We start from the raw sequence: 115,343 nt of genomic DNA, 5'->3' as shown, positions 1-115,343 counted from the left end.
TTACAATTATTAAATCGTTTATCCGATTGGTTATTTGTTGCTTCACGCACGTTGCAACGCGCTGAAGGTGGTAGTGAAGTGCTGTGGCAAAAAAATATTAATGAGACGATTTAAATTTTTAAATTAAAATTCAGAATATAAATAACCTAACAAAATCACTATCGCGATGGCAGCATGGATGCTGTCCGTTAGACTGACGGTACATTCTTGTGCCGTAGTCTAACAAAGGATTTTTGTTAATTTTTATCCCTAAAAAATAAGGTGTTCTCTCACCCATCAAGTCTAATTAAAATATTCGAAATAAGAAAATACAAAGATATTCAACTGTTCTAGGTTCAATATTTAGCGTTAATATAGTCACAAAATACCACCAGAATTTATTATGAAAATTATCGGTCATCGTGGTGCACGTGGTGAAGCCCCTGAAAATACGTTAGGAGGCTTTCAATACATTCATGACTTAGGCATTCGAGCCGTTGAATTTGACGTTCGCCAGCTTAAAGATGGTGAATTGGTGATCATGCACGATGACAATTTTATCCGCACCACAGGTATCGATAAAAATCTTTATGAATGTACTCAGGCAGATTTAAACACTTATAATCAAGCCAATATCTGGATGGATTGGGAAAAACAAATCACCCCAACCTTAGTTCAAAGCTTAAATATTATGCAAGACTTTGAACACCTTGAAGTCGAAGTTAAAGCTGTTGAAACATTGCAACAAGCTGAAAGATTAATTATCGAATTACAAAAACAACTGAAAGGTTTTGAGCAAACTGCGGTGATCACCAGTTTTGACCTTAAAATCCATCAAGCCTTACAACAGCAACAATCCATCTTTAAACGAGGCTTACTGGTTGAAGATGATATTAAAGAACAAGCCATTGAACAGGCATTAAACTTAGGTTGCTGTCAAATTGGTTGGATGAATCAACTGGCAACAGATGACATCATTCAAGCCACACAAAAAGCTCAACTCAACATTAGCGTGTGGACAGTCAATGCTATTGAGCGTGCAAAACATCTTCAAAATTTAGGCATTGATGGTTTAATTACTGACTTTCCCAAAATGATGCTAGAAAACTTATCCATATGACATCAATCAAATCAAATGATGTCAATTTTTTGCAATGAATGTGCTTTATTTCATAACAATAAATGCGCACAAAACAATCTATTTCAACATAATCAATACTAAGCGTAAATAAGATAACTCCAAACAGAACAAGCTCTTACTTTATGCTTCCAAAATCATTTCTTAAACCCTATCGTCGATCTTTAAATAAGCGGTCTTAGTCTTCGATAAAATCAATCAAATCTACTTATTATTCTGTTACTGTTTAGTACAATACAACTGTAGAATAATGCTAGTGCATATTTATTCGCTCATGCTAATATGACGAAGTTTTAATCCCTATAAACTGTATTGAATTAACAAATTCATTTATACCTTACCTTTACAAGGTTCTAGGAGTGCTGTTGGAGATGAATGCTCCCCTACCCAAAGCCCCAATTAACTGGATTGCAGTGTTTGCATTGGTACTTTTACCAATTGTGGCTGTAATCGCTATCCCTTTATATGCTTATCATCATGATTTTAGCTTAGGCGCATGGATCAGCTTATTTGTACTACTTGGTTTAAGTAGTTTAGGGATTACTGCGGGTTATCACCGTTTATGGGCCCATCGTGCCTATGAAGCGACCTTACCATTAAAAATCATTTTAATGCTTATGGGGACTTTTGCCGTTCAAAATAGTATTTTGTTCTGGGCTTCAGGTCATCGTACGCATCACCGTCATGTTGATGATATTGAACAAGATCCATATTCAATTAATAATGGCTTTTGGTATGCGCACATTGGATGGATGCTTCGTAACTATCCAGCAGCAGAATCAAATTATAAAAATGCACCAGATTTGTTAAATGACAAAGTGGTGATGTTCCAAGACAAATATTACATTCCGCTTGTTGTTGCTGTACATGTCGTGATTCTTACCACGGTTGGTTGGGCAGTTGGCGATATGTGGGGCGTATTATTATTGGGTGGTTTACTTCGCCTAATCCTAAGCCATCACGTGACCTTCTTCATTAATTCACTTTGCCACATGTGGGGAAAACGTCCTTATACTGACGAAAATACTGCACGTGACAACTTCTGGTTAGCTATTGCAACTTGGGGTGAGGGTTATCATAACTATCACCATATTTTCCAATATGACTACCGTAATGGTGTGAAATGGTGGCAGTACGATCCAACGAAATGGTTGATTTGGTCGTGTTCAAAATTAGGTTTAGCCAAAAACTTACGCCGTATTCCAAGCTTTAATATTAAAAAAGCAGAATTGGCAATGCGCTTTAAATATGCTGAACAAGATTTGGCTGTTTATGGACACAATGTCAATGAAGATATGGCCACTGCAAAACTCCGTATTGCACAGGAATATGAAGCTTTTACCCAAACATTAAATGACTGGGCAAAGCTAAAAGAGCAAGAAATTCAAGCCAAGAAAGCCTCTGTCGCTGAAAAAATTCAGCAAATGGATCACAAACTTAAAGTGGATTTCCAATTGGTTGAACAGCGTCTTGCACACCACCGCAATACGTTAAAAATCCTGATGCGCAGTGTTAAAAAGAATCCTATTTCTGAATAAGATACTGTTCCGATAAAGCCCCTTCTTGGGGCTTTTCTTTTATCTCAGCCACTTAAAATCATATAAAGAAGGAAAAAATGAACTTAAATAACATTCCATTTGGAATCACCAATTGGACAGAAATTAAAACTGAACGACATGCAGGTGAACATGGTCATGCCCTATGGCGTACGCAACAGTTTGACAATATTCGGGTGCGTATTGTGGAATATTCAGCAGGTTATTTAGCCTTGCACTACAAATAAAGCAGCGCTTTATTTTTGTTCATGGTGCTTAAAGGGGCATATCTTATTCTGCCTTGAAGGTGAATTACACACTGAACTTGAGGATAGTCGTAGCTTTACATTAACCACTGGTATGAGTTATCAAGTTGCAGATCATGCCGAAGCTCACCGCTCATCCACAGCTACTGGTGCAAAACTCTTTATTGTGGATTAATCCTGTTTTAATCATGCATCTATATCAAGTATAGTGAATCAAACCCCATTCAGTATTTTCCACTATGCAATTCAATCCCCGCTATCCTTTGCTCAATCCCAAGCTTTTTCATCAGCAAATGCCAGTTCCGCTAAAAGGGGCAAAAGCAGGACATTTTAACCAAGCACTTGCCGATCAATTACAATGGTCGGATGCAGACCAAGCGGCTTGGGTTGAAATCTGTAGTGGGCAGAAAACCTTTGCTGAATTTAAACCCCTTGCGATGGTCTATGCAGGACATCAATTTGGACAATGGGCAGGACAATTGGGTGATGGACGCGGCTTACTGATTGCTCAAATTTTAGATAAAAACAATCAAACCATTGACCTGCATTTAAAGGGTGCAGGCTCGACCCCCTACTCACGTATGGGCGATGGTCGTGCAGTATTACGTTCCGTCATCCGTGAATATTTAGCGGGTCATGCACTCAATAGCTTAGGCGTAGCTTCGAGTAATGCCGTGGGCTTTACCTCGTCGGCGCAAGGTGTACAACGCGAAAAATTAGAACTTGGCGCGATGATGCTGCGTACTTCAGACTGCCATATTCGTCTGGGTCATTTTGAATGGATTAATCAATATCAGCCTGAGCTACTCGCAGACTTTGTGCAGAAATGTATTGAATGGCATTATCCTAAATGCCTTAATGCTGAGCAGCCCATTTTAGCCTTTGCCACCAAAGTCATTCAGCGTACCGCGGTGATGATTGCAAAATGGCAATTGGTCGGTTTCGCCCACGGCGTGATGAATACCGATAATCTCAATATCACCGGTTCTACGCTAGACTTTGGCCCTTATGGTTTTATGGAACGCTTCCGTCCAAATTGGATTAACAACCATTCAGACTACAATGCACGTTATACCTACCAGCAACAACCGAGTATTGGGCACTGGAATTTATGGACATGGCTCAATAATCTTATTCCGCTTGCCCCTGCTGAAAACAAACAACAATTTAAAGAAGATTTAGCCCAATGTTTAGAGCATTTTGAAGCTACATTTTTAGAACATTACACACTTGGGCTATGCCAGAAAATGGGGCTACCCAGCTTCCATAAAGACAGTTTTGATTGCAGCATGGCTTTTCTTCGTATTCTGCAAGCAGAACAACTCGATTACACAGACAGCTTTATCCGTCTACAAAACAAGAGCTACACGGCCCTGCGTGATGATTGCTTAGATACCCGTCAATTCGATACATTTTTGAACCAATATCAAAGCATTCGAGCAGACCAAGCAACCGATGAGTTAGATGCGCAAATGTTTAAAGTGAATCCACAATACACTTTACGCAACCACATGCTACAAAAGGCCATTGAACTGGCGGAAAGCAACGATTTCTCTGAAGTCGATCGCTTATTTAAACTATTCAATACACCATACATAAAACAACAACTTTTAGAACAAACTTCAGATTTAGCACCACTACCAAGTGATATACCTGAAGTGATGGTGAGTTGTTCATCTTAAATAAAATATAAAATTGTGGATAAATGAAAATTTATCCACAAACCCTTTTAATTATTGAACTTTATGTTCAAATAATATGTTTGAACCAACAATGAATAAAAAATACATTCTGGCACTGACGTTTATTATTCTAATTATCATGACTGGTACTGGTCTTTATTTAAAATATCAAAAATTTATTCCAACCCTATCCAACCAAGTTCAATTTCCCAATACATTGTCTGATATAGAAATCACTCATATCCGTAAGCAAACGCCGATTAGCAGTATCCATGTTTACAAGGCAGCACGATTGGTCAAATTATTACATCAAGATCAAGTTATTCGAAGCTATCCAATGCGACTTGGCTTCGCTCCTACAGGACATAAAATTCAAGAAGGTGACGGCAAAACGCCTGAAGGCCAGTATGTAATTGACTGGCGAAATCCTAAGAGTGCTTTTTATAAATCGCTTCACGTTTCATACCCAAATGCTAAAGATCAACAAAATGCGCAACAGCTTGGTGTTTCCACAGGTGGAGATATTATGATTCATGGTTCTGCAACGACCAAACAAGTAAAAGCGTTGCCAAACTTGATGAGTTATTTACCTCAAAAAGATTGGACTTGGGGATGTATTGCTGTACGTAATATTGATATGGATGAAATTTGGCAATTAGTGAACAATGGTACAGTGATTGAAATTCATCAATAATATATTTAACTTATAATGTATTTATCTCATGGTATTTTCATTTTTTGAAGAAGAATAATTATGACGGCATTGCATCAATATATAGCCAAAATTGCCCTTACTTTCCCTGAAACCAATTGCAGTCAGCCTTTTGGAGAAGGCTGTGACGTTTATAAAGTCATGAATAAAATTTTTATGCTGAGTTTTCATTTGGAAGGCAAAGCCGCGGTTAACTTAAAAGTCACTCCCGACCACGGTACGATGTTACGTGATATTTATCCTTATATCCGTACAGGCTGGCATATGAATAAGCAACATTGGATTTCAATTTATGAGAATGAAGACTTAGATCCTGATTTAGTGATTGATCTGGTACAGAGTTCTTATGATCTAGTAGTATCAAAGCTGAATAAAGTACAAAGACAGCGAATTGCCGCGCTTAGAGTCATCACATAAATATTGAATGAAGAAGAGTTTAATTCTTCCCTTTTAATTTTCTAAAGCTCAACGCTATCGCTTCATCAAGCAGATCATGAGTTTGAACACATATTGTATTTACTGAACAGCTTTTCGACATTTTGTATCTATCTCATGTTTGAAACAGAAAATCTGAAAGTAAAAGCTTAGTAAAAAATTGATGAATCATAAAAAAGCTTTTAAAATAGCGTCCTAAATTTAATATTCTCTAGAATTCACATAATACAATTTATAAGATTCTTTATTAAATACGAAATTCAATAGTTAAATTATCCTATTGAACAAAACTCCCATACATTAAAACAACCAAATAAAAAAGGACTCATGCTTGAGTCCTTTTTAAATCATTACCTACTCTTTAGGTCTTCTTCGCCTTCAGCATCTTAAATACACCAAACAATACTACAATCCACACAGGCAGCATCAATACTGAAAGCATAAAGCCCTGATTCCACATGATATACAAAATCATCAGCATGAAAGCTAAAACAAAATAATTGCTAAACGGTGCAAACAACGCTGGAAACTTAGTTTGAATGCCCTGCTTCTTCATACTCTGTCTAAATTTAAGATGGATCAAACTGATCATCATCCAATTCAGAACCGCAGCACTGACCACAATATAAATCAGATAACTGAGTGCTTTTTCAGGCAAAAAGTAATTTAACAACACGCAGCCAAAAATCAATAATGCTGAAAATAAAACAGCAGCTATTGGCGTACCGTGCTGGTTCACTTGCTGAAAGACTTGCGGAGCATTGCCCTGTTCTGCTAAACCTAAAAGCATGCGGCTATTGGCATACATACCACTATTACAAACAGAAACCGATGCAGTCAGAATAATAAAATTCAGTAAATGCGCCGCCCAATCAATACCCATTTGCTTAAAAATAAGCACGAATGGACTTTTATCTAGCCCACCCAAATCCAATTGATTCCAAGGCACCAAAGACAAAAGGATCGCTAAAGAGCAAATATAGAATAGGAAAACCCGAATCACAGTTTGATTGACAGCTTTCGGAATGTTTTTTTCTGGATCTTCGGTTTCTGCCGCAGCCATACTGATCAGCTCAATACCGCCAAAAGCAAACATCATAAAGGCCAGCATATAAAATAGACCTTCAAAGCCATGTGGGAAAAACCCGCCATGTACCCATAAATTAGTGATGGATGCGGTTGAACCTACATCAGCCGTCAGCAAAAGGTAAACCCCGAAGATGATCATCGCGATAATCGCAACAACTTTAATCATCGACAGCCAAAACTCAGACTCGGCATATAGTTTGACATTGGCCAAATTGGCCAGTGTAATCACCACAAAAAACACCAGCACCGAGACCCACGCAGGAATATGCGGCCACCAGTAATTGACATATTTACCAATCGCGGTCAGCTCAGTCATCACTACTAAGATATACAGCACCCAGTAGTTCCAGCCCGTTAAAAAGCCTGAAAACCGTCCCCAATATTTAAAGGCAAAGTAGCTGAATGAACCCGTCACTGGCTCATGCACAATCATTTCACCGAGTTGACGCATAATTAAAAATGCAATCAAACCGCCAATCATATAACCCAAAATAATAGATGGGCCAGCAGATTCAATAATATGTGCTGAACCTAAGAACAGCCCTGTACCAATTGCACCGCCCATGGCGATCAATTGGATATGGCGGTTCTTTAAACGGCGCTGAAGTTTAGGCGTCTCGCTGCTCAAAACACATGCTCATCTGATAAAAAAATGAATTGTACCGCTTGCACAGGCGATCAACCACAGTCTTGTGCTTTAAAATCGTCCATTGCTCAGCCGCATTTCACTGGTTGAATGTTTAACCTTGCGGCTTATATTTTAACTGTACTGAAAAAATATTTTTCCACAAAATAAATCTATAAAAAAAGCAGATAAACTTTTGCTTATCCGCTTTTTTTAAATCAGAAAACTAAATTAGTCTTCAGGATATTCAAAACGATAGCCCACACCATAGACTGCTTGAATCCATTCATGACGGTTACCTGTTTCAGCTGCATCCGAAATTTTACGGCGTAGATTTTTAATATGACTATCAATAACACGATCCGCCACATCAAAACTGTCTGGATTAATATGATCGAGTAACTGTGCACGTGAATAGACTTGCCCGACATGCTCTAAGAACAACTCAAGCAAACGAAATTCAGTGGGCGTTAAATTCAAGGTTTTTTGTTGATACCAAATACGTTGTTGCGCTTTATCCATACGGAACAAGTTATTTTGCTCAGGCTCAGCTTGACGATCCAAACGACGTAAGACCGCTTGTACACGAGCCACCAATTCTTTCGGACTAAATGGTTTGCAAATGTAATCATCCGCACCCATGTTTAAACCCAATACGCGGTCAATTTCTTCAGTGCGTGCAGTAACCATAATAATCGGTAAATCAGACTGTTCACGCACCTTACGACAAATGGTTAAACCATCCATGCGTGGCACCATCAAATCCAAAATCATTAAGCTAGGTTTACGCTGCGTAAAGCTATCATAGGCTTCCTGACCATCATGAAACATACTGACTTCAAAGCCTGCTGCTTCTAAATAGTCTCGCACCAATTGTGCAAGTTCAACTTCATCTTCAACCAGCATGACATGTTTCATGAATCTTATTCCTTATGAGTTTAACTGTTTTGGAAAAGTCAGTTTGCAACGCAAACCACCCAGTGGCGAATGTTCAAAACTCAATTTCCCACCCAATGCCTGCGCAATTTTACCAGATAATGCCAACCCTAAACCTGTACCGCCTGTACTGCGGGTACGTGAATCATCGACGCGATAGAAACGCTCGCCTAAACGTGCCAACTGTTCATCCGTTAAGCCAAATGGACTATCATCGACAATCACGCTCCAATGTGTTGCCGATTGCTCGGTATGCACATGTACCTCACCGCCTGCTTCGGTATAACGAATACTGTTGCCCAGTAAGTTGACCATAATTTGTTTAAAACGATCTATATCTAATTGTAAATTCGCACCTTCACCTTGTACTGCAACAGATAAATTGGCTTGGGAAAATTTAGGCTTAAAGTTTTCAACTTCTTGTAGCACCACATTCCAAGGATTAACTTCCGCCAAATAACAAGTCAATTGCTGGGCTTCGGCTTGAGCTAAGTCGGCTAGGTCTTGCGTCAATTTTTTCAAACTGGTGACTTGACGCAACATCGCTTCAAAATGTTCTGGGGTTGGCTTTCGAATACCATCCTGCATTGCTTCAATCTGAGCTTGCAGCACTGCCAATGGTGTTTTTAACTCATGTGAAGTATCTGCCACCCACTGACGACGTGAACGTTCATGCTGATCTAAAATGACCGCCAATTGGTTAATTTCAGTAGATAAATCACCCAATTCATCATTGCGATTAATTTTTACCTGATGCTGATAATGCCCTTTGGTCAATTCACGTGTTGCATTTAACAGCCGTTGAATCGGCTTTTTAAAATAGGTCGCCAGCAATAATGCGGCAATTAAACTACTTAAAAAAGTTAAGCCATAAATCAGCAACAAATAGCGTTTCTGATTGCTAAAGAAATTAATACTTAAGGCATCATCTTTATCCAGTACGGGTTTTAAGCCTAAATAACCGACAATTTTATCATTCACCATAATAGGCCGATAAGACACTGGAATATCTGATGGCTCACCCACCACAAACTGCTGATTGGCATCATATAAGGATAATCGAGAACTTAGACCCAAACGATCAGGCATCGAAATAAACTGCTTTTTTTTGCTTTGATTGTGGGTCGAATCTGCTTGCGTTGCTGCATTTTTTTGAGCAGGTCGAAATGTGTTTTCATTGGCACTTAATGGAAATTGAAGCCCTTCAAAAGGTTGGTATTCTGAAGGCAAATTCAACTCAATCATCTTGAGCTCTTCTTCATTTAATATTGGTTTATGCTGTCCAGCCTTATCTAAATTAGGCGAAACATTCATTAGGGAGTTGTCCTGAAAATAACGCTGCTGCAAAGCAATATCATACTGACGGCGTAACCACCAACGCGATAGACGATCATAATCATCAGGTGCTGCCTTGCCTTCAATTTGAAGAATTTGTGCTTGAATGGCATTGCCCCAGTCATGATAAACCGTATAAACCCCTGCCAAATTACTGATGACATGGTCGAGTTTTTGCATTTCAACATCTGCCACATAGCGGGCAAAGTTTTTTTGCATGGTCCAATGCAAGACACCAAGACTCACCGTCGTAATTACTAAGGTTGTAAGTAATACGGTCAAAAATAGGCGTAAAGCAATAGGAACACGACGAATTTTCAAATGCAAAATCTCAAAATTTCTTCTCAATTTATTATTGTAACCAACACCATCCTAAAAAACTCTCCATTGTTTCTTCATCATTATTATCTATTCTTTAACTGATCAAAATTACATTATTTTTCATTGGAGCTAAAAACAATGAATTCCATGATAAAAATTGCTTTAGTGGGTACAAGTATTCTTAGTCTAGGGGCTTTAACAGCCTGCCAATCAAGCAATAGTATTAAAGATAACGACCATGCTCGCATGATGAAAGATCATCATCCTCAGCATGAACGGAAAATGACAACTGAACAACGTGAACAGTTCCAACTAGCACGTCATGAACGTAAACAAGTATTTGAAAAAATTCAAAAAGCCTGTGAGAGCAAAGCAGCAGGTACAGCAGTACAAATTCAAGCCGGTGAAAAGACCCTTGAGGGTACTTGCACCATGACATTTAAACCAGAGCATAAAACTGGTAAAAAAATGCGTGGTGAGCAGCGCTCCATGAAAGATGAGCATCGTCCAATGCGCGGTGAAATGCGTGAGGGTATGCATATGCAGCATGACCAGCCTTTAACAGATGCTCGACGTGCTGAATTAACGCAGCAATTTGATCAACGCTTAGCTGAACGCCAAGCAATACAACAAGCAATTGCTAAAGCGTGTCAAGGTCAAACACACGGCAAAGCGATTCAGATCAAAGTCGGTGTGCAAACCATCAATGGTCAATGTGAAATTCACTTCCAACCTAAAGCCCCTGTTGTCGCTCCAGTGAAATCAGCTCTATAAATATCTCTACCAAATTTTAAAAGGCGCATTTATGCGCCTTTTTTATTGGACATAAAAATTTACGTATTTGACTATTTATAACATCGAATAAAGGATAAAAGCATTTACACTCAACATACTTAGCAATTTCAAGCGAAAAATCTTTGACTTTACAGTCACCAAGAAAAGGCATGGAAAAGCTTGTACCAAGCGGGAAGATGTTGCACGATTGAGCCATAGAAATACGTGTCATAGAAGGCACGTTCCAAATGTTTATTAGGATTATAAGCTGGTTAAACCAGTATTGAGGAAACCGATATGCCACAATACAAAGCGCCCTTACGTGATATGCAATTCGTACTGCATGAGCTATTGAATGCAGAAGAACACTATTCTAAATTGCCTGCATTTCAGGAAACCGTAAGCCGTGAATTGGTTGACCAATATTTAGAAGCTGCTGCTGATTTCTGTGAAAACGAATTGTCTCCAATCAACCAAAGCGGCGACCGCGAAGGTTGTACTTGGAATGATGGCGTTGTAACAACACCAACAGGCTTTAAAGAAGCGTATCAAAAATACATCGAACTTGGCTTCCCTTCTCTTTCTGCTGAAGAGCAATACGGCGGTCAAGCTTTACCTGTTTCTTTAGGTAACGTGATTTCAGAAATGGTCGGTACTGCGAACTGGGCATGGGGTATGTACCCAGGTCTTTCTCACGGTGCAGTTCGTACTTTAGAACACCACGGTTCAGCTGAACAAAAAGATGCTTACTTACCAAACCTTGTTTCAGGTGTTTGGACAGGCACGATGTGCTTAACAGAATCACACGCTGGTTCTGACTTGGGTATTATCCGTTCTAAAGCTGAGCCACAAGCTGACGGTAGCTATGCAATCACTGGTGAGAAAATCTTTATCTCAGCGGGTGAACATGACATGGCTGAGAACATTGTACACATTGTTCTTGCACGTCTTCCTGGCGCGCCAAAAGGCACTAAAGGTATTTCTTTATTCATCGTACCGAAGTTCAACTTAAACGCAGATGGTTCTGTGGGCGAGCGTAACGCAGTTCGTTGTGGTTCAATCGAACACAAAATGGGTATCCATGGTAACTCAACCTGCGTGATCAACTTTGACAACGCAAAAGGTTTCTTGATTGGACCTGAAAACCGCGGCTTAAACTGCATGTTCACCTTCATGAACACAGCACGTATTGGTACTGCAATTCAAGGTTTATCTGCATCTGAAGGTTCATTCCAAGGTGCACTTACTTATGCGAAAGACCGTTTGGCAATGCGTTCACTTTCAGGTGTAAAAGCGCCAGAAAAAGAAGCAGATCCAATTATTGTTCACCCTGCTGTACGTAACATGCTTTTAACGCAAAAATCTTTTGCTGAAGGTGGTCGTGCACTGGTTTACTTATTGTCTCTACATGCGGACGTGGTTGAGCAAGGTGCAACAGAAGAAGAGCGTAAATCTTCTGACAACATTTTGTCACTACTTACACCAATTGCAAAAGCATTCTTAACTGAAACAGGTTCAGAATCTGCGAAGCACGGTGTTCAAGTGTTCGGTGGTCACGGCTTTATTTCAGAGCATGGCATGGAACAAATCGTACGTGATACACGTATTGCTTGCTTGTACGAAGGTACAACTGAAATTCAAGCACTTGATTTGTTAGGTCGTAAAGTGTTGGGTACTCAAGGTGCAATGTTGAAAGACTTCACTAAGATTATTCACAAATTCTGCGACGCAAACAAAGACAATGCAGGAATGAAAGAGTTTGTTGAACCCCTTGCTGCTCTAAATAAAGAGTGGGGTGATTTGACTATGCAGATTGGTATGCGTGCAATGCAAAACCCAGATGAAGTGGGTGCTGCTGCAGTAGACTTCCTGTACTTCTCTGGTTATGTAACTCTTGCTTACCTGTGGGCGCGTATGGCACTGGTTGCCCAAGAAACACTAGCTGCGGGTACGACTGACGTTGACTTCTATAACGCGAAAGTGACTACTGCACGTTTCTACTTCAAGAAAATCCTACCACGCGTTCGCTCACACGTTGACGTGATTGCTGGTGGTTTAGAACCATTGATGTCTTTAGATGCTGAACATTTCGCTTTCTAATAAAACATTGTAAAAAACTGTACTCATGAGTACAAAAAAGAGAAAGGACGGTCATAGCTTTGGCGGTCCTTTTTCTTTATAAATACACATAAATGTTACCCCTTAGTCGTCTAACATGCTCGAAATACCTTGCTTAGACTGACTAATACCAAAATTTAAACAAAAACAGGTGTCCGAATCATGCCAATCTATAATGCGCCACTTGCAGATATGAAATTCATCCTTAATGATGTATTCAATGCAGAGCAATTCTGGCAAGCCAATGAAAATCTTGCATATATTGATGCTGCGACGGCAGAAGCTATTCTTGAAGAAATGGCTAAATTTGCGCAAAACGTGACTTTACCCATCAACCGTACCGGTGATGAAGAAGGTGCAACATTTAGCAATGGCAATGTGACGACTCCTGCTGGCTTTAAAGAAGCATTCAAACAATATGCTGAAGGTGGCTGGATTGGTTTGGGCGCTGACGAAGAATGGGGCGGTCAGGCAATGCCAAAAATGCTGACTGTTCTTTCTGATGAAATGTTATTTGCAACCAATCCATCATTTATGCTCTACCCGCTTCTTTCTGTGGGTGCAGGTATGGCGTTAAACAGCTATGCATCACAAGAGCAAAAAGAAACTTATTTACCTAAAATGTATACAGGTGAATGGTCAGGTACCATGTGCTTAACAGAGCCACATGCAGGGACGGATTTGGGTATTATTAAAACCAAAGCTGAACCGAATGCAGATGGTACGTACAACATTACAGGGACTAAAATCTTTATTACCGGTGGTGACCACGACCTTTCTGAAAACATCATTCATCTTGTTTTAGCAAAAACACCGAATGCACCTGCTGGTTCACGCGGTATTTCATTGTTTATCGTGCCGAAATTCATGGTCAATGCTGACGGTTCATTAGGTGAGCGCAATACAGCAGGCCCAGGTTCAATTGAACACAAAATGGGGATTAAAGCATCTGCAACTTGCGTGATGAACTTTGATGCTGCTAAAGGCTACCTTGTTGGTAAAGAAAATGAAGGCTTAGCAGCAATGTTCGTGATGATGAACTACGAACGTTTATCGATGGGTATTCAAGGTCTTGGTGCTTCTGAATATGCTTACCAAAATGCAGCACAATACGCGACTGACCGTTTACAAGGTCGTAGCGCTTCTGGCGTTCAATCGCCTGCTAAACCTGCGGACAGCATTTTAGTTCACGGTGATGTTCGTCGTATGTTACTCAATGCACGTGCCAATAATGAAGCATCTCGCGCATTTGCAGTTTACGTGGGTCAGCAACTGGATATCACTAAATTCTCAACCGATCCAGAAGCAATTAAAGCGGCAAATAACCGCGTAGCTTTACTAACTCCAATTGCAAAAGCCTATTTAACCGATACTGCTTTTAATGCAGTCATTGATTCGCAAATGGTGTTTGGCGGTCATGGTTATATCCGTGAATGGGGTATGGAACAATGCGTACGTGATTTACGTATTGCACAAATTTACGAAGGCACTAATGGTGTTCAATCGCAAGATTTTATTGGTCGTAAAACCATTAAATGCAACGGTTTATTCATTGCAGAATATATTTCTGAAATTCGTGACTTTGCCAATGGTTTAGACGCTGAGTTAAACTTCATTAAAGATGCAACATTAGATGCTGCAACTGAAATTGAAGCCGTGACGCAATATGTAATTGAAGCTGCAAGTGAAAATATCGAATTCCCGAACTCTGCGGCGGTTGATTACCTGCATGCAGTGGGTCTTTTAAGCTTCTCGTATATGTTCGCAAAAATTGCCAATGCAGCAAAAGCGAAAGATGGCGAGTTTTATCAAAATAAATTGGCACTGGCGCAATACTTCGTACAACGCATTTTGCCAGAGCTTGAACTTCGTATTACCAAAGTAAAAGCAGGTTCAGAAGTGATTATGAACTTTAGCGAAGACTACTTTACGACTCAGGCTTAATTTTCTGAACTAAGCTTTAAAAACGCCTGCTTTGTCAGGCGTTTTTATTTTGGATGATCTTTTTTATTTTGGATGATATTTTCGAATTGTCTCAGACATTTCAGGATGATGTTTTTCTAAAGCATGTGCGACATTTTCAGCATCTACTTTTGAACGATTCTGACTAACCTTAAATTTTCCAATAATTGAAGAAATTTCAATTTCGATTGCCACAATTTTCTCAAGTTGCTCTTCAATAAAATCATGTGGTGCATCCCCCATTTTCCAAGGAATATCCTGTGATGATTCATGAGTACGCGTTAAACGCGCCAATATTCCACGTAAATATTTCTGGTCTTCTATTTTTTGGATGCTTCCTGTGACATGCACCACACGATAATTCCAAGTCGGAACAACGCGATGATGCTCATGTTTACCCGCATACCCATTCGGAGAAATATAAGCCTGCTCTGCCTGAAAAATCACATATACAGATAAGGGCTGATCTAACATTTCAAACAAGGGATTTTCTTTTGCAATATGTCCTTTGAGTACACCCAACTCGCCTTGTGTTGAATCTAATTCGAGTGGAATATGATTCGCCTCGATTTTTCCATCATGGGTGACAATCACACTCGCCAATGAATGTTGTTCAATTAAGTCGAAAAGTTCAGGAAGATTTTCCTGTTTAAAATGCGTAGGTAAATACATTTATTATACTCAAAAAATCAATATCGCTAAATTCTAAAATCAATACTGCACATGAGTCATTGTAAAATACTATTCTCTATTGGTCTTTATCTGCGACTAGACTAAGCCAACAGCGATAAAGCATGAGCTACAGCCCTCTTATTCACATAGAAAATAGAATCAATAATTTTTGATTTATCTTTCATGTGCATGAAATTTGCATGCTATTTAATACATCTTAGTTTTTATAAAAGTAAGGAGGAAAAAATGTCTGAACGAAATCCCAAAGTTGAAAAAATTGAAGCCCTCCTCGATAAATTAGGCAATTTAGCTGTTGAAACCTTTCACTATGTCGCGCTGTTTATTATTGGCTGCATGGTGGCATGGTCTGCGGTACATACCGTGATTGATATTTTAACCGTCAAACAATATGCAACCATTGATGATATTTTATTGTTATTTATCTATTTAGAATTGGGGGCAATGGTCGGAATTTATTTTAAAACCAACCATATGCCAGTGCGCTTTCTAATTTATGTTGCAATTACAGCATTAACTCGCCTGCTCATTTCCGACATTCAGCATGACCATAAAGCAGATTTGGATCTGATCATTATCACAGGTTCTATTCTGATTTTGGCTTTTTCAATTTGGATTGTACGGTTTGCATCTTGGAATTATCCCTCTGTAATTCGTGACAAGCACAGTGAAAAGCCGCTACCTGAAGGTAAAACACCTCGTCCACAAGATGATGAATTGGCTTAAAGACATCATGTTTATTCAATCCTCCTTTAGCTATAAGGGGGATTGAATAAAGTTTAAAATATTGTTTTAAACTAAGTACAAAAGAGGATTAAGAAAAAAAAATTATTCAAACACCGTGCTAAAAAATATTTTTTGATTATCGATTCGGCACCAACACATAGCGACCATGTTCATAAATCCAATACATTCCTGTAGGCGGTGCGGGTAAACCTAAACGGCGCCAATCGGTAATTAAAACCGAGTTTGAACTTTCAATTCGGGCTGTATTCGGATCACCATTCACCCAGCTATAACTTTGTGAGTTCTGCGTAATGGTCGTTGGGGCATGGTATTGAATACTCACCCCATTTTGTATTGCTGGATAGCCACCATGTGGCGGATATGCTGGATAAGACGGTGTTGGGCGACTCGGATAATGAGGTCGATGTTGTGGGTAACTATTTGGTGGATAGTTATTTTGTGGATAATTCGGTTGATGCAAGGAAAAATTAGGTCGACTTGAAGTATAGTCATTTGATGGATAATTATTTTGCGGATAGCTCGGTCGATGTTGATGTTTGCTGGTATCGACACCTTGATAATTTGACCAACGGTTTTCCGCTTGAGTCATTGCTGAAGCCCCAAGAAGCACCATGCCACCCAGAGCATAAAGAATTGCTACTTTCATCAGAGACTCCCAATATCGTTGATACAACCATTCTAATCTCTAGTTTAGGATAAAGAATGGATAAAAAACCATCTAATGCAACGTTTTGTAAACCAAATATTTGAATCATTTCATGCGTTCATGCAACTAAGCATGCCCGATGTTTATGCTAAGATATTCTTTTTTGTTACTGGATCAAGCAGAGTGTCTGATTTAAGTTTTGACCGCCTACATCAATTCTTTTGTAAAGTGCCGAGTATACAAGAAGCATTGATTGATGCTTATGGTTCAGATGGTCAACATGCATGGTGGTTTAAATTTCAAATTAATGTAGAGCACCCTCTGGCATGGCAAACCGTGCAAGAATTGGGACATGTGCTGAATTACATTTCAAAGAATGAACGCCTGCCAACGCAGTTCCTACCTGTTTCACCGCCCCCTTATATGAATGGTGAAGCAAAAGACTTTTTAGCTTGGGTGATTCAATGTAATCATCCTGACTTTCCACCCGATGTGGTGTGCGATTGGCTAGAAGCACGTTTACCACAACCCGTTGAAGATGAAAGCCAGTGGAAAATTAAAACGGATTTAGCTGAACTGGATAAAATAAAAGATGCCGATTTGGATAAGTTAGTTCCACCCAATCCACAATAATATTTTGAGTAAAAAAAGCGCTTAATGCGCTTTTTTATCTTTAAAAAATTCAATTTCCCTCTTGTGCCATATACAGCTCATCTTTAAAAAAAGAGGGACGTTCATCCTTCCTTATTAAGACTTAAATAAGATAGCTCCTCCCTTTCTCAAAGGGAGGTTGGGAGGGATTTAAAAAATTTGGAACGATTTCCTAAAAAGTCGATACCCCACTCCATTCCATAAAGCGATAAATTGCATATTTCAATTTCGACTCATCCGCATAAATACGGTAATCAACACTCATATTTTTACCTTCTAAGTTCGACCAAGCGGTATTAAAATATTGATTGGCATCGTTAAAGACCTGCGCTTGAGATGCACCCACGACACGTAAATCAGTTTCCAAATTATAATTTTTAATGTTCCGTGCCGTGAAATTTGCTGAACCTAAAATCAGCTCGGCATGTTGTGCATTGTGTTTCACAATCATTTTGCTATGACACTGTTCACCTTGGGTCTTACACCAACGCACAGGTATGCCAGCATCATTGAGTTCAGATGCCACTTGACGGTTTGGAATACCATTTTTTTGACGACCGAAAGCATCTTTATTCGGATCAAGTAACACGCGAAGTTTTACCCCACGCTGATGTGCCGCAATTAAAGCTTTGACAATATCCCGTTCCGACAAATAGAACATGGCTAAATCAATTTGCTCTTGTGACTTCGCCGTTTCAATCAATCTGAGTGTTGCATCATAAATGGCTTTTTCAGTCAGCACCTGAACTTGAGGCAAAGACTGCTCAGCCTCAAACTCGCCAACAATCACCATCGGAATATCACCTTTGGACATTCTGCCTACAGCCTGTTCAGTCTTTAATACATCAATTGCAGTATTACCTGAAACCAGCAAGGCCACGTTGGAATGACGTGAGCTGCCATCATGCGGGTTAGCAGAAGTCACTAAAGTTTTCCAACCCTGAGCGGTATCCACCACCAAAGTTTTACGATGATTGGCTTTAAAATTAAATAAGTTGAAATAACTCCGCAAGGTAATCTTTTGTTGACCAAATGGATTAGGCAACCAACCCTTTTCAGGATTATTGCCTGCATCTTGACAACAGATATACCAAATACCTGACCAGAGTGGATTGGATGCACGTAGCGGTGTTAAATCCGTTTCAATCACATCAATCCCCGCTGCGCGTAACTGACGATAATGCGCTGGTGCAACACCGCCATAGACTGAATTAATCGGGTCGGTAATGACCTTAATTTCAATATTCGGTTGTACGCGGCGTTTTAAAATTAAAGTATCGGTGAGTTGCTGAGTAAGTGTACGGTGCACCACACCAGATTCGCCAACCTCTTTATTGAATAAGAACATATCCAGCACAATGGTGCTTTGTGCCTCATCAATCATTTTTAACATTTGATTAAAAATATGGTGCTCTTGTTGTTGTTTGCCCTGCATATCAATATAGGTTTGATCGGCGATAAATTCCACCTCAGCATGGCGCAACTGCCCCGTAAAATCCAAGCCCTCAGGCAAGGGCTTATAGGTATGATAAATCGCTGATGAGAGATAGCCCAAAGCCAATAAGCTGACCATTACGCTGACATAACGACGGCGTGACCAATTCAATTTTTGATGAATTCGTTGAAAAATACGCATAACAAAAAACCTAGTCCAATCGCATCAGACTAGGTTTTATGGTTTTATTTTTCAAGAGGTTTTCTGTGAATTAAGCTTCAGCTCTAGACTGTTTTATGGCTTGAACTTAGAAACCAAACTCTAAACCTACTGTAAAGTTACGTCCAACTTGTGGAATATTCGACAAGAATGAAGCATGTGAATAGACCTGATCATCTAACAGGTTATTGGCTTTAAAATACACGCGATAATCATTGTTTTTCGCGTATTGCCCTGCATAAGACACCCCTACATTGACCATATTATAGCCACCTGTTTCATGTTCATAACTGGCAATTTTGTCCTGATTAAACACATGATAATACTCAGCCAAACCTGACCAATGGTCATCAAAATTGGCATCTACTTTCGTCCCCACTCGACCTGCTGGAACGCGTGGTGCATTGTCGCTTTCAATTTTGCCACGGACATAATCACCGAATACACTCACTTTATACTCATCGGTTACAGCATAAGATGCTTGCGCTTCTGCACCATAAAATTTAGCTTTGTCTTGGGTATAATCGACTAAACGAAAATCTTTGTAGGATGCTGTGGTATTGGCATAAATATAATTATCAAACCAGTTATGATAAACATGCACATGGTAATCCAACTTATCTTGCTCATAATGTAAACCAAGCTCGATATTATTAGATTTTTCTGCGCTTAAATTTTCATTACCACGTTCATAGGTATTGGTCGCAAAATGCTTGCCATTGGCATACAGTTCTTGCGCCAAAGGTAAACGCTCTTGATGAGAACCGACCACAGACAATTTATAACTTGGTGCAAACTGCCAATTCACAGCACCTGAATAAGAAAAACCATAATCATCAAAATCTTTTTGATTGGAATCAATTTCAATTTTTTGCTGATCTAAACGCGCACCCAATTCCACATGCACATCATTAAATTGCTTATGTTCTAAAGCAAAAAGACTCCATTTTTGTGTTTTACTTGGATTCAATAAAGATTCTTCACCAGTAATATCCAGTTTTTGCTGATTATATTGTGTCCCAATTACCCCTTCCCAATTGGCAATAGGATTGTGTACCAATTCTAAACGCGCATCATAGCCCTGACTTTTAAAGCTGGTTGCCACCGTATTTTCTTCTAGTTCGTCATGTTTATAGTCAGTATAACTGGCATGGGCACGTAATTTTTCAAAGCCTGCAAAGGGGTTATTCAGTTCAGTGCGGAAATCATAGCGTTCCGATTTAAGGTCAACCCACGGTCCAGCAGCATGCTCATCTTCATCATGAGTATGCCCTGTATGACTGCCACAATGCAAATTATTGTCATGCGGATGACAGTCTTCATATTCATGACTGTGCCCTGGCAAACCATACTGATCTTGACGGTTACTATATGAAATCCCGCTAAAACCACGCTCATGAATCCAAGATAAACCGACATTGACGGTATCGCTTTGAGTAAAGGTATTGCCGACACGACGTTCTTTTTCTAATTCGCCATCATGGTCATGAAAATAATTCGGTGCAATATAACTATTCGCATCTCGAGTCGAACCTTCTACCCGTAGTGCAACTTGACTCCCCAAAGCTACGGTTGCACCCGCACTGGCTAATTTTTCATCACTGCCAGAGTTATAACGAATCCCCGCCTGCCCCTCGATGCCTTTTTCTGGCATTTGGGTGGGAATTTTATTGTCCGTGACATTGACTAAACCACCCACTGTGCCTGCGCTATATAGCAAGGTCGATGGCCCACGAATAATTTCCACTTGCTTGGCTAAAATTGGATCTACAGTCACCGCATGGTCAGGAGATAGTGTAGAAACATCGGCTGTTTCTGAGGCATGTTGTAGGACTTTGACGCGTGGCCCATCTTGCCCACGAATCACGGGACGACTAGAACCTGAGCCATATTGGTTAGAATACACGCCCAATTCATCTGCAAGTGCATCACCAATAGTTGCTCCACGTTCAGCCAAAGCCTGATGCTCTACCACATGATCTGCCACAGCAAAATCGGCAGCCGATTGTACCAAGGGATGTGCTTTTAATTGAATGGTTTCTAATTGTTGGTTTTGAAGATGATCATCAGCAAAAACGACAGGCGTAATGACGGCAAAGATAGACAGTGTAATTAAATTCTTATGAAAGGACATGTGCAGGCTCAAAGCGACAAAATCTGAATAGTGTTATAATATAACATTTCATCTTTTTTGCAATAAAAAACATTTCTTTTAACCAGCTTCGGCTAGACTGTATTTTACCCATTAAATCATCATTGAATTTTAAAGATTTTTAGATGCCTTTTACCATATCGCATGCTGTACTCGCACCGCCTATTTCCAAGTTAACAGGTCATGCACTGCCTGTTGCTGCACTGGCTATTGGTTGTATGGTGCCTGATTTATACCGCTTATTTACCCAAGAAAATTCCAATACCACCCATTTATGGACATCAATTATTCATCCCGACTTATGGATTGGCTTGGGTTTTTGTCTACTTTGGTATCTGCTCTATCGCCCTGTGATTTACCGTTTGAGTGGGCTTCAGCATCCATTACATATTGAGAGTTTCAAATCAGCCATTCAATTTTTAATGGGGGTGATTGCAGCGGTGCTTGTCGGCACAGCAACGCATATTATTTGGGATGGCTTAACCCATGTCGATTTTAGAACCTTTGCCTTTAAAGACTTTCTAAGTCAAAACCTGACCTTGTTTCATCATCAATATCCTGTGCATCGCATCTTACAGATTGGCAGCTCTATTGTAGTTTTACCCATTTTACTTTCCATGTGCCTGCAATATTACCGACAACATCAGCAACACCACTCAATTAGCCGAAAGATTAAACGCTTTGCTGTCGCGCTTTTACTGACATCTTTCGTCGTTGGTTGTTTTTCTAGTTGGGATTATGCACGCTATTTTTCTACAGAAATCTGGCAGGCAGATCTGTACTTTTTTGTCGGTAAATCCATCAATGAATTTACCCAAGGGGCTTTATCCGTATTTACCTTAGGCAGTCTGTTGTTCTTATTTTTTGATCGCGATCATCGACTAGGTTAATACGCTAAAGTGAAATGATTCAGCAATTTTCAGTGATTTGGCGTTGTTTTTAGATCTACTTCTTGTGACACCCTGCCCAAAGAGGCATAATTCAACATTCAAAGGCGGTACGCTGTTTACGTATACGCTTGCCTTAACCCATATAGTTGGATTTTTTACGCTATGATGCGAACTCATTACTGCGGTACTTTAACCGAATCTCAAATTGACCAAACCGTTACATTATGCGGTTGGGTACATCGTCGTCGTGACCACGGTGGTGTTATCTTCCTTGACATGCGTGACCGTGATGGTCTTGTGCAAGTGGTAATTGACCCAGATACACCTGAAGCGTTCTCAACAGCTGACAAAGCGCGTTCTGAATTCGTACTTAAAATTACAGGTCGTGTACGTCGTCGTTATGAAGGCACAGAAAATGCCAACATGGTGAGTGGTCAAATCGAAGTTCTAGCCAAAGACATCGAAGTTCTGGCTGCTTCTGAAACGCCGCCATTCCCATTAAATGATGAAAATACCAATATTTCTGAAGAAGTTCGTTTGAAATATCGCTTCCTTGATATTCGTCGTCCTGAAATGCTTGATCGTTTACGTTTCCGTTCTAAATTGACCAACCTTATTCGTAACTATTTCGAAGAAAATGGTTTCTTAGACGTTGAAACACCTATTTTGACCCGTGCAACACCTGAAGGCGCACGTGACTATTTAGTGCCAAGTCGTGTATCGAACGGTAGCTTTTATGCCCTGCCACAGTCACCACAGTTGTTTAAACAATTGTTGATGGTGGGCGGTATTGATCGTTATTACCAAATTGCTAAATGTTTCCGTGACGAAGACTTACGTGCGGATCGTCAACCAGAATTCACCCAGATCGACGTTGAAACATCGTTCATGAGTGACGATGACATCATGGATTTAATGGAAGTTTTAACCATTAAGATGTTCAAAGAACTGCTTAATGTTGACTTCGGAAAATTCCAACGTATGACTTATGCAGATGCGATGCGTGATTATGCATCTGACAAACCAGATATGCGTATTCCTTTGAAATTGGTTGACGTTGCAGACATGATGCAAGACGTTGAGTTCAAAGTATTCGCAGGCCCTGCTAAAGATCCTAAAGGTCGTATCGTTGCACTTCGCGTGCCGGGTGCAGGTTCATTGCCACGTAGCCAAATTGATGAATACACGAAATTCGTCGGTATCTACGGTGCGAAAGGCTTGGCTTATATTAAAGTCAATGAACTTGAAAAAGGCATCGAAGGTCTTCAATCACCAATCGTTAAATTCATCGAGCCAATCGTACTGGATTTGTTGAAACGTGTTGGTGCTGAAAATGGCGACATCGTATTCTTCGGTGCAGATAAAGCTAAAGTTGTGAACGATGCGATGGGTGCGTTACGTATCAAAGTCGGTCATGACATGAAATTAGCGACTTGCGAGTGGGCACCACTTTGGGTTGTTGACTTCCCAATGTTTGAAGAAACAGATGATGGCAAATGGACGTCTGTACATCACCCATTCACGCTACCAAAATCGAGCGTTGAAGAAGTGAAGAACAACCCAGGTGCTGCGTTGTCTGTCGCTTACGACATGGTCTTGAATGGTACTGAAGTGGGCGGTGGTTCACTACGTATTTATACTTTAGAAATGCAACAAGCCATTTTTGAAGCACTGGGCATTGATGCTGAAGAAGCTGAAGAAAAATTTAGCTTCTTACTTAATGCTTTACGTTATGGTGCGCCTCCACATGGTGGTTTAGCATTCGGTCTTGACCGTCTGGTAATGTTAATGACAGGTGCTTCGTCTATTCGTGAAGTGATTGCCTTCCCGAAAACCAAGACTGCGGAATGTCCTTTAACTCAAGCGCCTGCGCCAGTTGAAGCAAATCAGTTACGTGACCTCGGCATTCGTCTACGCGAAAAACCAAAAGCTGAAGTTAAAGCAGAAGCTTAATCCTTTAAATTCAGTAATAAAAAACCCTGCTCATGCAGGGTTTTTTATTACATTGAGATCAGGTCTTGAGAATGGCATAATAGCGACCTATTTTCTCCTTTGGTGTGAGCTAAACCTTATGGCTATGCGTCCTGCTGTCCGTCGTCGTGCACTTGTATTAATGGTATTCGCTATCGCTCAGTGGTTATTTATGCGTTACATTTTAGCCAATGGTTTATTTAATATTGATACTAATCAACGTATTTTATATTTTTGTGTCAGTAGCTTAGGTGGCGCCTTACTCATTTTTGTGAGTTTAATTTATATGGTCTTAAAAGGTAATGCCGATAAACCTGAGTAATCTTTCTCTAGCGCCACTAGGTTGACCTGATTTTATTGCCTAGTGGTTGTATTTCATTTCTTATTTTGTTCTCAAGACTTTTGATCTCATTTTCTATACTTTAGAAATGGCGCAGCCGCATTCATGCGATAAAACTCTTTCCAGAATTATTCTTTTTATAATGATATTAACTATAAATGAGTTGCGCTGTTATGTATCTTTTATTCAAAATAGTTGCTTTGCTCCCTCTTTCTCTGTTGCAGTTAATCGCCTCTTGGATTGCTATTTTACTCAATAGTTACAACTCATCCATGAAACGAATTACCCACATTAATCTACAATTGGCCTACCCAGATTTAAGCACGCAGCAGCAAAACATATTGATTAAAAATAGCTTAAAAAGCCAATGTATGACCTATGTTGAGTCGATTAAATGTTGGGGAATGCCACCCAAATATAATTTAGCTTTATTCAAAAATATTTATGGTGAACAGTATTTTACTGAAGCCTTAGCCAATAAAAAAGGTGTGATTGTGGTGATTGCGCATTTTGGCTGTTGGGAGCTTTTAAATGCATGGCTGAATCAGTATGCCTCACCAATGATTATGTACAAACCAAATAAAAATAAAGGCATTGATCGCTTTATGTTAGAAGCACGCCAACGACTGAATGCCACCCTCGTTCCCACCGATGAAAATGGCGTACGTTCAATCTTCAAGCACCTCAAACAAGGCGGTTTGACCGTCATATTACCCGACCATCTGCCCAAAGAATCTGGCGGAATTTATTCAAACTTTTTTGGTCAAAAAACATTATCAACAACATTGGTATCAAAATTAGCCAGCAAAACCCAATGTAATGTGATTGGACTCAGTTGTATTCGTGATGAAGTTTCTGGTTTTAATGTTCATTGTTCACGACTTTCCGATGATATTTTGTCCAAAGATTTACAAACTTCCGTGGATCGCCTCAACCAAGACTTAGAAGAGATGATTAATATCGCTCCTGAACAGTACTTATGGTCTTACAAGCGTTTTCGCAAAGTTGAAGGGCAAGAGAATATTTATAATCACTATCGGTAAAATATATTTTAAATTTCACCCTATATTGTGATCAATTATTAAGGGTGGCATACTTATGTGCATCCTTTAACAGTATAAATCAATCTATAGCTATATATTTATTTTGTATAATTATGCTTAAATTTCAGATAATTAATTTGTGTTAGTTTAATTGATAAAATGTTACAAGGATATCTTCATGGAATCTAATAGAAAATTTAAGATCCTTATTATTGGAAAACGTGGCGGAATTTTACAATGGTACGAAAATTTAATTGCAGCCCAACAACAAAAAATCGAGTATGAAATTGAAGGTTTTGCACTCAATCACAATAATATTAAAGAGCGTTTTCTTAAAAAACTTCTTCCAAATAAAGAAATATATACGGCAGCTTTATTGAAAAAAAAATTAGAAATTTTTAAGCCTGATCTAATTTTAATTGCTGATTTATTTTATTTTGATTCACACTTATTGCAGGTATTAGCTTCATCTCCAGCAAAAAAAGCACATTGGATTGGTGACTTTTTTGATAACAGACTCCTAAAATCAAAAAATGTAATTGATCTGTATTGTTTTACGGACTCCAGCTTTATACAAGATGCAACCGAGCTGGGATTAAGCAACACAATTTACCTTCCACTCGCCTATAACCCAGCTGTTTTCTTTGACAAGAAGGAATCTAAATCGAATCGTCTTATTTTCATAGGTGCTTGGAGTCAAGATCGTCAAGAATTAATTGAACAAATTCCAGTTCCAATGTCTGTGTATGGTAAAGGTTGGGATAAACTTAAAAAATCTGAATGTGATATTCACCCTTATAATATAAAATTAGATCAAGTTGCAGACCTATATGGACAACATAAATATGTCCTAAATATCATTAATAAAAAAAATATTCGTCAAGGTATGAATATGCGTTGTTTTGAAGCACCTGCCTGTGGTTGTATTTTAGTCAGTGAATATGTCAAAGATCTTGAATATGCTTTTAATATAGAAACTGACATTATTTCTTTTTCAAATCCTGTAGAATTGTCCCAGAAACTCCAAAATATCAATATTCATCCTGAATTGGCAATGTATAAAGTCCAAACATGTCATAACTATAACAATCGGTTAAAGACATTAGTTAAAATGCTTTTATGCTCATAACCATTTCATATCAGTAGGTTGCAACCCAAGTGTTTGTTAGTATTATCGTCCCTAGCTACAACCATGCTCAATTTCTAGAAGAACGAATTGAAAGCATTCTTAATCAAGATTTTCATAATTTTGAAGTCATACTTTTAGATGATCTTTCTCCTGACAATAGTTCCGAAATATTAAAAAAATATCAAGACCATCCAAAAGTTAGCCATTGTATTATTAATGAAAAAAATTCTGGATCAACATTTTATCAATGGAATAAAGGAATTGATTTAGCCAAAGGTGAATTGATTTGGATTGCTGAATCTGATGATGTTGCAGATCCACATTTTTTAGCAAAGCTTGTTCCAAAATTTGATCAAAATCCAAATTTAGTCTTAGCTTATAGCCAATCATATCGTATGAATGCGCAGGGTGAAGTAACAGGCACATGGAAAACACATACCGATTCAAGTGATTCTGAGTTATTCAGCCATGACTTTGAACTCTCAGGCCTAGAATATTTCGAAAAATTTTTAACCTTTCAAAATACCATCCCAAATGCCAGTGGCGTTGTTTTCAAGAAAAAGTGCTATTTAGATGTTGGTGGTGCAACCCCAAGTCTTAAATTTATTGGCGATTGGGAAATATGGGCTAAAATCATTTCTCAAGGAGATATTTTCTTTACTTCAGAATGCTTAAATTATTTTAGATACCACGACACCAGTGTGATCGCTCAAGCGAAAAAAAAGAAAGATCACTTTGAAGTAAGAAGACAAGTCATTCTTTTCAGAGAAAACATGTCAATTTTTTTGAATGCTTATCGTAAAATTCAAAGCAAAGCCAGTAAAGCTTATACAATAAATCAAAAAAAATTATCAATCGAATTAAGAAAAAATGCATCTTTAGCGATTCGACGGAATTATTACAAAAAAATTATTCCAACCAGTATAACGGCTCTCAAAACGATGCCTGTTTATATTGCACCCTTCTATATTATTAAACTACTTTTACAGTTAATCATTTCTCTATTATTGATTACTCCGTACAAATTATTAATGAAGAAACCACGATAAAGTTAACTTCTATTAATTAAATATCACTTAATTTCATAAATAATTTTTAAGGACTGCACGATGAAACTCTTTGCATTTTACTTACCTCAATATCATACAATTCCTGAAAATAATGCATGGTGGGGTAATGGCTTTACTGAATGGACAAATGTTAAAAAAGCTATGCCCTTATATCATAAACACAATCAACCTCGTGTTCCTTTAAACAACAACTATTATGATTTGTCTAATGATGCCACGCTAGCATGGCAATCAAAACTCCTTAAAGAATATAAAATCGATGGTTTATGCTTTTACCATTATTGGTTCAAAGATAAAAAATTATTAGAAAAACCAGCTGAAAATTTATTGAATAACAAAACAATAGATATGCCTTTTTTCTTTTCTTGGGCCAATGAACCGTGGACAAGAAGTTGGGATGGCTTAAACAACAATATCTTAATAGATCAAGATTATGGTGACAAACAGGATTGGATAGATCACTTTAATTATTTAGAACCTTTTTTCAAAGATTCCCGTTATGTTAAACATAATGGCTATCCAATATTTGTATTATATAGATCAGCTAATTTCAAACTATGTAAAGATTGGATTGAATGTTGGAGAGAACTCGCTCAACAATGTGGTTTAGGTGATATTCATTTTATATCCTCATTAACATCTTTTGAGAAAGACCCAAGAGAACTAGGATTTAATGCATCCTTATACTTCGAACCAATGAATACAACATCTCATCACCTTTTAGCCTATAAACAATCTAAATCAGAAAAATTTACTAAAAAGATTTCCACTATAATGAATAGATTTCATGGTTTTAACGATAAATTAGACTATTTCGACTATGACCATACATGGCAATCGATTTTAAATAAGAAAACTAGCGAAACAGTTTATGCAGGGGCATTTATTGCTTGGGATAATACTCCTAGAAAACAAGCAAAGGGTTCTATTTCTATCGGTGCAACTCCAGCCAAATTTGAACAATATTTTTCATTACTTTATAAACAAGCAAAAGAGAGCAATACCCCTTATATCTTTATTAATGCTTGGAATGAATGGGCTGAAGGTGCTTATCTAGAACCAGACACGAAATATCAATATCAACATTTAAATGCCATTCGAAATACTGTTGTGAAATCAAATTTTTAATAAATTAAAAGCCTCTTTAATAATCCTAAATTATCAAAGAGGCTTTAGTCAAAAAATTTAATTATTTAGAGTGGCAGCAGAATTATCCTTATCACTTACCAAAACCTCATCTACTTCAGACAAAGGCCAATCAATAGCGAGTGTTGGGTCATTCCAAATAATTGCCCCTTCACTTTCTTTATTGTAGTAATTAGTGGTTTTATATAGGAATTGCGTATTATCCTCTAATGCAATAAAACCATGCGCAAACCCTTCTGGTATCCAAAACATAGTCTTATTTTCTGCACTCAGCTCAACACCAACCCATTGACCATAAGTTTTTGATTCTGGGCGAATATCTACAGCAACATCCCAAACCTTTCCCTGTACCACTCGTACCAGTTTACCTTGGGCATGTGGTGCATTTTGATAATGTAATCCACGTAATACCCCCTTTTGTGACAAGGAGTGATTATCTTGGACAAAGTGTGGGATAGGCAAACTCAGCTCATTTAATGCTTGTTCAAATCGCTGTTGATTAAAACTTTCCATAAACCAACCACGGTCATCTCCAAACACATTGGGATGAAGAATCAAAAGCCCTTCTATTTTGGTTGTTTCAACTTTCATTTAGCTTCACCCAACAACTTGTATAAATATTGACCATACTCAGTTTTCTTCAATGCATCTGCGCTTTCTGCTAATTGTGCTTTGCTAATCCAACCTTGATGAAAACTAATTTCTTCCAGACAGGCCACTTTTAAAGATTGACGCTTTTCAATGGTATAAACAAATTGTCCAGCTTCAAGTAAAGACTCGTGTGTACCTGTATCTAACCATGCAAAGCCACGACCTAACAGCTCAACATTCAATGAACCATCTTTAAGATAAGCATTATTAATATCTGTAATTTCAAGTTCGCCTCGAGCCGACGGTTTTACTTGTTTGGCAAATTCAATAACACGGTTGTCATAGAAATATAATCCCGTCACAGCATAGGCTGATTTAGGTTGACTTGGCTTTTCCTCAATACTCAGAACTTTACCCGATTGATCAAACTCTACTACACCAAATCGTTCTGGATCGGTCACATGGTAACCAAAGACCGTTGCACCCAATGCACGTTCAGATGCTTGTTGTAATTGATCGCTAAAATGTTGGCCATAATAAATATTATCGCCCAAAATTAAGCACACATGATCTTGACCAATAAACTCCTCACCAATTAAGAATGCCTGAGCCAAACCATCTGGCGAAGGTTGTACTTTATAACTCAGCTCAATACCAAATTGTGAACCATCACCTAGTAACTTTTCAAAATTAGGTAAGTCTTCAGGTGTTGAAATTATTAGCACTTCACGAATACCCGCTAACATGAGTACCGAAAGTGGATAATAGATCATCGGTTTATCATAAATAGGCAGTAATTGTTTAGAAACACCTTTTGTAATAGGGTGCAAACGCGTACCTGAACCACCCGCTAAAATAATACCCTTACGTTTTAAGCTCATTTATTTAATATCTCCGTGAGTGCTCTTTTAGCACCCTGTTCCCAAGCGGGTAAATTCAATTGAAAAATCTGTTGTAACTTTTGATTATTTAATCGTGAATTATGCGGTCTTTGCGCAGGTGTAGGATAAGCCGATGTTGGAATTGCATTCAACTTATTTACAGCTAACTCACAGCCTAAAAGACGAGCTTGCTCAAAAATAAAATTAGCATAATTAAACCATGATGTTTCACCACTTGCCACTAAGTGATAAATACCAATTTTACGCTGATCTGCTAAAGTTTGAGAAATTGCATGAGCCGAGATATCAGCAATCAATTCAGCTGATGTTGGTGCACCAATTTGATCATCAATGATAGAAAGTTCTTCCCGTTGTTGAGCTAAATTCAACATGGTTTTTAAGAAATTTTTACCTTTTACAGCATAAACCCAAGATGTTCTAAAAATAAGATAATCACAACCGCTATTTTTAATTGCCTGCTCACCTAATGCTTTCGTTTTCCCATAAACATTTAATGGTGCAATATCATCTGTTTCACTAAATGGCTGATCACCAGCACCATTAAATACATAATCTGTTGAATAATGCACAAATAAGGCATCAATTAATTGGCAAGTTCGAGCAAGTTCTTGAATACTTAGATGATTAATTTGATCTGCACGTTCTTGTTCAGATTCAGCCAAATCTACTGCTGTATAAGCAGAAGCATTTACCACCACATCAGGCTTTACACTCAAAATAGAATCACAAACAGCTTGTGTTTGGCTTAAATCACCACACAAACCCATCACCCCGTAACGGTCTAAGGCAATAACTTCACCTAATGGTGCAAGTGCACGCTGCAACTCCCACCCGACTTGCCCATTCTTACCTAATAATAGTATCTTCATTTATTAATACTGCTTAACTAACCAAGATTGGTATTCACCGCTTTGCACGTGTTCAACCCACTCCGTATTCTTTAAATACCATTCTACCGTCTTACGTAAACCAGTCTCAAAGGATTCTTCAGGTATCCAATTTAATGCATTCTTAATTTTTGTCGCATCAATTGCATAACGTACATCATGACCAGGACGGTCCTTAACATAGGTAATTAAGTCTTTGTATTGAACAATTCCTTCAGGCTTCATTGGGGCAAGTTCTTCAAGCAAATCACAAATTGCATGTACAACTTCTAAATTAGCTTTTTCATTATGCCCACCAATATTATAGGTTTCACCCACAACACCCTCTGTAACGACTTTGTATAGCGCACGTGCATGATCTTCAACAAATAGCCAATCACGAATTTGCTGACCATTACCATACACAGGCAAAGGCTTACCTTGTAAAGCATTGAGAATCATCAATGGAATTAGCTTCTCTGGAAAATGATATGGACCATAATTATTTGAACAGTTTGTAATTAATACAGGTAAACCATAAGTACGATTCCATGCACGAACCAAGTGATCTGAGCTTGCTTTACTTGCAGAATAAGGTGAACTTGGAGAGTAAGGTGTAGTTTCGGTAAATAGGTCTGTTGTACCTTCTAAATCACCATAAACCTCATCAGTTGAAATATGATGAAAGCGAAATTCCGCTTTCTTTGTATCATTTAGCCCCAACCAATATGCTCGACTTGCCTCTAACAATTGGTATGTGCCAATAATATTAGTCTCAATAAAATCAAATGGTCCAGAAATTGAACGATCCACATGTGACTCTGCCGCTAAATGCATTACAACATCTGGCTGAAATTCTTTGAATAATTGATCCAATGCAATACGATCACAAATATCTGTTTTAGTAAATTGATAACGTTCATTTTTTGACACTGAACTCAAGGATTCTAAATTCCCTGCATAAGTTAATTTATCAACATTTAAAACTTGATGTTCGGTATTCTGAATAATGTGACGAACAACAGCTGAGCCAATAAATCCAGCACCACCTGTAACTAAAATTTTCATATGGGTATCCAATATCAACATATTCTGAATTACAACTTCCACATTTGGACTGTAAATAATTAATTTTTATAAAATCAACTACGATTAAATCTATTTATCTAATTTGAACGCAATAAAGCTTTTTCTTTACCATCCCAAATATATAAGCTCGCTCAAACGAACAACTTACAATTCTTAATAATTTAGCCATACTCGTAGCATAATTTAAATAAGTGAATTATAACATTCAATAAAAGCTTGGTATTATAGATTTAATCCCTTCCAAGCAATTTCAATAATATTATTTATGAAGAATTTGTCGATTTTACTCATCCATGATGATCGAGCAGGTCATTTGAACCCAAGCTTAGGTATTTGCGATCAAATTGAAGATGGTTTTCACACAAAAATTTCTAAAATTAAAACACCTTATTTGAAAAAATGGGGCATTAGTCTATTAAAAAAACTGTCTTGGTATCCCTCATTTTTCGATATTTTAGCTCAAATAGCCTATAAAAATACCTCAATTCAACAAAATTATGACTTGATTATTTGTTCAGGCATGCCTAATTTACTTTATGCTATTTATTTAAGCCGTAAATACAATTTACCTATTTATTATGCTGGAGATACCCGAAAAATTAATGATGCTTTAATTCAAACCACCATAACGGCATTACCGCAAAACATTAAGACTCAGCAAGTCATCTTAACGACACCACCTGTAAAAAAAATCTTTACTCAGCTACAAAATGATGTATTAGATTTAAAATCAGCCTTACTGGTATTAGGTGGACCGACCACTGAACACCCTTTTCAAAAAGCTGACTATGAAAATATGATTGATAAATTCATACAGCTATGCAAAAAACAAAAGCTTACGGCATATATTACCAATTCAAGAAGAACACCTGAACTTGAACAGACATGGGAAAGACTGCAAGATCATCCAAATCTTGAATTACACCTGATCAATAATCCTTGCGCTAAAAAATTCCATGAGCTTATTCACTTATCTAGCTATATTTTTGTAACGGAAGACAGCACATCTATGCTGGCAGAAGCAATTCAATCGGGTCGCTTTGTATCCTCTATTTATATGAAAACTTCTGTTTTTGAGCCTTTAAATCAAAAGTATCTCAAGGAGGGCTTAATGAGTCGACAGAATCGAGAGGATACTTTTATCCTACCCAGCACTAGAGATTTAACCAAGTTAAATTTAAGCGAAGCACTCATAATAACTATTCAACATAATCTGGAAGATTGAACATGATTTCCATTATTCTCACTCATTTTAATAAAGGCTTATTATTAAATCGTACAATCGAATCCTTACAACCTTGGGATGATATTGTGCATGAAATTATTGTGGTGGATGATCACTCTACTGATCCATCATGGAGCCAAAATTCAACATACATTGTACAAACCTATCCTAAAATAAAAATCATTCAAAATACTGAGAACAAAGGACCTGCTGTTCGCCTAAATCAAGGTGGTTTTGCAGCGACGGGTGATTATTTATTTTTTATGGATTCTGATGATGTATTAGCACCTAATCGCTTACAGTTGTTTTTGACAGCGATGAAAAATCAATCTGCCGACCTATGCTATGGTAAAAAAGTAAAAACTCATGATCTGAATGAAATTCAGAAACATACCACTGCGACTTGGGAAAGCAGCACAAATGCTCTTCATTACATCTTAAAAAATAATATTATGCAAATGTGTGTAATGTGCAGTAAGGAGCTTTTTCTAAAAGCCGGTGGTTGTAATGAAAAGATTTTTATTCAAGATGAATCGCTAGCATTAAATTTAGGTAAATATTCTCAAAAAATTATTTCCACTGATTTAGATTGTGTATTTGTAATTTTAGATGAAGAGGAAACCACACGGGTTCGAGGCGAAAATCGTCTTTCTCGCCATCTCGAGCAACAGCACTATGATATGTTCTTCACCATTGATGATTTCTTACAAAACTATCCAAATATTGATCAAGAAAATAAAACCCTTCTCATTAAAAAAGCATTTTCAACCTATTGGAAAAGTATAAAAAACACTCCTCAGCAACGGTTTTCTGATTTGCTTATTTATCTTGCAAGCAAAGTTTCACCTTTAAAGATATGGGATAAAAATCATCAACATCTCATCGAATACTTTGAAAAGCTAGATCATGTTCGCAAAATTCGTACATAAAAAGGAGGCCTAAAAACCTCTTTTCCCCAATTTTAAACGTAATTTCACGGCAAACATCGAATCTTTACCGCTAATTTTAATGCGCTGTAACTGCATAAAATCAGGATTTAAGCCATCAATTCCTTCTTCTGTGGTTACGGCATTGCTATAGCCAGCTTGTTTTACCAAAGCAACATCACGCTGTGAATAAATCCCAAATGGATAAGCAAAACTTGTCACCGACTTAGCCGTTAAATTTTCTAATTGTTGTTTCGATTGAGTTAATTCTGCCAAGCACTCAACATCATCTAATTTATTTAAATTGGCATGAGTCATAGTATGTGAACCAATTTCAACCAAGCTACTATTTGCTAGAAATTGAACTTGCTCATCGTTCAGTTTAGCTTCACGCGCCAATTCACCACTATTATGATGTGCTTTTTTATAGGTAGACCAATCACGATCATGACGATCCACAACAATATAAATAGTGGCTTTAGCTTGGTATTTTTCCAAAATTGGATAAGCATTTTCTAAATTATCCAAATAACCATCATCAAAAGTAATAGCCACTGTTTTTTCAGGGTGTTTACCCCAATTCTTCTGCAACTCTTGCATTGTCACAAAATGAAAACCTTCAGCTTTCATCCATGCAACCTGCTTTTCAAATTCCTTTGGCGCTACGCGTAATTTATTAAACTTTGCACCATCAATATGCTCTCGTACCATGTGGTACATTAATACACGTGGTCGTTTCCAGTCTAATGCTGGCTTCCACCATGTATATTTATAACTAAAAGCCATGACTAAAACCAATAGAAAGATAAGAATATAAATCACAAAAACAACCTGATTATTGGGCTAAAAGATATGTTGCCACACGCTCCGCTTCTTTAAAAGCATGAGGTTCAACTAACATTTCAATAGATGTCTGGTTAGAAACTAAATTGGATTGAATAATTTGATCAATAGACAAAGTAATACGATCTTCTTTAACACGGTCAATTTCAATCACCCCAACCTTACACCCTGCGGTGAATGCCTCAAAAATCATCGAAACACTGTCTTCAGTGACCCAAACGGCTTCTGCTTTTTGCATTTCTTCAAAAATCCAACCTTGCGGGGTCTGTTCAACTGGAAATATGTGTAGATGAGATGCCAATGGACTCTCATTCAAATGCTCTAAAAACACTTTCGGTGTACGCCGTGAAGTGGTCAAAATAATCTCAGCTTGAGAATGGTTCTTCACGATTTGATCAATTGAAGCTAAAACCTTTTCTTCATTCCATTGATGGCGTTTCGATGATCCACCTAGGGCAATTAAAATTCTATTTTTTTGATGGCGCTGTTCATTCACAATCGGATTGAGCGCACCTTTTGTGGTGATAACATGAGCAGATGCTTCAATGCCATCATGTTCAGGAATAATCGCATAATTAAACCAAGTAAATGGAAAATTCGGCTTCATCATAATCACGGTTTTGGCTTGCGGATACACTTTTCCCAGCAATAAAACACGTAGCTGAGTGTGGCTGCCTACGCCAAAAATATAATCCGGTGACTGAGCAACAGCCGACGTGCTTTGTTTGAATGTCGCCAATAACAAACTAAAAATGGGCAATTGATCAATGAGAATCTCTTCAAAAGTCACCGCTTCTATACTTTGTCTTTGCATTGCCTGATACAAACCAATTGCTTGTGAGCGATGCCCCGCCTTTCCATCACTAACATAGACAATATGCATAAAAATGTCCTTCGAAAAGAATTAACCTAAACCTAGAAAATACATAAGCCATAAAAAAAGGCGAAAACCAAGTTTTCGCCTTTTTATCTTAACTGATCAGCTTATTTTACGTAAGTTAACCAGTGTGCATATTTAGGGTCTTTACCCTGAACTGCATCAAAGAATGCTTTCTGGATTTTCTCTGTAATTGGACCACGCGAACCACAACCAATTTCACGGTCATCATATTCACGAATTGGTGTAACTTCCGCAGCAGTACCGGTAAAGAATGCTTCATCACCAATATAGAACTCATCACGGGTAATACGACGTTCAATCACGTCATAACCCAAGTCTTTGGCAATGGTGATAATGGTTTGACGGGTAATACCGTCTAATGCACCACCCGAAATATCTGGTGTATGCAGCACGCCATCTTTCACTAAGAATACGTTTTCGCCTGAACCTTGGCATACATAGCCTTGTGGGTCCATCAACATTGCTTCGTCATAACCCGAGTGTGCCACTTCCTGATGTGCAAGAATAGACAAGGTATAGTTACCTGACGCTTTTGCTTTACACATAGTCACGTTTGGATGGTGATGGGTAAATGATGATGTTTTAACACGAATACCTTTCGCCATTGCTTCATCACCAAGGTAAGCACCCCAGCTCCATGCAGCAACAGTGGCATGAATGGTATTGTCTGTTGCAGCGATCCCCAGTTTTTCAGAACCGATAAAAATAATTGGACGCAAATAGCAAGAAGCCAATTTATTTTCACGTACCACATCAATCTGAGCTTGCTCTAATGTTGCTTGATTATATGGAACTTTCATTTGATAAATTTTTGCAGAATTCAGCAAACGTTTAGTGTGATCTTGCAAACGGAAAATCGCGGTTCCATTCGGAGTTTCATAGGCACGGACACCTTCAAAAACACCCATACTGTAATGTAATGTATGAGTTAAAACGTGAATTTTCGCTTCACGCCAATCAACCATCTGTCCATCTTGCCAAATAAAACCATCACGATCAGCCAAATTCATGACACAAACTCCAATTTTTATACAATTATTCACGTTCCAAAGCGAAGGTCGCTGTTGGATCAATTAATCTCTGCCATAGCTTGCAAACCACCTCTCGGGTATCGAACCAATCCGCAGCATTCACTTGCATCGATTGATTGGCAAGGGCTAAACGGTGGCTCTCAGCGCGTTCACTTAAATAGGCTTGAATCAATGCTGTCGCGTCGTCACTGGATAAGCAACCGGCGTTTGCGGCATCCTCAAGGATTCTTACATTGTCGGAATAATGGGCGAGATCAGAATTCGCCCCACTCCATGCGAGTACCGCATACTGTGCCATAAATTCAATATCAACGATACCACCTGCATCCTGTTTTAAATGAAAAATTCCATCTTTTTGCTGTTCTTTTGACGAGCCTAAATGGTCTTTCATTTTCTGACGCATTTTGAGCACTTCTTCACGAACTTTGGCTTCATCACGCGGCTGAATCAAGATACGACAACGCAATGCTTCAAATTTATCGCGCAAACTTTGCTCACCCGCAATCGAACGTGCGCGAACCAAAGCCTGATGTTCCCATAACCATGCATTCTTTAATTGATATTGCTCAAAGGCTTTTAAACTGGTGACCAAAAGCCCTGCTTCACCTGATGGACGTAGACGAGTGTCAATTTCATAAACACGCCCATCCAAAGTCTGCGTGGTCATAAGTGACATAAATTTCTGTGCTACGCGTATCGCAAATTCAAAACCACTGATTTTTTTCTGGCCATCTGTATCGCTCTGTTCATCCATATAGTGAATAAACACCAAATCTAAATCTGAGCCATACCCCATCTCGATGCCTCCAAGCTTGCCATAACCTGCTACCGTAAATGCGGTATGATCGGTTGAACAACGCTGCCCTTCTGCATCAAGTGGAAAGCCATGTTTTTTCGCGGTAATTTGATAAGCTAAATTTAGAGTTGCATTGACCGAAACTTCTGCAATATCGGTTAATGCATCAGAGACTTTCATTAAAGGACTTTCAGCCAATACATCACTGGCGGCAACAGCCAAGACATTGGATTTTTTAAACAGTCGTAATACACGAAGTTGATCTTCGACTTGATCAATCTCAATACGCAATAATTGTTGGCGTAATGAGTCTTCTAGATCTTGGCGTTTTGGCAACTCAAAATCCATCGATAAAAACTCATCCAACAACACCGGATAATGGGTCAATTCTTCACAAATCCACGGACTGACCGTTGCCATTTTTACCAGTCGTTGCAATGCACCTTTACTTTCAATCAGCATCACCAAATACACAGTACGGCGCAGCACCGACTCAACCAAAGGCATCAGACGTAAAAGTGCCGTTTGTGGTTTATTCGACTGTAAAATTGCTTCAATCAAATGCGGCCAAAAGGTTTTTAAACGTTGCACTGCTTTCGCGGGTAATTTCTTTAAGGCATGACCATACCAGAACTCATGCACCAAATTTTTTGCACCATCATCCAGTACCGCTTCAAGTTGTTTTTCTAATTGGCTAAAGCTTTCAATTAAAGGATCAGGTTCTTTTTCTTTAATCAGATGTTCAAACTGATGAATGACTTTGGCTCGTTTAGCATTCAGCGTTTCAAGGAATGCGTCCCAATCGCTAAAAGCTAAAGTATCCACAATACGTTGACGTAATTCAGGCTCAGTCGGTAAGGATTGGGTTTGTTGATCATTCAATGCTTGAATGGCATGCTCTACACGGCGTAGAAAAAGGTAAGCATCTTCCAGTTCAATGACCGCTTGTGTATCCAAAAGCCCAACTTCACCCAAATGATGCAGACTGACCAAACACTGACGATCTTGTAACTCCAATTTAGAGCCACCGTAAATCAGCTGAAAAACCTGCACAATAAATTCAACTTCACGAATCCCACCTGCGCCAAGCTTGATGTCATCTTCAATATTACGACGCAGCACTTCACGCTCAATCATGGCTTTCATTTCGCGCATGGCTTCAAAAGCGCTGTAATCAACATACTTTCTAAACACGAAGGGTCGGGTCATATCCAGCAGTTCTTCACCCATTTTACCGCCCGTTACAATACGTGCCTTAATCCATGCATAACGCTCCCACTCACGTCCATGCTGGCTTAAATATTTTTCTAATGCGACATGGCTAATCGCAAGCGCCGAGCCATCTCCCCACGGGCGTAAACGCATATCGACACGAAAAACAAAACCATCTGCGCTAATATGATCCAGCAGATAAATGAGTTTCTGTCCCCAAAGAATACAAAATTGCTGTACATCAATACATTTTCGACCATTGGTTTCACCCTGTTCATCAAAGGCAAAAATAAGATCAATATCACTGGAAAGATTTAGTTCTTGTGCGCCAAGTTTCCCCATCGCCACAACAATCAAATCCTGTACTTTGCCATTATAACCAACAGGCTCACCATGCTTCGCCACCAGCGGAATTCGGGCAAAGTCTTTTGCTGCACAAATTGCTGCATCAGCAAAATCTGACAGCTCACGTGTTAAGGTCACCACATCAGTCAGTTGATTGGCATCCTGCCAAATCCAACGAAACATGAGACGTGCGCGAAGAATACGAAGTTCTCGCATCCATGTCGCTTCATCAGTAAGGTGGTCTAAAGATGTTTGCACAACATGCTGAATTTGTTGTGTCGTTAAAGGGTTTATAAATTGGTCAATTGCATAATCTTGTTCTAAAAATGTACTGTGATTGCCCAATACCAGTTCTGCATATTGGCTCGCACGTAATGTCTTCTGCAATTGTTCCGCATTCATTTCTAAACCTTCAGCCTCGTTTTTTTCTAGTTATATCAGCTGAAAAGAAATAGGGGAAAAGAAATTTAAGCTTCTGTTGTTTTTTATTCAGTGATCGCCTGTTTAATACTATCTAACGGTAAAGCTTGATGCGTATTCACAGCGATGGGTAAAGAAACTTTAAAGATCGTTCCCTCGCCTTCTTTTGACTGTACCGAGATTTCACCTTGATTCAAATCCACAAAACGTTGACATAACACCAAACCTAAACCCATGCCTTTCTCACCCGCTGTTCCCTTAAAACTGACCGTTAAGCGCGGTTGAAACAATTCATCAATCTGGCTTTGCGTCATGCCGAGTCCAGTATCTTCAATATAAATATCAATACTGTATTTTGATTTTTCGGCAGACATGATGACTTTACCCGTGCCATCCACATAGGTAAATTTCAGTGCATTAGAAACCAGATTTTGTAAAACTGAGGTCACCATATTAATATCGGCATAGACTTTTAAATCATCGGGTATTTGATCAATCAATTGGATATTTTTTTTAATCGCCAAGGTATTTAAGACATCAAAAACAATTTTTGAAGATTGTTTTAAATTGAAATTGATGGGATGGTAAATAAAACGTCCACCCTCAGCCATGGCCCAATTTAATAAACTTTCTAACAGATTATAGGTCGATTGCGAGGTATCTAATAAATAATCGGCAATACTTTGAATGTTTGCATCATCCAGCGTAGCTCGCTCTTGCGCCAAAACTTCAGAGAAGCCAATTAAGCCATGAAATGGTGCACGCAAATCATGCGCAATAATTTGAAAAAACTTGGTTTTACTCGAGTTTAAAGCGCACTGTTGTTCATATAATTCTTTTAGCTCTGCATAATCTGAATGCAATTCAATAATATTAATCAAACTCATGGCCAGTTCATGCACAAGTTCTAAATTTTTCTCATTAAATTCTTCACACTGTTCATCAAATAAAATAACGTGCCCAATAGACTCTGTTTTATTTATTTTTAAATCAAAAGCCACAATTCGCTTATGTGCAACACCTAAATCATGCACATATTGAGAAAAAGCAGCATAATTTTTATGCTTGACGCTCAGAATCGTCTCGCCTTCAAAAAATGCAGCTAAATTGGCTTCTTTTTTTGAGTGAAAGGCTTTAAACCATTTGGGTGAAGCATACCAAATATAGGGTTCATTATGAAAACCAAGAATGCCACAATCGGTTTGTAAAATGCCACGGGCAAATTTCAAAAAACCTTCGACACGATTATCTGGAGTAAAAACACCAAGCAATAATGATATTTTACAAGCACTGAGCTGCTCTGTTGCTGAGCCTATTTCAAGTAACTGCATTTTCATCTCTGCCTCGTAAATTTTTTTACCCTCTATAGTTAAAAAACAACTACGCCCTATCCATTCTATTAACAAACTTTTACATAGAACACAATAAAAAAAAGGCACAAACAGACCAAAAGTGACAATTTCCGACAGACTATTTTTTATGGTCGCTAATTTGACCTTAAACGCTAGAATTTAATCAATTTTTTAAGCATAAAAAAACCCCAAGCTTTTCGTACCGGCTTGGGGTTTTTTTGAATCTGGTCCCGAGGGTCGGACTCGAACCGACACATCATCTCTGATAGTGGATTTTGAATCCACCGCGTCTACCAATTTCACCACCTCGGGAAAGGGGCTTACAAGCATATGAGCTTGTGGTCGCTATATTACTATTAAACTTAGAATTGTCAATTATCTAATCCAGTCAATTGCTCAATTTTAAAGCAAAAGCAAAAACTTTGGCTTAAAAAACATCAGATATCATCTCGTTCACCCTTTTCGGGACTATAATGCAGACGTTTTTCTTATTGTTATACATTAAAGATGCAACTTTCCGACTTTAACTTTGATCTCCCTGACGAGCTAATTGCTCGCTACCCTTTAGATACCCGCAGTGCTTCACGCCTTTTGCATTTAGATCAGCAAGGGCAATATCACGACTGCCATTTTACTGACATTTTTGATTTACTCGATGCTGGTGACTTACTCATTTTAAATGACACCAAAGTGATGAAAGCACGGCTAAAAGGAAAACGTGCAACCGGTGGTGCTGTTGAAGTTTTAGTAGAACGCATGCAGGATAAATTTATTGCACATTGCCACATTAAAGCCAGTAATTCACCTAAGGCGGGTGCTGAACTTTTTATTGGTGATGATGAAGTAAAAGTCACGGTGCAAGGTCGCCATGAAAATCTATTTATTGTTGAATTTTCACAACCAATTTTAGATGTGCTCGATCAATATGGTGCTTTACCCATTCCACCATATTTTAACCGCGAAGCTGAAGCCATTGATACCGAGCGTTATCAAACGGTCTTTAATGATCCGACTAAACTGGCAAGCGTTGCAGCACCAACAGCGAGTTTACACTTTGACCAAGACTTATTGGAAAAGTTAACCGCCAAAGGCATTCAAAAAAGCTTTGTGACGCTGCATGTGGGCGCAGGGACATTCTTACCAGTACGCACGACAGACATCCAGAACCATATTATGCATAGCGAATGGTGTGATGTTCCTGAACAGACTGTTGAACTGATTCGTCAAACCAAAGCACGTGGCAATAAAGTGATTACTGTGGGCACCACGGCAACACGTGCCATTGAAAGTGCCGCACAAGCCCATGGTGGCACATTGGCTGCATGGACGGGTGATACACAAATTTTCATCTATCCGGGTTATGATTTTAAAGTGGTTGATCGGTTAATTACCAACTTCCATCTACCTGAATCTACGCTATTAATGCTCGTTTCGGCCTTATCGAATCGTGATAATATTTTAAATGCCTATCATCATGCTGTCGAAGCAAAATACCGCTTTTTTAGTTATGGTGATGCCATGCTCGTTGATAAAATTAAACCTTAATCTTTGCTGAAAAAAGAAGAACTTCATGCCGCTCGATAGCGTTCAACATTCGATTCATATTCGACGTAAAAAAAATGAACGTGTTTTTCAAAATATCGCGCGGCTACAGGATCTTGGACGTAAGGCACAAAGCCATCAGGACATTTTAGATGGTCTACATCCGTGGAATGCACCGATTGTACTTAAGTTTGAAAATGTCTTGCCGCTACTGTTAGCCGCAGTAGGGCTATTTTTTGTCCTTCTCATTTTTACCAATCCCACCAATATCTGGATGCAACTGGGCCTAATCAGTGGCCTACTGATGATTTTTTGGGCCTATATCAGTTATGAAGACAAACAACCCATTGATGACGTGATTGAATTCCTAGAACAACAAAGCATTAATAAAAAATACCAGTTGGCTTTACATCAGCAACCACAACATATCTCGGTTCCATTACAGCCTGTTTTATTGATTGCGCATTTAAAACGCCTATTTCCCGTGTTTAATCAAGGTACGATTTCCAATGATCTGCCCTACTATGCCAGTACCATCTGGGAAGATGAAGATGGTCAACAACATCAAGTGATGGTTTTTCAATATCACTATGTCAATGAAATGCTTATGCGTGATAAAAATGGTGATGAGGTCAGAGTCAAAGAAATTCATAAAGACTTATGGGGCGTGTTTGTTTTTGATGTAGAAACGCAAGGGCTTGCCATCACCACAGCAAATAAAGATTTTTATTATCCTTATAGCTTCCCTTGGCATACCAGCGACATACAAACCAATCAAAAGCTCAATATTTTTGGTAGCGATGAAATGCAAACAGCAAAGCTACTGTCACCTGCATTTGTATTGAGATTGGCAGATTTTTTTGCCCAGCGTCAGGGCGATTTAATGTTCCATCCAAGCAGTCATACGTTATGCTTTTTAGGGCCAGCGAATTTATTTAAAATATCGACACAAGCAAAAAATATTCAAGATATTTCTGCATTACGTGGACACTTACGTACTTTTAAATTACCTTATCTAGAAAGCTTACAGCGTGATTTAACACATTTTTTAAAATAGAAATTATTCATATTTTGGGGACTTATCAATGGGGTTGTTGATTTTTTTACTCTTAATCATCGCTGCAATTGTCGCATGTGTCATGATTCGAAATAATATTGTTCGCCATCACAACGCCTCCATTCGAGCTTGGTCAGATGTTGCCAGTTATGAACGGCAGAAAATTAAAATTTTAGATGCTCTACAACCACTTGTTGAGCAATATTCAAATTTTGAACAAGGCACTTTAGAAAAAGTCACCGAACTGCGTCAAAATATTTTAAATTTAAATGTGAACAATACTGATGTTTCACAATTACAACGCATTGAAAGTTTAAATAAAGAGCTGATGCATAGTTTAAATGTGGTGGTTGAAAACTATCCTGAACTGAAAGCCAATGAAATTTATCTTAAAATGATGAATGAAATTGAAGAACAAAATGAAAATGTCGGTGCTGCCATTACCATCTTTAACCGTAATGTCGAATTATTTAACAACCACATTCAAATTTTCCCGAATAACATTGTCAACACCATGACCCTCGGTAAAAAAGCCATTCGCCCCTTTCGTGATCAAGCGGCAACGCAAAATTTTGACTACCGACCGAATTTTTAACCTCTCCAGACGTTTTGCATCCTTTGCCATGAAAGATGCAAGACGCTCTATTTAAAAATATATTATTACGCTTCAACCTTCACCCGCATTAAAAAATCAAAGCCAGCAACACATTAAAAAAATAATATACCCCCAGTTAAATACCTCATTCACACCAAGCACTTACCAACTTTGCTGGTTTTGGCTTTATTATTCCAGCGACCTTTAATCAAGAAAGTATTGAGTTAAAACTCGACAACACTGGTGTTTATCTGCGTAATCTAGGAAAATAGTCGACTTTTAGCGGCGAACTGTTTATTCGCTCTTGCACTGCACGCAGTGCTTTGCTCTTGTTCAGGATATTTTATGAAGTTTGAAAAATTAGGTCAGTCGGGTCGTGCCCGTCGTGGTCGTTTAACGCTTGAACATGGAGTGATTGAAACGCCCGTGTTTATGCCTGTTGGTACTTACGGCACGGTTAAAGGCATGTTGCCACGTGATATTGAAGACATTAAAGCTCAAATTATTTTAGGCAATACCTTCCATCTTTACCTTCGTCCAGGTTTAGATGTGATTCGTGAACATGGCGGTTTACACGAATTCATGAAATGGAATAAACCGATTTTGACCGATTCAGGCGGTTTCCAAGTATTCAGCTTGGGTGCAATGCGTAAAATTAAAGAAGATGGTGTAACTTTCCGCTCACCCATTGATGGTTCAAAAGTCTTTTTATCACCTGAAATTTCAATGGATATTCAACATACCTTGAATTCAGATATCGTGATGATCTTTGATGAATGCACACCTTATCCAGCGACACATGAAGAAGCACAAAAATCATTACAGCTTTCACTGCGTTGGGCAAAACGCTGTAAAACCCAACACCATGATGTACTGAAAAATCGAAATGCGCTGTTTGGTATTATTCAAGGTGGCATGTACGAAGACCTACGCAACGAATCACTGAATGGCTTAAAAGAAATTGACTTTGATGGCTTTGCCATTGGTGGTCTTTCAGTGGGTGAACCGAAAGAAGAAATGATCAAAGTTTTGGATTATCTTCCTGCACAAATGCCTGAAGACAAACCACGCTACTTGATGGGTGTCGGCAAGCCAGAAGACATCGTTGAAGCCATTCGTCGTGGTGTCGATATGTTTGACTGCGTGATGCCAACCCGTAATGCACGTAACGGTCATTATTTTGTGACCGACGGTTTGGTTCGTATTCGTAATGCCAAATATCGTCATGACCAAAGTCCACTCGATTCAGAGTGCGATTGTTATACCTGTCAAAATTTCACCCGTGCTTACTTATTCCACTTGGAAAAATGCGGTGAAATGCTTGGTTCGATGCTCGGCACCATTCATAACCTACGTTATTACCAAAGATTTACACAAGACATTCGTGATGCGTTAGATAATGGTACTTTTGATGCCTATGTCCACGATTTTTATGCACGTCGTGGTCTAGAAGTTCCACCTTGTCCTGAAGATTAATCTATCAGTGTTTGCGCTGAAGAAAAAGACAGGGTAAATTGCTGAACAAGTTAATTTATTATCATATTGTTGATATACAGTTTTTTATTTTAGGAAAATGAAATGAGCCTTTTTATTTCTACTGCTCACGCAGCGGGTGAAGCTGCAAGCCAACCAAGTTTGGTGACTAACCTTTTGATGATTGCGGTATTTGTCGCAATTTTCTATTTCCTTATTTGGCGTCCTCAAGCAAAACGCGCTAAAGAACACCGCACTTTAGTTGAAAGCCTTGGTGTGGGTAGTGAAATTGTTTTTGCTGGCGGCCTTATGGGTAAAATCCTGAAAATTGAAGGTGATTTTGTCGTGGTTGAATTAAGCCGTGGCGTAGAAATAAAAGTTCAACGTGCCAGTGTGATTTCAGTTCTTCCTGAAGGCACATTAAATAATCTCTAATCAAAAAGAGTCGTGCCCTAGCACGACTTTTTCATTTTAAGAAGAAAATAAATGCGTTACCCAGCATGGAAATATCTGCTGATCATCATTGTTCTGGTGATTAGTACATTATATGCCCTGCCTAGTTTGTATCCAGATGAACCTGCTGTTCAAATTTCGGGTGCCAAAGCTGGTACTCAGATTGACCAAAGCATCGTACAAAAAGCAGAGCAGTTATTAGAAAGTGAAAAAATTCCAAGCCATGACAACAGCTTTAGTAATAATGCTGCCCTTTTACGTCTTGATTCTTCTGAAGCGCAATTAAAAGCCAAAGAAGTATTACGTCGTGGTCTTGGTGAAAATTATGTTGTTGCTTTAAACCTTGCACCAACCACGCCTGAATGGCTCCAAAAAATTGGTGCAAAACCAATGAAATTGGGTCTAGATTTACGTGGTGGTGTTCACTTCTTACTTGAAGTGGATATGGATAAAGCCATCAGTCAGCGTCTGGAAACCTCCGCAACTGATTTACGTCGTCAACTGCGTGATAACAAACTGAAATTCAATAGTCTTGCTTTGAATAACAACACGATTACCATACAGTTTGCAAATAACAGTGACCGTGATGCGGTGATGGATTTCTTACGTCGTAATGGCAATGAGTTCAATCAACAAGCCGTTGCATCAGAGTCAGGTTCAACTCTACGTTTGAGCTATACCGATGTACGTAAGCAAGAAATTCAGTCTTATGCGGTAAATCAAAACTTAACCACGTTACGTAATCGTATTAATGAGTTAGGTGTAGCAGAAGCATTGGTGCAAACCCAAGGTAGCAACCGTATTGTGGTTGAATTACCGGGTGTTCAAGATACTGCTGAAGCAAAGCGTGTTTTAGGTCGTACTGCAAATCTTGAATTCCGTTTAGTGTCTGATTTGAATGACCAATACATTGACCCTTATACAGGCAAGTCAAATGGTCAAGCAGTCCCACCAGGCACGGAACTGTTTGCTTATGAATCGCTAGATAGCGGTCGCCAATTACTGTTAAACCGTAACCGTATTTTAACCGGTGAACGTGTACAAAACGCATCAAGTGGCTTTAGCCAAGATACTGGTGGCGCTGAAGTAAATATTACTTTAGACAGTGCTGGTGGTAAGTTGATGGCTGATGCGACACGTAGTGCGGTTGGTAAACGCATGGCGGTATTGTTCATTGAGAACAAACAAAGAATCAGCTATGTACCCGATCCAGTCACAGGTGCACAAACTGAAGTCCGTACCCCTTATACAGAATCTGTGGTCATTAATGCTGCAACCATTCAAGCGGTATTGGGCTCACAATTCCGTATTACTGGTCTAGATTCACCACAAGAAGCGGCTGAACTTGCGCTCATGCTTCGTGCTGGCGCACTGGCTGCACCAATGTACTTCGTTGAAGAACGTGTGGTTGGCCCAAGTCTTGGTCAGGAAAATATTGATAAAGGCGTATTGTCTACTCAGATCGGTTTCTTACTGGTTGCGCTTTGGATGGTCGCATTCTTCCGTGTATTCGGTTTAATTGCTAACTTTGCCCTTGTGGTTAACCTTGCAATGCTGTTGACGGTTATGTCGTGGATTGGGGCTTCACTTACCCTTCCTGGTATTGCAGGTATCGTGATCACCATTGGTATGGCAGTCGATGCTAACGTCCTGATCTGTGAACGAATACGAGAAGAAATAAAATGGGGGGCTTCGCCCAAACAGGCGATTGTTGCCGGTTATGATCGAGCCTATAACACTATTTTCGACTCGAACTTAACCACGTTCCTCGTTGCGTTCATTCTCTTTGCCATTGGTACGGGACCGATCAAAGGTTTTGCCGTAACACTGATGATTGGTATTATTTGCTCAATGTTTACTGCAATTACAGTAACCCGTGCAATTGTACAACTCATTTATGGCAAAAAACGTAACTTGAAGAAGTTGAGCATATAAGGAGATCGATGATGACTGACATGACTCAACCTGATTCAAAAAAATACGGTCGCCCAGATGACGAACGTGTCATTCCGTTTATGAAAATTGCGTTTCCAGCAGCAATTATTTCCATCATTCTAACCATTGGCAGTCTTTTCTTTATTGTGACCAAAGGTTTGAACTTGGGGCTGGATTTTACTGGTGGTGTTTCTGCCGAGTTAAATTATGCGCAACCTGCCAATCAGACTGAAGTGGTTAAAGCTTTAGACCAAGCAGGCTTTCATGATGCTGTGGTACAAACGCTCGGTAGTAATAAAGACCTGATTGTACGTATGCCTGTTCAAGACGTTGAAGTTGAAGATTTGACCAACGCCATTACCAAAGCAGCCCAATTACCAAACAATCCTGCTGAAGTACATAAAGTAGATTCTGTTGGTGGTCAGGTCGGTAATGAGTTATATATTCGCTCAGCGGGTGCTGTTGCACTTGCGCTTCTTCTCATGCTGGTTTATGTCACCATCCGTTTTGAGTTCAAACTCGCGATGGGTGCTGTGATTTCCCTGTTCCACGATATCATTGTCACCGTTGGTATTTTTGCCATGATGCAATGGCCGTTTGACTTAACCGTACTTGCCGCTGTTCTGGCATTAATCGGCTTTTCGTTAAATGACAATATTGTGGTTTCGGATCGTATTCGTGAAAATTTCCGTAAAATTCGCGGTGCGACGCCTTTGGAAATCGTCAATATTGCATTGACTGAAACCTTACGCCGTACCATCCACACTTCTATGACACTGTTGCTTGTGGTACTTGCCATGTTGTTTATGGGGGGTGATGGTCTGAAATGGTTCTCTGTGACCATGTGTATTGGTATTTTTGTCGGAACATATTCTTCAATTTATATCGGTACTGCATTCGCTTTATGGCGTGGTCTGAACCGTCAAGACTTCATTGTTCAGGTTAAACCTGAATTTGAAGAAGAAGAAATTCCGCAATAATAGCGTTGCATTAAGCTAAAAAAAGCCCATCACTTGATGGGCTTTTTTTATTGTGCTCATCAATGCTTATTCAGCTGCAACGGCTCAATTTTATTGCTTAGATTTAGAACTTAACCAGATCACCTTTTAAAGCCACACTTGCCACAGCCGTGCCCTTAAAGCACTGATAGGTAGTGCTGCTTTTACTTTCATTCGATTTAAAGTAACTGACAATATTGGTGACCGCATTTGCACCTTTCGCTTTTGCCGTGTTTTGCAACTGAATCAGTGCTGAACGTAAAACGTGATCACACGCAGTTTCTGCCGACTTAGCAAAACCGTTGGTTTTTTTATTGGTCACCGCGCCTTTTTGCAAAACTTTACCGCCAGACTTGGTGCCTGCTAAATAAAATTTGACCGAACCATCCAAAGTCCCATCGGCAACAGCACGTTCAACGGCACTTTTAAAATCCAAATTATGTGCAGTATCAGCAGCCTGTGCAGCAACCACCGCACCCAAAGACAATACAGCTGTTAGTACTATTTTTTTCATGAACATGAGTTTACCCTCTCGTTGTTGTTAAACCCGTTTAAAAATCAGGGAGGTATTAATTCCTCCAAAAGCAAAATTGTTGCTCATAATCATATTGGCATTCATGTTTCTAGATTGCTTGACGATGTAATCTAACTCGCCACATAAAGCATCTATTTCTTCTAGGTTTAAGGTGGCAATAAACTGGCTACGCAGCATCATTTCAATGCTCAGCCAAGCTTCAATCGCACCACAAGCGCCTAAAGTATGGCCAAAATAACTTTTCAGTGAACTAATCGGTTTGTTACCCAAAACGCTTGCCGTTGCCTGACTTTCGGCAATATCCCCTTGATCGGTGGATGTGCCATGTGCATTGACATAGTCAATTTGATTTGCCGAAATTTGCGCATCAGACAATGCCAATTCCATACAGCGTCCCATCATTTCCGAATCTGGGCGGGTGACATGCTGACCATCACTATTGCTGCCATAACCAATAATTTCAGCATAAATTTTGGCACCCCGTGCTTTGGCATGTTCATATTCTTCTAGAATTAAACAGCCTGCCCCTTCACCAATGACCAAACCATCACGCTTCGCATCGAATGGTCGTGGTGTTTTTTCGGGTTGTTCATTTTGACTGCTGGTTGCCAACAAAACATCAAACACAGCCGAACCTGCTGCACTCAGTTCTTCTGCACCACCAGCCAACATCACAGTTTGCTTGCCATATTTAATTGCTTCATAGGCTTGACCAATCGCCATTGAACCTGATGTACAGGCACTAGACGTTGGTAAAGTTAAACCTTTTAAGCCAAAATATACCGTCATATTCACGGCGCTGGTATGTGACATCATGCGAATATAAGTAGTGGCATTGAGTTTATTCATATTGTTATCGTGCAACATGCTGCCAAACTCACGAATGGCGTCGACACTTCCGGCGGATGAGCCGAATGCCACGCCTGTTTGCCCACTGCTTAATATCGGATCATTCAACAATGCTGCATCTTCTAAAGCTTTTTCAGCACAGACCGTCGACATTAAAGCCACACGTCCCATACCACGTGTCACTTTACGATTAAAATGTTTGGGAACAGTATAAGACGCTACAGGCCCTGCCAACTTACTGCGTAAATCGGTGAACTGCTCCCATTCCGGCATGTAGCGAATACCGCTGTTGCCCTGCTCAAACTGAGCAAAAATTTGATCCGCAGTTTCACCCAAAGAGGTGATCCCTGCCATGCCTGTGACAACAACACGTTTCATCACATCAAACCTCCATTGACCGAAATCACCTGACGGGTGATATAACTGGCGTCATCACTGCATAAAAACTTCACTACTTTGGCGACTTCATCGACTTGCCCCATTCGTTGCAAGGGAATCATTTTCAAGGCATGTTGTTTGACTTCTTCGGTCACCATTTCGGTTTCGATTAAACCGGGTGCAACACAGTTGACGGTAATTTTTCGCTTCGCCAACTCGAGTGCTAAAGCTTTGGTCGCCCCAATTAAGCCTGCCTTTGCAGCACTGTAATTGACCTGCCCCCGATTGCCCATCAAACCCGAAACAGAAGATAAGGTGACAATACGCCCGCCTTGTTTCAAACGAATCATCGGCATCACCAATGGTTTTAACACATTGTAAAAGCCATCCAGTGAAGTCGAAATCACTTCATCCCAATCATCATCTGTTAGAGCTGGAAATGCGGCATCACGGGTCAGTCCTGCATTGAGCACCACCCCATAAAATGCACCATGTTCGGCAACATCTTGCTCAAGCAATTGCATAACGTTTTCACGATCATTGACATCAAACATTAAGACATGACTTTCCTGTCCTAAAGCCTGAATGGCGTGTACCACTTGCTCTGCTTCTTGTTGTCTTGAACGAGCATGTACGGTGACATCAAAACCTGACTGTGCCAATTGCAAGGCAATCGCTTGACCAATGCCACGGCTTGAGCCTGTGACTAAAATTCTTCTACTCACGCTAAATTCCTAATATTTTCTTTAATTTCTGCGGGTTCAAATACACTCAACATGGCACAAATACGATGTTCTCGGTACTCAATTTCACAGTTAAACTGCCCTAATCCCTCATGCAAATAGCTTTGTTCTGCTTTAATACGCACGCTTTCACCCAAGGCAAAATAAGGCACGGGCAACTGCATTTTACGCGTGCCCAATAAAAAACCAATTTTTGGCGGCAGACCTAACATCTGCCCTTTATGCCCTGCATAAGCACTGATGGTTTGCGCCATCAATTCAATGCTGCTCCACGTTGGCAAACCGTGTACATCACAAAACATTAAGTCAGGTTGAATCAATAATTCTGCAATCGCAAAATTTTCATTTGCTTCAATTAAATGATCAACAAAAACCATCGGTTTTTTATGTGGAATAAACTGTACGGCATCCATCATTTCAGCTGCGTTCCAAAAATCAAACTGATATTACTTCCGCCAAAAGCGAAAGAATTACTCATCACATAGCTTATTGGCTGTAGCAACTCTGCATTCAGCACATAGTTCTGCTCATCCAATTCTGCATCAATACAACCCGATTGGTGCAGGGGTAACCATGACTGATCGAGCAAAACTTGCTGACAAATCACTGCTTCAATGGCACCCGCAGCGCCTAAACAATGCCCTGTTTTGTGTTTGGTACTGCTCAGCGGCACAGCATGCTGCTGAAATACCGTCTGAACGGCTTTAATTTCCATGGCATCATTTTGCGGTGTCGCTGTACCATGCATATTTAAGTAGCCGATATCTTGTGCAGTCAGCCCCGCCATATCTAAGGCTTTTTGCATGGCCTCGGCAGCACCTTTTCCTTCTGGATGTGGTGCTGAAATATGCCATGCATCCATCGACTCGCCCGCTGCCATTAACATTACGGGTGCTGCTTCTTTGGATAATAAAAATAAACCCGCAGCCTCACCAATATTAATGCCATCGCGCTGTGTTCCACAGGGCTGACAAAGACCCTGAGACAAACTTTCTAAGCTACTAAAGCCATTTAGTGTCAACTGACATAAGGTATCCACTCCACCGACCAAAACGGCATCGGCTAAATCGGCATTAATCAAACGCTGTCCTGCTGCCATTGCTTTGGCACCAGAAGAACAGGCGGTAGAAATGGTATATGCAGGCCCTTCCCAGCCCAAATACTGCTGTAAGGCTTGGGCTAAGCTACCCATTTCCTGTTTGCCGTGCGCGACTTCAACATCACTCTGATTGAGAAAGTAGGACTTAAGAACTTTTTCATTATCGGCAATTCCTGAGGTCGATGTACCCAGAATAATCGCTAAACGTTGAGGCTCAAATTGTGCGGTATAGTCGCGTATTTCAGCTTCAATTGAAGTTAAAGCGGTTAAAGCAAAACGTAAATTGCGTGAATCGACAGCTTGTAAAAAGTCAGGAACGTTTTCAATTAAAGGCTGTTGATAGGCACCGACCCAGACCTGTTTTTCGGGAATAAAGCCTGAACTTAAACTTAACGTATTTTGCTGTGTCGCCAATGCCAGTTTTATCTGTTCAGGCGTATGACCTAAGGCAGATAAACCCACACTAAACTGAATGCCTACCGCAGGATGTTGTGTACTAATTTGCTCACTCATCATCATCCTCCTTTATTCTGTTGTTTCTAAACGATCATGCAGAGTGCTGATGACCATTTGATAAGGCACTTGCAGATTATCTAACTCAATCACAGCATCTTGATGCAGGATATTTAAAACATGCTGTTGATTGATAAAAATAGACTGCGTCTGAGCCGCATTTTCAACCTGAACAGTTTTAACCTGAACGTTGTGCTGCTGTAATTGGGCAAAATTCGGATAAGTAGCATATAAAATATCGCGTACCACAAATTCAAAAGGTAATAATTTCATTTGCTCAATGCGTTGCTCAACCTGTACTTTTCGACCATCGAAACTGAGCTTAAATAACTGCTGTCCCGTCAGAGTCAAAGCCAACATGTCCAGTTTTTGCCCTTGTTGTTGCTGATACAATAAAAAGCTAAAACTATGCTTATTCCATTGCACTTCGAGCTGATCCTGACGCTGATACTGTTGTGCATGCCATGTTGTGGTGGCCAAACCCTGTGCTTGGGGCAGCAGAGATTGACACCCCCCACAGCACAGTAGTACAGCAAGTAACAACCCCGTCCATTGCAGTTTGGGTTGCATATTAAGCACCATGAGTGATGGCTTCACTAGACTGTGGCTCACGGCAATATTCAGCCAAGGTACTTAAGCGTTTTTTGGCATTTTTATGGATAGGATTCGTGGTATCCCATGCATAACCTGCCAACAAGGATGACACCATGCGGCGAATTTTTTCATCTTGCTGAGTCGAAAACACCACATCCTGAAACTCACCTGAATACCATGATTCCACATAAGCGCGGAACACTTGAATCCCTGCACGCAGCGGTTTCTCATATTGTTCCATCCAATCCACCGTTTGCCCTTGTAGCACTTGATCAACCAGAGGAATGGCTAAGCTTGAAGATTTTAAAGCAATGGTGACCCCTGAGGAAAATACAGGATCTAAGAATTCACCCGCATTGCCCAATAAGGCATAATTACGATCCGCCAAATGTTTAACATTGGCAGAATAGCCCACCAAAGTTCGTACAGGGGTATCAAATTTAGCGTTGCGCAGTACATGCGACAAACTTTCATCATCGGCTAAAATACGTTTCAGCAATGCAGCTAAATCCATATCCTGCTGTGCATCAAAACCATAGTGTTCAAAGAAATCGTGTTCTGCCACCACACCAAAAGAGCAACGACCGTCAGCAAAAGGAATCAGCCAATACCAAGCACGCTGATCTTTGGCGTGTACTGTAATCAGGATTTTTTCCCGATCAAATTCAGCATCATCCAAAATTCCATCTTCAATATGAGTAAATACGGCACGACGAACGGGAAAATCGGATGGGCTTTCCAAATCTAAAAACTTCGGCAAAATCCGGCCAAAACCGCTGGCATCGAGTAAAAACTTGGCTTGAATCTGGTAAACCTGTGCTTGCTCATCTTTCACGGTCAAAATCGGCTGATTCGAGTCCACATCGACATCAATCACTTCATGACCAAAGCGAATTTCTGTACCATATTGTTCAGCTTGCTGCGCCAGTAAATGGTCAAAATGGGCACGGCGAACTTGCCAAGTCGTGCCTGGGCCATCACTAAACTTTTCGGTGAAGTCATAAAAACTGCGCTGCTTGCCCCTTAAAAAAGCGGCGCCATTTTTAAATTGAAAGGCAAACTCACCCACATGTTGACGTACGGCATCAAGTAAACCTGCCTCTTCTAAAAAAACCATGGCTTGCGGTAATAAAGACTCGCCAATCGAAAAGCGTGGAAAATATTGTTTTTCAATTATCGTGACCTGATGGCCTTTTTGACGCAGCAATGCTGCCGCAGAACTCCCCGATGGTCCTGCACCGATAATCAATACATCTGTATGTTGCATGGTGCTCATTGCACTGTACCTTAATCTCTCAGCTTCTTTGGCTGATATTGTTGAAGTACAACATGTTTGGCATCTGAAGATGTAAACAATGTTGCATAAATAAATGAAAAAATAACCCCAAGGAGTACAGTCAAACCAAAGCAATGAATGGCATAAGTTTGGCTAAACGATAATAACCCGAAACCCAATAAGGTCGACATCATACATAGGAATAATGCCATGCCCACCACTTGCGGATGGTCATGTCCATGTCGATAAAAAATCGCGTAGTCCACGCCAATTCCAATAATCAGGAAGGTTCCCATAATGCTGAATAAATTAATTTCAACCCCAAACCATGCCTGAACAGCAAAGGTCGATATTAAAGCTAAAGTAACGGGTAAGACCAAGGGTAAAATGGACTTTATGCCATAAATAATGCCTAAACCAAGCGTTAACGTGAGTACAGCAAAAACCAATAACCATTGGGCTTGAATGCGATGTTGTTGAAAGAGTTCAGACAGCTGATTCACTGGACGTAACAACTGTACCTGTGCGCTATTCAACTGTTCTAAAGCAGCCACATGATGCACATTTTGTAATAAGACCAAATGTTCCGTCGGACTGATTTGTAAAAATGCCAATGGATGCTCTGCCATTTCACTTGGATGCAATAACGGCTGCTGTGGCAATTGCTTTTGCCATGCTAAAACATCTGCTGGATTGAGCTGCAATGCCACCGCATAATCCTGCAAAACCTGCGCAGGAATGCCTTGTAATAACTGAAGATTATGCTGTTGCTGTTGAATCGATGGTAACCATTGTCCTAAAGCCTGAAAAGCATCTAAAGCACCTTTGCTTTGCAATACTTGTAATTTTTGAATCAATTGCTGCTCATTGTGTTCAAGCTCTGCGGCAGTCTTGCCATGCACCACAAAATATTCACTGCTTTGTTGCTGCATAAAGCGTTCACGGACGTATTGGTCTTCTTGCTTTAAGCTCTGATCCATACTTTGCAAATTACGAATATCATCATTGCTCTGTAACAACATCAAACTGCTGCCAGCCACCACGACAATGGCAGCAATTAAGCCATAACGGAGTCCTTTTTTTGCCTGTACAAAAGTGCGTGCTTGACCAATAAAACTTAAGCTGCGAATTGCAGGTTCGGCATTTAAAGCAGGTAACCGTGGGAGCAATAAAACACTGGTGATCCATGCCGCAGCCAGCCCCACCATAGAAAAGACCGCAATCTGTTTAAAGCCCGGAAATGGCGTGAAACTTAAGAAAATATAGGCAACTAAAGTGGTCATTAAGCCCATAAACAGGCTAGGCAATAACGGTTTTAACACCGCAAAACCATGGATATGCCGATGCTGCGATTGCATTGCCATAAAGTAAAAAGAGAAATCGACACACACTCCGACCAGACTTGCACCAAACACCAAAGTCATGAGGTGAATTTCCCCAAAAACCCAATGCGTGATAGCAAAAGCCACCAAACAGCCCGTACCGACAGCCACCATTTCAGTCAACATTGGACGAATTGAGCGGAAACCAAACCAGACCAAAAGCAAAATGCCAAAACTTGAACCCAAACCAATGGTTGAAATTTCTTTTTCAGCCGAAGTGGTGCCAAATTGAGCAAACAATAAAGTACCCGTCCAATGCGGTTTCACCTGCATCTGGCGTAATTGCGTATCGAGCTGCTGAATCCATGCTGAAGTTTGTTGTTGATATTCAATATTATAAGGACTATTTTTCAGCTCTAAAACCAGTAACCGCGAAATCCCCTGCTCATCTCGAATCGTGGCAAAACCATCTTCTAAAGCAAGATCAGGATGACTTTGTAAACCAGCTAAACCCATGGCATAACGTGGAAATAACAACAATGGGTCTTGTTGTAATAACGTGGCTGTGACGGGCATGCCCGGACTCATAATTTGCAATAAACTTTGTTCGGTCAGTGCAGCATAATCTTGTTGTTGCAGTAATTTTTGATCATCTCGTGTCAATAAACCCGCACGATGTTGATAGAGCACCTGTGCAAATTTGTCACTGTCTAACTGAGCATGTAAGGGTTGCCACAAATCACTTTCGGCTACCCGCTGTTGCAATGCCGTAGTTGCTTTGGCTAAGGCAGCATCATCTTGAGCATCCAACACCACAAACACTTTGTCATTCAGTTGTTGACTGACGTATTGCTGTGCCCTTTCAAGCCGTGGGTCTTGGCTAGATTCAGGCAATAATGCAAAGATATTGGTCTGAATATGAATCTCTTTTTTCAGCCATGCCGTACCCAGTGCAATGGCAATGACGCTCAGCACAATCAGCCAAAGTAAGGTAAATTTATTTTGCCAATTGGAAAAGTGCATTTTCCTCAGCCGTTAAAGTTTGTGGTTGGGTGGTTTGCTGACTAAAACGAATAGTCGTCGTGTTATTGGCTTGTTCACTTAATACAATACGATCAACATAACGCTGCCCTTGTGCATCCACGCGAACAAAGAGTTTTTTAAATAAACTGCTTTTCGGAGTTAACGCCACATTCCACTGTGCAGGACTATAACTGGCTGAAACAATATTGAAGTTTTTAGCCAATGCAGTTTCATTGCCTGACATGAGCTGTAAAAACATCGTTGCCACAGAACCATACGGTGATTTATCAATTTCAATTTGACTGTAAGTACGTTGAGTTTTTTGTACCAATTTATATGGCGTCACAATCAAATTGGCCTGCACTGGACTTTGAATATTCCAAATCACGCCCTGCGATTTGGAAAATAACACCGTGCCTTTCGAGACAAATGTTTTGTTCAGTGACGCTAATTTTTTTTGCTGTTCAAATTGAGCACGTACCATTGGTGTCGCAGCAAGCTGAGTAAAAATTTGTTTGAGCTGTGGATTTTGTGCAGATACAGGTCGTGATAACACCAACATCAAACACAATACAGTCGCCAAAAACAGCCAGACGGGACGTGATAAATTGATCGCTTTCATTGACTTTACTCCGCTTTAAACGCTGACCAAGCGTGCAATTGTTCTAACAGCACTTGCGGCGATTGAAAACACATTTCACGGCTTTCAATATGCACCGCCACTTGGCTGGTGTAGCCTTTGGTGAGCTTTTTACCACTTTGTGCATCAAAAATTTGATATTCAATTTTCAAGCGGTTTTCCCATTCTTTTAAAATGGCACGCACACGAATTTTTTGCTCAAACTCAATTCCATAGGCATAGCGAACATGACTTTCAATCACTGGCCATGCATAACCAGATTCGAGCATTTGCTTATAGTTATAGTGAAATTGATCGAGCAATTTACAACGCGCAATTTCAAAATATTTTAAATAATGACCATGCCACACGACATTCATGGTATCGACATCATGAAATGGCACTTCAATGATTACATCGGCATGCATAGTTGTTTCCTACCCGATTGAGTGAATAAGTTCAGAACTCAACAATTCTAAATTTTCAAAACGATCAACCAGTTGTTGCAATTCGTGTTGCAATGGTCGATCTTCCACCACGTAATCAAAGGTCTGTAAGACCCACGCCTGAAATGCAGCCAAGACTTCAGCCAACGAACCGTCTAAAGCTTTTAACTGAATGGCTTGTACACTGGCACAGCAGAGTGCTGCAATCACTTGTTCAGTCAGCACGATCACGCGACTGGCATCCCGCGCAGCAATGGTGCCCATACTGACTTTATCTTGGTTATGGCATTCGGTTGAGCGTGAAAAAATAGAGGCTGAAAGTGTTTGTTTTAAAGCTTCTGCCGTCCATGCCGACACCGCAATTTGTACAGCTTTAAAACCATGATTTAACGGCAAGCGTTCTGCGGTTGCACCGGTTAAATTGCGTGGCAAACCGTTATTCATTTTATAGTCCACCAATTGCGCCAACTGACGATCCATAAGATCAGCAATATTGGCGATCATGATTTTCAAGCTATCCATGGCTTGGGCAATGTGTCCGCCATAAAAATGACCACCATGTAATACGCGTAAATTCACAGGATCAATCAGTGGGTTGTCATTACTTGAGTTGAGTTCATTTTCAATAAACTGACGTAACCACGTTTTAGAGTCTTCAAATACACCAATAATATGCGGTGCACAGCGTAAAGAGTAACGATCTTGCAAACGTGAATTCTGGTGTTCGGTTTGCACCTCACTGTTCAACCACGTTCTAAGTTGTGCCGCAATATTTTGCTGCCCTGAATGGGGTTTTTGAGCAAATAGCACTTCATCAAAATGGCTCGGATTGCCTTCCAAAGCCAAAACATTCAGTGCCGTAACACAAGTACTGGCCAAAGCAATTTGTTCCGCTTTTTTATAATTTAAGCAGGCAATAGCGGTCATTACCGCTGTACCATTCATCAGTGCCAAGCCTTCTTTCGGACGCAACACTAAAGCCTGCATGCCCTTTTCAGCATACACCGCACTAACAGGCACAATTTGACCTTGATCGTACACATCACGTTCACCGACCAAAGCCCCTGCAATATAGGACAATGGCGTTAAATCGCCACTGGCACCCACTGAACCTTCCGATGGAATGACAGGAATGATATTTTCATTCAGCATCCATGTCAGGCGTTGTAACAATGCATGTGATACACCTGAATACCCTCGTGCCAGAGAACACAAACGCGTCACCAACACTGCACGTGCAGTGATTAAATCCAAATTTTGACCTAAGCCACAGCCATGAAAGCGTAATAAATGCAACGGCAGTTCATTGACTTGATGCGCGGGAATTTCCACCAAACAAGAGTCGCCATAGCCTGTGGTCACGCCATAAATGACGCCTTCATCTTGTAACAGTTGATCTAGAAAATCTGCACCACGTTGAATCAGATCGCGCCATTCCGTGGATGCAGGTAAAGCCACAGATTTTTCCTGACGCGCCACAGCCACCACATCTTCAATTGAGAGCGGTGTTTCCCCAACAACTAACACTTGCATTATTTTTTGTTCCAAAAATTATAAAAATTAAACCATTGATATGGCGCACGAATACAGTGCTGTTCAAGTAAGCTGACATATTGACGCATGGTGCTTTGCAGTGCCTGCATACGGATTTTTCGAGGGAAATGAAGCTGTTCAGCAATCGTGTGAATATGAACTTCAAAGCAACTGCCGACGCGATAACAAAAGACCGCCAGTACAGGAACTTTGAGTAAACTGGCTAAAATCCATGCACCTTGCGGCCAATTCGCCTCTGCGCCTAAAAAGGTAATCGGCTGCACCCGATCAGACTCAACAGGTACACGATCTGCTGCCACAATCACCCATTCGCCTTGGTCAAGTTTTTCTTGCAAAATCAAAGCAGTTTCAATCCCCAGCTCATCCACCGAAACCAAATTGACATCGGCATGTGCATTGAGTTTCTTTAAAAATTGATTAAATTGAGTGGCATGCTTTTGATAAACCAGAACATTAATTTTTTGTACATGTTCGGATTTAATCGCTCTTAACAATTCAATATTGCCAAAATGCGACACTACAATCACCGCACCTTTTTGATAATGTGCGCGGAAATGTTCATGTCCATGTAAGGCCAATTGCTGCTCAGGGATTTTGCCCAGCCAACCTTCAATTTTATCTAAAATACATTCGCCAAATTGCATGAAATGCTGATAGCTATGACTCAGACTCGGCTCTGTGATAAAGGGTGATTGTTGCTTTGCAAAATGATGTAACTTGCTTAAATACAACAGTGATGCCTGACGTGCGGTGACTGAAAAGATCCAGTACCACAAAATAATAAAATACAGCACCACACGGCAGAGCCAACGCCCCCCTAAACGATAAAATGCCAACATTAACGTCAGTGACCACATACCACCGCGTTCTTTGATGTCATTCCATTGGGTGTGCTTGAGCTGCTCAGTCACGCCATTAACCTTTGATTTTCTGTGACACTAATTGAGGCAAACGTCGTAGCATGCCACCCAATAAACGCACATGTGCCTGACTCATACCAAGGTTGTCGCGCCAGACATTAAAATGAGAAATACCATCTTCAGGATAAACCACTTGAGTTGGCACATTGATAAAGGGGATATTCGCCCACTTTAAGCGCACTAAAATTTCACTATCAAAACCCATGCGCGGCTGAAATTTTGCCGAATTTAGAATTTGAATGGTCTGGGCCAGTGGATAGACCCGAAATCCACACATACTGTCTTTAATATCAAAAGAGAGACTGTTAATCCAGACCCAAATATGCGTGGCATAACGACCATATAAGCGTTTTTTCGGCACGCTCTCATCAAAAATCGGCTGACCAATCACCATCGCTTTGGGATGCTGCTGAGAAATGTCTAGAAATTTGGCGACATCCTGCCAGTCATGCTGACCATCAGCATCGAGTTGCAAGGCATGACTAAACCCTAAAGCATGCGCATAGCGTAAACCACTCATCACCGCCTGCCCTTTGCCTTGATTATGTGAATGCTCAACCAACTCAACATATTCATGCTGGGCTTTCAGGTCATGTAAAAGTGCGCTACATAGCGCATCACTACCATCATTGACTAAAATAATCGGCAACTGAAACGGCTTTAAATGTGCAACCAAAGCCTCAATATAATGCGGATGGTTATAAACAGGAATCACAAAACAATGCTGCATATACATCCTCTTTTAAACCTGCTCAGTTTGCGTTTTAAACAATAAACGCCCCGATGCCAAGGTCTGATCGGCATGGGTTAACTCGAAACTGACCTTATGCAATTTTCGCGACAGTTTCAGTTTCAGTACCATATACGGTCGAATCAGATCTTGAAATTTCAATTGCTCAAAACCATTACACCATTCCAAATCGGCCCACGTTTGACGGGCAAAATGCTGAACAAAACCAATCTGCCCGACACCGGGGAAAATCGGATAATCGGGAAAATGCCCTTTAAAACATTCCAATTCAGCAGAAAACTCAAGCTGATAAATGGCCTGATCGGGAGCGTTGTGTTGTGCCAATACAATAGGCAACAACATTGAGTGAAATAAGGATTTCATGTACTGTTTATTCAGTTTAGATTGTGCATTTTGTGGTAATTGAGTCAAAAACCGCCACTGCCGTGGAATGGCAATGCCTTCCAGTTTTAATTGTAATTGTGCTTTAATTGCAGCCACACATTGCACTTTATTGCTGCTTTGCAGCTGTTGTCTGGCAGCTTCAGACAATACTGCAACACAGGCTAAAATCTGTCGATGTTCACGTTCTAAAATTAAAACATGACACTGGGCAATCTCATCCAGTTCTATTATTTTGTGTTCAATCGCATCTAAACTTAAGCGTTTTTCTTCCAGTTTCACAATCCGATCTAAACGTCCTAGTAAACGAAATGGACTTTTAGGGTTTGTCGCGTCAAGCACTTCAATTTTATCACCGGTTAAAATCCAGCTTTCGCTAAAAGCATGATTGGCGTGTACGGCCAACTCTTGTTGATCACGCATTTGAATATCGACATTGGCAAACGGTATCCATAACGCATCATCTTGTTGTCGATGTGCGATGCCGCCTGTTTCTGAGCTACCAAATACTTCGTTAATCGGCCGGTTTAAATAAGGACGCACACCCGATTCCAATTTTCCGCCCGATGAATAGATGCTTAAACAGTGCTGTAGTCGCACATCTGGGGTCCAGCGTTTTAATAATGCAGGACTGGAAATAACATAATTTTCAATGTTTAAAGGTGCTAATTTTGTTTGAATATCGGCAACATCTTCAGGGAAAGCCAATTGGGTTTGATAAAAACAGCGTCCACTGGCTAAAGGCCACAACAGCTTGAACAATAAGCCATAAATATGTTGATGGCTCACCGTCGCGATGGCAATGGCCTGTTCAGGTAACTGAAAACTGGCCTCTAAGCCTTGCACCTCATTTAAGAGCTGACGCAGCGTACGCGGAATTTTTTTCGGTTGTCCTGTTGAACCTGAAGTATAGAAATAAAGCTGCGCCTGATTTAAAAAAGCATCATTCAGATTCAGTTCAACCTGCGGATCTGCTGTAGCGGATATAGGCTGACGCTGTAAAAACAGAATATTCTGCTCAGCCAGTTCTTTTTCTAAATCACTAACCCGATTGGGCGGCAATAACACCTGTTTTTGTGCTAACAGTGCGGCAAACAACAGCACTAAAAATTCGTAGCTATCGGGTTCCCATAACGCCCAACTGTCCTGCGCTAACAACTGAATTGCATGACTTTGTTGTATCACCTCTTGCCAAAAATCCTGAAAATGGATTGGGCTTAAATCAGCCTGAAGACACAGTGGTTTCAGTGAATGAATATGATTCTGAAAATGACACAACATAACAATCCGTTTTATTCCTGAAGTTGATTTAAGCGTTGCTGACGCTTACGCAATATAAATTCGCCCAGCAATAACAGCCCCATCAACATATAGGAAATAAAACCGTTATAGAGCACCCACACCTGCATTGAAGTAAACAACACTGTGGCTAAAGAAATCAGGGCATTGAACACAAAGAAAATACACCAGACTATAGTGACCTTACGCGTCCAAATCACCCCTGCTTCGGGTAAATTGGGTTCAGCCAAACGGGCAAAACGCTCAATCATAGAGGGTGGTTTGATTAAAGTCGCTGTAAAAATAGCCAGCGAACCCAGACTCATCAATACCGGATAGAGTTTCAGCCATGCTTGATCTTTTAAAATCAGACTCAAGCTGCCACATAAAATAGCAAAGCCAGTTAAGGGCCAGAGTAAAGCATTACCCCCCTTACTCAATAGCCGCAATACGCCTAGGACAATCAGCAAACCACTGACCCAGATATATTGACCCTGCGCTAGGCTATAGCCCACTAAAAAGGGATAGAGAATCAAACCGATGACCACTATCCCTTGGACGATCCATTTCATGCAACAGACATATTCTGAATCACAGTCACAACATCTTGCACTGTACGTACATTTTTAAAATCTTCAGGATTCACTTGCTTACCCGTCAATTCTTTAATTTTGACCACAAGATCAATGGCATCAATGCTATCGACATCCAAATCTGTGGCTAAATTTGCATCGAGCTGCACATCTTCTGGATTAATCTCAAACAGATCTTCCATCCATGCTCTTAATTTTTCGAGTACTTGTTCCTGAGTTAACATCACAACCTCTTATGCCGTTTTCTGTGCTTCAACCAAAGTTACAAGACTTTGAATTGATTTAAAATATTGTTTGGTTTCTGCCGATTCAGCATTCAAATGAATGTTGTAACGCTTTTTCAAAGCCAAACCAAGTTCCAAAGCATCAATTGAATCTAAACCTAAGCCATCACCAAATAATGCTGCTTCAGTTTTAATATCATCTATGCTGATGTCTTCTAGGGCCAAAACATCAATAATCATTTGCTTTAATTCATCAGCAAGATTGCTCATTTTTAGATAACTCTTGGTTAAAAAATTGGTGTAATTGATGATTTAAATGACGCACATTTTTCGGACTGACCGCTGCATCATCTAAAAGATCATCGACTTGAATGGCATCTAGTACCTTCACATGAATATGAAAGGGCTGTGAAGGAATGTGATACCACTTTTCATTCTTGGTTAAAGTTGAAGGCGTACAGGTCAACAACACTGGACGAATCGGCACATGGGCACGAATGGCAATATTGGCTGCACCACGTTGAAATTCATTCAACAATTCACCTTTTGCAGTCCGTGTACCTTCAGGAAAAATCAGCAAAGATGCCGCTTGATCTAACTTTAGTTTGTCCACACAGTCCTGAATAAATTGTTCAGAACCTGCATTTAAAATGTAACCTGCATTTTGCACGGGCCCTTTGGTAAATGGATTGGCCCATAATGCTTGCTTGACCACACAATTGGCTTGTTCCATTAAACCAATCAAGATCACCACATCCACCAATGTTGGATGATTGGCAATAATCAGTTCCTGCCTACTTTGCTGTAATTTTTCTAGACCTTCAATGTCATAGGTCATAATTCCTAGCTTTACCATCATTTCAGTAAAACCTTTGAAACTATAGCGAATCACATTTTGTGTACGCCGCTGACGTAAGTTTTGATTTTGTGTCGATAAATTAACCAAAGGTGCAACTAAACCACCGATGGCAACGCCACCGATGCCAAAACTGGCAAAACTAAATCCTGTCGCACCGACACGCCATAAATAATTGGCTTTTTGTTTAATTTGATTCAGCTTTAACATTTTTGCCACGCTTGCATATGAGAGTCATCTGGGTTCTGCTGAGATTGCTGCCAGAAATCATAAAAATTTTGTGCATCCAGATATTTATACTGATGATGCGCCAATGCATTCAGATCGAATTGTAAATTGGGGCCATCAAGGCCGATCAGCGCAGACATGGCAAAACCACGAAAAGGCTGGAATTCCTGATAAATCGCAGGTAGTGCTTCGTCGTAATACACCACCAAAACCCGTGAATTGGGTTGTTTTGTTGTTTTTAACCAAGCATAGGCTTCAATCAGTGCTTCACTCCACGAGGCAGCCAAACTGGTCGAGGGTGTGGAATCCTGACATAAAATTGAATACAACCCAGCAACGGCATTGTGTACAGAAGTCGAAAATTGGGTAGGTGATGGCGTTTGATCTTGCAATACATCGGCTAAAATTTTCAGCGTTTTATGTTCATCACCATATTGCGAAGCCCAGACAATATAATCCACTGATTCAGCATTCAGCGAGCCAATAGCACTATTGATCGCCAATTTTGCAATCGGTGATAATCGTCTACGCTGCATTGCAGGGATTTTTTCTAAGGCAGGAACGGTTTCATCGGCACGACTGATATACAGTTGAGATATATTTATTTGAATCATTACCGAAATTTTCCGTACCCTAAGAATATTTTTAGCTCAAGGCTATTTTATTCGCGGGATTATAGCACCTGTCATAAAATTTACACAAAAAGTATCTTGTACTCATTGAATTACATATATTTATCATTTTGATTTAATTCTATATTTAGGGTCTGTTGACATTTCACAGATGCTTGCGACAGAGGACGTTTTTTAGACGATACAAGGCATGTTTTGCGAAATTTAGTCATTCTAAATAAGAAAAACATAACGCAGTAGCGGAAAAAATGTCCCTGTCCCGTAGGGTTATCACTAAAACCGCCCCAAACTTCGTTATGAAACTTGACAAGGGGATCAACCATTGTCTGCATTTCATGCCTTGTTTGAGTTGTTTTAGTGAATAACGCAATGCATGGCTGAAATATCAACAGACCCTATTATTTTTAGCCGATAAAATAATCCTTCATAAAAAAACCAGCAACATTTGTTGCTGGTTTTTCAACTCTCATTGCTTAAAAATTTGGCTGATTAATTGCCTTGTACCAAACGGCGGGCACTAATAATCCCCGGTTGTTGCTCCAAACGTGCCAACAAACGTGATAATTGAGCTAAACCTTTGACTTCAATTAATAATTTCATATTGGCAATACCATCTGATTCTGAAATGGTATTGACCTGACGAATATTAATTTGATCAGAAAAAATGACTTGGGTTAAATCTTTTAACAAACCACGGCGGTCATACGCTTCCACCACAATTTGCACACTTTGACCACGCGTCGGTTGCATTTCCCAATCGGCTTCTACCGCACGTTCAGGTTCTTGCGTAATCATACGGCTATAGTCTGAACACGCAATTTTATGAATGCTCACCCCACGATTAAGTGTGATATATCCACCAATCGATTCACCATGCACAGGTTGACAGCATTGAGCAATATGCAGTTCCACATTATCCAAACCATCAATCAGAATACCATGCGCAGAAAGTGTATGACTGGCACGTGGATTCAAGGTCGGTTTTAGCACCAGTTCAGGTTCATCTTGACCGATATGCATATGACGATTGACCTGATTGATCAAGGAATGCAGGCTGATATCGCCATTGACCAAACCAATCAGAATATCTTCACCCAATTTGACATTGAAGTGATTGCAATAATCACTTAAATCAATACTTTTGGGATGAATCGCCAAACGTAAAAGTTCTTTATTCAGAATTTCACGGCCAACTTCCAAGTTTTTACTACGATCTTGCTGTCTAAACCAATGACGCAATTTATCCCGCGCACGCGAAGTCTTAATATAACCCAGTGAATTTACTAACCAATCACGATTCGGATCACGATCTTTTTTGGTTAAAATTTCAACTTGTTCACCAGTTTTTAGCGTGTAGGTTAATGGTACATAGCGCTGATTAACACGCGCGGCATAACATTTATTACCCACTTCGGTATGCACATGATAGGCAAAGTCTAAAACCGTTGAACCGCGTGGCAATTCTTTAATATCACCATCACGGCTAAATACATAAATCTTCTCAAAGCCTTCAAAATCTTGAAGTTGTTCAAAGTTTTCGGCATCTTCACCCGATTTATGCGCACTGGCATCATTACGTTCTTGATAATGCTCTAAGACTGCGCGTAAAGAATGTAATCGGTGATTAAAGGAGTGATCGGTGTTCTTACCACCTTCCTTATAATTGAAATGCGAACATACCCCAAGTTCAGCTTCTTCATGCATGGCCTTGGTACGAATTTGCACTTCCAGCGATTTGTTTTCTGCAATGACAGCGGTATGCAAAGAACGATAACCATTGGCTTTCGGATTGGTAATGTAATCATCAAACTGATGCGGAATATGTCGCCAAATTTGATGCACAATACCCAGTGAGTGATAACACTCAGGCACACTTTTGACCAAGACACGTACAGCACGAATGTCATACAACTGGTCAAAACTCAGGTCTTTACTTTTCATTTTTCGATAAATCGAATAAATGTGTTTGACCCGTCCAGTGATCTCCGCTTCTATATCATAGACAGCCAGTTCTTTTTTCAGTTTATCAATGACAAATTGAATATATTGCTCGCGCTCTAAACGTTTTTCATTCAGTAACGATGCAATTTCTTTATAGCGTTCTGGTGCTAAATAACGAAATGCTAAATCTTCAAGTTCCCACTTAAGCTGAGCAATGCCTAGGCGATGTGCCAGAGGTGAATAAATAGTCAGAATTTCACGAGCTACACGCTCTTGACGCTCTTTAGAAGAGTTGGCCAGTTCCCGTAAAGCATAGGTACGCTCTGCCAGCTTAATGAGTACGACACGAACATCTTCAGTCACAGAAATCAGCATTTTATAAATGCCGCTTAAATGTTCGCGCTGATTGTTATTAAAATGATCTTCTAAACGTTTGTTCTTTTCAATGAGTTCTGAAAGTTTCCCCATAGCCAATGTCCCTTGGACTAGACTATGGACTTGCTCTCCAAAATGTTCACGAATTTCTTCAAGCGTCATCACGCCTTCACGAACACTCCGATACAACATCGCCGCAGACAAGGTGTCTTCATCAACATGTAAATGTGCCAAAATATCGGCCATTTCAATACCGGTATAAAAGGTATTTGAACGATGATTAACCGTGGCTTGCAGCTCTTTATGTAAAGTTAAATGAGCAACTTCTTCGAGTTGTTCAAGCGTTGCGCCATCTAAGATGCCACGAACACGATTCAGCCATTCGGCTAAATCATGTCGAGCTTGTTCGGCATGTTCTACAGTCGCTTCCTCTGACAGCTCATTAAGTCGCCCAGGAAGTTGTTCACGTACTGTGACCATACCCTTCTCCTACCTCTTTACTTATCATATTCTAAATCGTTTATTTCATTGTATTTTTCGAATAAGGCAATAGACTCAACATGTCCCGTATGGGTAAACATATCCATTACCCCAGCCTTTTTTAATCGATAGCCATGTTGTACCAACACACCAGCATCACGTGCCAATGTTGCAGGATTACATGACACATAAACAATTTTCTTTGCACCAAATTTAGGTACATAATGCATGATTTCCTCGGCACCCGCACGCGGAGGATCAATCAATAATGCATCAAATCCTTGATTTGCCCAAGAATGATGCGAAAAATCTTTTGTTAAATCTTGTGAATAAAAATGAGCGTGAACGATACCGTTGCTTTCAGCATTTTCCGCAGCACGGCGTACCATTTCTTCACTCCCTTCCACACCCACCACTTGTCCAGTTTCCCCCACACAACGCGTAAGCGGTAAAGTGAAGTTACCTAGACCACAAAATAAGTCTAGAACGCGCTCTCCTTGCTTCAATTGAAGCAAATCACATGCCAGCTTCACCATCTGTGGATTAATCGTCGAATTGACTTGGGTAAAATCAATCGGACTAAAGCCAAATTTGAGGTCAAAATCATCTAAAGCATAATGCAAACGCATTGCAGCCGTTGGATCATCTACACGGTGCAAACTCTCTGCACCTTCTGGTTGTAAATACAATTGCCACTGTTTGTTTAACGCAAATTGTTTTAATTGGTTGACATCCTGTTGTGATAATTTTTCAGTATGACGAACCAGCAATGCAATCTCATCATCGCCCATAGCCAATTCTATATGACCAATGGCTGCTTTGGCTTTTAGACTTTGGAGTAACTGTTTCAATGCAGTGATGGAGCCAAATTCACGATCCAGCACCAGACAACGGTCAATCGAAATCAATTTATTGCTTTGGTTCTCACGGAATCCCACCACCAATTTATCTTTCTGTGGAAGATAACGTACCCCAATACGGGCTTTACGGCGGTAATCTTCACGGGTTGAACGTAAAGCAGGGAGCCATTGCTCAGGCTGGATTCCAGCAAAATGTTCTAAATGCGATTTTAAAACCTCTTGCTTGAGACGAATTTGTTCATCTAACTGAATGTGCTGCATATTACAGCCACCACACACGGTAAAATGCGGACATTTCGGCTCAATACGTGTTGCAGCAGGTTCACTTAATAACGCAGTGCTATCTGCTTCTTCTAAACGTTTAGCCACATGGGTAATTTGCGCGCTCACGGTCTCACCCGGCAAAGCATAACGAATAAATACTTTTTTGCCTTGCTTCTCACTCGGATGATCAGGGTGTGATCCATAGTGTGCTATCCCCCGTCCTTCATGTGAAAGTGACTCAACCTGAAAAGTATAAATCGGCTGTTGAGCTGGACGGGGCTTGGTTCTATGTTTCATGAATACCTAGAGTGTGGGAGAAAGAAAGTCAATCGATGTAAATTCAGTACGTTGTGAAGTTTCACGCCATACTGCTAAAAAATCGCGATGTTGAGGTTGGGTGGATAAAAATTGAATGGTGCGCTGAATAACATCACGATAATCATTGATTAACAGCTGACCTTTTAATAACGACCAACGCAAATAAACCAACCATGTATTGAGTACATCCCCTTCGCAATATGCCGTCAGTTTTTGCCATTCTTGCTGACGTACATACTCGGGTACATGATAAGCACCATCACCTCGTTTACCGGGATAACCCAGTAAATGTGCGATATCATCCAGTTTTTGAAAATTCCGACCATTAAACATCGCCATCACATCCATTAAATCGACATGACGATGGTGATAACGGTTCTGATAGTTATTATAGCGCTTTTGCTGATCAATTTCGCCTTGATCGAATAAACTTGGTGCAGACAAACCATGATACATGGCGCGAAAAAGAATCACAGGCAAATCAAATTGTGAACCATTCCAACTGACTAGGGTTGGATTGCGCTTATCAAAAATGGAGAGAAATTTGGTTAAAATTTCAGCTTCACTGTGCTGTTCTCGACTAAACGAGAACATTTTCATGCCACCTTGTTCATCTAACCATAAGCCAGAAATACACACAATTTCATGCAAAGCAAGACGTTGAAAATCCATGCCCGATTCTTGACGACGTAATTTAATTAAGGCCTGTTCTAAATCTGCATCTGGCAAATCTAAACCATACAAATGCGCCCCCGACTTTAAATCGGTCAAGGTTTCTATATCGAAAATTAAAACAGGTAAGCGCATGTAAAACTCACAAAATTGCAGATTTATTCAGGGTCTTGAACTGAAAATAAACCTGTAGAAAGGTAACGATCGCCACGATCGCAAATGATACAAACAATAACGGCTTCAGGATTTTCTTGCGCCAATTGAATAGACGCCCAAACTGCACCACCAGATGACGTACCCGCACTAATGCCTTCTTTTTGTGCCAGTTTACGCATGGTTTTTTCCGCTTCAATTTGTGGAATATCCATAATGCGGTCAACACGACGACGATCAAAAATGGTAGGCAAATATTCTTCCGGCCAACGACGAATACCCGCAATACTTGAACCATCCGAGGGTTGCAAACCGATAATTTGAATCTCTGGGTTCATTTCTTTTAAGTATTTAGAAACGCCCATAATGGTGCCCGTCGTGCCCATTGAACTGACAAAATGCGTGATTTTCCCACCCGTTTGCTGCCAAATTTCAGGGCCAGTGGTGAGATAGTGCGCTTCAACATTATCAGGATTACCAAATTGGTTCAGCACCAAACCTGTGCCTTCTTTTTCCATCTGCAAGGCAAGATCACGTGCGCCTTCCATGCCTTGTTCTTTGGTGACTTCAATCAGTTCAGCGCCGTAAGCCCGCATTGCATCTTTACGTTCTTGGCTCATATTATTAGGCATGATTAAAGTCATTTTGTAGCCACGCATTGCGGCAACCATGGCTAAGGCAATCCCTGTATTTCCGCTTGTCGCCTCAATTAACGTATCACCTGGCTTGATTTGACCACGCTTTTCAGCTTGCATAATCATGTTATATGCAGGACGGTCTTTGACCGAACCTGCCGGATTATTGCCTTCAAGTTTTGCCAGTACTGTTGCTTGAGTGTGACTTGCTAGACGCTGTAAACGCACTAAAGGAGTTTTTCCTACATAGTGATCTAACAAAAATTCGTCTGCTTGAAAATCAGGGGAGATATTACTCATTATTTGCACCTAGATCGAGGTGCGCCTATTGTATGAAAAAATGCTAGGCGCTGCACCCATTTAACTGGCTTTTTATTGAAAGTGATTAAAGCACAATCAGTTTCAAATAAAGCATGCTAAACTGCCGTGCATAGGAAATAAACTGCTTTAACCATGTCAAATATCAATAAAAAGTTATTTAAGCGTCTACACTTAAATCATGCTTATGGACAATTAATTGCACTGATTTTTGTGCCAATTACGATTTTGGCATGTGTTGGTGCATTGTTGGTTTTATCCGAAACGTCAAACGCATCACGTGCACAGCAAAAACAAATGGCAATTGCCATTATGACGCGCTACCAACCCACGTCTGAAGCTGCACTCGACCTACTCAATCGTTATCCTTGGCAATATGATCAAGCGCGTAACGCCATGCAAAGCATGTTAAATGAAAAACATGTTATTCGTGCTGCGATTATTGATCCCAAAGGTCGAAACCGTTTAAGCATTGGTTTTCAAGACCAAGACCCTTGGCCTGCAATTCACTCCAAAGCCTCTTTTGTTGGCCCAATTTCTTATAATAAAAATAATATTTACGCACTCAATATTAATGAAAATACGCAATCACCGGCACAACTGGTGATTGAACTCGACAACCAGCCACTCGAAATTGCACGTTATCGTGTCATGATTGTACTGGTGGCGACCGGTCTACTGACTTTATTGCTGCTGTTATTGTGTTTGAATTTTTATTCACGTCGCTGGATTGCACCGATGTACGAAATTCGTATGCAATTACAACGCTTAAATGCTGACACACTAGACCAGCACATGGTCATTAACAGTACTGGTGAATTACGCTTACTCCAGCGTGATATTGCCAATGTGGTTAAGCGTCTACATTTCAGTTTTTTAGAACTAAAAGAACATACCGAACAAACTGAAGATGATTTACGCCGTACTCTAGACACCTTAGAAGTGCAAAATATTACCTATCGTCAAGCACGTGACCAAGCCATTTCCGCGAATCAGTCTAAATCGGTGTTCTTGGCCAATATCAGTCATGAATTACGCACCCCGTTAAATAGTATTGATGGCTTTATTCATTTATTGCTGCGCCAAGGCAATTTAAGCAATGAACAAAACTTATATTTACAGACCATTCGTAAATCATCTGCCCATCTTTTGGCCCTAATTAATGATGTGCTCGATTTCTCGAAAATTGATGCCGGTAAATTAGAATTAGAAACCGCACCCTTTGACCTAGAAGAAGCCATTTTTGATGTGATGGATATGCTCTCGCCCTTGGCTGCACAAAAGCATATTGATATGGCTTTTTACTATGCTGACAATATACCGACCCAAATGGTGGGTGATGCACTACGTTTCAAACAAATTCTGACCAACCTCATTTCCAATGCCATTAAGTTCACTCCAGATGGTGAAATTATTGTCCGTGCACGGATGGAACATGATGATATTGGTCACTGTTTATTACACTTTAGCGTACAAGATAGCGGGATTGGCCTAAGTGGTACAGACCGGAAAAAACTGTTTGAATCCTTCTCGCAAGGCGATGCGTCAGTCACCCGCCAATTTGGTGGTACAGGTCTAGGTTTAGCCATTTCCAAACAGTTAGTGCATTTAATGCAAGGTCAAATTGGTTTTGAAGATAACCAAGAACGCGCACCAACTGAAAAAGGCTCAACCTTCTGGTTTACCGCTCGGTTTGCTGTGGATGACGAGATTGAAATTGAACATCCAAACTTTAATAAAATGCAGGTGGTATCGTACTTAGCACATCCTGCAACGGCAAATATTTTACGACATTATCTGGAAAATTATGGTGTCCATCATGTTGAAACCAGCTCGATTCTAGATTTATTTAGTCAACTGAAGCGCTTCTCGGAAAGTGATGAAAACACTTGGCTGATTGTCGATCATAGTGGTGATGGCGAAGCATTATTAAAAGAAATTCGAAATCGCTATTCTGGCAACATTGCCGTCTACGGTTATCAAATGGCGCTCGATCCCAACATGTTAAGCGAATATCGGGCGCGACCAATGTATCAACCGCTCAGTCGCAGCGCATTAATTCAACTGCTCAGCAATCAGCCTATTTTTGAACATGATGTCCATGAAGAATTTAATGGGCAAGGTTTACATGTACTTGCGGTAGATGATCATTTACCGAATTTAATAGTTTTAGAAGCACTATTGGGTGAACTGAATGTCAAAACCACCAAAGCCTTAAGTGGTCAAGAAGCGCTTGAAATTATTCAAAAGAGAATTGAAAAAGGGTTGGCTGCTTTTGATGTGGTGTTCATGGATATTCAAATGCCTGTGATGTCTGGTATTGATACCACACGTGCGATTCGCTCGCTAGAATCGACCTTAGAAAACCATAAACGCCTGCCAATTATTGCATTGACGGCACATGCACTGGCAGATGAGAAACAAAAACTGTTACAGGTCGGTATGGATGATTACGTCACCAAACCGATTCAAATGGAACAAATTATTCAAATTTTGACCCATTGGACATCAGAAAGCTTTAAAAAAGCCAAAGTTGCCGATAAAGCCATCCTGATTGAAGCACTCGATCCGCATATTTTAGATTGGCAACAAAGTTTGCAACTGGCTGCCAATAAAGAAGATTTGGCGATTGATTTACTGAAAATGTTGGTCGATAGTTTCCCAGCAGAAATCAATGAAATACAACAGTTAATTGAATTGGAAGATTTTCCGCAACTCGAACACGTCCTGCATCGTTTATATGGTGCAACACGCTATGTTGGTGTGCAGAACCTACAAGAGGTTACAGGTGGATTTGAACAGTTTATTTCTTCTTTACGCAAAGAACGCCGTAAAGCAGATGACAGCTTTATTCAAGAGACGCTAAAACGCTTGGATGAATTACAATCCGTCATTCAACTGGTCGAACAGGCAGCACAGCAAATTTTAAACAAAACAAATCTCTAGAGTCTGATGCAAATCGTGGCAGTAGCGTCTAGATTTAGATGTGACTCGACTGTCATGTATCAGAGAAATGACCGTGTTATGCTCAAAACAATCTAAAAAAATATAGGTCTATCTCATGGCGTTACTTCGCATAGAAAAAAACAATGGCATCGCAACAGTATCTTTAAACCGTCCAGAAAAACGCAATGCCATGAGCTTTGCTTTATTACGCGAATTGGTCAATGCAGCCAATCAAATTAAAAAAGACCGTTCGATTCGCTGCGTGATTTTAACGGGTGAAGCACATGTCTTTAGTGCTGGAATTGACCTTGCCGATTTAAATGCTCCAAAAAATACCGCTTATGCAGCATGGGAACTGATTAAACCGGGACAAAGCCTATTTCAAAAAGCATTTCTTATTTGGCAAGAACTGCCTGTTCCTGTGATTGCTGCACTTGAAGGATATTGTCTGGGTGCAGGCATGCAATTGGCACTGGCTGCGGATATTCGTATTGCTCATCCTGATACCCAAATGTCGATTATGGAAAGTCGTTGGGGATTGGTTCCAGACATGGGATTGACACGTTCCATTAAAGGTATTATCAGTGTCGATCTTGCGAAAGAACTGACTTTAACAGGTCGAATTTTCAATGCTACGTATGCCAAAGAAATTGGTTTAGTGACTCATTTAGATGAATCGCCAATCAGCAAAGCCCAAGCCATTGCAGAAGAAATGTTACAACGCTCTCCTGATGCCTTAACCGCAGCTAAACGCGTCCTTGATGCCATGGAACATGAACCGAAAAAATCTTTACGCCTCGAAAAAATCTGGCAACTGAAATTACTTTTAGGTAAAAATAGTAAATTAGCGCGTAAAAAAGACAAGAACCCTGAAGTTCAATTTTTACCGCGCCAATATAAGTAAACTATTGAAATAACAACATTGTGCAGAGAAAAACACATGAGTTTTGATCGTAATACAAAAATTGCATTTTTAGGTATGGGGCTGATGGGTAGCCGAATGGCAACTCGACTCATTCAAGCAGGTTTTACCGTGGCGGTGTGGAATCGAACGGCATCCGCATGTGACGTTCTGATTGATATGGGCGCCACGGCCTTAGAGCTGCAAGAGATTGGGCAATATCCGGTTATTTTGACCTGTTTGGCTGATGATGCAGCGGTGCAATCTGTTTATGATCAAATTCAAGCGCAATTATGTGCTGAGCAAGTGATTGTGGATTTCTCTAGTTTATCGGTCGATCAAACCAAAGCCTTGGCAGGGCAAGCGCAACTGCATCAAGTGCAGTGGATTGACTCCCCTGTTTCGGGTGGGACAGCAGGGGCTGAACAAGGCACACTGGTGATTTTTGCTGGGGGTGATCTACAAACCATTCAGGATTTATCGCTGATTTATAACGTGCTTTCACAACGCGTCACCCGAATGGGTGAAACAGGCACTGGGCAAGCCACCAAAATATGCAATCAACTGATTGTGGCTGCAAACAGTACCTTAATTGCTGAAGCAGTTGCTCTAGCTGCTCAAGCAGGTGTGGATACCACTTTACTGGCACCAGCATTGGCAGGTGGATTTGCCGACTCAAAACCTTTCCAAATTTTAACCCCGCGTATGGCGACCCATACTTTTGAACCTGTGCAATGGAAAGTGCAAACTTTGTCCAAAGACTTAAATAATGCGGTTCAGCTGGCAGAACAATTCCATTTAAATATTCCAGTTGCAAAACAAGCACTATCACAATTGCAAAGCCATCAAAATAAAGGCTATGCTGAAGCTGATCTTGCAACAGTGATTCAACTGATTGAATCTTAAGCAGCTCACTTTTAACCGACAAGGAGTAAAGGCATGATTAAGTTGGCTGTAAATCTATCGATGATTTTTACCGAAGTGCCCTTAATTGAGCGCTTTGCTCTGGCTCAGGCACAGGGTTTTAAACATGTTGAGATTCAATTTCCTTATGAACTCAGCATCGAGCAAATTCAAAGTCAACTCACCATACATGACCTGACCCTTTGCCTGATTAATGTACCTGCTGGTGACTTAATGCAAGGTGGCAATGGTTTAGCTGGTGTTCCGGGGATGGAACTGGAGTTTCACCGTGGTTTAGAACAAGCCATTCAATACGCCACTGCGCTGAATGTGCCTAGTGTCAATATTTTAGCGGGTAAACAACCACTCGACTCAGACTTACTGCCTTGTTTAAATACTTTATCGAGCAATCTTAAACTTGCCTGTCATATGCTATCCGATCATCATCTTCAACCTGTTTTTGAAATGATTAATAGCACCGATATGCCACGCTTTTTAGTGCAAAATATTGCTCAAGCACAAGAAATGCTAGAAGCTGTGCAACACCCTGCCCTTAAAATGCAATATGACTGTTACCATATGGCAATGATGGGTGAAGATGTACTGGAAGCCTTAAAAGAAAATATTCACGATATTGGGCATATTCAATTTGCCGACTGCCCCGGACGACATGAACCCGATAGCGCACAAATACATTTTGCAGAAATTTTTCAATGGCTCAATCAAAGTGCATACAGTGGCTATATTGCAGCCGAATATAGACCACAAGCCCATTCCAGCCATTCCTTTGCATGGAAAGATAAATATTTTGCAAAACATCCGCAAAGTTAAATTATGAACAGAATTGAAATACAGCACTAAAACCGCTATATTACACGATGAGTTATTGTCTGGAAATAAAACCCTTTATGAATTTAGAACCATCGCCCAGCGCTTCTAATTCTCTCGATATCGCAATGAATTCTCAAGCTCAAGATGTACAAGCTTGCTTAAAAGTTGTACATGAAGCCCTATTAGATGTAAAAGCAAAAGATATTCTTGAAATTGATGTAAGCGCGATTAGTAATGTGGCAGATGCCATGGTGATTGCTAGCGGCACATCAACGCGTCACATTAAAGCCCTTGCAAATAATGTTGCTGAAGAAGCACGTAAAGCAGGTTTTCGCCCTCTCGGTGTTGAAGGTGAACGTGATGCAGAATGGATCTTAATCGACCTTGGTTTTGTGGTTGTCCACGTTATGCTTCCAGCGGCACGTAAATTTTACGACCTTGAAAGCTTATGGCGTGCCACTCCAGAATCGATAGCGTAAAGAAAAAAAGCGACCTTAAGGTCGCTTTTTTCATCTTAGGACTTCTGTTTTAGCATGGAGTGCTGACCAACAAACTTAATCACAGCAGCAAGATGATTCATTGCAACTATAATAATTGATGTAAATCAACATCAGGATATTTGGTTTTAATCTGCATTTTCGCCCTTGCATAGACTTGATCTGCCTTGGCTGGCCCATAAAACTCACAATAACATTCATATATGATGGTAATCACTTGGGCATAAAGGGTCAGTGGTAAAACCTCAATAAAAGCAGCATCATTAATTTTTACCGATGTCTCAATCGCTAAACCCATGTCTTGTAGCTGTTGTTTAACTTCATCATTAAAGTCATTCAAATCAGTTGCTGTAACAGTTAACGTCACTGCATCAACCAAGCCAAAGAACGCATCGGCAATATCTATTGAAATAAGTTCTTCTGGCTCTAGTTTCGGTTTGATTTCCAATAAAACCTGCTTCTCCACAGCCGACATTTCAGATAGTACTTTTCTTAGCATCTCTTTGCGATAAAAACGTAATTCATCGGTATTACAAATTTCACTTAAAAAGCGATTGAGCACAAAAGAAGGCTGGTCTCCATATTCTTGCTCCCAGTAATTCAGTACGCGCTCCAATACCGTAGCATTCATATAGTCACTGAGACCACGTTCAATCGCTTGTTTCTTTTGTATCACACTGAGTAATTCATTCGGCATTGCTCAACTCCTTAGTGGCGTTTGGTCATATCGTCCGTTTCAAAAGTCACATCACGCTGAAATTCTGGATAAGAGAGTTCGGCATGTTCGGTATAATCCAACCCACGTTGTTCATGCTGTTTACTCACACGCAAGCCACCTAAAAGTTTGTCCAGCACTTTAAAGACCACAAATGCAATGCCGAAGCCCCAAACAAATGCAGCGACCACACCTAAAACCTGAATCGAAATAATATGTGAATTAAACAAATCTGCTTCAAAAAATAAGCCTGCCGCTACCGTTCCCCATGCCCCACAAAAACCATGTACAGTAACCGCATCCACCACATCATCCAATTTTAATTTTTCCATTAAGCTTGGCATTACACTAACAATCAAACCCGCGGTTAAGCCGGTAATAACAGCAAATAATGGTGACATGGTTGCACAGCCTGCGGTAATTCCAACCAAACCACCCAATGAAGCATTAATGGTGGTCTTCATTAGAATTGCCTTGCCACGAATCAGCGCATACAGCATATAAGCAACTGCGCCAGAACATGCAGCCAAATGGGTATTTAGGGCAATTCGACCAATACTGACACTGGCATTCACTGTTGACGCGGCATTAAAACCAAACCATGCAAACCAAAGGATAAAGCCGCCTAATGCAACTAACGGTAGGTTATGCCCTGCCAAATGGTGACTTTGTCCATTTCGACCAAAACGTCCTAAACGAGGACCCAAGACAATAATCCCTGCCAATGCCACCCAACCACCGATTGAATGCACCACAGTTGAACCAGCAAAGTCGATAAAACCTAAAGCTTTTAACCAACCTTCGCCATCAAAAATACTGCCCCATGCCCAACTTCCAAAGATCGGATAAATCAAACCACTCACCACTGCTGCACTGACCACATAAGCAACAAAATGAATGCGTTCAGCCATAGCACCGCTGGCAATAGTAGTTGCTGTTGCTGCAAACATCATTTGGAAGAACAATAAATTCCAATGCCAATCATCCATCACATTGGGTGCAAAATGACTTGTCCCGATCCAACCTGAAGCGTTAACCCCAAACATTAACCCAAAACCGAGTAACCAAAAGACCAGTCCTCCCAAACATGCATCCATATAATTTTTCATCAGCACGTTAACAGTATTCTTACTGCGCACAGAACCGCTTTCGACCAATGCAAAACCAGCCTGCATAAAAAAGACCAGAATTCCCCCCATGACCACCCAGACACTATCGAGAGATAAGCGGATTTCTTGAATATTTTGAGCTGGAGTTGCTAATGATTCTGCGGCAAAACTTGGCAAGGCGATGCAGCATAACAACAAGAATAAATATTTTATTTTTTTCATGAATAATCTCCCCAAAGATTATTCATCTAAATAGCAAAATCAATGCCATAAACCAAAGCGATGATTGATGTTGGATCGTATCCTTCGAAGTAGCTTTCTTATAGGCAACTTTATTTAAAATAGGCGAAGTAAAAATATTATTTTTTTAACAATAATTAAAAAAAAATAAGATAATGCTACTTTATGTCGCACTTTATTGAGTGCATAACAATATTGCGCCAAATGGCGTAGAAAGATCAGCAAGCATGGTTAATTTTAGATGCCCTCTCAGATGAACGAGGATCTTAAAATTGCGTTATTTTTATCATCAAGCGCGACCCAAAGCATTAAAGCTAAAATTACTTCACATCTATAGCATTAAGCCAAAAGATTTCGACAATAAAAAACCACCCGAAGGTGGTTTTTAATCTCCCTAAATCCCTCTTTATCAAAGAAGGACTTGAGACTTTGATTTAATGGCCAGAACCATTAATTGCTTTGGTCATATCTTCCACAACTTTCTTGGCATCACCAAAAATCATCATGGTTTTATCATTATAGAACAAGTCATTGTCTAGACCTGCATAACCTGTCGCCATTGAGCGTTTGATCACCATAATGGTTCGAGCGCGGTGGGCTTCAAGAATTGGCATACCATAAATTGGTGATGTTGGATCATCTTTTGCCGCAGGATTTACCACGTCATTCGCACCAATCACTAACACCACATCTGTTGCAGGGAAGTCAGAGTTGATTTCATCCATCTCTAAGATGTCTTCATAAGCAACATCCGCTTCAGCCAGCAATACGTTCATGTGACCTGGCATACGACCCGCAACAGGGTGAATGGCAAAACGCACCGTTACCCCTTGTTCTTTCAAGATATGCGCAAGTTCTTTCACTGCATTTTGTGCACGACCTTGTGCCATACCATAACCCGGTACAATTACAACGCTATCGGCATTCGACATTAAGAAGCCCGCATCATCCGCAGAACCTGAACGATGGTTACGCTGTACTTTATCGCCTGCTGCTGCTGTCGGTGCTGCTGTGCCACCCATTGCACCACCAAACAATACATTGATGATTGAACGGTTCATGGCTTTACACATAATGTAAGACAGAATTGCACCCGATGAACCCACCAGTGAACCTGCAACAATCAACATGTTATTTTCAAGCGTGAAACCAATACCCGCTGCCGCCCATCCAGAGAATGAGTTTAATAGCGAGACCACAACGGGCATATCACCACCACCAACGGGTGCAATCCAAACCCAACCCAATGCCAATGCCAGAGCAGTCATTGCCCAGAACGCTTGCATGTTGCCTGTTGAGAAGAACATGAAACCACAGACGAGCATTGCAAGGAAAATGCTGGCTTGTAGAGGTTTAACCCATGCACCTGAAATGGTTTTCGCCCATTTTTTTGCCGCCAATTTACCATAAGCAAATACAGAGGCTGTAAAGGTAATCGCACCGACAAAACAACCAACAAACAATTCAAATAAATGAATTTTGCTCATGTGTACATGTTCAACGCCTGCTGCTGTTAAAGCGGCTTCATTTTCCACAAACAAGGCTGTGAGTTGGTTGTTATGTAGAATTGCAGCAATCGCAATCAATACCGCAGCCAAACCCACCAATGAGTGCATTAATGCTACTGTTTCAGGCATTTGTGTCATTGGAACTGTACGCGCACGTGCAATACCAACAATACCACCTAAGACCATTGCACCGACAATCATCCAAACGACAGGATGATTCGCCACAAAGAACGTGGTGATTACAGCAATCGCCATCGCGATCATACCGTAACGGTTACCTGCAATTGCGGTTTTAGGACCTGACAAACCACGTAGCGTTAAGATAAAAAGAACGGCGCCTACTAAGTAGAACCAATCCGCATAGTCTCGAATAAATTCCATTTATGAACCCTCTTTTTTCTTTTGCTTAGGCTTAAACATTTCCAGCATACGTGCAGTTACTGCGAAGCCACCGAAAATATTGATACTTGCCAAGAACACAGCAACCGCACCCAAAATGCTCACCACGTTAATGCTTTGGAAAGCCACGTTTGCATCAAGCCCAATACTTGGCATACCCACAGTCTGAATCATTGCACCAACGACAATAATTGAAGACAAGGCATTGGTTACAGCCATTAATGGTGTATGTAAAGCAGGTGTTACCCCCCAAACCACGTAGTAACCTACGAAGATGGCAAGGACGAAAATTGTAATCGTTTCAACCATGATCTATCTCCTTAACCACGCTTTAACAGCACTTGGCCGCCATGAGTGACGAGTAGGGCTTTCTGAATTTCTTCTTCCTGATTTAAAACAAAGTTCTTATCAGCATCAAAAAGTGTTTCTAAGAAATTAAAGACATTACGTGCATACAGTGCCGAAGCTTCTGTAGCCACAGTTGCTGGAATATTTGGAATACCTAAAATAGTCACGCCATTATCGGTCACCACATTTTCACCGCATTTTGAACCTTCAACATTACCGCCTGATTCAACCGCCATATCAAGGATGATTGAACCCGGTTTCATTTTGGCAACCGTTTCAGCACGAATTAAACGGGGTGCATCACGGCCTGGCAAAAGTGCCGTGGTAATCACGATATCTGCATTGGAAACAGCTTTGTCGACAATTGCGGCTTGGTCTTTGATGTATTGCTCGCCGGGCATCCAGCCATAACCATTTTTTGCAGCATCGGCAGCTTTTTGCTTTTCTTCTTCAGACATGGGTACGTCTAACCACTTGCCACCTAAAGATTCCACTTGATCGCGAGCTGTTGGACGTAAATCCGTTGCTTCAACCACTGCACCTAAACGCTTTGCCGTTGCAATGGCTTGCAAGCCTGCAACACCCACACCCATAATCACCACACGAGCCGGTTTTACCGTTCCAGCAGCGGTCATGAGCATCGGGAACATACGTTGATATTCTGCCGCAGCCAAAAGCACAGATTTATAACCGGCTAAGTTGGCTTGAGAAGACAGGACATCCATGTTTTGTGCGCGAGAAAGCGTACGGGGTAAAAGCTCTAAAGCAAATGCAGACACCTGTGCAGATGCAAATTGGTCAAGTTCAGTATTACGATACGGATCAAACATTGCGATTACAGCAGTATTCGCTGCAAGCTTTTGAATTTCATCGCCTTTAGGGGCGCGAACTTTCAAAACAATTTGGCTACCGGTATAGGCATCATCTGTAATTTTAGCACCGACCTGTTCATATGCACTGTCAATATAAGCGGCTTTCACGCCTGCTCTACGTTCAATGACGACTGTATGACCAGCACTGATCAACTTCTTTACTGTTTCTGGCGTTGCTGCCACACGATTTTCACCGAGAACAGTTTCGGTTGGGATTCCGATCTGCATGAGCCTTCCTCAAGCTAGTTTTTCTTAAGTAAACATCGCTATTCGCAATGTTTCCCCCTAGATGCATTTTTGTTGAATTTTTGGATTCTAATTGAACTGTTTTAAATTACCACCCAATATTTATTTAATAAATACCCATATATTGAACTGGTGATTCACAAAAATTATCATGCGATAGCGCATTTATTTTTTTCGCTTTCATTAAAATTACTTTTATCAGCTTAATTGCCATTGCGGTACTTTCTCAATTTTTATATTTAAACACTGGTCATTATTTTTTAGATTGATTTAAAAATAACCATTGATCATTCTGACAATCAGCACTTTTATTACCAAGCAAGTTCTTAGTTAAAGATGTTCTTGTTGAGCACTAAAATGGCACATTTAGCTTCTACTTTTCATGAGATTGACTAAAGTGACACAATAAAGAAAATTCTCTTGTTAGAAATCCAACTGTTTTTTTCCAGTTCATTAAAAAAATGGGCGACCCAGTAAGTATTCAGCTCTTGTTATTTTTCCCCATTTCTATGGTTATTTTTAATAACAGCATCTATTCACCATAAGTCTAATTGGGTCAAAAAATAATTACATTTTTTTTGATTGCCATTTCGGTAGGTGATGATTTAACCCTTATTTTATCTATTTGAGTGTTTTTCGCACCACTTTAGAGCAAATTTTAACTATTTTCATCAATATTCTGATTACGCCTAAGTAAAATCGTCATTTTTAGGGATTTTTCCTGTTGTTATGGTCTAAATTTTTTTAATATTTTAAATAAAATCGTGACTCAACTCATTTCAACTAAGCTTTATCACGACTGAATTAAAATAAAATCCAGAATTTCGAGGATTCATTCCAAACTGGAATCGCAGTTATCATCTTTTTGCATTTCAACTCTACGGGGAAAAACTTTATCATTCACATTTCTACACTGCATTACAGAGCGCAGTCACACTTCGCCAAGTAGGTAAAATGAACCGTTTTTTGACAGCTACACAATTAGGGTCTTTATGCGCGATTGGTGCCGCTTTTTTATTTAGTACCAAGGCCATTATTATTAAACAGGCCTATGCACTATCGCCACTGGTCGATGGCACAGTCCTTATGGCACTCAGAATGCTTAGTGCACTGCCCTTTTTTTTACTGCTTTGTTGGTTCAATCGGCAGCACAACAAAAATATCGCGCCTAAAGACTGGATGCTACTGATTTTTGCAGGATTAATTGGTTATTACTTGTCTAGCTGGTTAGACTTTGCAGGCTTAATGTATATCAGCGCATCACTAGAGCGTATTATTTTATTTTTATATCCAACACTTACAGTACTTGTCTCTAGCGTCATTTATAAACAGAAACTCAGCCTAAAAAGCGCGATTGCGATTGCACTGAGTTATGGTGGTACGGTTATTGTGATGTTGCAGGAACAAAGTAGCGTAGCGCATGAAGGCAATTTTTGGTTGGGTGTCAGTTTAGTCTTTGCCAGTGCCATCAGCTTTGCAAGCTATTTATTATTAACCCCGCGTCTAATTCATAAATTTGGCTCATGGAATTACACCGGCTTAGCCTTAAGCATCGCTTGTTTCGGCACACTCACCCATTACTTTATTGCCATTCCCAATCCAATAGCATTACTCACGCAATTACCCATCGGTGTGATTGGTTATGGTATTGCATTAGGTTTACTGGTCACGGTACTTCCCACCATTTTGATTGCCCAAAGTATTTCACGCTTAGGCGCAGCGCAATCGGCAATGATTGGTTCAATTGGCCCCGTGTTAACCATTATTCTGGCAGTGGCTTTGTTAGGTGAACACATGAATGCCATACAATGGTTTGGTTGCTTGCTCAATATTGTTGGGGTCATGATGATTACCCTATCGAAAAAGAAACTGGCACATTAATCATCTTCTACACACTGCTGCTGAATGGTGAAATACTGTGGCTTTTCTTCTAGTTGCAATAATATCTGCTGAAAATGAGCACCCGCAGATTGATCTGCCAGTTGATCGTTTGGATTACGCAACGGACATTGTTGTAAAGACAAACAGCCGCAGCCTATACACCAATCGAGTTGTTGCCTTAGCTGCAACAAACTGACAATTTGCCCATCTAAACTGGCTTGCCATTTTTGCGACATTTTTTGCCAATCCGCCTTGCTGGCCACCTTATTTTTTGGCAATACCGAAAAGGCCTCTTTAACTTGCTGCAAGCTCATACCGACTTGCTGTGCAACTTTAATAATGGCTACACGGCGCAGCATAGCCCGTTGATAACGACGTTGCTTACCATCGGTACGAATGCTCCAAAGCAATTCTTTTTCTTCATAAAAACGAATCGCGGGGACACTTACACCACTGCGCTGGGCCAACTCACCTATTGTCATCCACTGATGTGCATCTTTTTCAGTCATAAGGCTTGACCTCAAGTTAACTTCAGCTTTGATACTAGCAAAATTGACCGCTCATTTCTGGACAATCGTGCATGAATTCAAGTATTGAACAATCATCCAAAGCTTTTAGACTCCTTAACCCAAAGACACTTTATAACCCGCAACCTTTTGCGTATAGTCACATTGCCGAAGTGACACAGTTTCAACGTGTCCTTCACATTTCAGGACAAGGTGGTGAAAACCAACGAGGACTTTTATCTACAGATTTTGCTGTACAAGTCAGACAAGCCTTTCAAAATATTGAACTGGCTTTAACCCATGTACAAGCAACACTGCAAGATACTGCTGTTTTAAGAATTTTAGTGGTTGATCACAATCCCCAGAAACATCAGTTTTTAATTCAGGAAATGCAAAAACTTTGGAAAGATCAGCCTTTCCCTGCGTGTACGCTAATTCCTGTCCCGTGTCTTGCACTAGCCGGTATGCTCATTGAAATTGAAGCAACCGCTTATTGTCAGTAATACAAAAGCAAGGGACTTTTATGAACACCTCTCTCGACATCAGCCAAGATAAATCTTTGCTATGGTTGATGGCTGTTGCCTGCGGTTTATGTGCAGGGGCAAATTATTATTGCCAGCCTTTAATCCATTCGATACAACAATATTTTAATGTCCCTGAATCTCAAGTGGCGTTAACCGTCACCTTTGCACAAGTATCCTATGCCTTAGGTCTACTCTTTATTGTGCCTGTCGGTGACATTGTCAATAAAACCAAATTTATTCCTCTGTTAATGTTTTTGGCTGCAATTGGACTATTTATGTGTGCTTTTGCTGTCAACTTACCCATGCTTTGGCTAGGAACAGTAATTGTAGGATTATTTTCAGTCGCAGCACAGGTCTTGATTCCTTTAGCAGCCATGGCGGTAAAACCCGAAAAAACAGGGGAAGTACTGGGTTTCTTAATGAGTGGGCTTTTAGTCGGCTTACTGCTGTCCACCAGTCTTGCAGGTTTACTGTCCAATCTGTTCAACTGGAAACTCATTTATGTGGTCAGCGCCATATTGATGCTGATTTTGGCTTTTTTACTCAAAGCTAAACTTCCGCATATTGCAGTATTCAAAATGAGTTATGCCAACATTTTTAGATCAATGGCGCTGCTTTTAAAAGAAGAGCCACGTTTAGGCTTGCGTGCTTTAGTCGGTGGTTTTGCTTTTGCAGCAATGAGTATTCTATTTTCAACCATCGCAGTTTTACTCACCTCCTCCCCCTTTAACCTATCGGATGTCTTGGTCGGTGTTGTGACGCTGATTGGTGTTTTTGGTGCATTGGCCACAGCGAAAATTGGCAAAATTGCCGATCAAGGTCATACCCAATCACTAACGTGGATTGGTCTTTTGGTTCTGGCGATCAGTTGGTTATTTTTCTACTGGGGTGGGCAATATTTATTCAGCTATATCATTGGCTATGGGGTGATTAGCTTAGGCTTAACCATTGTGCATACCAGTAATCAAAATATTATTTTTCGTTTACGTCCAGACGCAAAATCACGAATTAATTCTATCTATATGACCGCCTACTTTATTGGCGGAGCTTGCGGCTCTGCACTTGGCGTTTATTCATGGCATCATGGTGGATGGAGCATGACCTGTCTTGCAGGACTGTGTTTGGTGACTTGTTCAGCGCTATTTGCTTTACTTGATCAGCTTTATCATAATAAAACACGCCTAATTTAAGCATATGAAGCCTCTTTTTATAGAGGCTTTTTTTTAATTTTAGTTATGATTTTAGTTTTCGTTATGAGACTTGTACCATCGGATAAAAAGGTTGCACCAAATCAAGACTCTGTGGGTTTTCCAAAAATACATAGATAAAAATCGGCAACAATGCAGCCAAAATAGTACAGGCATCTTGCAGTTGTTTACGATTGACAGCGCTATTGTATGTTGTTCCCCCCAGAATCATTTGATTATGCAAGGTATAAAGTCGATTAAAAACCATCCACAAAACATGAGCTGAGTCTTTCGCCTGTAAAGCACGATGGGCCTGTTTTTTTTCCTGATCAAAACTTGCTTTCCAAGAAATTTGACTTATTTTTTGATTTTGATAGTCCCAAAACCCTTGGTAGACATATGGATTTTCTAATAATAAAACAATTAGATGATTACATTTTTGCCAAAGAATTTTATAAACTTTTTGCTCCTGATCCTTTTGGCAGATTAAAGATAAAAACTGTCTTAAGGATTGTTTATCCTGCATGATTGCGACATCTTGTGCATACAGTGCATTAAAAGACACCCAAAGGCTGATAAATTTAAGATCAAGATCCTGATCCAATTCGGCTGATTTTTTTAACCAACTTAAGCCACGATGAATTCTTAAATTAAACGCATCTGAATGTTCTGCTTTTTTACTTTTAAAGATCTCTTCCAAAAGCATCATTTTGCTTCCTCCTACTTTTTTATTGCTTATTACCACACTGAATGTCTGATGATTTGACAAATACCCATAAATAAATTATGGGTATAATTTATTATCTCATCTTATTCTTCAAACTTGCTGTTTTTTAGTCCGATGTTATTGTTTTTAAATACAGCATGTAATAAGTCGCGCTTCAGTTTTTCATTGTTTTAGGTTTCTACTTATGTCCGCTCCTGATAGCCTCACATTTCTGTCGCGCTATGCTGGATAAGACCAGTCGCTTTTTTATTGGAATATTTTATGCAATTTAAAAAACTAGACCTAAAAGAGACACGCATAACGTCCAGAATATATGCAATATTAAGCACAACCCTCTAGTTTATTTATATTTTTAAACGTGTATATCTCTCTAAGGTTGGATGGTATTACTGAAAATAGTCGACTCCTCTGCCTATAACCAAGATCCATCCTTTAATTTAATCGGTTTTTTAGCCACGATTTGTAAAGTTTATATGTATTTACTCAATAGCCACCGATTTTATCGCCCCTTTTTAGTTCAAATAAAAGGGCGTGATTAAATCAAATCGTTACTCAGCTTAATTATCATACTTCCTAAAACCCTTCGAAAGCTGACTCAAAGTTTTCATTTGCTGCCCAAAACGACGACATGGACGACAGATCAAGATATGCAGTTGTAAGCTACTCTGCTCTTTCAAGACCAGTTGCCGATCTTGTTTCTCAGAAAGTAATTGCGTTGCTTGTCGACAAGTCAACATGAGCAATCCTCCTTAAGTAACCATTTATTTTCCAAACATTCTCTGAGCTTTACCCGACTGCGATACATCAGCACATTTAAATGAGAAACACTGAGTTCTAGTTTTTGACAAATTTCATCTGAACTTAATTCAATCATTTCTCGTAACATAAAAACCTGTGCATATTTGGCGGGTAAATGATTTAAACAAGCATCAAAAATAATCCAGAAATCTTGCTGCTCCATCATGTCTTCAGGATTTTGCCATGCTTGTGGTGCTTCATATTTATGCCAATGTCCTGAAGAGTCAAATAATGCGTCTATGCTTAATTCACTTTCGTCATCATGAAATAATTCGCTCATGCTCACCATGCGAGACTTTTTTCTAATCAAATCAACTATTTTATTTTTTAAAATCGCAAAGACCCATGTTTTAAAAGCAGAACGACCAGAAAAGGAATCGGTATGCTGCAAAGCACTGACTAACGCTTCTTGTACGACATCTTCAGCTTGTTGAAATGAAGAAAGTTGTAAGATCGCAAATTTCAACATTTGTTGTCTTAAATCCGTTAAAAATACTGGATTTTGTAACTGCCCTAACACGGCATCATGATCGACTGAAGCTTGAGCCATCCCGTTTCCTTAGGTTTTTTTATTTTGAAATATATAATAACTGTAATTTTATTAGAAATTTAGATAAGTTTTTTATTTGTGTTTGAATTTCTGCTGCTGATAAATTAGCTACAGCTGACTGGATCAAATTACTCAGCTCTAATTCAAGCATTGCTTTTTGATTCAGTTGTTCAATTAACAGTGCCAATAAAGGTGATAGCTGTTCAACACAAACCTGATCATCTTCATTTCGCCAAACCATAATCGCACTTGGAACGTGTTCAACTTGAGCAAGTGTCGTATTGATTGTCCAATGATAAACTGGATATTGATAGACCAATACCCATACTTGAGTTCGCAATTGCCAAAAATCGGTTTGCGTATAGATTTTATCTTCAATCTCTAAAGTATCTAAATACAATTCCAGCCATTCAAACTGTAATAACTCTGCCAACCAAGGATACTGATGCAAAATTGGATGCTGATGATCCGTTAAATATTCCCTAAATTGCAGTGAAATATCATTATAAAATGGTGACTGACACTTGGATTTTTGAAAAAATTCTTCTAACAATGTTTGCCATTGCTGTTCGGGCAACATTGAGCGAGCAACGGGATAAACCAAATCAATAAAAGAACAAACATTATTCAATAACAAATCTCGATACACCTGCATACGCTCAAGTGAAAGTGTTTGTGGCACTTTACTGTGTGGCTCACGAATCCAAGTGCAAAATTGTTGTTGAGCCTGCTGGAAAGATATCCTGTCTGTATTCATATTCAATCCTTATTTACCTACTCAAGTAAAAATAGGCTGTGTTACTTTTTCATCAAGATGTTGTTTTTGTAAGTGCTTAATGGTGCCAAGTTCATCTTGTAATTCTGACCATGTCGGAATATTAAAATCGCGTTCTAATAAAGTGGGTTTTACCCCACAAACTTGATAGGTGTAGTGCAATAATTTCCAAACTGAATCACCAACAGCAGCGCCATGGGTATCAATCAATAAGTCTTCACTCAATTGTTCATGTCCTGCAATATGTAAATAACGAATCCGTTCTTTCGGCATTGCATCAATAAAAGCATAGCCGTTACTGCCATGATTCATACTATTCACATAGACATTATTTACATCTAATAACAGTTCACAATCTGCCTGTGCAATCACGGCACACATAAAATCGGCTTCGCTCATTTCCGCATGAGGCATAAGATAGGTGGAAACATTTTCAATGACTAAGCGCTGCCCAAGAATATCTTGCACCCGTAAAATACGTTCAGCCACATATTTCACTGCTGCCTCGGTCATTGGAATGGGCAATAAATCGTATAAGTAACCCCCATCATGGGTATAGCTTAAGTGTTCTGAATAAGTCAAAACCTGATATTTACTGAGGAAGTCTTTAATTTGCTGCACAAATTCAATATTAAGTGGATGAGGCCCCCCAATAGATAGAGAAAGCCCATGACAAAGCAAAGGTGATTTCTCTACACACTGCGCCAACAACTTTGCATGTCTCCCCCCCAAGTTCATCCAGTTTTCAGGGGCAACTTCGATAAAATTAGGATGTGTTTCAGCATTTAAAAACGTGTCAATAAAATCACGCCTTAAGCCTAAACCAACGCCAGAAAAAGGAACCATGCTGTTTTCCTTACTCAAAAAATGATGTCGGATTTTTTAAAAAACCGACATCATCTATATTTCAATGGTTTAATGAGTAGCAGATTTACCATCTGCTGCATTTTTGCTTGCGCCACATTTAGCATCAGCCGCTTTCTTGTTTGCTCCGCATTTAGCATCAGCCGCTTTCTTGTTTGCTCCGCATTTAGCATCGGCTGCTTTCTTATTTGCTCCGCATTTAGCATCGGCTGCTTTCTTATTTGCTCCGCATTTAGCGTCGGCTGCTTTTTTAGCATCAGCCGCTCTCTTGTTAGCACCACATTTAGCTTCACCACATTTACCATCAGCCGCTTTGCTGGCATGTGTTTCAGTCGTTGTAACTGCTGCCGAAACATGTGTTGTTACGCCAACAACTGAAAGTGCCAATAATGCTGCTATAGATGTCATTGAGTTTAACTTATTCATTTTTCATTTCCTTTTGATCAATTTTTAGATTTGTACTTGGGTACGTATTATTAGACGAACAACCATTCAATTTATTACAGTTAAATAAACTTTTTTTTCTTGTAATAAATCAAATTTTCATTCGACTAATACCTATTAAATACTATTCGGTGTGAAATTATCATGAAGAACTTCATTGCTACTTTGTTACAACGTTATAAAAATTTAGGCATTATCTTAAAACACTTTGATGGACTTGCAGCACTCGGTTTAAGGCTTTATTTGGTGCCTGTTTTTTGGATGGCCGGAACAAATAAGTTGATGCATTTTCAAGACACGATTGACTGGTTTGGAAACAGTGACTGGGGTTTAGGATTACCTTTTCCAAGCATAATGGCTGCATTGGCAACATCGGCAGAGCTGAGTGGCGCAGTTTTATTAGCATTGGGTTTATTCACTCGCTTAATCAGTATTCCACTGATTATCACCATGTTCGTTGCCATTTTTACCGTTCATTTGCCTCATGGCTGGCAAGCCATTGCCGATCCTAATGCCCCATTTGCAAATGCACAAGTACTGGCTTCTGCTGAAAAATTAGAAAAAGCACGTGAAATTTTAGAAACATATGGAAATTATGATTGGCTTACATCGAGCGGCTCATTGGTCATTTTAAATAATGGCGTCGAATTTGCCGTGACTTATTCCGTGATGCTGTTGGCACTCATTGTATTAGGTGGTGGACGCTATGTAAGCCTAGATTACTGGTTCACTCGAAAATGAAATGCTAAAGATGCCCTAACTCCAATGAGTAACCCTTTAAAGGAAATCCAACTCGTTCTTTATCTTTCTGGTTACTCAACTGGGCGTGTTGGGTCATATCTGCTGATGTGTTTTTTGTGATAAAATCTTGCGCTATTGAAAATTCTTGAATTAAGCAAAGCCAGCTTATTTTGCTATATCCAAAATGATCGCCCAATGCATTGATATATTCATCAATGGCCTTTGCTAAAGTGATATTGATCACATCTGCGCTGCCTAATAGAATATCTGAATTTTCTTCGATTTCATCCTCATGATTTGTAAGCCGTTTTTGAACATGTCACATTGAACTCAACATTTTACTTTCTTTGACGTTGATAATCCCGTTCCGATTTATTCTAATTTCGGCTTAAAAACGTATTGTTCCATCTGCTAATTTGCATTGTGAAGTTGCCCCATAATTTAGGCCTTATTCTTTATCAGAATCGATAATAGTGTAAATTTTAAAGACTATGGTGCGAAATGAAGCGTAAAAAATCGAAATCAGTCAAAATATGTAACACTGTAAAGGTATGATTTTTAATATGAATATTAACAACCCCGTTGAAAACATGAAAGAACCTCGCATCAGTGTTGCACCGATGATGGATTGGACACATAAATAAAATTAAAACATTATTATCAACAACTTAATTCAATATAAAAATATTGTGGCGTAAAATTGGTGTAGAAAAATCGAAAGTAAATTTTTTAAACATTTATTCGTGCAAATTATAACACCTCTTCCTATCTATTAATTACTCATAATTTAGTTTCAACTCATGGATTCTCTATATCAATCTTTATTGCCCACTATATATCTTGAAACAATTTACTTTCTATTTTTTTAACCAAAAACTATGTTTATTTCTATTTTTAAAACCAAAAACTATGTATGCTATTAGGTAAATGACAATTTAGTAGATCTAACTTTATGCAACCATTATATTTAACAATAGATGATCCACTTCACGCTCAGAATAGAATAAAAGAAATTTTTGGGTTTGATTCGAAAATCTTGCTTGGAGTTATAGAAGATAGTTTTTCAGCACGTAATGAAACAACAAACAATCATCCTAAAATTTATGGTGGTTATAGAAATTTTGCTGAAGGAACAGCTTTTTTAAGAGAACGTTTGTTATCAATGGGTTATTTAAAATATACCCAAGGAAACTCTGAATGGGTTCGTAATGAAAAGCTCGGAATTCTAATTAGTTTTATGACGGGAAATGCATGTGTTGGATTGAAAGGACAAGTTCCGTCTAATACAGAGAGTTTGAGAACTGAAAAAGTTGCTCGAAACCGAAACCCTAAGGGAAGCATGTTTTCAAGAATCGCCAATGCTCAATTACATGGCGATATGCTAACAACGCACTCTACTACGGATACTTGGTGTTGGGTACTAATGTATTATATTGATTATAAAAATAAAATAATTAGAAGTGAGCTGTCATGTCCATCAAAACTCACTGAAAACGGTAAATTTTTTACAGAATACCATGAAAGAATTATTTTAAAAGAAATCAGTTTCGATCCCGAGTCTGAATTTGATACTATTCTTTCCCCTGCACCAACTCCCGCGCCAATTGATTTTGAAATCAAGCGCAAGAATGCTTAAGAGGCAATACTATGTTCAATATGGGTCGTTTCGATCTCGCTCGTCAACGCCGTGGTTTGACTAAGAGAGAATTGGCTCATCGATTAGAAGTAACCGATAGAACTGTTTCAAATTGGTACAACAACCAAGAAGTTGATGAAAAAATTTTAGAAAAAGCTGCTGAAATTCTTGATTTTCCAATCAACTTCTTTTACGGACGTGAAGTAGAAAAGATTCAAGTTGAATCTGTAAGCTTCAGGGCCCTCACTAAGATGACAGCTAGAAAAAGGGATATGGCAATTAGCCAAACTATTTTAGCTGAAATGATTAGTGATTGGATTGATCAAAACTTTGAATTGCCACTTCCTAACGTACCTGATTTACATGAATTAAGAAGTGATTTTTCAACTGCGACTATTGGTTCATTGGATGAGGCCGACGAAAATGATGTTAGATATTATCTTGAATATTCTTATCCTGAGGCATGTGCTGATACAGTAAGAAAAGCTTGGGGATTAGGCGAACAACCTATTCCCAATCTGATTGCACTTTTGGAATCTAAAGGTATTCGTGTTTTCTCTCTCACTGATGAAGCACAAGATGTAGATGCTTGTTGTAGATGGACAAGTGGCCGTCCTTTTATTTTTTTAAATACTTCCAGAACTGCTGAAAGGTGTAGATTTGACTTAGCTCACGAGCTAGGCCATTTAGTTATGCACAAACATGGGATAATTGAAGGAATTCACGTAGAACAAGAAGCAAATGCTTTTGCTTCTGCATTTCTAATGCCACGCAGAAGCTTACTAGCACATCCTTTACGGATTCCATCCTTAAAAAGTATTTTGTCCAAAAAAGAAATATGGCAAGTTTCTGCTGCTGCTTTAACCTATCGTTATAATAAGTTGGGGATTATTACTGACTGGAATGCCACAAGTATCTATAAACAATTAGCCCAAAGAGGACGAAATAATGAGCCTAATCCCATCCCTCATGAATCATCTCTTTTGTTAGATAAAGTGTTCCAAGCTTTAGCCCAAGAAAACTTTGATTTATCTAAACTGACAAATGATTTATGTCTCAATCTAGTAGAGGTTAATAATCTTACTTTCAACTTAATCTCTAAATACCAAAATTTAGAGGCATTACGGCGTCGAAGTGAGTTAACAGTTTTGGATTAAAACAAATTTAAAAGAGAACATTTAAAGTTCTCTTTTTTTTCTTTAAGTACATGCTAGTTTCTGTAGGATTGAAACATTTGTACAGCCAAAATAAGCAATCAGGCTAGTTAGTAGTCCAAGCATTCGATAACTGCTCAGCCTGCTTCATGACCAGCTCAATCGCCTCAGCCGCTTTATCTGGTGGGTACTTCCAACGCTGCAAGGTACGACGAACCAAAATTTTCAGCTGAGCACGAACACTATCCCGAACCTGCCAGTCCACAGTTGTTGATTTCCGTAGCTTCTCTGTAATTTCACGTGCAATCTGCTTAAGCGTATCGTCCCCAAGCTCTCTGACCGCACTTTCATTATTCGCTAAGGCATCATAGAAAGCGATTTCATCTGGATTCAAACCAAGTGCAGCTTCACGCTGCATTTCTGCCTGAAACTCTTTCGCCATTTGAATGAGTTCTTCAATAACCTGAGAAGTTTCAATTGCTCGGTTATTGTATTTTTTCAAGGTTTCCTGCAAACGGTCAGAGAAGCGTTTTTCCTGTACCACATTGTTTCGCGTTTTTGACTTAATACCATCATTCAATAACTTTTCCAGCAATTCAACTGCCAAGTTACGGTATGGCATTTGTCGTACATCTTCCAAAAATTCATCCGATAGCAAACCAATATTCGGTTTATCTAAACCACACATCGCAAAGACATCTGTTACCCCATCAGCAATGACAGCATTATCCAGAATCTGTTTTAGCGTACTGTCCTTTTCAGCTTGCGACAGTTTACGATCCACAGAGGTATGCTTGCTAATGACTGCTTTAATGGCTGAGTAAAAGGCAATTTCTTTATGCAAGTTCTTTGCTTCATCCAAAGTACTGCATAAAGAGAAAGCTTTATTAATTGCCAAAACTAAATCAAGGAAACGCTTTTTACCATCTTTCAAGCTCAGCACATAGTTAGCTACGGGAATAATGAGTTTATGTGCTTGGGTTTCATAAGCACTTATATCCATGCCTACCTGTTCATTGGTTTTGGCAAACATTCCCCTTATCGCATCCATCTTTTCAGCAAGAACCGCATACGCTTCTTCTGCACGTAAGGTCGGCTCTCCTTTACCTTTAGCATCGGTATAGGTTTTTAAAGCCTGCTTCAATTCATTGGCAATGCCGATATAGTCAACAACTAGTCCACCTTGCTTATCTTTAAAGACTCGGTTCACGCGTGCAATGGCCTGCATGAGGTTGTGACCTTTCATTGGTTTGTCGATATACATGGTATGCGTACAAGGCGCATCAAAACCTGTGAGCCACATATCGCGCACGATCACTAACTGCAAAGGATCTTTGACATCCTTAAAGCGTTTCTCAAGACGCTTTTTAACCTGCTTGTTGTGAATGTGCGGTTGTAGCAAAGGCTTGTCTGAGGCTGACCCCGTCATGACTACTTTAATTTTTCCCTTTTCAGGGTCAGGATCATGCCAGTCTGGACGTAAGACAACAATCTCATTGTAGAGATGAACACAGATCTCACGACTCATGCTGACAATCATGCCTTTACCCGCAGTAGCTTCGGTACGGGCTTCAAAGTGTGCGACTAAATCCGCAGCAATCTGTTTCAGGCGTGGTGTGGCACCCACCAGTTTTTCTAGTCGGCTCCACTCACTCTTGGTCTTTTCTCGGTTACCAACATCTTCTTCATCTTCTACAACTTCATCGACTTGATCAGATAACTCTTCAATTTCAGCCTGATTGATATCCAGCTTTGCCAAACGTGATTCGTAGTAGATCGGAACGGTTGCACCATCATCGACGGCATCCTGAATGTCATAGATGGAAACATAATCACCAAAGACAGCTCGGGTGTCTTTATCTTCACTCGAAATAGGGGTTCCAGTAAAGCCAATAAAAGCAGCATTCTTTAAAGCATCGCGCATGTGCTTGGCATAGCCGAACTTGTACGTACCATCGTTACCTAGTTTTGCTTTCAGACCATATTGGCTACGATGTGCTTCATCCGACATGACCACAATATTGTGGCGACCATTCAGTAATGGATGCTCACTCTCACCTTCCAGTAATGCAAACTTTTGTACCGTGGTAAAAATAATCCCGCCAGACTCACGCTCGGCTAAAAGCTGTCTCAGCTCATCGCGGTTATTGGCTTGTACTGGAGTTTGTTTTAACAGTTCTTGAGCATTGCTAAAGGTTTCAAAGAGCTGTCCATCCAAGTCATTACGATCGGTCACGATCAACAAGGTTGGGTTGTGCATGGCAGGCTGCTGTAATAGCTTGCCTGCATAACAGCACATCGAGATACTTTTACCCGAACCTTGGGTATGCCAAACAACACCTGCTTTTTTATCTCCAGTTGGATTGGCTGCTGCAATGGTGGCTTGTACTGCTTCCCTGACCGCATGGAACTGATGATAGCCTGCGATTTTCTTAATGGTCTTTTCGCCATCTGTTTCAAACAAAACAAAGAAGCGGATGTAATCCAGAAACAATTCTCGGTCAAAGAAGCCTCGAATAACAGTTTCAAGCTCCCACTCTAAAACCGGCTTATCATCTTCATTCTTAATGGTACGCCACGGTAAAAAGCGTTCCTGATTCGCCGTAAATGAACCCACGCGGGCTGTAACACCATCACTGACCACCAAAGCTTCATTAAAGACAAAGAGGTCAGAGATTTCTTCTTTGTAGGTTTGCAGCTGGTTAAAGGCATCCCAGATATCCGCATTTTCATCGGTTGGGCTTTTTAGCTCCAATACTGCAAAGGGAATACCATTAATAAAGCAAATGATGTCAGGGCGTCGTGGCTGCTTCCGACCTATAATGGTAAATTGATTGACCGCAACAAAACGGTTTTGCTGCACATGGTTGAAGTCCACCAAGAAGGCATGGTCATGTACCCAGTCATCCTGTTTCTTATATGTGACAGGTACACCTTCCAATAACATACGGTGGAAGGCACGGTTATTGGTCACCAAGTCCAGACTTTCAGGTTTGCTCAGTTTCAGTAAAACTTGTTCAAAACAGCTCGCAGGAAGGTGCGGATTCAAGCGTTCAAAAGCGGCCTGAACGTCAGCTTCCAATAAAATCTGTTTATAGTCTTTGCGTAGGGGATTACTGCTGTCGGGTGCAATATCAATACCATGAACGACTTCCCAACCATTTTCAGTGAACCAATCAAGACAAAGATTTTCAAGTTGTGTTTCGTTCATGGTTTGTTTAATCCTTTCTTATAACTTATTTCTACTAGAAGCCTTATAATTTTCTGCTTGACCATCAATTAACTCTAAACGATAGCGACGTCGATCTAATACCTCTAAAAAACCCATTTCATATCCACTTTTAACGAATATTTTACCATTTTGAATATCTAAAGAAACGCCAGTATGTCTGCACAATAGCTCTAAACGTCCTTGATTAATATTTTGGGTTTCAGCCTGAGACTTAATCGATGCAATATATCTAGCAGCACGAGGTCGCTGTTCCGCATATGTCTGTAAACTTGTAAAATCAACATATGTAAGATCAGCTGCAATTGATGCAATATTCATTGGAACAGCTTGTAATATTGCTTCTTGTAACTTTCCAGCAAACTCAAATGCACTTGGTCTGATCATGTAAATATTAGTATTATCAATTAGAAGATCAAAATCTGTATCCAATTTAAATATTTTATCCTCTACTATTTTCAAACTATCATCACAAATCCTAACTAATTTATTTTTCAAAACACCCTTAAACTGGATTGCTCTACGTAAAGCAGTCAATTTTTTACCTGACTGATCAGTGAATCTAGCAAAATAGCAAAATATCTCTGTTGTATTATCGAGAGCATGGGAATTTATTGTTATATTTGTTGCCTCATGCAAGCCTTTCATTGTTTGAGCTAATTCATTGGATAAAGGTAAATATAAATATTCAATCCCAGCATGTTTTTCAGATGGCTGATAAATATTAAGATTTGAACTATGATTCTGCATTATATCTAAAGTATTAGAGACCATTTCTAGTAATGCAGTTTGTACAGTAATATCTATCGGTACTACTTCAAAACATTGTTGATTATTAGGTTCAACTTCTCTGCCTACACCAAATTCAATACACGTTACATTATTTAAATCAAAATCCAGCGCCACAATTATATCTCCAGAAAAACTGTATTACTTAACCGATAAGCTATTATCGAGTCCCCTTTTGAAACTATAGCTCTCTTTGTTATCAATACTTGAGGAACTTTCCCACTTACAGAATTATTATCGTCTATTGGACAAATTGTAAAAATTCGATAGCCCACGATTGCAAAAATTATATTCATGTAATGTAAGTTCAAATGTAAAAATAAAAAAAGCACAAAAAACAAAGCTACTACAGTTGTCCAAACATCTCGCATACTTTCCATATCGACAGAGTAGAATGGTAACAAAGTTGCAAACAGATAGACCAAAATATGATCCTTATGATCGTCCGCTGTCCCAACGGAAATTGTCCGCTTATCATTGTTCTTCTTAGCTACTGAAATTCTACGCAATAAAAAGAAATTTGGAATAATAACAAATAAAGCACAAATAGATATTAGATATAAATCTGTAACTTTGTCATTTCCCCTTAGTGCCCATAGAATAAATAATGGTGAAAAACTACTTAACACCATCATTACACGTATGAATCCTAGAGTTTCAATTCTACTATTTATCATCTTTAAACCTCACTAATTAGGTTAAAACCTCCAACTCACCCGACAACAATTTTGGCAATAAAGTATCTCTGACATCAATTAAGGATTTTGTATTAAAGCTATTCAACTTAATACGTTGATCATACTTATTTATTGTTTTAGCAAATAAATCTATCAACTCATTTATTGGCTCAATAAATGAAATATTTTTTAGATCATTCTGGTTAATTGAACCAAATACTGTACCTTCCCCATTAAACACATCAAACTTACTTTGTAGGGCTTTTAAACAATAATACGAATAAGAAAAGCTACCGCTTCTGTGACTTAATGCAGATAAACCACGCCCTATACAACACTCTTCCATTGCAACATTCATATCACCTACTGGCGCACGAACACTCATTAAAATGTCATTCTCTTTTGCAACTCTTTTAGGATCGGTGGTATACAATCTAGGAGTTGGATAACGCCAACCAAATTCAGCTCGCCCTTGAAAAAATAATTTTCCATGTTTATTTCCATTATAAGTATCACCTTTTGGTGACTGCCCCATAACAACATTAAATCTTTCACCAATAGTCGAAACCTCCCACCCATTCGGCACTTCCCCTAATTCACTCTCCACCAACTCATCTGGAAACAGTGCAGCAGTCACTTGTAACTCTGCAAAATCTTCTTTTGCCATTTGCTGAAGCTCTACTTCGCTTTTACCACTAATGACACACATCGCAGCAAGCTCAGAATCTTTTCCTTCTTGCTTAGCTGCAATTTTGGCACGGACAGGGTCAAAGGCGATAAACCAGCTTTTAAAAATAGCTTGAGCGATAGATTCTAAGGTTTCGTTGATTTGGTTATTTAGTTCAATTTTTAAATCAATTTTTTTTAAAATATTACCAATCTTAACTTGAACTTCTTTAGATGGGATATCGAACTCTCTAACATAAACAGCTGCTCGAGTAGTTGAAGGTATTGGTGAGCCATCATCAATTTCACCAAGTTTGTGATATTTTATAGCATAGTAAAGCCAATTTAGATCAAGATCAGTCTTTGGTACAACATAATACGCAGTATCAATCACATAAAAATCTTTCTCTGAAAATTTTACTCCTCGATATGCTCCTTTCCTACCCAGAATAATTCCCGGCCCTTTGCATAAAGGCTTATCAGTCCAACCTATTGGCCCATTACTTCCAAAAACCTGATATTTTCCATTAGAATTTCGATAGCCTTTTAAACTTTTCCCATACTCTAATGAAATCTCATCTCCCCAAGTTGATGTACGATATGAATTCACTTTTGAGCTCCTTGCATTATCAGCTCTAAACCCTTTTTAATGGCCCAATAACCACGTGTTCCACCGACACGTTCAAGCCAACCCGCATCTTTTAAGTGGTTTAGATGCTTTTTCACTGCTGACTCATTAATACCAAGTTGCTCCGCCATGTAGCGATAGGAAACTTTCGGGTTCTGTTGAATTAAAACTAAAATCTCTTTTTGACGATCTGTCAACATAGTTTCTTGGATTGAGCCACCTATTGAGCCACCCATTGAGCCACCTATTTGCTCAGTCGAAGGGCGGTAAAACTCCCAATCGACAAAATCACCTTGTGCTTTCAGTTGAGGTTCAACATTGCCTGCCTGTAAACAAAGATCTTTGATCCGGGCAATCCCACTGCCCCACTGCTCGATATAACCCAGCTCTTTAAACACACGAGCCAAGACACGATTACGGATCTCGGAACGACCTTGCGCCAAATCCTCTTCAGTCAGACCATTGGGCAAGCCACCCGGCGATACAATATTCAGGATGTCATCATAGATGCCGACCTTAATATCACGCCCTGCATTACTATAGTCACGATGCAATACCGCATTGACCAATGCTTCACGAATTGCAGGAATTGGAATTTCAAAACTTTCGGTACGCTGTAACCCTAAAATTTCAACCCGTAGATGCAGATGATTTTTGATGAATTGTTCGGTCTGCTTCAGCTGGCTAAACAGGTCTCCACGGTATTCTTTCTTGTCCAGAAACACCGTCATGGTAGTGCCTTTAAAACGGCTGCATTTAATCTCAACCTGCTCATAAAGCCCCAGTAAAATCAACAAGCCATGACTTGGGTAGTCCTGTCCGTTCTGCTGAATGACCAACTTGAGATTCCGCATCTTCTGCAAAGATAGTTCTTTGCCCACCTCAGCAAAGGCTTGCCGTAAAGGCTGTAAATCTATGTCATCTAAACTGTATTGTGGATTCGGCTGTTCATCAAAGGTCCGATTTAAGCGTTGTAGCTCAAGTTGCTGAATATATTCAGGCGATGCAACACGATTGCTTGCACCTAAACGGATATACGTTCCCAGTGCCTTGCCTTGCGGCTTGAGATAATAAGGCAATAATGAACCACGGCTGACTTCAATCACCAGTAACTCAATGCCTTGGATATTTTCAATATAAATATAAGGCAAAATGTTCGGTATACAGAGTTCATTGATCATCGAAGTGATCTGATCTTGCAGCTCAAAAATATCTCCTTGGATACCTATGAGCTGGCGATCATCACTCACACCAACCACCAATTTACCGCCACTGGTATTGGCAAAAGCAATCAGGGTCTTTGCAACCTGTTGCCCTTTCGGTAACTGCTCTTTAAATTCCAGAGTTTGACTTTCACCCTTCTGAATTTGCAGTAATAAAGACTGATCAGAACTCATAGCCCAAACCCTTTAAGTTCTTTTTAATCTCACTTTCCAAAACAGCACTTTCAGAAAATTGCTCTTTTAGTTGGGCAGTCAAACGTAGCATTTTTTCAGTGAATGGCTCGCCATCATCTTCCTGCTCTACTGCACCAACATAACGTCCCGGAGTCAGTACGTAGTCGTGCTTCTGAATATGTTTGAGCTCAGCAGAGAAACAGAAACCTTTCTCATCCTGATACGCTTTGCCTTCAAAATTTTCGCCTTGTTGCCAAGCATGTAAAGCATTGGTGATTTTGGCGATATCAGCATCGGTAAAGTCACGCAGTACGCGATCTTTCATATAGCCCAAATTGCGTGCATCGATGAACAGAGTCTTGCCTTCACGATTGGCTTTCTTTTTATCTAAAGACAAACCGTTCTTTTTGTCCTTGGTTAGAAACCAGATACAGGCTGGAATTTGCGTGTTGGTAAATAGTTGTCCCGGTAATGCAACAATACATTCCACCAGATCCGCTTCGATCAAGTTTTTACGGATCTCACCTTCATTGTTGGTATTGGAACTCATCGAGCCATTGGCAAGTAACAATGCCATACTGCCTGTAGGTGATAGATGGTGCAGCATGTGCTGCATCCAAGCAAAGTTGGCATTGCCTTGTGGCGGTGTACCATATTTCCAGCGCACATCACTTTCTAGAGAAGCATGCCACCAGTCCTTGATGTTAAAAGGTGGGTTAGCCATGACAAAATCGGCACGCAAGTCTGGATGCTGATCATCTAGAAAGCTGTCAGCATTTTTCTTACCGAAATTAAAATCAATCCCGCGAATCGCCATGTTCATGGCTGCTAATTTCCATGTGGTCGGGTTGCTTTCCTGACCATAGATAGAGATATGCTTTTTCTGCTCAGAAGCTTTGTAGTGCTTTTCCTGTGCGTGTTGTTCAATAAACTTTTCACTGGATACAAAGAATCCGCCTGAACCCATTGCTGGGTCATATACTCGACCTTTATAAGGCTGCAACATTTCAACGATTAAAGTTACAATGCTTTTAGGCGTGTAGTACTGTCCACCCTGCTTGCCTTCAGCCAAAGCAAACTGTCCTAAAAAATATTCGTAGACATGTCCAAGAATATCTTTACTGTGCAGACTGAGTTTTTCACCATTATATTCAGGCTTGGTAAAACTGGTGTCAGAGAAGGTATTGATCAGATCAAGTAGCTTGTCATTGTCCAGCTGGTACTGACCAATGCGATTCAGGATACCTTTAAGCTTTGGATTGGCTTTTTCAATTTCATCTAAAGCATTGTCAATCAGCCATGATACTGAACGCAGTTTGACATCTGTACCTTGTTCATCCTGCCAAATGATTGAGCCAATTGGTAAAGCGGCTGCATCACGGATATTTGACCAGCGGCCTGCTTTTGGCACCCAAAACACGTTTTTTTCTTGGTAGTAATCCAGTATTTCTAGTTCGTCAGCAATAGCCTGTTGGTATTCTTCTTCGCTGTCGTACTGATCACGTGGCATGTAATAGATATTGTGGTCTTCTTGTTGAGCAAATAAATCCTTGAGTTCAGACTGACGTTCATCGAAAGCATCGGAGACGTACTTTAAGAAAATCAATCCTAAAACAATATGCTTGTAGTTAGCGGCATCCAGACTGCTGCGTAATTTATCGGCGGCTTTCCAAAGCTTGTCATCTAAGTCATTTAGAAATTTTTGTTCCAATGAATTCATTTTATTTCCTCAATCCAAGATCAACCGCTTTGGTTTTATACTTAATGTTAAACAATGTTGCTAAGTTAGCATATCTACGACCTATTAAAAGTCATGCACTTAACAAAAAAATAAAGATTAATTAAACCTTGTCATTTTAACGGGATAACTATAGATAAAATAGTACTTTGACAACTCCCACGACTAATACTGTCGTAAAAAAAGAGCAACCTAAAAAGCTGCTCTTTTCCAACCAATCGATTAGTTGACTGGTCTGACTGATTGCTGCAATCCCTGCTGAATATTCTGCACAAACTCTTCAGGCGAAGCTTGTTGCTCCACCGCCCAGTTCTGTTCTTGTTCAGGGTAGTATTCCTCCAGCACGTCTAAACCTTCCCCATCATTCATCTCAAAATTGGCATTGGCAAAACCTTGCCGTGCCACAAAATCCACTGCTTCCTGATAAAACCCTGCTTCCTTACTCTGCTGATCAATTTCCTTGGCTGTACGAATCGCCTCATTCAAACTCACTCCATCCTTTAAGGTTAGATCTACGTAATACACTGGCTGACGATAACTCTGCGTGGTCGATTTCCCACGTAATGTCAGTTGCAATGGTAAACAAGACAACAATCCGCCTGAAGCCGCGTTGTAGTAAGACAACCGAGCTGCCAAAGTCCGGATACTGTTAAAGCCTGTAGTTCTAAAGATAAATGTCCCTAGCTCATCTGCATCATCTAAATTGACATGTAATCGACCATAGGGTTTGCAATGTCCTCCCTGAGCCAATGGACACAAATCGGGTGATGGGCATGGATATTGCTCGACCCCTTGGTTGGTCAGCCTTCGACAGGTTTGTCCATCCCCAACACAAACTGGGCGACCTGTCTGGCGATCAAACAAGCTGTACTCTGCTCTGAGATTCAATTCAGGATCATTAAAAATCATCCGTACGGGTATGGTTCTGAGTTTTTGACTGGCAGCTTTAGCTCGAAGTTGCTCATCTAAGGGATGTTTGACCCAACCTTCCTTATTCTGGATTTGGCTGGTAATAGTAAATTGATCATCTTTTTCAGGCAGACGCTTGCCATTCTTTTCAATGATGCGACCAATGCTGATACGCCCCAAAATAGGTGGCGTGATTGCTAAACCTTTAATCATAGTGATGTCCTCTATTGATTTATTTTTGAAAGTTGAAATGTCAAAATAAAAATCCCATGCACTCAGGCATGGGATCTTGGTTTGGTTTTTAAGTGGAATACTTAGGCTAAAGCGACAGGTCTTAATCGGTATAGATTTGAAAGCGCCGTGTACCTGCTTTGTTTTGGGGAAATTGTTGTAACATTTCAGGATGGAGTTTCAGTAGAGCTTTACTATCCAAACTAACCGAGTCCTTGGCTTTCTTCCATGTCACCGATCCTGCTTGAAAGGTCGCTCGTTCCGCCTGTTTCATTAAGGCTTGTATTTGATGTTTAATTTGATCAAATGACTGCTGTTGAACATCAATTTCTTGCTTGGTTTTAAGCAGTTTATTAAACAGTAGATTTGCCGTGTCATCCTGACTGAGGTCTTCCACAGTCAATGGAACATGCTCAGGATAAAGTTGTTGTAAGGCTTTGGCTGCGGACTCACTGGCATCGACAGATGGAGGTACATCCTTTTTCACACAATCCCAGAAATAACGTTCAGCATTGATGATGTGTTCTATCACCGATTCAGAACGAGTGACTTTATAAATCTTGGTTTCATGACCACACAAGAGAACACAGACATGTGCTGCCTGTTTTCCTGTCACAGCCAATTGATGCTGTACTTGGCAAAGCACGTATAAAGGCACGCCATCACGCCACAACTTTGCACCGTACTCACCTGCGGTTTTACATTCCAAAATTTGGACGTCATCACTACCCACCACGGCATAATCCAGATTAGCCAACATAAAAAACTTATCCGGATCAGGATGCTGCAATACAGCATTGACCCGTCTAACCTTATGATTGGTGTGCATACTGTAGTATTCCGCCACCAGTGGCTCTAACTGCTTCCCCCAATATAAAGGTGCAACGCCTTTACTCTCGTCTTCAAGGTTCTGCTGTACACGTCCGGTCTTAGTCAGCCATAGTTCTAACATCGACATATAGGGATTCAGTCCACAGGCGGTTGCGGCATCACTGCTGCCAATGCCTTGTTTACGGACTTCTAGCCATTCTTGGTACTGCATATTTTTGGTATTGGCTAAACGCTTGGCTGTAACTGTTCTTTTAGCTACCGTATTCGATTTATTCATCTCATTCGGAATTGGGAGATGAGAGAGTTGATGGGTATTCATCTGTGCAATCTGATTCATGGTCTTATCCTTATAAATGGCTGAGGCTGTAAAAATTTGCGGCATAAAAAAAACCACATCCGAAGATGTGGCAAAAGGGGTCTGAAAAAACTACGTAATAATAAAGTTGCTATGTTGTTCAATATAAGCTCAAAGCTTAGATTAAATGACCATTGTTAATGCTTGCTCTAAACCACGTTGTTTCAAATTTGCACCTGCTCCAAACCACGCTGAATCAAGACGGTGATCAGTACTCATGGCACGACGTTCATGGTCGGCAAACTCGGTGATGGAGCAGAGTAAGCCATAAGCAGTATCTTTAGCAGAAGAAAGCGTTGCACCTCGACCTTGACCGTTAAACATAATCATAGCTTTACTCATAGCACGTCCATTCGGCTCAGACTTTTCTTTCGTTGGATTTGGATTGGCAACATTACGATAGAACTGAATGATGTTCTCCTCCTGATCGGTAACACTCATGCTGGTATTATTAAACACTGCATCAAAGAAAGCCGCTGCTTCACCTTGAGTCACTTTACGTTGACTGAGTTGTTTCATCTCATACATGTGCTCATCCCATGCACGAACCGAGACACCCAATTGTTGTTTGACTTTATCCGCATCAAACTTCGTACTGTGTGGCACTTTAACTACACCAGCACTGCCACTCTGTCCACGCAAAGCGATGGCTAAAGTGTTATTACATACGACGCGGATATTAGTGAATTGTGCCGTGGTGGCAAGGCTTCCGTCACAGGCGGTTGCCAATAAAATATAGCCATTACTAACATCTTTGCCTTTAAGTGCTGTGCTTTGTCCTGTTCGTGCAAGTGCCCAGAACTTCTTGCCACCTTTCAGCACACCTGCGGTTTCTAATTCAAAGCCTGATTGTTCAGTCAGATCACGGTAAAACTCTAAAATCTGTTTGGGTTGAACTTCCTGATAGCGTTGACTGACCACGGATAAAGGTGCATGGGTATCTGAACGATACAGCACGCGCTGTTCCTCATAAGGCATGATGATGCTTTGCCCTCGTTCATTTTGTGCCATATAGCTGACATTGGAGGATTCGATACGCCAGTCCATACCTGCCTGCTGTGCCCAGACTTCAATCGGTTGATTTTGTGTCAATTGATTGCCTAAACCATGCCAAGGGGTTTGTCCCACGTAAGCCATGTTGTCGATTAAATGTGCCATAGGAATATCCTTTTTAGCTTTGAACTAAATGTGTTCAAATTTCAATTTTGTGTATAAAAAAAGGCTTGCTGAAGGAGCAAGCCAAAGTGTTTAAAACTCAAATTTGATTTAAGTTTGTTGCTTCATATAGATGTTATATATCTGAATTTATTTGCATCGCATGAAATTCAAACACTTTTCAAATCCCTCAATTGACTAAAACCTTGCTCACCTTTATCCTTGACTTACTGACCTACATTGTCAGTCGGTTTTAGCAGACCGTTTCCTAAGCTCATTAAAAGATCCCATCTTTTGGTGTGAGTACTCGTGCTCCCTCTGCGGTAGAACGGGAGGGGGACACCTTCGGGTGTGCTGATTCTTAGGTTCAGTCTGCTAACCCTCTTTCGTTCTGCCACCAATTATTTAGCAGTAATCGGCAGAACTTCTTTACCTAAGGAGTAGTCGATCATGACTCAGCATTATTTATCTGTATTATTCCCCCTAAAGCCTGTCTGGGCCATTCCCTTGCCTTAGGCATAATTCATCGTTTTTAATTCAGCAGACATTCCATCTAAAGACTGATTCGTCCTTTGGATAGGACAGCTATGTCTTTTTTATACTGTCCTGCTGTAGCAATGAACCTTTTCACAATAAGCAAAAACAATAATTTCGGGGGAATAATGAAAATTCCAGCGTCAATTCTAATCATCAGTTGCGCACTACTCTCCATGGGTTGTGCCAGTAAAACTGAGCGTGAATTTCTTGGGGGCTGTCAGTCCACAGGAATGGATCGTTCGGTGTGTAAGTGTGTCTATAAAAAGCTTGAAGACAAATATGGAGAGGAGCGTTTTAAAAGCAATCTTTACACCCTAAGTCAGACTGAATCATTTCAAAATGACATGGTACAAAGCAGTCTTCAATGTATTCAGGAATAACTCATGCGTGTGATTGCAAGCATTATTGCGGTAATCGTGATTGTGGCATTTCTAGGCTTACCGTTTATAGGTTTTATGATTTTACTCGGTCTATTCATGTTGCTGGTTAATTTTGCTGTAGGTGGGGATAAAAAATGAATTCAAATATTAAAACAGCTTTAGTAAGTATCTATCTGGTAATCGGCTTGTTGTTTGCGCTCTACCAACACTTTTGGGGGCAGTACAGCTATAAGCCTTTTATGTTCAATGTCGGTCAAGGACTGGTTTGGCCAGCAATGCTGTTTCCATCGGTGGGTAAATTAATTGGTGGAATCCTGATTATTTTATTTATTGGTGCATTAACACTGCGTTCTAAATAATTCGTTTTACTCAAACTATATGGATAATCACAATGATCAAAAGAAAATTAAGTTGTTCTATCATACTAACAGGCTTATTGCTCAGTAGCTCTGTATTTGCTCAACAGTGCGGTGATAACCAACCGTCTACAGCACCGAATAGCCGTTATCAGATTTTAAATTCAGGTCAGGAAGTGAAAGATCTCAAAACTGGTTTAATTTGGCAACGTTGTTTGGTCGGTGAGCAATGGAATGGCAGAGCTTGTACAGGTGAAATTCAAAAGTTTTCAAATGCAGATGCTCATACTTATGTTGCTCAACATGCAAAGGGCTGGCGCGTACCAAGCATCAATGAGCTATTAACGCTCCATAGTGGATGCTGGCAGTTAGCGATCAACACCAATGCTTTTCCACCTAATCCTGCGCGCTATGATAAATATGATACGTTAAGAAGCAGTACTAAATTTGCCCCAACCCCACATGAAGCTAAAACATTGAAAGACTTTAAATATGACAAAATGGAATGGTATTGGGCATTTGAAACTGCTTATGGGGAAAAGAATTATTTGTCATATGACTTGCCGATGCGTTTAATACGTAGGTGATTTATTTCAGAACAATCTTTTAAATCACAGCCCAAGCGAAATAGGTTCTTTTATTGATGAGAAACTTAACGCTTTGTTCTAAATAGTTTAGGTAATTAGATTCAAGGAAAGACAGATGAAAAAATTAATGATTACCCCTTTATTAGCAATATCAACCTTTGCAACCGCTGGCATGCCTTCACTTACATTTGAAGGCAAAAAAATAACGGTGGAAGATACTCGGGCCTCTTTAATTAAAAAACTGGGTAAGCCCACAAGTGGAGATGTAAGCTATAGCTATTGGGAAAAACCAAACTACTCAATCAGTGCAAGCTATGACCAATATGGTCTAAAAAATTTCGGCATTAGCCAGCTTCGCACTACTCCATCAGCAAATTTTATTCAGGTTCATAACACAAAATTTTATCTCGGGAAAAACACTTTAAAATCAGTAGTGGCTCAGTTAAAGCGCGGCTGTTTTGATGTATTAGACACTAAATTTAATTCAAATTATTCATTCATTGTCCGTGATGGCGCGGAAGGTGAAATCAACGTTGGATTAACGGCGGAGTATGTAAACAACAGTAAGACTGCTTCTTTGAATAAACCGATTCATGGCATTGTATTAAGTTACGATGAGCTTGATACCAGTGAAGGTTGTAATTACTAACTTAATCAAAAAAATAAGGGAAAGTTCAAAGTCTTCCCTTATTTTCAAATTTTAATACATTAAGCTAACTTATTGCCTTAACACTTTACCTACGCTCACCATATAGCATTTGCTCAAACTTAAGTGCCATATCATTTCTCCCTTAGATCATCAGTTAAAATTTCGTTGACAGTTATGACAATGGAAATAGCTAACTGGCTGTTGTTGTCTTGGGGGTTGGATAAAACTATCAATCAAACCGCCAATCACTGCACCTGCAAGCCCACCCAATAATGGAGAAAGTGGTGTAGGGAAGCTTTTGGAAATGGTTGCACCAATTCCAGCACCAGCTACAGAGGAAAAACTGTTACCACCTGAAGGTTGTGTTGTTTCACGGCTCACGTTTTCAGAATAGCAATAAGGACATGTAATATTCATAAGATATACCTCTAGAAATGAAAAAGGCTTACCGTCTGATAAGCCTTTGAATGCGTAAATAAACATTCACTGTTCATGTAGATGATGTATATCTGAAATTATTTGCAATCCACGATTCTTCCCTACCCAGACTATCTACCCCGCAATTGCCCTTTACTAAACTCTCTCATATCGGGCAATTTTCCTCTTAGATACTGATCATCCTTTTCAGGTCTAGCCAAATAACTGATAGTCGCCTGTGCATGATTAACTTTGTTCTGATCCTCTCGTGGAATCATACCAATGCCTAATGTACCTTCCTGTTTATAGCGCTGCTTATGTTTACTCTGATTACAGTTGTAAAACTCACCCTCTCCATTGGTAATCTTCTCTTGCCATAACTCCCCAATCTCCTGTCCTAAATAACCATCATTACGATGAAGAGAGCCGTTATAAATGATGAGCAAATGACAGTGATAGCCTCTAGATTTACCCCCTTGTTCAAGGCGATAGGCATAGCCGACTTGATCTTTAAAGATGGTGTCTTTGTTCTGTACCCGACTGATCAGTTTTTCAATATTTTGATTAAACTGTTTCATACTTGGATGTTTTTCAGAGGAGTAGTGTAAATCCACACGCACCAATAGGAGCTTACGATGTCGCTCTACAAGCGCTGCAAAGTATTCTTCTAAGTTTCCCTGATTACGTCGATTGTTCCGTTTAAAGCCTTGAATAAACTTTTTCTGTGCTTCCTTAATTTCAGACTGAAACTCTTGAAATACAGCACGGTTATTAAAAATTTCTTCATCCCTGAGTCTGATCTTTTCAGGCAGCAAATCAAAGTAAGCCTGAATCAGGGGAATGTATTCCCTGTATGAGTGATAGATAGCTCTGGCTTCATGCATCAGTTCTGCATGATCAGATTTAAAGTTTATCCAATGATATGTTTTCTGAATCACTGCCTTCATCAGGTTTTCAATAGCGAGTAAGGTTTGTGGTTCGTTCATTGATGTCTTCCTATGGTGATTAATTCCATAGGAGTGACTGATCTGTTTTTTTTAACTTTGAAGTGACTAGGTTATTTTTTTCAATAAAATACCTTCATCATTTTGAGGATGATGAAGGTTAGTAAGTTGTTTAAGTACTTAATAAATAATATATATTATCCTAGCAAGAATATATCAAACATAGACCGTAAGTATAGTAACTAAGCTACAATTTCTACTTCTATAGCAAATAGGGAAAATCTTAAGAATTCCCCTATTTTTATAGAGAATTGTGAAGCGTGAGTTAAGTGCAAAATTAGTACTTCATTTCGTCATTTTCTTTCGATAGATGTTCACTCAGTAATTGATTTTTTTCTGAAACTTTATCTTCATTTTGTTGAGATATCTCTATTTTCAGATTGATCAATACTACTTGGTTTATTCCACTGAAGGTTCAGCCTCTGGTAAGTTATCATTACCCTGTTGTGCTTCAGTTACCTTTTGGCCTTTCTTTATATTCGATGCACGCACCCTGCCTAAAATTAAACAATCCTTTCTAGGTAGATATTTAAGATCTTTATCTTCGACCAAAATCAGAGGGCAATAAGCATAAAATATCGAAATTTTTTCGATCAATTTATGCTGAATTTTTCGTCGCCCTTTATAGAGGGTAATATACTCATGATTTAATTGAGTCTCTGTTTTGACTACATTAGCAGAGATTGCCCTTAATTTTCTCTTCCTAAAAACATTAAATGGATTCGTTTTATCACCTTCTTTTTTATCTTCACCTTCTTTTTCTTTTTCACTAGATTTCTTAATTTGCTCATCTTTATTGATTACATAGTTTTCCCAATATTCAATCACAGCATTAATTAAAGATTTTGGGGCAATATCAATACTTTCATCAAACAAAAAAAACAGTGTTGCATCAATATAGTGATTTTTTTTGTTAGGAACATATGTCCCCACATGACCAAGTAACTTCAAACCTTCTGTGTGACGCCGTTTCAAATTTTCAATGTATTCTCTAAACATTTCATCAAAAACTTTTGCTGTAGCTTTTTCATTATCAAATTGATCACAGCTAAAAATCAACCTAACGATAACAACATTATTTTCAAGTATTTGTTTGATATAATTTTTTATTCTAATTTCCGTGTGTGCTGCTTTCTTGAAAAATACTCTTTCCTTTTTCAGAACTGGCAATAAGCGATCTTGCTTGTAGCTTTTTAAATCATTTTCAACAAAGTCCACCTCATCTATCTTATACCTAGAAAAAATATTCTTGAAGTTTTTAAGTAATGTGACTGCTTCAGTTTTTAACTTTGTGGGAAATAAAAGGTGATTTGAGTACTTAATCATTTGCGATACTAAAAGCACTTGCCTGATGGGTAGAGACAATTTGCTAAACGTGGGCTTTACTTCAAAATTTTTTTCAGCTTGCTTAGATGGAAATCCATGATACCAATCATCGTACATCAACCAAGTAATAAACTTTTCTGCTTGAATCAGTTTTTCGATATATTTCTCTGTCGAAATCCTTTCTTCAATATTTTTCCCTGTCTTGAGCAAACCCTCTACAATAGCTTCCTCCTGAATCTTAGATTTTATTTCTCCAGAAACAACCTTTAAACTAAAATGTTGCTGATACAAATACGTAATAATTTTTAAGCGATGCAAACCTTCTGAAGATATATCCGTCAAAGGGAAGTATTTTATTGATTTTTCAATAATTTCTGATGTTAGTAAATCTTCTAAATACTCTTTTTTCCCTTCCATCCTCAAATCAATCTGCAATCTGTCTGATCGTCTTGTTGGCTTTTTATCTACCGTATAGTTTTTTTCCTCGTAATACTCAAAATCATTTAAGAAAAGCGATCTTTGCAATACGATATTATCGAACTCTGTTACTTTATCTGTTTGTAATATAAAAACACTGGATAAGAAATACGTTAGGAACTTATCACGAAAATTTTCCTTTTGTTTATCAGTCCTTAATTCACCTATAAACTTTTCCGCTGGATATACCTTTTGGATCATTTCCTGCCGATTAATGACTTGTACGGCATAGCTTTCAACAGAACCAACTATTGAATGAACTTGTCGCTTGTAATAATCAAAAATATCTTGTGGGTTGCTATAGTTTTTTGTTTTATAGATTAATAGAAAGGAAAGCAAAACTCTTTTTCTATTAAGAATATGTGTATGATTCACCCTCATTAACACACCATCATCTTTCAAAACTACATAACTCAATCTATCTAAAAAACTTTTTAGATAGCTAGTAGACATGCTTTCCGAATCAGGTTCTAGTGATTTGAACTGACTTGGCAGAATAATATCAAATACACAAGTTCCAAATTTTCTCTTTTTTAAGTCATTATAGCTTTCCATCAAAAGTCTATAGATTTCATTTTGATCCTGAATATCACTTAAAGTTTCACTCTTGATTTTATATTGGGTAACAACTTCTGGCTCATGTTCAGATTTTATTTCTTCAAGTTGTTGAACTCTTTGTTGATATGCGTTGACAAAATCAAAGACTTTTTCAAGATTAACTTCTCTCTTACCTCCAAACTGTATTGACAAAATTTGATCAAACTTCTCTTGCTTTCGACACTCACGAACAAAGCCCAAAAAAAATGAAATACGGGAATCCCAATGAAAAAAATCATGAAAGTTTGCAAATGCAAAATTTAGTTTTGCATCATTAAAAAAAAGTAACTCTTGATAAAAATCGGTGATCTCTTGAATTTTCTTTTTATCCTTCGCCATTTTCGCATTTTCATAATCGGTACGTTTATAAAAAGAACCATTCTCAATTTTACCAAGCACCTTATGCACGTTTTCCAAAGTGACAATCGTCTCATGATAAATAGCCACATCTGTATTTTTTCGCAACGTATATTCATCAGGTACTTCTATAGAAAACTTCTCTTTTAAATAAGCAAACATCTGCTCAAAAAACTCATCATCATTTCCCCACCATAGTTTCATCACCATCACAATTCCTTGTTATATGCTTAAAAATATAAATTATTGATACTGTATATTTTAAAAAATTAACTGAAAGCCTTATTTAAAGATATATATAAAAAATTAATATAATTTCTATACCTTAAAT

The 115,343-nt window shown here is 39.7% G+C and carries 106 protein-coding genes, 1 tRNA gene and 2 pseudogenes (1 of these 109 running past the window's edge); 44 read left to right on the top strand and 65 right to left on the bottom strand.

Annotated features, from left to right (window positions below):
- The 7 genes and pseudogenes from B9T30_RS12255 to B9T30_RS12225 form a co-directional block, all read left to right on the top strand.
- Window positions 1-114 carry the 3' portion of a cob(I)yrinic acid a,c-diamide adenosyltransferase gene (locus B9T30_RS12255; RefSeq protein WP_086185239.1) on the top strand. Its footprint begins 465 nt before the window's first position, so 114 of the gene's 579 nt are visible here — the last part of the coding sequence; the start codon falls outside the window, past its left edge; its stop codon occupies window positions 112-114.
- A 268-nt stretch (window positions 115-382) separates the two neighbouring features.
- Window positions 383-1,099: a glycerophosphodiester phosphodiesterase gene (locus B9T30_RS12250; RefSeq protein ID WP_086185238.1), complete on the top strand. Its 717-nt coding sequence runs from the start codon at window positions 383-385 to the stop codon at window positions 1,097-1,099.
- A gap of 389 nt (window positions 1,100-1,488) precedes the next feature.
- Window positions 1,489-2,655 (top strand): acyl-CoA desaturase, encoded by a 1,167-nt coding sequence (locus B9T30_RS12245; protein ID WP_086185237.1) that lies wholly within the window; start codon window positions 1,489-1,491, stop codon window positions 2,653-2,655.
- Between the two features lie 77 nt (window positions 2,656-2,732).
- Window positions 2,733-3,093 (top strand): annotated as a pseudogene (locus B9T30_RS12240) (DHCW motif cupin fold protein).
- A gap of 64 nt (window positions 3,094-3,157) precedes the next feature.
- On the top strand, window positions 3,158-4,600 hold the full coding sequence (locus B9T30_RS12235) for a protein adenylyltransferase SelO (RefSeq protein ID WP_086185236.1): 1,443 nt from the start codon (window positions 3,158-3,160) through the stop codon (window positions 4,598-4,600).
- Window positions 4,601-4,691: 91 nt separating this feature from the next.
- Window positions 4,692-5,294, top strand: a complete 603-nt coding sequence (locus tag B9T30_RS12230; protein ID WP_086185254.1) for a L,D-transpeptidase family protein — start codon at window positions 4,692-4,694, stop codon at window positions 5,292-5,294.
- Between the two features lie 60 nt (window positions 5,295-5,354).
- On the top strand, window positions 5,355-5,729 hold the full coding sequence (locus B9T30_RS12225; RefSeq protein WP_086185235.1) for an MmcQ/YjbR family DNA-binding protein: 375 nt from the start codon (window positions 5,355-5,357) through the stop codon (window positions 5,727-5,729).
- Window positions 5,730-6,108: 379 nt separating this feature from the next.
- On the opposite strand, the gene B9T30_RS12220 is transcribed toward B9T30_RS12225, so the two are convergent.
- The 3 genes from B9T30_RS12220 to baeS all read right to left on the bottom strand — a co-directional run bounded on the left by B9T30_RS12220 (window position 6,109) and on the right by baeS (window position 10,053).
- The gene (locus B9T30_RS12220) at window positions 6,109-7,464 is read right to left on the bottom strand and encodes an amino acid permease (protein WP_086185234.1); all 1,356 of its coding nucleotides are present in this window, start codon (window positions 7,462-7,464) and stop codon (window positions 6,109-6,111) included.
- Between the two features lie 228 nt (window positions 7,465-7,692).
- Window positions 7,693-8,379, bottom strand: a complete 687-nt coding sequence (locus tag B9T30_RS12215) for a response regulator (RefSeq protein ID WP_086166147.1) — start codon at window positions 8,377-8,379, stop codon at window positions 7,693-7,695.
- Window positions 8,380-8,391: 12 nt separating this feature from the next.
- A complete protein-coding gene (gene baeS, locus B9T30_RS12210; protein WP_086185233.1) occupies window positions 8,392-10,053 on the bottom strand; it encodes a sensor histidine kinase efflux regulator BaeS in 1,662 nt (553 codons plus the stop codon).
- Between the two features lie 138 nt (window positions 10,054-10,191).
- Here baeS and B9T30_RS12205 point away from each other — a divergent pair, with 138 nt between their 5' ends.
- The 3 genes from B9T30_RS12205 to B9T30_RS12195 all read left to right on the top strand — a co-directional run bounded on the left by B9T30_RS12205 (window position 10,192) and on the right by B9T30_RS12195 (window position 14,889).
- A complete protein-coding gene (locus tag B9T30_RS12205) occupies window positions 10,192-10,827 on the top strand; it encodes a hypothetical protein (RefSeq protein WP_086185232.1) in 636 nt (211 codons plus the stop codon).
- A gap of 297 nt (window positions 10,828-11,124) precedes the next feature.
- Window positions 11,125-12,927 carry an acyl-CoA dehydrogenase C-terminal domain-containing protein gene (locus B9T30_RS12200; RefSeq protein ID WP_086185231.1) on the top strand — a complete coding sequence of 601 codons (1,803 nt, stop codon included), beginning with the start codon at window positions 11,125-11,127 and terminating at the stop codon, window positions 12,925-12,927.
- A 180-nt stretch (window positions 12,928-13,107) separates the two neighbouring features.
- Window positions 13,108-14,889 (top strand): acyl-CoA dehydrogenase C-terminal domain-containing protein, encoded by a 1,782-nt coding sequence (locus B9T30_RS12195; protein WP_086185230.1) that lies wholly within the window; start codon window positions 13,108-13,110, stop codon window positions 14,887-14,889.
- Window positions 14,890-14,952: 63 nt separating this feature from the next.
- Here the strand turns inward: B9T30_RS12195 and B9T30_RS12190 are convergent, their stop codons facing one another.
- Window positions 14,953-15,579, bottom strand: coding sequence for an FMN-binding negative transcriptional regulator (locus tag B9T30_RS12190; protein WP_086185229.1), 627 nt, complete (start codon window positions 15,577-15,579; stop codon window positions 14,953-14,955).
- A gap of 246 nt (window positions 15,580-15,825) precedes the next feature.
- On the opposite strand from B9T30_RS12190, the gene B9T30_RS12185 reads away from it, so the two are divergent.
- On the top strand, window positions 15,826-16,323 hold the full coding sequence (locus B9T30_RS12185; protein WP_086185228.1) for a phosphate-starvation-inducible protein PsiE: 498 nt from the start codon (window positions 15,826-15,828) through the stop codon (window positions 16,321-16,323).
- Between the two features lie 136 nt (window positions 16,324-16,459).
- Here B9T30_RS12185 and B9T30_RS12180 read toward each other — a convergent pair whose 3' ends face one another.
- A complete protein-coding gene (locus B9T30_RS12180) occupies window positions 16,460-16,990 on the bottom strand; it encodes an RcnB family protein (protein WP_086185227.1) in 531 nt (176 codons plus the stop codon).
- A 183-nt stretch (window positions 16,991-17,173) separates the two neighbouring features.
- Between B9T30_RS12180 and B9T30_RS12175 the strand changes: the two genes are divergently transcribed.
- Window positions 17,174-17,623, top strand: a complete 450-nt coding sequence (locus B9T30_RS12175; protein WP_086185226.1) for a hypothetical protein — start codon at window positions 17,174-17,176, stop codon at window positions 17,621-17,623.
- A gap of 190 nt (window positions 17,624-17,813) precedes the next feature.
- Here the strand turns inward: B9T30_RS12175 and B9T30_RS12170 are convergent, their stop codons facing one another.
- Both B9T30_RS12170 and znuD read right to left on the bottom strand, forming a co-directional pair.
- Complete coding sequence (locus tag B9T30_RS12170) at window positions 17,814-19,277, bottom strand: phospholipase D family protein (RefSeq protein ID WP_086185225.1); 1,464 nt, start codon at window positions 19,275-19,277, stop codon at window positions 17,814-17,816.
- Between the two features lie 106 nt (window positions 19,278-19,383).
- Window positions 19,384-21,429: a zinc piracy TonB-dependent receptor ZnuD gene (gene znuD, locus B9T30_RS12165; protein WP_086185224.1), complete on the bottom strand. Its 2,046-nt coding sequence runs from the start codon at window positions 21,427-21,429 to the stop codon at window positions 19,384-19,386.
- 143 nt (window positions 21,430-21,572) lie between these two features.
- Between znuD and B9T30_RS12160 the strand changes: the two genes are divergently transcribed.
- The 7 genes from B9T30_RS12160 (at window position 21,573) to B9T30_RS12130 (ending at window position 29,018) form a co-directional block, all read left to right on the top strand.
- A complete protein-coding gene (locus B9T30_RS12160) occupies window positions 21,573-22,337 on the top strand; it encodes a DUF4184 family protein (protein ID WP_086185223.1) in 765 nt (254 codons plus the stop codon).
- A gap of 162 nt (window positions 22,338-22,499) precedes the next feature.
- The gene (aspS, locus tag B9T30_RS12155) at window positions 22,500-24,290 is read left to right on the top strand and encodes an aspartate--tRNA ligase (RefSeq protein ID WP_086185222.1); all 1,791 of its coding nucleotides are present in this window, start codon (window positions 22,500-22,502) and stop codon (window positions 24,288-24,290) included.
- Window positions 24,291-24,408: 118 nt separating this feature from the next.
- The gene (locus B9T30_RS12150; RefSeq protein WP_074946730.1) at window positions 24,409-24,630 is read left to right on the top strand and encodes a hypothetical protein; all 222 of its coding nucleotides are present in this window, start codon (window positions 24,409-24,411) and stop codon (window positions 24,628-24,630) included.
- A 191-nt stretch (window positions 24,631-24,821) separates the two neighbouring features.
- Entirely contained in the window at window positions 24,822-25,691 is an 870-nt protein-coding gene (locus B9T30_RS12145; protein ID WP_086185221.1) for a lysophospholipid acyltransferase family protein, read from the top strand.
- Between the two features lie 178 nt (window positions 25,692-25,869).
- On the top strand, window positions 25,870-26,820 hold the full coding sequence (locus B9T30_RS12140) for a glycosyltransferase (protein WP_086185220.1): 951 nt from the start codon (window positions 25,870-25,872) through the stop codon (window positions 26,818-26,820).
- A gap of 29 nt (window positions 26,821-26,849) precedes the next feature.
- The gene (locus tag B9T30_RS12135) at window positions 26,850-27,869 is read left to right on the top strand and encodes a glycosyltransferase (protein ID WP_086185219.1); all 1,020 of its coding nucleotides are present in this window, start codon (window positions 26,850-26,852) and stop codon (window positions 27,867-27,869) included.
- A gap of 60 nt (window positions 27,870-27,929) precedes the next feature.
- Window positions 27,930-29,018, top strand: a complete 1,089-nt coding sequence (locus tag B9T30_RS12130; protein WP_086185218.1) for a glycoside hydrolase family 99-like domain-containing protein — start codon at window positions 27,930-27,932, stop codon at window positions 29,016-29,018.
- 57 nt (window positions 29,019-29,075) lie between these two features.
- On the opposite strand, the gene rfbC is transcribed toward B9T30_RS12130, so the two are convergent.
- From rfbC to rfbB, 4 genes are read right to left on the bottom strand one after another with little or no spacing between them, the layout of a single operon-like run.
- The gene (gene rfbC, locus B9T30_RS12125) at window positions 29,076-29,627 is read right to left on the bottom strand and encodes a dTDP-4-dehydrorhamnose 3,5-epimerase (protein WP_086185217.1); all 552 of its coding nucleotides are present in this window, start codon (window positions 29,625-29,627) and stop codon (window positions 29,076-29,078) included.
- A complete protein-coding gene (rfbA, locus tag B9T30_RS12120) occupies window positions 29,624-30,508 on the bottom strand; it encodes a glucose-1-phosphate thymidylyltransferase RfbA (RefSeq protein ID WP_086185216.1) in 885 nt (294 codons plus the stop codon). Before rfbA ends, rfbC begins: the two co-directional genes overlap by 4 nt.
- Complete coding sequence (gene rfbD / locus B9T30_RS12115; protein WP_086185215.1) at window positions 30,505-31,398, bottom strand: dTDP-4-dehydrorhamnose reductase; 894 nt, start codon at window positions 31,396-31,398, stop codon at window positions 30,505-30,507. The genes rfbA and rfbD overlap by 4 nt, the downstream gene beginning before the upstream one ends.
- A 3-nt stretch (window positions 31,399-31,401) precedes the next feature.
- Window positions 31,402-32,463: a dTDP-glucose 4,6-dehydratase gene (gene rfbB / locus B9T30_RS12110; protein WP_086185214.1), complete on the bottom strand. Its 1,062-nt coding sequence runs from the start codon at window positions 32,461-32,463 to the stop codon at window positions 31,402-31,404.
- Window positions 32,464-32,749: 286 nt separating this feature from the next.
- Between rfbB and B9T30_RS12105 the strand changes: the two genes are divergently transcribed.
- Both B9T30_RS12105 and B9T30_RS12100 read left to right on the top strand, forming a co-directional pair.
- The gene (locus B9T30_RS12105; RefSeq protein WP_086185213.1) at window positions 32,750-33,709 is read left to right on the top strand and encodes an ELM1/GtrOC1 family putative glycosyltransferase; all 960 of its coding nucleotides are present in this window, start codon (window positions 32,750-32,752) and stop codon (window positions 33,707-33,709) included.
- Between the two features lie 2 nt (window positions 33,710-33,711).
- Window positions 33,712-34,638 (top strand): glycosyltransferase family 2 protein, encoded by a 927-nt coding sequence (locus B9T30_RS12100; RefSeq protein ID WP_086185212.1) that lies wholly within the window; start codon window positions 33,712-33,714, stop codon window positions 34,636-34,638.
- 9 nt (window positions 34,639-34,647) lie between these two features.
- On the opposite strand, the gene B9T30_RS12095 is transcribed toward B9T30_RS12100, so the two are convergent.
- The 6 genes from B9T30_RS12095 to B9T30_RS12070 all read right to left on the bottom strand — a co-directional run bounded on the left by B9T30_RS12095 (window position 34,648) and on the right by B9T30_RS12070 (window position 41,847).
- Window positions 34,648-35,457: a polysaccharide deacetylase family protein gene (locus B9T30_RS12095; RefSeq protein WP_086185211.1), complete on the bottom strand. Its 810-nt coding sequence runs from the start codon at window positions 35,455-35,457 to the stop codon at window positions 34,648-34,650.
- A gap of 13 nt (window positions 35,458-35,470) precedes the next feature.
- Window positions 35,471-36,361, bottom strand: a complete 891-nt coding sequence (locus tag B9T30_RS12090) for an ELM1/GtrOC1 family putative glycosyltransferase (RefSeq protein ID WP_086185210.1) — start codon at window positions 36,359-36,361, stop codon at window positions 35,471-35,473.
- Window positions 36,362-36,462: 101 nt separating this feature from the next.
- The gene (locus B9T30_RS12085) at window positions 36,463-37,389 is read right to left on the bottom strand and encodes a branched-chain amino acid transaminase (RefSeq protein WP_086185209.1); all 927 of its coding nucleotides are present in this window, start codon (window positions 37,387-37,389) and stop codon (window positions 36,463-36,465) included.
- 25 nt (window positions 37,390-37,414) lie between these two features.
- A complete protein-coding gene (glnE, locus tag B9T30_RS12080; RefSeq protein WP_086185208.1) occupies window positions 37,415-40,165 on the bottom strand; it encodes a bifunctional [glutamate--ammonia ligase]-adenylyl-L-tyrosine phosphorylase/[glutamate--ammonia-ligase] adenylyltransferase in 2,751 nt (916 codons plus the stop codon).
- Between the two features lie 83 nt (window positions 40,166-40,248).
- Window positions 40,249-41,520, bottom strand: a complete 1,272-nt coding sequence (locus B9T30_RS12075) for a sensor histidine kinase (RefSeq protein ID WP_086185207.1) — start codon at window positions 41,518-41,520, stop codon at window positions 40,249-40,251.
- Between the two features lie 240 nt (window positions 41,521-41,760).
- Window positions 41,761-41,847: transfer RNA gene (locus B9T30_RS12070), tRNA-Leu, on the bottom strand.
- A 195-nt stretch (window positions 41,848-42,042) separates the two neighbouring features.
- Here B9T30_RS12070 and queA point away from each other — a divergent pair.
- The 7 genes from queA to secF all read left to right on the top strand — a co-directional run bounded on the left by queA (window position 42,043) and on the right by secF (window position 49,570).
- Window positions 42,043-43,080, top strand: coding sequence for a tRNA preQ1(34) S-adenosylmethionine ribosyltransferase-isomerase QueA (gene queA / locus B9T30_RS12065; protein WP_086185206.1), 1,038 nt, complete (start codon window positions 42,043-42,045; stop codon window positions 43,078-43,080).
- A 25-nt stretch (window positions 43,081-43,105) separates the two neighbouring features.
- On the top strand, window positions 43,106-44,134 hold the full coding sequence (locus tag B9T30_RS12060; protein WP_086185205.1) for a hypothetical protein: 1,029 nt from the start codon (window positions 43,106-43,108) through the stop codon (window positions 44,132-44,134).
- Window positions 44,135-44,162: 28 nt separating this feature from the next.
- Complete coding sequence (locus tag B9T30_RS12055; RefSeq protein ID WP_086185204.1) at window positions 44,163-44,729, top strand: LemA family protein; 567 nt, start codon at window positions 44,163-44,165, stop codon at window positions 44,727-44,729.
- 345 nt (window positions 44,730-45,074) lie between these two features.
- The gene (gene tgt / locus B9T30_RS12050; protein ID WP_086185203.1) at window positions 45,075-46,205 is read left to right on the top strand and encodes a tRNA guanosine(34) transglycosylase Tgt; all 1,131 of its coding nucleotides are present in this window, start codon (window positions 45,075-45,077) and stop codon (window positions 46,203-46,205) included.
- Window positions 46,206-46,307: 102 nt separating this feature from the next.
- A complete protein-coding gene (yajC, locus tag B9T30_RS12045; protein WP_004650211.1) occupies window positions 46,308-46,637 on the top strand; it encodes a preprotein translocase subunit YajC in 330 nt (109 codons plus the stop codon).
- 51 nt (window positions 46,638-46,688) lie between these two features.
- The gene (secD, locus tag B9T30_RS12040; RefSeq protein ID WP_086185202.1) at window positions 46,689-48,590 is read left to right on the top strand and encodes a protein translocase subunit SecD; all 1,902 of its coding nucleotides are present in this window, start codon (window positions 46,689-46,691) and stop codon (window positions 48,588-48,590) included.
- Between the two features lie 8 nt (window positions 48,591-48,598).
- Window positions 48,599-49,570 (top strand): protein translocase subunit SecF, encoded by a 972-nt coding sequence (secF, locus tag B9T30_RS12035; protein WP_086185201.1) that lies wholly within the window; start codon window positions 48,599-48,601, stop codon window positions 49,568-49,570.
- 103 nt (window positions 49,571-49,673) lie between these two features.
- Here secF and B9T30_RS12030 read toward each other — a convergent pair whose 3' ends face one another.
- From B9T30_RS12030 to cysM, 23 genes are all read right to left on the bottom strand, one after another.
- Window positions 49,674-50,108 carry an excinuclease gene (locus B9T30_RS12030; RefSeq protein WP_086185200.1) on the bottom strand — a complete coding sequence of 145 codons (435 nt, stop codon included), beginning with the start codon at window positions 50,106-50,108 and terminating at the stop codon, window positions 49,674-49,676.
- 21 nt (window positions 50,109-50,129) lie between these two features.
- Window positions 50,130-51,350, bottom strand: a complete 1,221-nt coding sequence (locus B9T30_RS12025; protein WP_086185199.1) for a beta-ketoacyl-ACP synthase — start codon at window positions 51,348-51,350, stop codon at window positions 50,130-50,132.
- Window positions 51,350-52,075 carry a 3-ketoacyl-ACP reductase FabG2 gene (locus B9T30_RS12020; protein WP_086185198.1) on the bottom strand — a complete coding sequence of 242 codons (726 nt, stop codon included), beginning with the start codon at window positions 52,073-52,075 and terminating at the stop codon, window positions 51,350-51,352. The genes B9T30_RS12025 and B9T30_RS12020 overlap by 1 nt, the downstream gene beginning before the upstream one ends.
- Window positions 52,072-52,509 carry a 3-hydroxylacyl-ACP dehydratase gene (locus B9T30_RS12015; protein WP_086185197.1) on the bottom strand — a complete coding sequence of 146 codons (438 nt, stop codon included), beginning with the start codon at window positions 52,507-52,509 and terminating at the stop codon, window positions 52,072-52,074. The genes B9T30_RS12020 and B9T30_RS12015 overlap by 4 nt, the downstream gene beginning before the upstream one ends.
- Window positions 52,506-53,705 carry a beta-ketoacyl-[acyl-carrier-protein] synthase family protein gene (locus B9T30_RS12010; RefSeq protein ID WP_086185196.1) on the bottom strand — a complete coding sequence of 400 codons (1,200 nt, stop codon included), beginning with the start codon at window positions 53,703-53,705 and terminating at the stop codon, window positions 52,506-52,508. The genes B9T30_RS12015 and B9T30_RS12010 overlap by 4 nt, the downstream gene beginning before the upstream one ends.
- 12 nt (window positions 53,706-53,717) lie before the next feature.
- Window positions 53,718-54,275 carry a DUF3261 domain-containing protein gene (locus tag B9T30_RS12005; RefSeq protein WP_171264167.1) on the bottom strand — a complete coding sequence of 186 codons (558 nt, stop codon included), beginning with the start codon at window positions 54,273-54,275 and terminating at the stop codon, window positions 53,718-53,720.
- Between the two features lies 1 nt (window position 54,276).
- Window positions 54,277-55,575: an NAD(P)/FAD-dependent oxidoreductase gene (locus tag B9T30_RS12000; RefSeq protein WP_086185194.1), complete on the bottom strand. Its 1,299-nt coding sequence runs from the start codon at window positions 55,573-55,575 to the stop codon at window positions 54,277-54,279.
- A gap of 11 nt (window positions 55,576-55,586) precedes the next feature.
- Complete coding sequence (locus B9T30_RS11995) at window positions 55,587-57,920, bottom strand: MMPL family transporter (RefSeq protein ID WP_086185193.1); 2,334 nt, start codon at window positions 57,918-57,920, stop codon at window positions 55,587-55,589.
- Window positions 57,895-58,482 carry an outer membrane lipoprotein carrier protein LolA gene (locus tag B9T30_RS11990; RefSeq protein WP_413772571.1) on the bottom strand — a complete coding sequence of 196 codons (588 nt, stop codon included), beginning with the start codon at window positions 58,480-58,482 and terminating at the stop codon, window positions 57,895-57,897. Before B9T30_RS11990 ends, B9T30_RS11995 begins: the two co-directional genes overlap by 26 nt.
- Window positions 58,483-58,547: 65 nt before the next feature.
- Window positions 58,548-58,967, bottom strand: a complete 420-nt coding sequence (locus B9T30_RS11985; protein WP_086185191.1) for an acyl-CoA thioesterase — start codon at window positions 58,965-58,967, stop codon at window positions 58,548-58,550.
- Between the two features lie 9 nt (window positions 58,968-58,976).
- Window positions 58,977-60,518: an HAL/PAL/TAL family ammonia-lyase gene (locus tag B9T30_RS11980; RefSeq protein WP_086185190.1), complete on the bottom strand. Its 1,542-nt coding sequence runs from the start codon at window positions 60,516-60,518 to the stop codon at window positions 58,977-58,979.
- Window positions 60,518-61,396, bottom strand: coding sequence for an acyltransferase (locus tag B9T30_RS11975; RefSeq protein ID WP_086185253.1), 879 nt, complete (start codon window positions 61,394-61,396; stop codon window positions 60,518-60,520). The genes B9T30_RS11980 and B9T30_RS11975 overlap by 1 nt, the downstream gene beginning before the upstream one ends.
- Window positions 61,397-61,454: 58 nt before the next feature.
- Window positions 61,455-62,189: a glycosyltransferase family 2 protein gene (locus B9T30_RS11970; protein WP_086185189.1), complete on the bottom strand. Its 735-nt coding sequence runs from the start codon at window positions 62,187-62,189 to the stop codon at window positions 61,455-61,457.
- 12 nt (window positions 62,190-62,201) lie between these two features.
- Complete coding sequence (locus B9T30_RS11965; RefSeq protein ID WP_086185188.1) at window positions 62,202-63,872, bottom strand: AMP-binding protein; 1,671 nt, start codon at window positions 63,870-63,872, stop codon at window positions 62,202-62,204.
- 11 nt (window positions 63,873-63,883) lie between these two features.
- Entirely contained in the window at window positions 63,884-64,441 is a 558-nt protein-coding gene (locus B9T30_RS11960) for a septation protein IspZ (RefSeq protein ID WP_086185187.1), read from the bottom strand.
- Entirely contained in the window at window positions 64,438-64,686 is a 249-nt protein-coding gene (locus B9T30_RS11955; protein WP_086185186.1) for an acyl carrier protein, read from the bottom strand. Before B9T30_RS11955 ends, B9T30_RS11960 begins: the two co-directional genes overlap by 4 nt.
- Window positions 64,687-64,695: 9 nt before the next feature.
- A complete protein-coding gene (locus tag B9T30_RS11950) occupies window positions 64,696-64,956 on the bottom strand; it encodes a phosphopantetheine-binding protein (RefSeq protein WP_086185185.1) in 261 nt (86 codons plus the stop codon).
- Complete coding sequence (locus B9T30_RS11945; protein WP_086185184.1) at window positions 64,940-65,752, bottom strand: lysophospholipid acyltransferase family protein; 813 nt, start codon at window positions 65,750-65,752, stop codon at window positions 64,940-64,942. Before B9T30_RS11945 ends, B9T30_RS11950 begins: the two co-directional genes overlap by 17 nt.
- Window positions 65,746-66,384, bottom strand: coding sequence for a beta-ketoacyl synthase chain length factor (locus B9T30_RS11940; RefSeq protein ID WP_086185183.1), 639 nt, complete (start codon window positions 66,382-66,384; stop codon window positions 65,746-65,748). Before B9T30_RS11940 ends, B9T30_RS11945 begins: the two co-directional genes overlap by 7 nt.
- 507 nt (window positions 66,385-66,891) lie before the next feature.
- Window positions 66,892-69,198, bottom strand: a complete 2,307-nt coding sequence (locus tag B9T30_RS11930) for a RelA/SpoT family protein (RefSeq protein ID WP_086185181.1) — start codon at window positions 69,196-69,198, stop codon at window positions 66,892-66,894.
- A 17-nt stretch (window positions 69,199-69,215) separates the two neighbouring features.
- Window positions 69,216-70,619 carry a 23S rRNA (uracil(1939)-C(5))-methyltransferase RlmD gene (gene rlmD / locus B9T30_RS11925; RefSeq protein WP_086185180.1) on the bottom strand — a complete coding sequence of 468 codons (1,404 nt, stop codon included), beginning with the start codon at window positions 70,617-70,619 and terminating at the stop codon, window positions 69,216-69,218.
- 6 nt (window positions 70,620-70,625) lie between these two features.
- Entirely contained in the window at window positions 70,626-71,447 is an 822-nt protein-coding gene (locus tag B9T30_RS11920; RefSeq protein WP_086166197.1) for a 3'-5' exonuclease, read from the bottom strand.
- A 23-nt stretch (window positions 71,448-71,470) separates the two neighbouring features.
- A complete protein-coding gene (gene cysM, locus B9T30_RS11915; protein ID WP_086185179.1) occupies window positions 71,471-72,400 on the bottom strand; it encodes a cysteine synthase CysM in 930 nt (309 codons plus the stop codon).
- Window positions 72,401-72,553: 153 nt separating this feature from the next.
- Between cysM and B9T30_RS11910 the strand changes: the two genes are divergently transcribed.
- The 5 genes from B9T30_RS11910 (at window position 72,554) to rsfS (ending at window position 78,478) form a co-directional block, all read left to right on the top strand.
- Window positions 72,554-75,364, top strand: coding sequence for a response regulator (locus B9T30_RS11910; protein ID WP_086185178.1), 2,811 nt, complete (start codon window positions 72,554-72,556; stop codon window positions 75,362-75,364).
- Between the two features lie 115 nt (window positions 75,365-75,479).
- Window positions 75,480-76,268, top strand: coding sequence for a crotonase/enoyl-CoA hydratase family protein (locus tag B9T30_RS11905; RefSeq protein WP_074947412.1), 789 nt, complete (start codon window positions 75,480-75,482; stop codon window positions 76,266-76,268).
- 36 nt (window positions 76,269-76,304) lie between these two features.
- The gene (locus B9T30_RS11900) at window positions 76,305-77,171 is read left to right on the top strand and encodes an NAD(P)-dependent oxidoreductase (RefSeq protein WP_086185177.1); all 867 of its coding nucleotides are present in this window, start codon (window positions 76,305-76,307) and stop codon (window positions 77,169-77,171) included.
- A gap of 33 nt (window positions 77,172-77,204) precedes the next feature.
- On the top strand, window positions 77,205-77,999 hold the full coding sequence (locus B9T30_RS11895; protein ID WP_086185176.1) for a hydroxypyruvate isomerase family protein: 795 nt from the start codon (window positions 77,205-77,207) through the stop codon (window positions 77,997-77,999).
- Between the two features lie 77 nt (window positions 78,000-78,076).
- Window positions 78,077-78,478, top strand: a complete 402-nt coding sequence (gene rsfS / locus B9T30_RS11890; RefSeq protein WP_074947409.1) for a ribosome silencing factor — start codon at window positions 78,077-78,079, stop codon at window positions 78,476-78,478.
- 106 nt (window positions 78,479-78,584) lie between these two features.
- Here the strand turns inward: rsfS and B9T30_RS11885 are convergent, their stop codons facing one another.
- From B9T30_RS11885 to B9T30_RS11865, 5 genes are all read right to left on the bottom strand, one after another.
- On the bottom strand, window positions 78,585-79,193 hold the full coding sequence (locus B9T30_RS11885) for a hypothetical protein (protein ID WP_086185175.1): 609 nt from the start codon (window positions 79,191-79,193) through the stop codon (window positions 78,585-78,587).
- 11 nt (window positions 79,194-79,204) lie between these two features.
- Entirely contained in the window at window positions 79,205-80,542 is a 1,338-nt protein-coding gene (locus tag B9T30_RS11880; RefSeq protein WP_086185174.1) for an ammonium transporter, read from the bottom strand.
- 452 nt (window positions 80,543-80,994) lie between these two features.
- Window positions 80,995-82,449 carry an NAD(P)(+) transhydrogenase (Re/Si-specific) subunit beta gene (locus B9T30_RS11875; protein ID WP_086185173.1) on the bottom strand — a complete coding sequence of 485 codons (1,455 nt, stop codon included), beginning with the start codon at window positions 82,447-82,449 and terminating at the stop codon, window positions 80,995-80,997.
- A complete protein-coding gene (locus B9T30_RS11870; RefSeq protein ID WP_004650250.1) occupies window positions 82,450-82,776 on the bottom strand; it encodes a proton-translocating transhydrogenase family protein in 327 nt (108 codons plus the stop codon).
- 11 nt (window positions 82,777-82,787) lie between these two features.
- Window positions 82,788-83,915 carry a Re/Si-specific NAD(P)(+) transhydrogenase subunit alpha gene (locus tag B9T30_RS11865; RefSeq protein ID WP_086166205.1) on the bottom strand — a complete coding sequence of 376 codons (1,128 nt, stop codon included), beginning with the start codon at window positions 83,913-83,915 and terminating at the stop codon, window positions 82,788-82,790.
- Between the two features lie 972 nt (window positions 83,916-84,887).
- Between B9T30_RS11865 and B9T30_RS11855 the strand changes: the two genes are divergently transcribed.
- Complete coding sequence (locus tag B9T30_RS11855; protein ID WP_086185172.1) at window positions 84,888-85,814, top strand: DMT family transporter; 927 nt, start codon at window positions 84,888-84,890, stop codon at window positions 85,812-85,814.
- On the opposite strand, the gene soxR is transcribed toward B9T30_RS11855, so the two are convergent.
- Window positions 85,811-86,323, bottom strand: a complete 513-nt coding sequence (gene soxR, locus B9T30_RS11850) for a redox-sensitive transcriptional activator SoxR (RefSeq protein WP_086185171.1) — start codon at window positions 86,321-86,323, stop codon at window positions 85,811-85,813. The genes B9T30_RS11855 and soxR overlap by 4 nt on opposite strands.
- A gap of 71 nt (window positions 86,324-86,394) precedes the next feature.
- Here soxR and B9T30_RS11845 point away from each other — a divergent pair, with 71 nt between their 5' ends.
- On the top strand, window positions 86,395-86,823 hold the full coding sequence (locus B9T30_RS11845; protein ID WP_086185170.1) for a RidA family protein: 429 nt from the start codon (window positions 86,395-86,397) through the stop codon (window positions 86,821-86,823).
- 20 nt (window positions 86,824-86,843) lie between these two features.
- A complete protein-coding gene (locus B9T30_RS11840) occupies window positions 86,844-88,034 on the top strand; it encodes an MFS transporter (RefSeq protein WP_086185169.1) in 1,191 nt (396 codons plus the stop codon).
- Between the two features lie 61 nt (window positions 88,035-88,095).
- Here B9T30_RS11840 and B9T30_RS11835 read toward each other — a convergent pair whose 3' ends face one another.
- The 6 genes and pseudogenes from B9T30_RS11835 to B9T30_RS11810 all read right to left on the bottom strand — a co-directional run.
- The gene (locus B9T30_RS11835; protein WP_086185168.1) at window positions 88,096-88,740 is read right to left on the bottom strand and encodes a hypothetical protein; all 645 of its coding nucleotides are present in this window, start codon (window positions 88,738-88,740) and stop codon (window positions 88,096-88,098) included.
- A gap of 575 nt (window positions 88,741-89,315) precedes the next feature.
- Window positions 89,316-89,495 (bottom strand): zf-HC2 domain-containing protein, encoded by a 180-nt coding sequence (locus B9T30_RS11830; protein WP_086166211.1) that lies wholly within the window; start codon window positions 89,493-89,495, stop codon window positions 89,316-89,318.
- Window positions 89,489-90,106, bottom strand: a complete 618-nt coding sequence (locus B9T30_RS11825; RefSeq protein WP_086185167.1) for an RNA polymerase factor sigma-70 — start codon at window positions 90,104-90,106, stop codon at window positions 89,489-89,491. Before B9T30_RS11825 ends, B9T30_RS11830 begins: the two co-directional genes overlap by 7 nt.
- Before the next feature lie 19 nt (window positions 90,107-90,125).
- Window positions 90,126-90,863, bottom strand: coding sequence for a DUF2063 domain-containing protein (locus B9T30_RS11820; RefSeq protein ID WP_086185166.1), 738 nt, complete (start codon window positions 90,861-90,863; stop codon window positions 90,126-90,128).
- A 21-nt stretch (window positions 90,864-90,884) separates the two neighbouring features.
- Entirely contained in the window at window positions 90,885-91,727 is an 843-nt protein-coding gene (locus tag B9T30_RS11815) for a DUF692 domain-containing protein (RefSeq protein WP_086185165.1), read from the bottom strand.
- Between the two features lie 141 nt (window positions 91,728-91,868).
- Window positions 91,869-92,171, bottom strand: a pseudogene (locus tag B9T30_RS11810) (hypothetical protein); the annotation flags it as partial.
- 162 nt (window positions 92,172-92,333) lie between these two features.
- Between B9T30_RS11810 and B9T30_RS11805 the strand changes: the two are divergent.
- A complete protein-coding gene (locus B9T30_RS11805; RefSeq protein WP_086185164.1) occupies window positions 92,334-92,930 on the top strand; it encodes a DoxX family protein in 597 nt (198 codons plus the stop codon).
- 4 nt (window positions 92,931-92,934) lie between these two features.
- Here the strand turns inward: B9T30_RS11805 and B9T30_RS11800 are convergent, their stop codons facing one another.
- On the bottom strand, window positions 92,935-93,174 hold the full coding sequence (locus B9T30_RS11800; protein ID WP_086185163.1) for a hypothetical protein: 240 nt from the start codon (window positions 93,172-93,174) through the stop codon (window positions 92,935-92,937).
- Between the two features lie 708 nt (window positions 93,175-93,882).
- Between B9T30_RS11800 and B9T30_RS11795 the strand changes: the two genes are divergently transcribed.
- Together B9T30_RS11795 and B9T30_RS11790 are read left to right on the top strand one after the other, a co-directional pair.
- Window positions 93,883-94,566, top strand: coding sequence for a hypothetical protein (locus B9T30_RS11795; protein ID WP_086185162.1), 684 nt, complete (start codon window positions 93,883-93,885; stop codon window positions 94,564-94,566).
- An 11-nt stretch (window positions 94,567-94,577) separates the two neighbouring features.
- Entirely contained in the window at window positions 94,578-95,723 is a 1,146-nt protein-coding gene (locus B9T30_RS11790; RefSeq protein ID WP_086185161.1) for a helix-turn-helix domain-containing protein, read from the top strand.
- A 103-nt stretch (window positions 95,724-95,826) separates the two neighbouring features.
- Here B9T30_RS11790 and B9T30_RS11785 read toward each other — a convergent pair whose 3' ends face one another.
- The 9 genes from B9T30_RS11785 to B9T30_RS11745 form a co-directional block, all read right to left on the bottom strand.
- On the bottom strand, window positions 95,827-98,931 hold the full coding sequence (locus B9T30_RS11785) for a type I restriction endonuclease subunit R (RefSeq protein WP_086185160.1): 3,105 nt from the start codon (window positions 98,929-98,931) through the stop codon (window positions 95,827-95,829).
- 18 nt (window positions 98,932-98,949) lie between these two features.
- Window positions 98,950-99,855, bottom strand: a complete 906-nt coding sequence (locus B9T30_RS11780) for a Kiwa anti-phage protein KwaB-like domain-containing protein (RefSeq protein ID WP_086185159.1) — start codon at window positions 99,853-99,855, stop codon at window positions 98,950-98,952.
- Between the two features lie 2 nt (window positions 99,856-99,857).
- Window positions 99,858-100,373 carry a hypothetical protein gene (locus B9T30_RS11775; protein WP_227518972.1) on the bottom strand — a complete coding sequence of 172 codons (516 nt, stop codon included), beginning with the start codon at window positions 100,371-100,373 and terminating at the stop codon, window positions 99,858-99,860.
- Window positions 100,374-100,431: 58 nt separating this feature from the next.
- Window positions 100,432-101,691 carry a restriction endonuclease subunit S gene (locus B9T30_RS11770; RefSeq protein ID WP_086185157.1) on the bottom strand — a complete coding sequence of 420 codons (1,260 nt, stop codon included), beginning with the start codon at window positions 101,689-101,691 and terminating at the stop codon, window positions 100,432-100,434.
- Window positions 101,688-103,106, bottom strand: coding sequence for a helix-turn-helix domain-containing protein (locus tag B9T30_RS11765; protein WP_086185156.1), 1,419 nt, complete (start codon window positions 103,104-103,106; stop codon window positions 101,688-101,690). Before B9T30_RS11765 ends, B9T30_RS11770 begins: the two co-directional genes overlap by 4 nt.
- Complete coding sequence (locus B9T30_RS11760) at window positions 103,096-104,826, bottom strand: type I restriction-modification system subunit M (RefSeq protein WP_086185155.1); 1,731 nt, start codon at window positions 104,824-104,826, stop codon at window positions 103,096-103,098. Before B9T30_RS11760 ends, B9T30_RS11765 begins: the two co-directional genes overlap by 11 nt.
- 240 nt (window positions 104,827-105,066) lie before the next feature.
- The gene (locus tag B9T30_RS11755) at window positions 105,067-105,966 is read right to left on the bottom strand and encodes a hydrolase or metal-binding protein (RefSeq protein ID WP_086185154.1); all 900 of its coding nucleotides are present in this window, start codon (window positions 105,964-105,966) and stop codon (window positions 105,067-105,069) included.
- Window positions 105,967-106,087: 121 nt separating this feature from the next.
- Window positions 106,088-107,152 (bottom strand): YqaJ viral recombinase family protein, encoded by a 1,065-nt coding sequence (locus tag B9T30_RS11750; protein WP_086185153.1) that lies wholly within the window; start codon window positions 107,150-107,152, stop codon window positions 106,088-106,090.
- Between the two features lie 141 nt (window positions 107,153-107,293).
- Window positions 107,294-108,328, bottom strand: coding sequence for a DUF932 domain-containing protein (locus B9T30_RS11745; RefSeq protein WP_086185152.1), 1,035 nt, complete (start codon window positions 108,326-108,328; stop codon window positions 107,294-107,296).
- Between the two features lie 659 nt (window positions 108,329-108,987).
- On the opposite strand from B9T30_RS11745, the gene B9T30_RS11735 reads away from it, so the two are divergent.
- The 5 genes from B9T30_RS11735 (at window position 108,988) to B9T30_RS11720 (ending at window position 110,834) form a co-directional block, all read left to right on the top strand.
- Window positions 108,988-109,242, top strand: a complete 255-nt coding sequence (locus B9T30_RS11735; protein WP_086185252.1) for a hypothetical protein — start codon at window positions 108,988-108,990, stop codon at window positions 109,240-109,242.
- A 3-nt stretch (window positions 109,243-109,245) separates the two neighbouring features.
- The gene (locus B9T30_RS16810) at window positions 109,246-109,380 is read left to right on the top strand and encodes a hypothetical protein (RefSeq protein WP_264754383.1); all 135 of its coding nucleotides are present in this window, start codon (window positions 109,246-109,248) and stop codon (window positions 109,378-109,380) included.
- Entirely contained in the window at window positions 109,377-109,601 is a 225-nt protein-coding gene (locus B9T30_RS11730; protein ID WP_086185151.1) for a hypothetical protein, read from the top strand. The genes B9T30_RS16810 and B9T30_RS11730 overlap by 4 nt, the downstream gene beginning before the upstream one ends.
- A 32-nt stretch (window positions 109,602-109,633) precedes the next feature.
- Window positions 109,634-110,185 carry a DUF1566 domain-containing protein gene (locus B9T30_RS11725; RefSeq protein WP_086185150.1) on the top strand — a complete coding sequence of 184 codons (552 nt, stop codon included), beginning with the start codon at window positions 109,634-109,636 and terminating at the stop codon, window positions 110,183-110,185.
- 115 nt (window positions 110,186-110,300) lie between these two features.
- Window positions 110,301-110,834 carry a hypothetical protein gene (locus B9T30_RS11720; protein WP_086185149.1) on the top strand — a complete coding sequence of 178 codons (534 nt, stop codon included), beginning with the start codon at window positions 110,301-110,303 and terminating at the stop codon, window positions 110,832-110,834.
- Window positions 110,835-110,984: 150 nt separating this feature from the next.
- Here B9T30_RS11720 and B9T30_RS11715 read toward each other — a convergent pair whose 3' ends face one another.
- The 3 genes from B9T30_RS11715 to B9T30_RS11705 all read right to left on the bottom strand — a co-directional run bounded on the left by B9T30_RS11715 (window position 110,985) and on the right by B9T30_RS11705 (window position 115,222).
- On the bottom strand, window positions 110,985-111,251 hold the full coding sequence (locus B9T30_RS11715; protein WP_086185251.1) for a hypothetical protein: 267 nt from the start codon (window positions 111,249-111,251) through the stop codon (window positions 110,985-110,987).
- 131 nt (window positions 111,252-111,382) lie between these two features.
- A complete protein-coding gene (locus tag B9T30_RS11710; RefSeq protein ID WP_086185148.1) occupies window positions 111,383-112,237 on the bottom strand; it encodes an inovirus-type Gp2 protein in 855 nt (284 codons plus the stop codon).
- Between the two features lie 417 nt (window positions 112,238-112,654).
- The gene (locus B9T30_RS11705; RefSeq protein ID WP_086185147.1) at window positions 112,655-115,222 is read right to left on the bottom strand and encodes a hypothetical protein; all 2,568 of its coding nucleotides are present in this window, start codon (window positions 115,220-115,222) and stop codon (window positions 112,655-112,657) included.
- Window positions 115,223-115,343: the final 121 nt, after the last annotated feature.

The sequence above is a fragment of the Acinetobacter sp. ANC 4973 genome (genome assembly GCF_002135275.1).
GTDB lineage: Bacteria > Pseudomonadota > Gammaproteobacteria > Pseudomonadales > Moraxellaceae > Acinetobacter > Acinetobacter kyonggiensis.
This window is presented reverse-complemented; position numbering and strand designations above follow the sequence as displayed.

Excerpts from the sequence above, each read along its gene's own strand:
- B9T30_RS12250 (WP_086185238.1), top strand. The coding sequence starts at position 383 with ATGAAAATTATCGGTCATCGTGGTGCACGTGGTGAAGCCCCTGAAAAT.
- B9T30_RS12245 (WP_086185237.1), top strand. The coding sequence starts at position 1,489 with ATGAATGCTCCCCTACCCAAAGCCCCAATTAACTGGATTGCAGTGTTT.
- B9T30_RS12235 (WP_086185236.1), top strand. The coding sequence starts at position 3,158 with ATGCAATTCAATCCCCGCTATCCTTTGCTCAATCCCAAGCTTTTTCAT.
- B9T30_RS12230 (WP_086185254.1), top strand. The coding sequence starts at position 4,692 with ATGAATAAAAAATACATTCTGGCACTGACGTTTATTATTCTAATTATC.
- B9T30_RS12225 (WP_086185235.1), top strand. The coding sequence starts at position 5,355 with ATGACGGCATTGCATCAATATATAGCCAAAATTGCCCTTACTTTCCCT.
- B9T30_RS12215 (WP_086166147.1), bottom strand. The coding sequence starts at position 8,379 with ATGAAACATGTCATGCTGGTTGAAGATGAAGTTGAACTTGCACAATTG.
- B9T30_RS12205 (WP_086185232.1), top strand. The coding sequence starts at position 10,192 with ATGAATTCCATGATAAAAATTGCTTTAGTGGGTACAAGTATTCTTAGT.
- B9T30_RS12200 (WP_086185231.1), top strand. The coding sequence starts at position 11,125 with ATGCCACAATACAAAGCGCCCTTACGTGATATGCAATTCGTACTGCAT.
- B9T30_RS12195 (WP_086185230.1), top strand. The coding sequence starts at position 13,108 with ATGCCAATCTATAATGCGCCACTTGCAGATATGAAATTCATCCTTAAT.
- B9T30_RS12190 (WP_086185229.1), bottom strand. The coding sequence starts at position 15,579 with ATGTATTTACCTACGCATTTTAAACAGGAAAATCTTCCTGAACTTTTC.
- B9T30_RS12185 (WP_086185228.1), top strand. The coding sequence starts at position 15,826 with ATGTCTGAACGAAATCCCAAAGTTGAAAAAATTGAAGCCCTCCTCGAT.
- B9T30_RS12180 (WP_086185227.1), bottom strand. The coding sequence starts at position 16,990 with ATGAAAGTAGCAATTCTTTATGCTCTGGGTGGCATGGTGCTTCTTGGG.
- B9T30_RS12170 (WP_086185225.1), bottom strand. The coding sequence starts at position 19,277 with ATGCGTATTTTTCAACGAATTCATCAAAAATTGAATTGGTCACGCCGT.
- znuD (WP_086185224.1), bottom strand. The coding sequence starts at position 21,429 with ATGTCCTTTCATAAGAATTTAATTACACTGTCTATCTTTGCCGTCATT.
- B9T30_RS12160 (WP_086185223.1), top strand. The coding sequence starts at position 21,573 with ATGCCTTTTACCATATCGCATGCTGTACTCGCACCGCCTATTTCCAAG.
- aspS (WP_086185222.1), top strand. The coding sequence starts at position 22,500 with ATGATGCGAACTCATTACTGCGGTACTTTAACCGAATCTCAAATTGAC.
- B9T30_RS12150 (WP_074946730.1), top strand. The coding sequence starts at position 24,409 with ATGGCTATGCGTCCTGCTGTCCGTCGTCGTGCACTTGTATTAATGGTA.
- B9T30_RS12145 (WP_086185221.1), top strand. The coding sequence starts at position 24,822 with ATGTATCTTTTATTCAAAATAGTTGCTTTGCTCCCTCTTTCTCTGTTG.
- B9T30_RS12140 (WP_086185220.1), top strand. The coding sequence starts at position 25,870 with ATGGAATCTAATAGAAAATTTAAGATCCTTATTATTGGAAAACGTGGC.
- B9T30_RS12130 (WP_086185218.1), top strand. The coding sequence starts at position 27,930 with ATGAAACTCTTTGCATTTTACTTACCTCAATATCATACAATTCCTGAA.
- rfbC (WP_086185217.1), bottom strand. The coding sequence starts at position 29,627 with ATGAAAGTTGAAACAACCAAAATAGAAGGGCTTTTGATTCTTCATCCC.
- rfbA (WP_086185216.1), bottom strand. The coding sequence starts at position 30,508 with ATGAGCTTAAAACGTAAGGGTATTATTTTAGCGGGTGGTTCAGGTACG.
- rfbD (WP_086185215.1), bottom strand. The coding sequence starts at position 31,398 with ATGAAGATACTATTATTAGGTAAGAATGGGCAAGTCGGGTGGGAGTTG.
- rfbB (WP_086185214.1), bottom strand. The coding sequence starts at position 32,463 with ATGAAAATTTTAGTTACAGGTGGTGCTGGATTTATTGGCTCAGCTGTT.
- B9T30_RS12105 (WP_086185213.1), top strand. The coding sequence starts at position 32,750 with ATGAAGAATTTGTCGATTTTACTCATCCATGATGATCGAGCAGGTCAT.
- B9T30_RS12100 (WP_086185212.1), top strand. The coding sequence starts at position 33,712 with ATGATTTCCATTATTCTCACTCATTTTAATAAAGGCTTATTATTAAAT.
- B9T30_RS12090 (WP_086185210.1), bottom strand. The coding sequence starts at position 36,361 with ATGCATATTGTCTATGTTAGTGATGGAAAGGCGGGGCATCGCTCACAA.
- B9T30_RS12085 (WP_086185209.1), bottom strand. The coding sequence starts at position 37,389 with ATGAATTTGGCTGATCGTGATGGTTTTATTTGGCAAGATGGACAGATG.
- glnE (WP_086185208.1), bottom strand. The coding sequence starts at position 40,165 with ATGAATGCGGAACAATTGCAGAAGACATTACGTGCGAGCCAATATGCA.
- B9T30_RS12075 (WP_086185207.1), bottom strand. The coding sequence starts at position 41,520 with ATGAAAATGCAGTTACTTGAAATAGGCTCAGCAACAGAGCAGCTCAGT.
- queA (WP_086185206.1), top strand. The coding sequence starts at position 42,043 with ATGCAACTTTCCGACTTTAACTTTGATCTCCCTGACGAGCTAATTGCT.
- B9T30_RS12060 (WP_086185205.1), top strand. The coding sequence starts at position 43,106 with ATGCCGCTCGATAGCGTTCAACATTCGATTCATATTCGACGTAAAAAA.
- B9T30_RS12055 (WP_086185204.1), top strand. The coding sequence starts at position 44,163 with ATGGGGTTGTTGATTTTTTTACTCTTAATCATCGCTGCAATTGTCGCA.
- tgt (WP_086185203.1), top strand. The coding sequence starts at position 45,075 with ATGAAGTTTGAAAAATTAGGTCAGTCGGGTCGTGCCCGTCGTGGTCGT.
- yajC (WP_004650211.1), top strand. The coding sequence starts at position 46,308 with ATGAGCCTTTTTATTTCTACTGCTCACGCAGCGGGTGAAGCTGCAAGC.
- secD (WP_086185202.1), top strand. The coding sequence starts at position 46,689 with ATGCGTTACCCAGCATGGAAATATCTGCTGATCATCATTGTTCTGGTG.
- secF (WP_086185201.1), top strand. The coding sequence starts at position 48,599 with ATGATGACTGACATGACTCAACCTGATTCAAAAAAATACGGTCGCCCA.
- B9T30_RS12030 (WP_086185200.1), bottom strand. The coding sequence starts at position 50,108 with ATGTTCATGAAAAAAATAGTACTAACAGCTGTATTGTCTTTGGGTGCG.
- B9T30_RS12025 (WP_086185199.1), bottom strand. The coding sequence starts at position 51,350 with ATGAAACGTGTTGTTGTCACAGGCATGGCAGGGATCACCTCTTTGGGT.
- B9T30_RS12015 (WP_086185197.1), bottom strand. The coding sequence starts at position 52,509 with ATGATGGATGCCGTACAGTTTATTCCACATAAAAAACCGATGGTTTTT.
- B9T30_RS12010 (WP_086185196.1), bottom strand. The coding sequence starts at position 53,705 with ATGAGTGAGCAAATTAGTACACAACATCCTGCGGTAGGCATTCAGTTT.
- B9T30_RS12005 (WP_171264167.1), bottom strand. The coding sequence starts at position 54,275 with ATGCAACCCAAACTGCAATGGACGGGGTTGTTACTTGCTGTACTACTG.
- B9T30_RS12000 (WP_086185194.1), bottom strand. The coding sequence starts at position 55,575 with ATGAGCACCATGCAACATACAGATGTATTGATTATCGGTGCAGGACCA.
- B9T30_RS11995 (WP_086185193.1), bottom strand. The coding sequence starts at position 57,920 with ATGCACTTTTCCAATTGGCAAAATAAATTTACCTTACTTTGGCTGATT.
- B9T30_RS11990 (WP_413772571.1), bottom strand. The coding sequence starts at position 58,482 with ATGTTGGTGTTATCACGACCTGTATCTGCACAAAATCCACAGCTCAAA.
- B9T30_RS11985 (WP_086185191.1), bottom strand. The coding sequence starts at position 58,967 with ATGCATGCCGATGTAATCATTGAAGTGCCATTTCATGATGTCGATACC.
- B9T30_RS11980 (WP_086185190.1), bottom strand. The coding sequence starts at position 60,518 with ATGCAAGTGTTAGTTGTTGGGGAAACACCGCTCTCAATTGAAGATGTG.
- B9T30_RS11975 (WP_086185253.1), bottom strand. The coding sequence starts at position 61,396 with ATGTGGTCACTGACGTTAATGTTGGCATTTTATCGTTTAGGGGGGCGT.
- B9T30_RS11970 (WP_086185189.1), bottom strand. The coding sequence starts at position 62,189 with ATGCAGCATTGTTTTGTGATTCCTGTTTATAACCATCCGCATTATATT.
- B9T30_RS11965 (WP_086185188.1), bottom strand. The coding sequence starts at position 63,872 with ATGTTGTGTCATTTTCAGAATCATATTCATTCACTGAAACCACTGTGT.
- B9T30_RS11960 (WP_086185187.1), bottom strand. The coding sequence starts at position 64,441 with ATGAAATGGATCGTCCAAGGGATAGTGGTCATCGGTTTGATTCTCTAT.
- B9T30_RS11955 (WP_086185186.1), bottom strand. The coding sequence starts at position 64,686 with ATGTTAACTCAGGAACAAGTACTCGAAAAATTAAGAGCATGGATGGAA.
- B9T30_RS11950 (WP_086185185.1), bottom strand. The coding sequence starts at position 64,956 with ATGAGCAATCTTGCTGATGAATTAAAGCAAATGATTATTGATGTTTTG.
- B9T30_RS11945 (WP_086185184.1), bottom strand. The coding sequence starts at position 65,752 with ATGTTAAAGCTGAATCAAATTAAACAAAAAGCCAATTATTTATGGCGT.
- B9T30_RS11940 (WP_086185183.1), bottom strand. The coding sequence starts at position 66,384 with ATGATTCAAATAAATATATCTCAACTGTATATCAGTCGTGCCGATGAA.
- B9T30_RS11930 (WP_086185181.1), bottom strand. The coding sequence starts at position 69,198 with ATGGTCACAGTACGTGAACAACTTCCTGGGCGACTTAATGAGCTGTCA.
- rlmD (WP_086185180.1), bottom strand. The coding sequence starts at position 70,619 with ATGAAACATAGAACCAAGCCCCGTCCAGCTCAACAGCCGATTTATACT.
- B9T30_RS11920 (WP_086166197.1), bottom strand. The coding sequence starts at position 71,447 with ATGCGCTTACCTGTTTTAATTTTCGATATAGAAACCTTGACCGATTTA.
- cysM (WP_086185179.1), bottom strand. The coding sequence starts at position 72,400 with ATGAGTAATATCTCCCCTGATTTTCAAGCAGACGAATTTTTGTTAGAT.
- B9T30_RS11910 (WP_086185178.1), top strand. The coding sequence starts at position 72,554 with ATGTCAAATATCAATAAAAAGTTATTTAAGCGTCTACACTTAAATCAT.
- B9T30_RS11905 (WP_074947412.1), top strand. The coding sequence starts at position 75,480 with ATGGCGTTACTTCGCATAGAAAAAAACAATGGCATCGCAACAGTATCT.
- B9T30_RS11900 (WP_086185177.1), top strand. The coding sequence starts at position 76,305 with ATGAGTTTTGATCGTAATACAAAAATTGCATTTTTAGGTATGGGGCTG.
- B9T30_RS11895 (WP_086185176.1), top strand. The coding sequence starts at position 77,205 with ATGATTAAGTTGGCTGTAAATCTATCGATGATTTTTACCGAAGTGCCC.
- rsfS (WP_074947409.1), top strand. The coding sequence starts at position 78,077 with ATGAATTTAGAACCATCGCCCAGCGCTTCTAATTCTCTCGATATCGCA.
- B9T30_RS11885 (WP_086185175.1), bottom strand. The coding sequence starts at position 79,193 with ATGCCGAATGAATTACTCAGTGTGATACAAAAGAAACAAGCGATTGAA.
- B9T30_RS11880 (WP_086185174.1), bottom strand. The coding sequence starts at position 80,542 with ATGAAAAAAATAAAATATTTATTCTTGTTGTTATGCTGCATCGCCTTG.
- B9T30_RS11875 (WP_086185173.1), bottom strand. The coding sequence starts at position 82,449 with ATGGAATTTATTCGAGACTATGCGGATTGGTTCTACTTAGTAGGCGCC.
- B9T30_RS11870 (WP_004650250.1), bottom strand. The coding sequence starts at position 82,776 with ATGGTTGAAACGATTACAATTTTCGTCCTTGCCATCTTCGTAGGTTAC.
- B9T30_RS11865 (WP_086166205.1), bottom strand. The coding sequence starts at position 83,915 with ATGCAGATCGGAATCCCAACCGAAACTGTTCTCGGTGAAAATCGTGTG.
- B9T30_RS11855 (WP_086185172.1), top strand. The coding sequence starts at position 84,888 with ATGAACCGTTTTTTGACAGCTACACAATTAGGGTCTTTATGCGCGATT.
- soxR (WP_086185171.1), bottom strand. The coding sequence starts at position 86,323 with ATGACTGAAAAAGATGCACATCAGTGGATGACAATAGGTGAGTTGGCC.
- B9T30_RS11845 (WP_086185170.1), top strand. The coding sequence starts at position 86,395 with ATGAATTCAAGTATTGAACAATCATCCAAAGCTTTTAGACTCCTTAAC.
- B9T30_RS11840 (WP_086185169.1), top strand. The coding sequence starts at position 86,844 with ATGAACACCTCTCTCGACATCAGCCAAGATAAATCTTTGCTATGGTTG.
- B9T30_RS11835 (WP_086185168.1), bottom strand. The coding sequence starts at position 88,740 with ATGATGCTTTTGGAAGAGATCTTTAAAAGTAAAAAAGCAGAACATTCA.
- B9T30_RS11830 (WP_086166211.1), bottom strand. The coding sequence starts at position 89,495 with ATGTTGACTTGTCGACAAGCAACGCAATTACTTTCTGAGAAACAAGAT.
- B9T30_RS11825 (WP_086185167.1), bottom strand. The coding sequence starts at position 90,106 with ATGGCTCAAGCTTCAGTCGATCATGATGCCGTGTTAGGGCAGTTACAA.
- B9T30_RS11820 (WP_086185166.1), bottom strand. The coding sequence starts at position 90,863 with ATGAATACAGACAGGATATCTTTCCAGCAGGCTCAACAACAATTTTGC.
- B9T30_RS11815 (WP_086185165.1), bottom strand. The coding sequence starts at position 91,727 with ATGGTTCCTTTTTCTGGCGTTGGTTTAGGCTTAAGGCGTGATTTTATT.
- B9T30_RS11805 (WP_086185164.1), top strand. The coding sequence starts at position 92,334 with ATGAAGAACTTCATTGCTACTTTGTTACAACGTTATAAAAATTTAGGC.
- B9T30_RS11795 (WP_086185162.1), top strand. The coding sequence starts at position 93,883 with ATGCAACCATTATATTTAACAATAGATGATCCACTTCACGCTCAGAAT.
- B9T30_RS11790 (WP_086185161.1), top strand. The coding sequence starts at position 94,578 with ATGTTCAATATGGGTCGTTTCGATCTCGCTCGTCAACGCCGTGGTTTG.
- B9T30_RS11785 (WP_086185160.1), bottom strand. The coding sequence starts at position 98,931 with ATGAACGAAACACAACTTGAAAATCTTTGTCTTGATTGGTTCACTGAA.
- B9T30_RS11775 (WP_227518972.1), bottom strand. The coding sequence starts at position 100,373 with ATGATGGTGTTAAGTAGTTTTTCACCATTATTTATTCTATGGGCACTA.
- B9T30_RS11765 (WP_086185156.1), bottom strand. The coding sequence starts at position 103,106 with ATGAGTTCTGATCAGTCTTTATTACTGCAAATTCAGAAGGGTGAAAGT.
- B9T30_RS11760 (WP_086185155.1), bottom strand. The coding sequence starts at position 104,826 with ATGAATTCATTGGAACAAAAATTTCTAAATGACTTAGATGACAAGCTT.
- B9T30_RS11755 (WP_086185154.1), bottom strand. The coding sequence starts at position 105,966 with ATGATTAAAGGTTTAGCAATCACGCCACCTATTTTGGGGCGTATCAGC.
- B9T30_RS11750 (WP_086185153.1), bottom strand. The coding sequence starts at position 107,152 with ATGAATCAGATTGCACAGATGAATACCCATCAACTCTCTCATCTCCCA.
- B9T30_RS11745 (WP_086185152.1), bottom strand. The coding sequence starts at position 108,328 with ATGGCACATTTAATCGACAACATGGCTTACGTGGGACAAACCCCTTGG.
- B9T30_RS11735 (WP_086185252.1), top strand. The coding sequence starts at position 108,988 with ATGAAAATTCCAGCGTCAATTCTAATCATCAGTTGCGCACTACTCTCC.
- B9T30_RS16810 (WP_264754383.1), top strand. The coding sequence starts at position 109,246 with ATGCGTGTGATTGCAAGCATTATTGCGGTAATCGTGATTGTGGCATTT.
- B9T30_RS11730 (WP_086185151.1), top strand. The coding sequence starts at position 109,377 with ATGAATTCAAATATTAAAACAGCTTTAGTAAGTATCTATCTGGTAATC.
- B9T30_RS11725 (WP_086185150.1), top strand. The coding sequence starts at position 109,634 with ATGATCAAAAGAAAATTAAGTTGTTCTATCATACTAACAGGCTTATTG.
- B9T30_RS11720 (WP_086185149.1), top strand. The coding sequence starts at position 110,301 with ATGAAAAAATTAATGATTACCCCTTTATTAGCAATATCAACCTTTGCA.
- B9T30_RS11715 (WP_086185251.1), bottom strand. The coding sequence starts at position 111,251 with ATGAATATTACATGTCCTTATTGCTATTCTGAAAACGTGAGCCGTGAA.
- B9T30_RS11710 (WP_086185148.1), bottom strand. The coding sequence starts at position 112,237 with ATGAACGAACCACAAACCTTACTCGCTATTGAAAACCTGATGAAGGCA.
- B9T30_RS11705 (WP_086185147.1), bottom strand. The coding sequence starts at position 115,222 with ATGGTGATGAAACTATGGTGGGGAAATGATGATGAGTTTTTTGAGCAG.